Source organism: Sporosarcina sp. BI001-red, from assembly GCF_003384035.1.
In the GTDB taxonomy this organism is placed as follows: domain Bacteria; phylum Bacillota; class Bacilli; order Bacillales_A; family Planococcaceae; genus Sporosarcina.
The window spans coordinates 173,015-264,831 of record NZ_QQAK01000014.1; the positions used below are offsets into that span (position 1 = coordinate 173,015).

Consider the following 91,817-nt stretch of genomic DNA (forward strand, 5'->3'; position numbering starts at 1 on the left):
TATGAGTATCGCCCCAACGAGCTTAGGGATGAATGCGACAAAACCAGTTAACAAGTTTTCAAACGGACCACTCACTCCGGTTAATCCGAGCGCATTCAGTACCGCTGGGATGAACAACAGTAAAATCAAGTAGAAAGCAACGTTCGCAGCCGTCGAAATCCATTGAGCTTTGTCGACAGACTCTGCAGATCCACCTACTTTAGAAACATATTTGTGCACATTCACTTTGTGTCCCGCAGACAGGATCAGTTTTTTTACGACAGTGGCAAGTACCCAAGCAAGAAGAAGGATAAGGCCTGCTTTCAAAATTCCAATTACCGCACCACTAAGTCCTGCAAATACATCCAGGAACGGTGAAGAAACGGTATTAAGGTTCATCATATTAAAGAAGATGAGAATGGTAAACAGTAATATACCGAAGAAAACAATCGTGCCCGCAATTCGATCGGCACTCCACTTTTCGTGTTGCATGTTCAACTTTTCATTCATACGACCTTTTTTCATGGCTTTGACAACTATGCCTCCGGCGACTTTAGCAAGAATAAAACCGATGATAAGTACGATAATGCCGAGCAGCAGGTCAGGTAGCCAGCTAAAAAGATTTGAATAATATGGGTCTCTGAACATTAAGATCCTCCATTCTAGTAGATAGTCTAGTAACCTATTCCTATAAATGGCGGTTACTAAACCTGCCGACTATTAAATCCTAAGAGAGAAAGTGCAGGTTCATCCCAACTTGAGACTAAACCGTTCACCGATCACACAAAAAAACCAGTCGACTGGATACGTCAACTGATTTATGTGTTACGTTTGGATTCGTTCCACTCCGTGTGAGCTTTTTCGTTATGAGTACGCTCTGAAATCTTCTCTTCATTTTCTTTAAATACAGAAGGAACTTGCTCCCCCATTTTGTCTGGCTCGTTTTCTAGATACTCATGGGTGAAGTTAGAATCGGCAGGGTCGGACAATGGCAACTCATCAGCTGGTCCCGCAGGTTTCCCTTGCTTCGGCACTTTGGGTTCTAAGTCTTCCTTGTTTGGATATTTTCCGTCTTTAATGGTCATTCCAATCTCCCCCTCCGTATTACATTTCAATAGACTGCTCTTCTTATTCCCCTATACAATTCCCTATATTCTAAAAGTTAAACGTAAAAAGAGACTAAAGGAACTTCTCCCTCAGTCTCTCACGGTCAAACCAACGGTACACGAACCGTCACTTTAAACAAATCGCCATCTACGTCAATTGCCATCGTGCCCCCGTGCATGTCAACAATTGATTGTGCAATTGCAAGGCCTAGACCAGATCCATCCGTATGACGGGATGCATCTCCTCGTTTGAACCGTTCATACAACTCATCCACATTTTCATTGAGCTCATACGCGGTAATATTTTTAACGACTAATTCTGCCATACCGCCGACTTCACGCAACGTTACAAATACTCGTGTGCCCGGTAGCGAATACTTCAATGCGTTGCCAATCAAGTTATCAAGCATCCTCCACCAGCGTTGTCCATCAAGAACTGCAGGCATAGGCTCCTCAGGTACCGATACTCTAAAATCAAGTGGGATATCCGCCATCTTTTCTGCATGTTCTCCAATTGCTTGTTGTACCAACTGCGTGAGATCGACTCGTTGTTTATACAGTTCCATCGTTCCACTCGACATCTTAGAGACTTCGAACAAGTCTTCAATCAGCGTCTTCAAACGCTGCGATTTCCGGTCCAGCACATCTACATATTGCGCACGCACTTCATCGGATAAATTCGGGTTTTTCAATAAATCCGTGTACGTAATGATTGAAGTGAGTGGTGTCCGTAAATCATGGCTTACATTTGTGATCAATTCCGTTTTCAATCGCTCACTTTTAGCCTGGCTACTCACTGATTGCTCCACACCTTCACGGAGATTGTTCAAATTGACGGCATGTTTAGCGAACGGTGAATGTCCGATTACTTTAATGTCGCTGTTCAGTCTTCCTGCTGCCATATCTTCTGTCGCCTTGAAGATTCTGTTTAAGTACCCCATACGACGCATGTAGATGAACAAGATTGGTAAACCAATGAATAGTACGCAAAACACATAAATCACGAACAGGACTCCAGCAACCGCCGCTCCTGCAAATCCAACCCCCGCAAGGAAAAACCCAATAAGTAAAATGAAGGTCTGGATTGCGATGGATCTGTTTAAGAACACATCTCTCGCACTGGCCACAAGCTGCATAGTGTAACTATCTTGAAGATCTTTTTCAAATATCCCTTGCTGCTGATACCGTGTTTTAGCATTTCCTATTTGGAACGTAAGACATGCGATGATCACTGCACCTATAACGAACTTGAACACAGCATCCCTAATGCTGAATGCATAGTCTCCGCCGGCCATGAAGGATACATTCCGTGCATAATCCATCAAATTCAACAGCAGAATGAGAAAAACTCCAACCTTCAGATCAATTCTGAACAGATCATACCATTTGGTAAATGGAAGATCGATGAACCACGTCCATTTGAATTTCCAAACCGTGAAGAGTGCAATAAGTGCGGCAATACCTAAAATTCCCGACATAACGAGAATGATTTTCTTGGATTGGTATCTCTTTGCTTCCTCATATAACACTCCACCTTTTTTGAAAGCAGATGAAGGAACGGCAACAGTACCTTCGTACATCACAGTTGGCTGATCGATTGCTTGTAAGTCATCACTTGAAAGCGTCACACCTACCGAGCTATCCCTATCTTCTCTTGTTTCTCCGTAATAATTGATGTCGTTTGATGAAGCATCCATGCCAGTAATCTTCAAATAACCTTTTTGTGAAGTGAAGTTGCGCTCATATCCGACGGAACCGTTCACATTCCAGTTATTATGGGGTTCCCCACCGCCAACGGGCTTGAGTTCATATGACAATGGAATTTCCATCATAGCTTTGTTGCGTTCATAGTTATGGACTAGTCTCCCTAGCTGTCGCTTCTTTTCGCTTAAAATTTTCTTTTCAACATAGGCGTCGTCCTCAAAGTTCTTTTGGATATCCTTGATTTTCTTATCACGTTCATCAATAATCGCCTGTTTGACTGTCGCATCCGATTCCGCTTTTTTAATTCGGTCTTCATATTGCATCTTGATGTTATTAATCTGGTCAGCCAAGCTTCCATAATGCGTCTTGTACTCTTCAATTTCAGAAGGTGTGACAGTCAACTTCCCCTCTGCTTCTTCCAGATCAATTGGGTTCAAGATTGTTCGACCGAGCTCCTCGTAAATATCATTTAGGCGATTTTGAAACTGTTCGGATTGAGGATAACTTTTCAAGACTAATTCAGGCCCGCGGCTAGTTACTGTCACGATCCCGCTAATCGCAATCGCCACTAGTAGTGCCCATATCATTATCGATGTGTAACGTTTCATCACACGGTGCCTCCTTTTATAATTTGGATGAAGTACGTTACTGTTCGGGTGGTCCGGGCGATACCGTCACTTGCAAGATCGGTAATATGCGGGAAGCAATAGACGATACTCCCAAGTGCTATGACAATCGAAACAATTGACCAAAGTAGCGCAACATTATTTTTCGATTTTGTACCCAACGCCCCACACCACCTTTAGATACCTTGGATTTTTCGGATCGGCTTCAATCTTTTCACGGATTTTACGGATATGAACCGCTACAATGTTTTCCGCATTGTAAGCCTCTTCATTCCATACACGCTCATAGATTTCATTGATGGAAAACACTCTTCCAGGATGTTTCATAAGTAACTCAGTTATCTTGAATTCGGTTGGCGTCAATTTGACCGGCATGCCTTCGAGAGTAACTGTTTTTGCTTCTTCGTCCATCACCAATCCATCGATTTCAAGCGTCGTTCCACCATCATACGTACCGAGCTGAACATAGCGTCGCAATTGTGATTTCACACGCGCCATCAGTTCCATCGGCTGGAACGGTTTCGACACATAATCATCTGCACCGACGGAAAGTCCATGGATTTTATCCGACTCTTCGACTTTCGCACTGAGCATAATGATTGGAACGTTTTGCGCTTCGCGAATTTTGAAAGTCGCGGTGATTCCGTCCATGTTAGGCATCATAATGTCGAGAATGAGTAAGTGGACTTCTTCTTTGCTGAGTAAATCCAACGCTTCCCGTCCATCTGCTGCTTTTAGAACACGGTATCCTTCGTTTTTCAAATAGATCTCTATACCATCACGGATTTCTTTGTCGTCATCCGCCACTAAAATCGTCATTGCCGTCATGTCCGCACCTCTTTCTTGCTCTATGGTTTTATTGTAACAGGGACTTCTTAACATTTGAGAAGGGAAAGTATGAAGAAATTCTTAAGATGTGTTCGGGGATGATTCTTTTGAGGATGCACATACTTTTCATTGGAGGTGAGTTCATTGGATAAAGAGGAGCAACGTAAACAAAAAGCCAAGCAGCTGGGACGAGAAGAGTACGGACAAGGTATGGATTTGAGTCCCGATGATTTTGACGTGATTGGACAGAATGATGCAGAGAAGAAAAAGAAAAAAGCAGCAGGCAAAACGAACGGACAGAATGAAGAAAAATAAATGATATAAAATGAATCCCCCGTCATCTAATTAGAAACGGGGGTCTTCAAGTCAATCGCGTGTTATCTCATTATAAGAATCAGACTCAAGCTGGATATTCAATTGAACAGAGTCGGGAACAATTAAATACACCTTCATAGAACGCATGGAGTAGCCGTTATAATACTCTAAAGTTTGTTGATTCGTAAATTGACTAATGACGTTCGAATCATGAAAGGATGTAAACACTAGTTTTTGTGTCGGTTGCATTGGCACATTCACTTCATCATCCGTCCATTTGGGAAGATTCACTTGCACATAGTTAGAGATATCATACCCATTGGAGTCTTCTCCGTTGATTAAGCTCGGTCGGTATACCCTCTCGATCACCTGATTCCCCCCGTTCTTTGACCGCTCAATATAGTAATGCAAGTTATAGCCATAATCAGATTGCTTAATTGTCAGCGATCCTTTCACTTCATGCAGTCGTTCAATAAGCAACTCCTCTTCAGGAATCGGTTTTCCGGTAATTATTGCCCTATCTACATCAAATTCCTGCTGAGAAGCTGATACTCTTTTAAGATCCGGTCTGTTCTGAGTTTGCGCCATCAGTTCTGAAACAATTAGAATGACTATCAATAATGCGATATAACTGCCCATGAATATGAAATGAGTTGTTCTACTAAAACCAAGTCGTGTACCCCTCTTCATTTTCCAGATGACAATCGCGATGGAACTGGCTAGTAGCGTTATGATTACTGTGCCTAACATCATGATACCTTCACCTCAATCCGTTTGGATATCACTAAACTAAGTGCTGCCATCAGAACAGCCGTGACGCCTGCCTTACCGAGAAACAACAGGATCGAATGCTCATTATAGAAGAAATCGATGACATCTCCTAACCAATTTGACGGCGTTGTTGACTGTGATACAGCAAACCATAGCAAAATAAAGGGTAAAATAAGTAAGCGATTCCTCTGAATAATTATGAAAATTGTATAGACAATCATCATGGTTAAGAACGTGTAGACTGCCATTGCTAAAACCCTTGTGAAAAACTGATACGGTTCTGAAAAGAGTCCTGCTGTTTCAGTAATAAGTTGCACATCTTGCAACTGGGCTAGCAATTTCACAAAGCCACCTGACAAAACAGTCGTGATCCCTGCAATTAAAGAAGCGAAACCAAATAGACAAAAATTCGCAAGGTTTTCAGTAAGTGGCGTTGCAACATATAAGTATGCTGCATTTCGCTGTCCTGGCGTCGTCATTAAAAACCCAAAGACCATTGCCCAGAAGAACGTCAACCCCATAACGCCATCTGTAGAAATTGAATTCCATTCTAATTCAAATGAGCCGGTCCCCATTTCAGATGTCATGGCAGCTCCATTCATCAAAACCATCGAAATAATTTGCAATACAAATAACACAGTAAACACTGCAGCGTTACTTCTCAACTTATACAAAAACTGTTGTTTCACAACTTCCCACGCCGTTCTATGCGTCAAAGACATCGTCAATCCCTCCTCTCGGTTGTTCCGTCAAAGCTAAGTACGCATCATTCAAGGTGACCGTTGTGCTTTTGACACCCCGTCGATCGAGCATGCTGCGTTCCGCTTCAGAAAAGTCATTCTCGATAATCCACTCTTCCTGCAATCCATTTTTAGTTTTCGAAACGACAACTTTCCCTGAAGTCGCAGATCGCAGCTGTGCTTCCGTTCCGCGAATAATCAAGTGTGCCTCTTGCAAATCAGAGGTGGAGCCATGATAGCGAATTCGTTTCTGATGAATCACGAGTAAGTCTTCGAGTACATCTTGCATTTCGTTGATATAGTGGCTGGATAGTAAAATTGTACGAGGAAACGCAATATAGTCCTTCAATAACGCTCTGTAGAAATCATTACGTGCAGCGGTGTCCATCCCTGTAGTAGGTTCATCGAATATTGTTAGTGGGCAACGTGCTGCAATTCCGACAATTGCATTGAACGTACTGCGCTTTCCTTTCGATAAAAACCGGTGACGGGTATCTAATGGAATCTCAAAATATTCCATAAGGCGCAAGGCAAGCCCTTCATCCCAATTTGCGTAAAACCGCTTGAATTCATGCAGCAGTTCTTGCAGTTTCATCGGATCTGGATAGCTCATTGCATCGTCGATGTAGATAGAATTAGCAGAGACGAGAAGGCTTCCAAATGGGTTTTCATCGAACACACGTACCTCACCTTCCGTCGTCTTCTGAAACCCTGCAATCATTTTAAGCAGCGTAGTTTTTCCCGCACCATTTCTGCCTGCTACTCCCGTGATGACGTTCTCGTTTATTGAAAACGTGACGTCCATAAGTGCCGGAATTCGTGAGAACTTCTTATGAACTTGATTTAATGTAATCACTGTCATGTTGGATCCCCCTTTCTATGTTTTCTCTCTGCGTCAATCATCATATCTAGTTCGTTTTTATGGACTCCAAGCAAGTCGGCTTCATGCAGCAAATCTCGTACAAGCTTACTGAGTGTTTGTTCTTTTCGTTTAGCTCTTAGTTTTTGCTGAGCATCCAGAGACACGAACGTCCCTAGACCTCTTTTTTTGTAGACAAGACCTGCTTCTAACAAAATAGTGAGCCCCTTTCCCGCAGTTGCAGGGTTGATGGTGAAGAGTTCAGCAAGCTGATATTGCGAATAGACTTTCTCATCCGCCTGCAGTGTGCCATCAATGATTGCATTCTCCAGCCAATCTGCAATTTGTATATAAATCGGCTTTTCCCCATCTACTTCATGCAAAATTATCACTTCCTTTCTGGTACATAGTGCATTACTGTTGTAATGTACTATACATCTTAAAATAGATAATTGCAACAACAAATAAGCATCCCTATAAGAAGGCATGCTTTTTGTGGTGCTCTTATTTTGTAATTACGATTGTCCATCTTGTCTAGATGTGAATTACGCTAGCATCTTACGACAAGCATCCGCACATTTCTTACATGCTTCCGCACAACGTTGACAGTGATCGTGGTCATGCTTACCGCACTCTTCTGAACAATGGTCACAAATATACGCACATAACTGACATATTTCTTTCGCAAATGGACTGTTGCGTGTCATCGCTTGAACTGCGAGAGTGCAAATATCTGCGCATTCCCGATCCAGACGAATGCATTCAGCCATCATTTTTACGTCATCTTCTTTTAGGCAAGCGTCAAAGCAATTGTTACACGCCTCTAGACATTCCATACATGCCTTTAAGCATTCATCGTACTGTTGAGAGGTCATACGAATTCCCCCTTAAATAAGTTAGGCAAACAATGGCGGACACATGCTCCGTCTAGTGAGGATGGAAGTGATATGCGCCCACTGCCTGCCCTTTGAGTACTACTCCTTTTTATGTTCCCCACCTGATTCAATGAAAACATATTTTTTAAAATCCTTATATCTAAATGTTCTATTGATACATAAAACACAAGTTTTCTTGAAAAACCCCTTAACCAGACTGTATTGTTTTCGACTAATATCCTCATTTCACGATATCTTTGCCCCCAGGGATGGTCCGTCCTGAAATAAGTTAAGCTAAGCGCCCTCTAAACAATCCCCTAATAGTGTTGATTTACCTGATTGATGATCTGATTTGTTAACAAAACTCTTCTATTTAAACTATACACGTACACAAATTGTGGCAAGCTCCTCTACTTCATACGCAACCAGAATACGGTACTTGCTGTTAGTCTTTGTTAACCCGATGTTCCGAGCGAGCTACCCCACCCTTTTGTCCGATTTCTTCGTAGAATTCTTTGCCATGAGTTTGCGCGGTAGCTTCTCCACCCTTTTTACCAATTTCTTGATAAAATTCTTTATCATGCTTCTTTGCAGTCGCCTTGCCACCCATACGCCCTGCTTCTTCTCTCGTCATTTTTTCCTTATTCTCTTGGTTAGTCATCTTCAGTCCTCCTACCGTAATAGTTCTGTTTATAGTTACTCACTATATTCCCAGTTCTAGTCATAACAAACTTGTGTAATCGCTATTCGACTACTGTACGAATTTCTTTTTCAGTGCTAAACTGAATTGCGTTCAAAATACGTGGTTCGAAATCCTCCCACGAAAAAAAACTAAGGAGCTTATAATGAAAACAAAAACACTAGCAATAAGCGGTATCATTGGCGCACTTTATGTCGCCGTTATGATTGTCCTTGCACCATTCGGCTTTACGAACATTCAATTCCGTCTAGCGGAAATTTTTAATCACCTGGTTGTCTTCAATAAAAAATATTTCGCAGGCATCGTCATCGGTGTTTTTGTGTCGAACTTACTATTATCGGAAGTCGGCCCCATCGACCTTCTATTTGGGGTCGGCCATACGATTATCTCGTTAAGTATCACAGTTTTTCTTGTTAGGAAAATCTCGAGTCCCGTGAAACGTATGATGGTCAATACGGCAGTCTTTACAACAACGATGTGCATCATTTCTTGGCAACTGCATTTAGTGTTTGGCCTCCCATTCTGGATTACGTGGGGTTTTCTTGCTATCAGTGAATTTATTGTCATGGCAATCGGAATTCCACTCATGTATGCACTCAACAAACGGTTATCACTCGCAAAATTGATTTGACGGAGGGTGAAGTATGTATCTGACCATTGAAGAAACGGCTGCCAAACTAGGAATGCCCGTTGAACAAGTCCGACAATATGTGTTGGACAAGCGAATTCGTTCCGTCCACGACGGTACGCAGTTTTTGATAAATGAGGGTCAATTCGGTCTATACTTCGAACAATTAGAACAACTTAAGCAACAAATCGACGAGTGGCGAAGTGAACCGATACCGCCCGATCGTGATATTAAAGATGAAGATTGAAAAATTGCGGAGTTATCAGGCATGCTGATGATTCCGCAGTTTTTTTGTGGGGATGTTGTGAGGTTTATGAGCATTCTTCTAGTATTCAAATAACTTACACATCAATTCCTCCTAATGAACGATATGGTGTCGCACCATTTTCCGTAGTAAATGCTTCGCTAGGCGAAGCACACCAATTAAATCTTTATTGTGATTTGTGAAAGACACCTTTTACGAAATCTAAGGAGTGGTTGGATAAGATACTGTTCGCGGCAGAGATAGTCGTATGAGCATTTCGGAGATTTTATGAGCACTTCCCTCTCGGTATGATCACTTTTCTTGGTTTATGAGCACTTCCCTCTCGGTATGATCACTTTTCTTGGTTTATGAGCACTTCCCTCTTGTTATGATCACTTTTCCTGATTTATGAGCACTTCACTCTCGTTATGATCACTTTTCCTGATTTGTGAGCATTTCCCTCTCGTTATGATCACTTTTCCTGGTTTATGAGCACTTCCCTCTTGTTATGATCACTTTTCCTGGTTTATGAGCACTTTCCTCTCGTTATGATCACTTTTCCAGATTTATGAGCACAGCAATGAAATTTAATGCCATATGGGGAACATTATTTTCACAAGACGCTCTCATTTAAGTATATCCTCATTGAATACTGTAAATAATAGAAACAATCCATCAGCTTAGAATTCCCTTGAAGGGCGCTGGCTATACGGTTGCACTTCTTCAAAATCAATAGTATAGTGGTAAACTGCTTGTGAAAACTATCGTCACTAAGGGGGAACCATGAGAAAAATATCAAATGTCTTTTATATAACGATTGGTCTAATCATCTTGGCCGTTGGCTACGGAGTCATTGATCCAGAGCGGTTTGAAGCGGGAACTGGTATCGTGAAAAACTTCGTGTCCACTGCATTCGGTTGGTACTACATGTTATTAATGACGCTATTAGTTGGCGTCAGTATCTACTTAATCTTCAGTCCTTATGGCAAAATTCGACTGGGGAAAGACACGGATCGTCCACAATTCTCTACAATCACATGGATTGCCATGCTGTTTTCAGCTGGAATGGGAATCGGACTCGTCTTTTATGGCGCTGCAGAACCACTTTCACATTTCGCCGTAAACCCTGCAACTGCAGAGCCTGGGACGAATGCAGCCTTCAGAGAATCCATGCGTCAAACTTTCCTTCACTATGGAATCCACATTTGGGCTTTATACGGAGTCGTCGCGCTATGCTTAGCGTACTTCCAATTCCGTAAAGGGGAACCAGGATTAATTTCAGCAACACTGAAGCCGATATTTGGCAACAAAATGAAAGGGCCTTGGGGAACCATGATCGATGTTCTCGCAGTCTTTGCAACGTCATTCGGCGTAGCCACATCTCTCGGCTTCGGCGCTGTTCAAATTAATGCCGGCCTGAACTATCTGTTCGGGTTTGAAATCGGCATACGGTCCCAATTCATTATTATTTCCGTCGTTACCGTTCTGTTCATCATGTCAGCATGGTCTGGACTCAGCAAAGGAATTCGCTATTTGTCGAATACAAACCTTGTCTTAGCCCTCGCCTTACTTGGCTTTATGCTTATATTAGGTCCGACATTGCTCATTATGAACATCTTTACAGATTCAGTGGGAGGCTATGTGTCTCATTTCATCGATTTGAGTTTGAGTACCGCTCCACTGAATGCAGGGAATCGGGAATGGCTCGATACTTGGACAATTTTCTACTGGGCATGGTGGATTTCTTGGGCTCCATTCGTTAGTATGTTCATCGCTCGTGTTTCAAAAGGACGCACAATCCGGGAATTCATGGTGGGCGTATTACTCGCACCAAGTATTCTTAGTTTCATTTGGTTCTCGGCGTTTGGTACGACTGCGATTGAAATTCAAAAGTCAGGTGCTGCAGATCTTGCATCTGTTGGTACTGAACTTGTAGTTTTCGAGATGTTTAGCCAATTACCTTGGGCTACACTAACATCTGCGTTCGCCATCTTACTGATTACGTCGTTCTTCATCACTTCGGCGGATTCGGCAACATTCGTACTCGGGATGCAGTCGACATACGGCTCGTTAACCCCACCTAACAGTGTGAAGATGATATGGGGATTAATCCAATCGGGAATTGCGGTTATTTTACTATCTGTTGGTGGTCTTTCCGCCTTGCAGAATACGATTATTATCGCTGCTCTGCCATTCTCGTTCATCATCCTCTTTATGGTCGCGGCCCTTTTTAAAGAGTTGCAAAAAGAGACGAAACATGACAAACATGCCAGACATAAATAAGACAATACAAAAAACCCGAATCCAAATGAGGATTCGGGTTTTTTCGATGTTATACGCTTACCGGCGCCGCTTTTTCAATTGCTTGTTTCAAGTCTGCAATGATATCCTCGGCAGATTCAAGACCAACTGAGAGACGAATGAGTTCCTCGGTAACTCCTGAATTTTTCAAATCTTCACCCGATAGCTGCTGGTGGGTCGTGGAGGCTGGGTGGATAATCAACGACTTTGCATCCCCAACGTTCGCAACGTGTGACCAGACAGCTACGTTGTCGATCACACGACGTCCTGCATCACGACCTCCTTTAATACCGAATACGATAATGGACCCTGCTCCGTTTTTCAAATACTTCTTGGCGAGATCTGCTGTTGGATGGTCGTTGAGTCCCGTGTAGGTTAACCATTCAACAGAAGGATGCTCTTTTAAGAATTGTGCAACCTTTTGAGCGTTTTCACCATGACGTTGGATTCGCAAATGAAGCGTCTCCAAGCCTTGTAGGAAATTGAACGCACTGTCAGGATCTAGACATGGGCCGAAATCACGAAGTCCTTGCACACGGAGTTTTGTCGCGAATGCAGCGCCTGCCGTGTCAATGCCGTAGCGTAAGCCGTGATACGTTTCGTCCGGCTCAGTGAAACCAGGGAATCTACCTTGCGTCCAGTCAAACTTTCCTGCGTCTACCACGACCCCGCCAATCGTTGTTCCATGACCACCAATCCATTTTGTTGCGGAATGGATGACAACGTCAGCACCGAATTCAATCGGGTTGCATCCGTATGGGGACGCAAACGTATTATCGATCAAAAGTGGAAGACCGTTTTCGTGTGCAATGGAAGCGACTTTTTCGATATCTAGTACTTGCAAGCTCGGATTACCGATTGTTTCAGCAAATACACCTTTCGTTTTTTCCGTAATGGCGTTACGGAAGTTTTCCGGATCAGTTGAGTCGACAAATTTCACAGTGATCCCGTACTTCGGCAACGTTGTAGCAAATAGATTATACGTACCTCCGTATAGGTTTGCTGCTGCAATGATTTCGTCACCGGCTTCGGCAATATTCAAAATGGAGAACGCGATTGCCGCCATACCAGATGAGAGTGCAACGGCTGCAGCGCCTCCTTCGAGTAGCGCGATACGTTCTTCAAATACAGCGACTGTCGGATTCGTAATACGTGTGTAGATGTTACCCGCTTCTTGCAACGCAAAAAGATTTTTGGCATGGTCTGTGTCACGAAATACGAATGACGTGGTTCTGTGGATCGGAAGAGCTCGTGATCCTGTAGTTGGATCGGGTTCTTGACCACCGTGCAGCAAAATTGTTTCGGGTTGAAAATTTGTCATTTACATAACCTCCGGAAATTAGATTGATGGAACTGCGCACACCGGACGGGTGATGGGGAAACTAAAAAGATCCCCTTCTACCTATAGAAGAGGATCTGCCATTGCTGGCACTTCCCCTTATCTTTCAGATCTTAAATAGATCTGTAGGAAGTAGCACCTTTGCAAGCTGGTAAGCTTGCCGGTTGCCGGGCATCGCAGGGCCTAGTCCCTCCGCCGCTCTTGATAAGAGTTTGTGACTTATTCAGTTTTCCATCTTGGAACTGAGTATACGTGGTTGAAAATAGAAAGTCAACAGTTAAATCAAAATAATTCGATAGTTTGGCAATTTACATAATTACAGGGTTGATTTTCGTTACAGTCGGACGCGGGCCTACAGGATGTAGGTCATGCAACCGTCGCGGCAGGACGCCTCGAACTTAGGTTGTTTCCCTTAGCATCCCTAAGGAGTCGCCGACTTACATTCCAATCAACGGGACATTCTAGTACAAACAACTACATGAAACATAAAGAGATAGGGAAAAAGAAAAACCCGCAAACCAAAGTCTTGGTAGACATTTGCCTGCGGGTAAGAATAAATTATTGGGCTGCGCCGTAGAAGATTTGGCCGCCTTTTAGGTTGATGATTTTGAGCATGTTTGTGCGGTTTACGTAGATGCTTTTGAACTGTTCGCGTCCGTTAGCGTCTTTTAGTACGATTGTACGGTTGTTGTAATTATTAGAGACAACAACTGGTGTAAGTGCGCTTAGGTCTACGTGTGCTGCGAGTGTTTTGTATTCAGGCAGGCTACTGATTGTGCTTGAAGGCTGTTGTGGTTTTGCTTCAGGCTTTTGCTCTGGTTTCACTTCTGGAGCTGGTGTTGCAGCGTCTTCTTTTACGACTGTTTCAATGACAACGCCTTGGCCTTTTAGGTTGATGACTTTTAATAGACCTGTATTTTTCACGAAGACACTCTTGTATTGTTCACGTCCGTTTGCGTCCTTTAAAAGGATTGTGCGGTTGTTATAGTTGTCTGATACGATGACAGGCGTTAGGTCTGTTAAATCGACAGCTCCTGCTAATGTCTTGTATTCAGGCAGGCTACTGATTGCACTAGCGGATTGACCTGATGATGCAACTGGTTTCACTTCAGGCGCTGGAGTAGCTGTGTCTGCTTTCACAGTAGTTACAAGAACTGCTCCGCCACCATTTAAGTTGATGACTTTAAGAAGTCCTGTCTTTTTCACGAAGACACTCTTGTACTGTGTGCGGCCGTAGTTATCAGAGAAAAGAATTACCCGGTTATTCACGTTGTCTTCAGTAACACGTGTAGTGAAGCTAGTTGGGTCGATGACGGAAGCAATTGATGCATACTCTTCCAGACCTGTGATGTCTTGGTTCACTTGTTGACCGTAGTTTGAATTTTGTTGTACGTGTGCATATGAGCTTTGAGCATTTGCATTGTGATCTGCGTGTGCATATGTCGCTGCTTGAGCACCTCCTGCGGAAATAAGTAATGCGCTAACTGCTGTGATCAATGTCTTTTTCATCTTGTTCCTCTCCTTTTCCTGTTGGGATACTTATATCATAACCCCACTGTCTGAGAGGACCCTGTGATGTTTATTAGGACTTGATGAGAGAACCGTAAGAAGGTTTTAATGTTTAATCCCACAAAAAAAGAGCCAGCAGTTAGCGGCTCTTTACTAATAAGTCGACAGCTTCTTTTACAAGCGCCTCTTTTGTTTGCGGATTATCCGACAGCTCTTCGTTTTCCATACAAGCAATCAGGTTCGTGCTCACAATTAACCCGATGGTCCGATCGATTCCCGAGCGAGACGCAGATAACTGTGTGATGACGTCTTTGCATTCATCGCCAGCCTCAATCATCCGTAGGACACCGCGAATTTGGCCTTCTATTCGTTTTAAACGATTGACTACTTTTGCATCGTATTCCATGGATCTGGCCTCCTCTTTTATCTACGTATATGATATACCCCTTCTGGTATTGGGTCAATCAATTCCACCATCTTCGACCAGAAAAGCGCGAAATTGTTCGAATTATGCTATACTTATAGGAGTATTACACTTTTTAATGTTCCAAACCACTGGGCCAACCGCACGAAACACTGTCTGTTTTTCTGAATGGCCATGGGTCTTCACAATTCGAAAGAAATCGAAACAGACTAGAGGAGGGATTCGTTTGGCTTTTCCGCGTAAGGAACATCCTGTCTCTGATTTTATCGCAGCGCGTAAAATTGGCGAAAAAATTTCATTCACTCGTAATGATGTTTTCGTTATAGGGACCATCCACAAGATCTTAGAGAACTCCGTAATTGTAGAAATTTCTGAAGAGGACGCCGATCTGATTGGAGCAGCCTCCACACTGACCGTTGTCGCTCACAAGAATTACACAGTCGAATAATCTAGAGAGCACCGACTTCAACTCCCGACAGAGTATTTTAATTCTGTCGGTTTTGTCGTCTACTCAATTCATGAGACCACATGAGTTGACTCTCTACTACATAGAATGGAAAGGGGATTTTTACGTTATGAAAGAACAATTACTGGAACGATTCATTCGTTATGCAAAGATTGATACTGAATCAGATGAAAAAAGCTTATCCACGCCTTCCTCAACTAACCAATGGGATCTGTTACATCTATTGAAGGAAGAGCTCACAACACTCGGTATGGAAGACGTTTCTCTCGATGAAAACGGCTACTTGTTCGCAACACTTCCATCAAATATAGACAAGGAAATCCCTGTAATCGGATTCCTTGCACACGTAGATACATCACCTGATTTCACAGGTAAACATGTAAACCCACAACGGCATGACAACTATGACGGCAGTGACCTGGTTTTAAATGGAAACACGGTTCTCTCTGTTAGTCGCTTCCCCGAGCTCCAAAACTATATCGGACAGACGTTGATTACAACAGACGGTACGACACTACTCGGTGCTGATGATAAAGCCGGCATTGCGGAAATCATGACGGCGATGGCTTATTTCCAAGAGCACCCAGAAGTGAAGCACGGCAAACTACGTGTTGCTTTCACACCAGATGAAGAAATCGGACGTGGACCACACAAATTTGACGTAGATGCTTTTGGCGTAGAATTTGCGTATACAATGGATGGTGGCCCGCTGGGTGAGTTGCAATATGAAAGCTTTAATGCAGCTGGTGCTCGTGTTACGTTCAAAGGAACCAACGTCCACCCAGGAACAGCAAAAGGGAAAATGGTGAACTCTATCTTACGGGCACAAGAATTCCAAGCAGCGATGCCTGCTTTAGAAATCCCAGAGCTTACGGATGCGCGTGAAGGGTTCATCCACTTAATGGACATCCAAGGTTCTGTTGAGAATACTGTTCTGGAATATATTATTCGTGATTTTGACAAGGAATCATACGAATCACGTAAGAAACTGTTTTTTGACACGGTCTCTCAGATGCAGTCGGATTATGGCACAGATGCAGTCGTTCTTGAATTAGAAGACCAATACTTCAATATGGGCGAGAAGATTAAGCCACATATGGAAATCGTAGATATCATTTCGGAAGCATTCAACAACCTAGGTATTTCACCTATTATTGAACCGATTCGAGGTGGGACTGACGGATCCCAGCTTTCCTATATGGGCATTCCAACGCCAAATATCTTTGCTGGTGGAGAAAACTTCCACGGTCGCTACGAATTTGTATCTGCAGAAACGATGGAAAAAGCGGCGCAAGTCATTATTGAAGCTGTAAAACTGTACGAATCTCGCGCATAAGGAGGCGTCACTATGAAAGGAATTTGGCTAGGCGTACTTGCCGCTGTCTTTTTTGCGGTTACATTTGTGCTAAACCGCTCGATGGAACTATCGGGGGGCAGTTGGATGTGGAGTGCGTCACTCCGCTATTTCTTCATGGTTCCGTTTCTTTTTGCAATCGTTGGTGCACGAAAGGGCCTCGGGGCGGTCAAGCGTGAAATGACCGCCAAACCGTGGCCTTTTTTTATATGGAGTTTTGTTGCCTTTGTGTTATTTTATGGTCCTTTAACCTTTTCGGCAGCTTATGCCCCAGGCTGGTTGCTAGCAGGAACTTGGCAACTGACGATTGTAGCGGGAGTTCTACTAGCACCTCTGTTTTTCATGACGATTGAAACGGCGAAAGGACAACGCCGTTTCAGACAACGGATTCCCCTACCCTCGCTTTTAATTTCACTAGTCATTCTAGCGGGTGTGGTCTTGATTCAAATCCCACATGCCCAATCGGTCACAGGAAAATCCCTCGCACTTGGGACGTTGCCTGTACTAGTTGCAGCATTCGCCTATCCCCTTGGAAATCGTAAAATGATGGAGCTGTTAGGTGGTTCTCTTGATACATTTCAACGGGTACTTGCCATGACGCTAATGACGATTCCTGTTTGGATAGCACTTGCCATCTATGCTTGGGCTACAGTCGGGCTTCCCTCTTGGAGTCAGCTCGGACAGTCGTTTGTCGTAGGGGTGAGTTCAGGTGTCATCGCGACGACCTTGTTTTTCATGGCAACTGATCTTGTCCAACATGATCAGGGTCGACTTGCCGCCGTTGAAGCGACGCAGTCACTGGAACTCATATTTGCAATGGCTGGTGAAATGGTGCTACTGAATCTCATGCTTCCTGGCCCAATTTCTTTAATAGGTGTCGTGGTTATTATAATCGGCATGTTCCTTCATAGTTGGCAAACGGCTCTGGCTGCAAAAAGGCAATTGTATGAGTTTCCATAAAAATACTGCCCGAACGTCAGACAACCTGACGTTTCGGACAGTCTATTTTATTACTTCTTAGCAGCCTCGTATTCCCCGAGTAATTCAACTGCCTCTTCTGCGAGAGATGTATCAATCGCTTTGTTGAAATCGATATCTCCAATAATCGCACCGTTCGCTTTATACATCTCATATTGTTTTTGAATATCATCCACGAACATTTTGCCATCTGGATCGAGACCCGTTACAAAAACCTTATCCCACAACTCTTTATCTTTAAGCGCTGTATGCTTCACCATGATGTCGATGATCGCGTCCTCGTCTACCTCTTCGAAAAACGCATCATTATAATCCCGAACTCCTTGTAAATAGGCAGCCATGAAGCGAATGGACAATTCTTCGTCCTCCATGAACTGTGGCGATGCGAGTACCATAGCAATCTGTGATTCTGGTGCAAAATCTGTTGCATCACCGAAACGCACATGAAATCCTTTGTCAATCCCCTGTGCAATCAAAGGCTCAATATTGAGTGCTGCGTCGATTGTGCCAGAGTCAATGGCACCGAGCATTGCACCGAAGTCTGCGATGTTGACGTATTCTACATCGTCCTCTGTGAGTCCCGCATGCTTCAACATTTCCTCATAGATGTATCCATCAATCGAGTTGCGTGATGATACCGCAACCTTTTTCCCTTTAAAATCCTTATAGTCCGTAATGACGTCTTTCATGTGATTGCCGATGACGAATGAAAAATACGATTCGCCCGGCATGTTATGCCCTTTGTCTGCAATAATTCGGACATCAATGCCTTGTGCAATTGCATTGAAGAAAGAAGCGGTAGAAACACCACCTGCAATCGAGACTTCTCCAGCAGCTAGTGCCGGAAGCATGTCATCACTATTGGCAAAATCGGTGAATTCCACATCAATGTTGTAGTCATCGAAATACCCGCGTTCTTTCGCAATATAAAAACCAGCCCCGGACGCCGCCCCATCTTCTGCAATGACGACTTTCGTCCGTTTTTTGAGCGGTGTGAGCTGACCTGTTTCAGCTCCTTCGCTCGGCTTTGTAACAGTTGCAGGCTTTAATGATTCTTTCTCCGCGCATCCACCAAGTACAGTGGCAACACCTAAAACTACCGCAAACCAACCTACTTTCACCCACTGTTTCACACGCTTCCCCTTTCGTCACGTTCTCGATTTCTGCACTTCTTTTTGCAGATGCTGCCAAATGTCGACAAACTGTGCTGCCAATTCGGGATCTTTCCGTATTTCCTCAATTTTGCGCGGACGTGGGCGATCAATCCTGACTTCCTGAATGATTTGCCCTGGCTGTGCACTCATAAGTAAGATTCGATCACTCAGCATGAGTGCTTCGTCAATACTATGAGTGATGAACAACACCGTTTTTTTCGTTTCTGCCCAAATACTCAATAATTCTTCTTGAAGAATAAACTTGTTTTGTTCATCTAAAGCAGCAAATGGTTCATCCATCAACAAAATTTCTGGATCATTGGCAAACGCACGGGCAATACTTACACGTTGCTTCATACCTCCAGACAACTCACTCGGATAAAGACTAGCAAATTGGGTAAGACCCGTTTTCTCCAAATAATAAGCAGTTTGTTTTGCAATGACGTCTTTCGGAGCCTTTCGCATAGAAAGACCGAACGCGACGTTGTCTTTAACCGTCATCCAAGGTAATATCCCTTTTTCTTGAAACACCATGGATTGCAACGGGCGCTTCGACTGTTCAGCGTTAATCTTAAAGGTTCCGGCACTATGTTTCTCAAGTCCCGCCAGAATGCGCAAAAGCGTAGTTTTGCCACATCCGCTCGGACCTACAAGACAGACAAACTCACCGTCTTCAATTGTGAGTGAGATATTTTGTAGGGCTGTCACACTTCCCGTTTTCTTCACGAACACTTTCGTCAAATCATCAATTTCAATTTTAGGGGGCATCTGTTCACCTCCACGGCAGCAGTTTTTTCTGAAGACCCCTCAACAGCAACGAGAATATATAACCAAAGAACGAAATCATGATCAATCCGACAAACATATTTTGAAGTAAAAATGCTTTGTACGACGTCCAAATCAGATAGCCGATACCCGAAGTTGCACCCATCATCTCCGCAGCTACTATTGTTAATAGCGCAATCGCCTGCCCCATCTGAATTCCCTCAAGCATGACCGGAAGTGCTCCAGGTAGTGCAATTTTGAAAAAGAATTGGGACTTACTTGCCCCATAGTTGTTTGCGACGTCTAGGTATATTTTGTCGATGTTAAGTACACCCGCAGCAGTATTAATGACAACTGGAAAGAAAACACTTCCTGCGATTGTAATGACTTTCGACAAATCTCCAATTCCGAATAGAATGATGATAATCGGAAGCAACGCAAGTGTTGGAATCGGCATGAGTGCCATCACGAGTGGCGAAACAAAGTGCCGGATTGGCGTAAATAGCCCCATCATCAGACCGACAATGATACCGGGAATGACCCCTGCAAGAAATCCTAGCGCAATACGATATAGGGAGACACCGACATGTTCCGCGATTGCTCCGCTAACTAGCAGTTCCCAGAAAGTTTGCAGGATTGCAGTCGGCGGTGGGAAGAAACGGATATCCATCATGCCTGTTCGGGATAGGACTTCCCATAACACAAGTAAAAAAACTGGAGAAACAACCGTGAGAAGTTGTTGCAGACGTGCTTTCGTTTGTTGACGTTTCCATTCAGCTCGTTCTACATGCACAGGATCTTGTGCAAATTTACCTGACTGAGTCACTTTCACCACCTCACCTCAATCTATGCACCGGCCTATTAGGCTGGGTGGGCAAATGGGTAGGTTAGAGCAGGTTCAAACAAATGAAATAATTGGTTTTATAAAGAGTGTTTCGTTTAGGGATTTTAGACAGTAAGGATGATTATGAGTGTGTTTTATACATGAACCGTTTGACAACAGGTGATCCTTTGCGTTTTTAGGAATTCCAATAGCAAAAAGCAGACAGATGGAACATTTGTCTGCTTAATTAGTCTGCCACCATATGCTAGTAGTGTCGAATACAAGATTGAACTATACTAGGTTTGAATACCCTTGGTCCCTACTGGCAACCATACAGTAAATTCGCTTCCTATCCCAAGTTCACTTACAACTTGAATGCTACCATTATGCAATTCTACAATCTTTTGAACAATAGATAAGCCTAGCCCATTTCCTTCTGCATTACGATTTCTAGATTGATCCGCTTTAAAAAACCGTTCAAAGATGTGCATCAGCATATCCTTACTCATTCCGATTCCGGTGTCTTGTATTTTGACACATAGCAGCTGGTCATTCGTTTCAGTGACACTAACGGCAATCGTTCCTCCATTTGAAGAAAACTTGATGGCATTCGTCAGCAAGTTGATCCAAACCTGATCCATTAAATCCATATCCGCAGAAATGGAGAAGGGATCCAACGAAATCTTCATATTTAGCTCTTTATCTGACCATTGGGGTTCTATGCTTAAAATAATTCGTCGAAGTTGATGATCTAGTCGATACTGGGTATGTTCAAATGGAACATCATCAGAATCTAAGGTAGTGAGCTTTAATAGATTATCACTGAGTTTCGACAGCCGATTGCTTTCCACTTCAATAATTTCCAAATAACGCTTCCGTTCCTGGGAAGTTAACGTCTCATGCTTTAAAGCGTGAGCAAACCCACCTATCGAGGTCAATGGCGATTGAATTTCATGCGAAACGTTGGAGATGAATTCTTGACGCATTTCTTCCATCTCTCCAAGTCGTTCAGCCATATGGTCAATGCTTTCTATAATTTTGAAATAAGGATGATCACGTCCTCCCCCTTTAAAAGCATCCTTGTAGAAAGAAAGGTCAATGTTAAAGTTTCCGTCTGCCATCATTTTCATCGCATGAATGATAGGACTTAATTGGTTATCTTGGTGATTTTTCACCCATTTTACTCTGGACGTCAAATACATACCGCATCCAAACAAAAAGATTCCCAAAAACGAAGTAATAAGCTGTTTTGCAAACTCTGAAGGCACCACATCGCCAGCCTTATAAAAGAATGAGGCTAGCCAATATGCACAAGACCAGCACAATAGGAGAATAATTACACCCAGAGAGAATCCTAAAATTCGCTTCCATACATTTCTTAGATTCAAATGTCCACCTCCAAACGATAACCAAGTCCCCGAACTGTCGTGATTTTAAATGGGGCTTCCTTAATCAATAATCGTTGTCGCAGCCTTTTAATGTGTACATCGACTGTCCGCTCGTCCCCATCGTAGTCAAATCCCCAAATGTCTTCAATCAGTTGTTCTCTAGAGAAAATCTTCTTTGGATGGGCCGCAAGTTTAAAGAGCAGTTCAAATTCTTTCAATGGCAACGACAGGTCACGATTTCCGAAATTCACTTTTAATGTGCTTCGATCAATTAAAACATCGGCAATTTCAATTTGGTTAGAAACACTGATTTTATACCGCTTGAGCAGCGCTCTAACCCTAGCCATCAACTCCGCAGGTGCGAAAGGCTTTACTAAGTAATCATCCGCACCAAGGTCAAATCCCTTTACCTTTTGAGCTGTCTCACCTTTAGCGGTTACCATTAAAATGGGTAAGGAGTCTGAATAATACGTTCGCACTTCTTGGCAAAAAGCCCAGCCAGCCATATTGGGCATCATAATATCTAAAATAATGAGATCGATTTTTTCTGATTCCAGAACTAACAATGCTGCTTCACCGTCTGCTGCTTCAACAATCGAAAGTCCTTCTTTAGTAAGAAAAACTTTCATTAATTCCCGGATATGTGGATCGTCATCTACGACTAATAGTTGGGTCATGGGGATTCACCTCATCCTTTTGTTTATCTATAATATAGGCAGAAGTTCTTTTCACTTTAAGTAACACCAAGATTTTCTTATACAATGGCGAACCTTAATTTCCGTACAGTTTTACCCATAAGGCTAAAATGGACTCGTTCTCTACACGTTACATGAAAAATTGAATATCTTCAAAAAAGAGTAGGCACACAATCAATTACGAATCGTGTACCTACACTTTGTCTTAAGTTATGTCCGTCTCATATAAGCACGGACTGTTATTGGTGCAAAGATAGCAACAATTACAGCTGCACCAAGTAGTGAAGCGATTAAATCCCATCCAACAGTACCATTGTTAGCTAAGTCTCTTACAGCAGTTACCAAATGCGAAATCGGGTTGATTTTAACAAACCATTGAAGCCAGTTTGGCATCGTATCCGCTGATACAAATGCATTTGAGAGGAACGTTAGGGGAAACAGAATAATCATGGAGATCCCCTGAACGCTTGAAGCTGTACGGGCAATGACACCAAAGAAGGCAAAAATCCAACTGATAGCCCAAGCACACACAATCACAAGAAGCGCAGCAATCGCTACATGGCCCAATCCGCCTTCTGGGCGATATCCCATAAGAAATCCCATTGAGAACGTAAGTACTGTCGCTATTGTATAGCGTACGGTATCCGCTAACAGCGCACCAGCCAAAGGTGCAATGCGTGCAATAGGTAGTGATTTAAATCGGTCGAAAACTCCCTTATCCATGTCTTCACGCAATTGGGTACCCGTAACGACTGAGGTTGTAATAACTGTCTGTACAAGAATACCTGGGATAATAACCGGCAAATAACTTTGAATATCGCCTGAAATTGCACCTCCAAAAATATACGTAAACATTAATGTGAAGATAATCGGTTGAAGCGTAACATCGAACAATTGCTCAGGAGTGCGTCGAATCTTGAGCAATCCCCGGTATGCCATTGTTAGTGAGTTCCTGATTGTTTGGCCCAAGCTTGTCGAATTACGCAATTGACGTTTGGTTCCTTGTGTCATAGTAGTAGTTTTCATCCTTTCATACCTCCCGATGATTCGACCGAACTCGGTTCATGCTGGCCCTTACTGCTTTCAGTGATGGACAAGAACACTTCGTCCAGCGTTGGTTTCTGTACACTTAACTCTGCTAGTTGAATTCCGGATTGTCGGAAGGAGATAAGTAAATCGGTCACCAAATCTGCATCCGCCATTGGCGCAGTTATTCTGCTGCCTTCCGGTGAGACTACGGATTTGACTTTGAGCACCTCTTCCACTTTTCGACGAGCAACTTCAAGATCCTTATCATCCTGGATGCTCAATTGCAAAGAGGAAGTCCCCACTGATGACTTTAACTCGTTAACAGTTCCTTCAGCTACAACACGGCCATGGTCGATGACGGCAATACGATCAGCGAGTTCATCTGCCTCTTGTAAATACTGCGTAGTTAATAATACCGTTGAGCCTGAATTGACTAGCCGACGAATGGTATCCCACATTTGGTTACGTGTTCTGGGATCTAATCCAGTAGTCGGCTCATCCAAAAACAGAAGTGGTGGTTGGGCAATTAGACTTGCTGCCAGGTCCAGCCGACGGCGCATACCACCGGAAAAGTTCTTTAACGGTCGTTTTGCGGCCTCCGTCAGATCAAATTCCTCCAACAATTCCATCGCTTTTTTTCTAGACTCTGCACGACCAAGTCCTAAAAGCCTGGAGAAGATGATCAGATTTTCAGTAGCACTGAGCGACTCATCAACTGATGCATACTGCCCCGTCACACCGATCAATTGACGTACAATCTGAGACTCCTTCATCACATCATGCCCAAAGATACGTGCTGAACCTGCATCTGCACGAAGTAGCGTAGCCAACATACGGATGGTAGTAGTCTTTCCGGCCCCATTTGGTCCAAGTACACCGTAAATTGACCCCGCGCGTACGTTTAGATCGACACCGTCCACTGCACGATTATCCCCAAAATTCTTAATCAGTCCTTGTGCTTCAACTGCCCAATCACCGTTGTTCGGCAATTTTCTACTTTCAAAACCCATTGCATTTCCTCCTGTTTAGTTAAACTTTATTTGCACGATTGCTAAAAAGCGCATACTCCGCTACACCATATTTCTATTTGGCTTTACTTTGCGTAAAGTTATGCTCACGACAACCTTTAAAATGACTATAATCACTTTTTATGAACTGAATATGAACAAAAAAAGCCGTTTACCTCGTTTGAGGTAAACAGCCTAATGCACTATTGGTTTTTTATAGGTAGTCATTCTACTCACGAGACGTGGACTCTAAATCCATATTTCTAAAAAAGGTCCATCGACATCTCTATGGTAATGTCTTTTCTATACCGTCTTTGTGGCAGTCTTTTTAATGTCTTTTCTAGCTGCGTAAATGTTAGTGACGATGACTTTAGCTACTCCATATACAGGTACAGCCACGATAATTCCGACAAACCCCGCAATATTACCAGCTGCAAGCAGCAAGGTGATAACGGTGAGCGGATGAATATCGAGTGATTTCCCCATTACGTTAGGGGTAATGAAGTTACTATCTACTTGGTTAGCGATTAACGTGATGACTGCCACCCAAATGACCAATTTCGGATCTTGGGCAAATGCGATGAGAATTGCAGGCATTACGGCAATCCACGGGCCGATAAATGGAATCAAGTTCATAAACAACGTAAAAATGGCGATGAGCAGAGCATATTGCAGACCAATAATCCAGTAACCGATTAAGATAATCGTTGCGAGAATAGCACTGATTAAAAATTGACCTTGAATATAGCTGCGCAATACGTGGTCAATGTCATGAATTGTTTTTTTAACCCACTCACGACGCTTCCCATTGAAATACTTGTAAATCTTAGGAGCCAATTTCTCATGATCTTTCAACATAAAGACGAAGAAGAAAGGTACGAGTACAAGTAAAACAATTGCTTGAACGAATGATTGTAAGAATGAAACAAACCAGCCGCCAAATTTCAGCGCATAGGACTGTATTTTATCAGCTGCATTATTGAGTGATTGCTCCAGTTGCGGGGGCAGGTCTTTCTTCTGTTCGAGCGCCACATCTTTTAAATGGGTCAGTTCTTTGGTGATCGTCGGTCCATTATCGATTAATTTGTTAACCTCATTTGCGATAGGCGGGCCGACAACTGCATAGAACGCATAAACGCCTCCAATTAAGATGACGAAAATGATTAAAATGCTTCCCCATCTGGGTACTTTCCGCTTTTCGAGGAACCGCTGAATCGGTTCTGTCATGTAATACAGCACACCACCTAAAACGAGCGGTAGGATGATGGCTTTAGCAATAATTCCAATAGGCGCAAAGATGTAATTGATTTCCAAGAAGAATTTAATAATCAATAACGCCAGTAAGATGGCGACACCTGATTGAAACCACAGTTTCTTCGTCAAGGCACATCCTCCTTTCCAATTACTATATTGTTTAGTTGTTATTAGTATACGATTTTCCATGCATGGTGTCGAACACGGAACAAAAAAATCATCCCTTATTGAAGGGATGACCTAGTTTTAGTTAATCGCGCATTTCCAAGTAAGAAAGAGATACTTTCAAGTTTGCATTACGTTCCCGTATCGCATCGAGAAGTACTTGGTCTTTTGTATCGACTTTACTGCGGATCGCGAATGTGTATAAAATCATCGTACCCAGATTTGTAGTTTCCACTTTTCGAAGCTGGTAGGAATCTGTTTTTTCATCCAAAATATCATCCAATAAGTTTTCATGATTCAAGTTCTCAGGTACAGTCACTTTCAACAGTTGTGTATCTTTTCCTTTGCCGTAATCGACTTTGTACAATAAGTAAAAGACCAGACTTGCGAACAAAGTTAGTACAATTGCGAGTGGGAACTGGAACAATCCCGCTGTCATCCCTACACACAGACCGAAGAAAATGTATGAAATGTCTTTCGCGTTTGTGACGGCACTTCGGAAACGAATAAGGGAGAATACAGCGAACAAACCAAATGCAACTCCGGCATTGTCACTCACTACATTCATGACAACAGACACGACAACACTCATCATAATAATTGTATGGACAAAGGCTTGTGAATATCGTTCTCCTGTAAACGTGATTTGATATACTTTCGTAATGACTAAACTAAGAACAAATGCTAATATCATTGCCGCCAAACTCATCCAAATTGTTGGTGCACTTTCTAATCCATTAGATGTAAACAAGCTCGTGATCTGATCCATTTTCCATTCCTCCAATTGTTGGTTGTTCTAATTCACTTGGTTCCGTATAGCCCGTAGGTGGCATCACTTCGCCACTTAATAATTCGGTACTCGTGCAAAACTTCGACGCACTACGCTGTTCGCAATTTAAGTCTTGCAAAATGCGTACAAGCCAAAGTGGTACGGCATTATCTACTTTCACTTCTAAAACGACAAGATCCGAATCAATGAAATGATCACCATATGGGCCATTCTCGATATGTAGGTCATCTTTTCGACATCTTAAGTCAAAATCGAACGTGATTCGTAATTCAGGATCGGTTACGCCGTGAAGCGCGTGGCGACTGTAGCTGACAACCATTTCAGGTTTCAGGTTGTAATACTTTCGGAAATAATCGATTTCTTTCATGACTTGTGGATTAGATGTCTCAACATCAGACAAATCTTCCTTACTATCCCCCTCAAGGTAGCGATATGCTTCCCTCAACGGCAATATCATGCGGCGTTTGTTGACCACTTTTTTGTGCTTTTGTTTTACTTCAAAAAAAGCAGTGCTGTTTAAGTCAGCTTCGTCGTAAACACGCAAACGAAGTTTTTGGCGGTACTTCAATTTGTTTTTTGTTTCAAAGTAAATCGATTTGTCTGGACTGTCGAAGTAAAGACTCGTAACGGAATATCTACCTTCCGTTCCATTCTTGTCATTCCGCATTTTAGGGCCGATACTTTCTACCAAATCTGCATATTGACGGCGTGTGATCAAATACTTTTGTTCTTTTCTACTAAAGATTTCGATCGCCATATTAATTCCTCTCCTTCAAATGTTTTCTGTTTGTAAATACAACTTTACAAGAATGAAATGTGAACACCATGAAGAATACATTAGAAAACGATGAGAACATGAAGTTCTTGTATACTTTTGCTGAATATGGGTAGGTTATAGAAGAATCGAATGGATATGAGGAGGAGTGTTTCATTATGAAAAAGACGGCACTGGTGGCTCTCGGTCTTGGAGTTGCGTACTTAATGCGTAACGAAGAATCCAGGAATAAGATGATGAAGCAACTTGACTCATTCACAGGAGACAGTTCTTCAAAGTAAGCTCTGCTCTAGATTCGCTATAGGCAGCTGGGGGATATCCCTGGCTGCTTTTTTTGTATCAACAATTCAGAATACTGGCCGATGTTACATAAAAGGGGGTAATTTCTGTGCTCGGGCAATGGCAATCTACAGGACTCATGGTCATTCGAAACATGAATGCCCAGCATTCTCACGCGGCTACATCCATGCGACGTCTTTCCACTGGTTTACGCATTAACAGTGCAGCAGACGATCCTGCCGGCCTTGCGATTTCAGAAAAAATGCGAGGTCAAATTAGAGGATTGGCTATGGCGCAACGCAATATACAGGACGGAATTTCACTTATTCAAACAGCTGAAGGAGCACTGGATGAGACACATTCCATGTTGCAACGCATGCGGGAGTTGAGTATTCAAGCTTCTAATGGAACATTGACGGATGAGGACCGCAAAATGCTGGACGAAGAGTTCCAGCAGCTTAAACAAGAAATACAACGAACATCTAAAGACACAGAATTCAATACAAAACCTCTTTTAGATGGGTCTCAGACAGATTTGAAAATACAAGTTGGCGCCAACGCAGGACAAGCAATTTCTATGGGCATCAATTCCATGAGTTCGATCTCTTTAGGTCTTGACGACGCTTCGATTGCGACTCAAGAAGATGCAGAAAGAGCAATAGGATTGTTGGATAAGGCCGTTCAAACCGTTTCATCTGAGCGGGGAAAACTCGGTGCAATCAGCAACCGACTAGAACATGCTTACAATAACGCCTTGACAATGGAAGAAAATCTGACCAGTGCTGAATCTCGAATTCGAGATGCCGATATCGCAAAAGAAATGATGGCCCTAACAAAGGCGAACTTACTTGCGCAAGTGGGGCAGTATGTATTGTCTCTCCATATGCAGCAAGCACAATCCGTGTTGCAGTTGCTGAAACAGTAAAACCCGCCAGTCTCTTAAGAGAGCTGACGGGTTTTTTAGGCGTAACGATTTTCAAAACCAAGTATCGGGATGCGATCTTCTTCTACGGTTATACTTTCAAAAGAAAGTTCAATCATGTATTCATCACTTCCATATGGGTGCAGTTCTACTTTTTTAACAGCAAATGCGTTATTGGTCACCAGTTTCACCATTCCAGTGTGAGAATCATAACCTTCGATTGCAAATCGATGCCCCCCCAGTATCGCATAGGGTACAATTTCATAAGCGTCTTCCAACTCTTTTACTTCCACTGCCCGAAGTAAGGATGTCGTGGAGCCGCCAAGACGTGAAAAACCATTTTGTAGATCATCTGGGTTTGTCGTCGCTAAGTAGACTTGTTTGTTCCTAGAACTAATCTCGTATTCCTTGCCGTTCCAGCGTGCGAATCTCCCTTTGCGAATCATCTCATCACCTCCATATAGTTCGTTTCATTGGATATCTATTAGTATATAAATAAATATTGGTTTCCAATAGCTTGGTTCGAACTATTTCGCTTTAAGAATGAAGGCACATTTCCCAACGACTTCCTTAGTCTATACTATCTATACCCTATTTTAAATCGTGTTTAACCTATTCTATATAGGGGTATAAAATCACTACATACAAAATTAGGAGGTTTTTTATATGAGTGAAGATCACGGCTTTTCAGACAAAGTAAAAGGTGCAGTGAACAAAACTAAAGGTGAAGCAAAAGACCAATATGGGAATGCAACGGGAGATACTAAAAAGCAAGCAGAAGGTAAGCTAGATAAGATCAAAGGCAATGTACAAGAAAAGATTGGCGAAATGAAAGATGATCGTCATTGAGAGCAATAACGTGTTGCTAGAACGTCGGAAGTTTCTGACGCGCTAGCAACTTTTTTTATGGTGGTACGAATTTCTTCATTGCTTGAGTTTTTTCCATTTGAAGGGTGAACCCATGTATGAATTACGGTCAGTCGCCAACTGATCGTAGATGTCCCATAAAAAAACCGACTCGCCTTGAGTCGGTTTTTGTGGTTAAAGATTATTCGTATTGATGCGAGGGTATCTGCCAGCATTTTCTTCAGCATCGGCATCCTCACCCGCATTTTCAAGAGGGACTCCACTTTCCGAAAGCTCGCTTGAACTGTCTGATTGAGTGGCATCGATCTTACCGCTCTCGCTCAAGAGATCGGGATGCCTTGGTGAATTCGGATTATCCAATACAAATATGGCTACCCCGCCATCCTTGACTTCATTGTAGAAAGCTTTGGTTTGTTGTTCGTTGAAGCCGAGCTGTTCAAACGCTTCTTTAGCTGGTTCATCATTCGTAAAAAAGAATTTCATACGTCCAAGGAATCCATCTTGCTCTCTCGTTGCTAATACAATATCCGTTTGTCCTTCGAGCATTCTGTCGTTATCTTCCAAATTGGAAACTGCGAGGATCTCATCTTTTGTATAGCCGTACGATTTTAGTTCAGTAATTTTAATTAACACATTGTCAATAGAATGAAATGTCCCTACATACCTTTTTTGCTTCATATTTCATCACTTCCTTCCCTAATGTATTGGTCTTGCCATGTGTAAATATGTATTCCCCTAAAGGGTAACTTTAGAAACAATTATTTTGTCATGTTTATTTTTCGACAATGAGTTAATACTGTTAGTATCAAATAGAAGGAGTGAATGCTTCCTATGGACGTTAAAGGCAAAGTTGAAGGCGAATTGAATAAAATGGACAGTGAAAAGAAAGAAGATATTTTAAAGAACTTTTCATCTTTTAAAGAATATCTCTCCGACAAAGTAAATAAAGGTGAAAAGTTGGGTCTTAGTGACGAACAACTGACCAAGGCAACCGAATATGTAGCAGGGTATTTGGCGAAACATGAAGAACCTAAAAATCGTGAACAATACGTACTTCAAGAACTTTGGAAAGTCGGAGACAAAGAAGAGCAAAAAGCACTGTCCAGTCTTTTGTTTAAACTCGTCAAAGCGGAGTAACTCCTAAAGGAGGACTATTCATGAATCATAAGACAAAGGTATTTACTTCCGAAGATCGAAAAGAGGTAATCCAACCTTACATGGATAACCCTGACGCTGTAAGGACTGACAAAGAATCCCTTTTCGATATGCACGAGGATATGCAAACAGTGGATGCTGTCCCTGTTGAAGACACTAGGATGGAATGGGAAGAAGAAAAGCAGGAAAACCACCGTAAATCCAAAGATCAGTCATCAAGTGAAGAAAAATACGCAGGCAGATAAGTGTTTCTGTAGACACCTTCTTAATCAGAAGGTGTCTTTTTTATGCATTCATTTCCCGGGAAATAACAAGAGGTCTGACATCCTATGTATCAAAATGGAAATTAGCATGATATACTAGTTAGCTTAGGAGGAAATGCATTATGAAATTTTGGATATATCCACTACTCGTAATTATTGCATCAAGTAGTTACGGCATTCTTTCATCAATTGTTAAATTAGCCATTAAAGACGGGTACTCAGCTTCTCAAGCTGTTACTAGCCAATACTTCATAGGATTTTTAATAGCCATTTTACTTTACGTTATTATTCAACACAAACGTCCTCGTTTTGGTGGGGGCTGGACACTTATATTTGCAGGTTTTTTCACTGCTTTAACAGGGATTGTATATGGAAAAACAGTTGAGTATATGCCTGCTTCACTGGCAGTCGTTATGCTCTTCCAATTTACGTGGATCGGCATGCTGTTTGACTGTATCGCAAGGCGTCGTTTCCCGAAGAGGGTGGAAGTGATTTCACTCGTTTTCCTTTTCTCAGGGACGATTTTTGCAGCAGGAATTTTAAATGTCGATCTGAGTGGCATCCCTTGGCAAGGCTGGGCATTTGGCCTGGCTTCTGCAACTAGTTTCGCCTCATTCGTGATGGCCAACCAGAAAGCGGTTGAAGGTATGGATACAACAACCCGCCTACTCTTCACTTCCTTCTTTGCAGCAATTGTAATCTTATTCTTCCAATCGCCTGAAATCGTTTGGACCGGACAACTATTCACTTCAAGCCTCTTATTGTATGGACTTATTCTGGGCTTATTTGGAATTATCATTCCCATTTATCTCTTTTCCATCGCAGTTCCTAAAGTGGGGACCGCGATGACATCGATTCTTAGTGCCATGGAACTCCCGGTCGCAATGACCGCCTCTGTTGTATTAGTGGGAGAACATATCACGTTCATGCAAATCATCGGGATCTTCATTATATTAACCGGGATGACTTTACCATCACTTGCACAGCGGCGACTAAAGCGCCTCCCACCAAAAACGTCTGAACTGCTCTAATGCAGTCCAGACGTTTTTGCATAAAGAACCTCAACCTCGTACAATGAATACATGAGAAAAAATCAAGGTTGAGAGGAGTTTTTAGATGTTACAAGAACGCCTATATTATCAAGAACCTTACCGTACCAGCTTCACAACGACAGTGATACAGCATGCAATCGACGAACAAGGACGTCCTTTCGTAGTACTGGAAAATACTGCGTTTTATCCTACTGGAGGAGGGCAACCCCATGATACCGGTCACATTGCAGACGTTGCTGTGGTAGACGTAGAAGAAGTGGACGGAGAGGTTCGACACTATTTAGAAAGTCCATTATCCTCCGGAGGAACGGTTTCAGCAGAAATCGATTGGGATCGCAGATTTGATCATATGCAACAACATACGGGTCAACATATTTTGACAGCTGCTTTTGTTGAGCTTTTTAACTATCCTACCGTCAGCTTTCATCTCGGTCGAGAATTCGTGACCATCGACCTCGCAACTGAACAGGTCTCTACCGGTGATTTGCGTGCGGCTGAAAAACTTGCCAATGCAGTCATCCTTGAAAATCGTCCGATTGAGCAAAGGTGGGTGACTCAAGAAGAACTGTCTGCCTATTCGCTTCGCAAGCAAGTAAGTGTCGATGAGGAAATTCGCCTTGTCATTATTCCAAATTTCGATACAAACGGTTGCGGAGGTACACATCCAAGCTCAACTGGACAAATTGGATCATTAAAAATCCTATCAACTGAAAAGCAGAAAAAGAATACTCGGATTCACTTTGTCTGTGGTAAAAGAGTCCTCGATCAGCTCGGAGCGGTTCATGAAGAACTTTCAGATGTCGCTCAGCTACTGAGTACCCCCTTAGTTCAAGCAGCCGAAGCTACACAAAAACTGCTGGATGCGCAACATACTACGGAAAAGAAATTAGAAGCCGCTTACGAACAATTGCTCGACGTCGAAGCTGCATCTCTTGCTGGAAGAAAAACTACCGTCATCCGTCAAACGTACACAGATCGGTCCATGCAAGAATTGCAAAAGCTCGCTCGTAAAACACTTGCTCTTTGTGAACGTGCAATTGTGGTACTCGTTTCTGAGACTGATGATAAGTTACAGTTTGTCGCATCCCGTACCAACTCTCTATCTCCAGATATGAGAACAGTTTCATCCATCGCACTTCCTATCATCGAAGGTAAAGGTGGCGGTTCAGCTACTACCGTACAAGGCGGTGGCTCACGACTAATTTCTGCACAAGAGCTCGCGGAATTGTTGGAAAGATCCATTCCTGTCCACGCGTAAACAGAAGTCGACAAAAAACCTCAACTCTACGTTTTCACTCGCAGAGTTGAGGCTTTTTTTATTTCTTACCAATAACCGCTTCCCAGTCGATTGTGCCGGCCTTAACTTCATCGCGAAGTTCTTTAGTCATTAAGTCGGTCGGACGTCCGCCATTTGGCCAATCTCCTTCGTGGTTACCGAACTCAGGACGGTCTTGTGAGAGGATGAATGCTGAAACATCAGCAACTTCCTGGTCTGACAAACTTCCTGGATTACCGACCGGCATGTTGTTGTGCACATAGCCTGCCATTTTTGTTAGACGCGCAATCCCTGCACCATCGTTAAAGGAGCCATCTCCCCATAAAGCCGGACCAGTGTTCGAACCTGTTCCGCTACCGTCACCTGCATGACATGTCGCACAAGATTGCTGATACACCTTTTCTCCATCTGCAACACTTGGAATCGGCATATCGTCTACACTATTCTGGTGACGCCAAGTTAGCTCAGCACCAACTGGAATTCCTTCAGAAATATAGGTCATATAAGCAACCATTGCTTTTAAATCTGGATCATCACTTTCAAACTTTGTACCATTCATGCTTCGAATCATACATCCATTGATACGATCCTCTAATGAAACAACTTTACCAGAGCGTCCGATATACATCGGATACACCGCTGACATTCCTACAAGGGAAGAAACTTCACTATCTAGTCCTGCACCGGCGTGGCAACTCGTACAAGACAGTTCGTTCACTAATTTTTCGCCATCTTCTACAGTGACAGCTTCTCCACGTAGTATATTTGATGTATCGTTCACTAGATCATATCCGCGATTGATCGCATCTCCGAGTTCTCCTTCTGGAACGTCATCCATGGAGGGCGGATTATGTTGGATTTCACCACTTGCGGCACTACCAGATTCAGATTCAGTTTCAGTTACATTTGCTACGACTTCATCCCCAGCTGCTTTGTTCGTTTTTAATTGGAAAGACATAAGGACAATGGTAAGTGCAAAAATTGCCACTACTACAGTTAATACTAAAGTCGAGGTTTTTCTCATTTTACTTCCTCCTTCTTTAAGACTATTGTATCAAACGAGATTCTATTAAGATATGGCATTAAAGTAAATAGACTCTAAATAGGGAATTCCCTTAGTAGTTGTTAATCACCAAGTAAAACATCCATCCTCAACCCAATTGATTGAATTTCATCCTATTCTCTACGACTTTCCGCCCGGTTTTTCAAAAGTGATGCGCTTGGTTGACTACAATTCGTCTGGAAATTCCTTGATTTGCTACTTGCAATTGTTGTCGTACCGAACGTTATTGCTGTATTGTTCTTAAGTGGAAAAGTTCGTAAAGTGACAAATGACTACTTTACAAACCTCTATCCAATGGAAAAAAAAGATAATAGAATAGATTTCTCCCTCCAGTCGTACAAATATTTGTACGGATGAGGTTTTTTTTCTATATTTAAGGATATAGGTATATAGATCTCTATCTAGTAAATCCAGGGTAAGAGAGTTTGCGGAAAATAAGGAGCGGTGCCGATGATCAAGTTTGAAGGCGTGTCCAAGTCATACGATGGAAAAACGAACGTCGTAGAGTCAGTCAATTTCGAAATTGCAGAAGGGGAATTTTTTGTACTGATTGGACCAAGCGGTTGCGGAAAGACCACAACATTAAAAATGATTAACCGTCTTATCCCACTGTCAGACGGGACAATACGTATTCAAGATAAAAAGATTAGTGATTATGCGATTCACGAGTTACGCTGGCAAATCGGGTATGTCTTGCAGCAGATTGCATTATTTCCACACATGACAATTGAAGAAAACATTTCAATAGTTCCTGAACTGAAACAGTGGAAAAAAGACCGTATTCACAAGCGGGTAACTGAATTGCTAAATATGGTCGGGTTAGATCCTCATACATATAGAGGGCGTAAACCTAGTGAACTATCCGGTGGACAACAGCAAAGAATTGGAGTCGTTCGGGCACTTGCCGCAGATCCAGATATTGTATTGATGGATGAACCATTCAGTGCACTCGATCCAATCAGTAGATCGAAACTACAAGAAGACTTGTTGCATTTACAGAGGACGATAAAAAAGACGATTGTATTCGTTACACACGACATCCAGGAGGCAATGAAACTAGGTGATCGTATTTGCATAATGAAAAACGGGAAAATAGAACAGCTTGGAACACCTGATGAGATTACAGCTGCCCCTGCTACGCCGTTTGTACAGGAATTCATCAGAAGTGGTGGATCTCAACCGTTTGTTATCCGTGATCATATGGAACCTGCGTCTGAAGTTGTACATATTGATGCTACTACACTAGCAATTGACGCCGGATGGAGTAAGGTATTGGATGCACTACTAGTAGCTGAAGTAGTTGCTATCAAAGAAAATGACATCATCGTCGGCATGTTATCACGTGAAGCGTTGCTCGCCTTTTTAGCCTCACAGGCGAAAGAAAGGACGGCGACGGCATGACTCATTTCTTTGAAGTTTTTCAAGATCGTAAGGGGGAATTGGCTAGTGCCCTATTAGAACATATACAAATTTCCTTGATTGCGCTCTTTTTTGCAGTCTTAATATCCATTCCACTTGGAATCTATCTAACGAACAAAAGACGAATTGCGGAAAGTGTCATTGGTGCAAGTGCAGTGTTACAGACTATCCCTTCCCTCGCCTTGCTAGGATTACTCATTCCCTTGCTAGGCATTGGGAAAGTACCTGCGATTATCGCACTCGTTGCATATGCGTTATTGCCGATTCTGCGTAACACATATACAGGGATCAAAGAAGTCGATCCTTCATTAATAGAAGCTGCCACTGCAATGGGGATGACGACGTGGAAGCGACTGACCAAAGTTGAGCTTCCTCTTGCTATGCCTGTCATTATGGCTGGTATCCGTACGTCGATGGTGTTGATTGTCGGAACAGCTACGCTCGCTGCACTCATCGGAGCGGGTGGTCTAGGGGATTTAATCCTTCTTGGAATTGACCGTAATAACCCCTCTCTTATTGTATTAGGAGCGATACCTGCAGCACTTCTAGCACTCGCATTTGATTTTTTACTTAAGAAATTCGAAGGTCTTTCATTTAAAAGGGCTACTACCGCTCTCATCGTATTTTTCATGATTGCGTTGCTCGTTATCGTGTTCCCATTTTTGTCAGGGCGTTCGAATAAGCAATTAGTGCTCGGGGCTAAACTCGGGGCTGAACCCGACATCCTCATTAATATGTACAAACTCCTCATTGAAGAGGAAACTGACCTAACTGTCGAACTGAAACCCGGTCTCGGGAAAACATCATTCGTCTTCAATGCGCTGAAATCAGGCAGCATTGACATGTATCCTGAGTTCACAGGGACGGCACTTTCAGAATTTCTGAAAGAAGAAGCTGTCAGCAATGATCGCAAGGAAGTGTACGAACAAGCGCGTGATGGTCTTGCCGATCAATTTGACATGACGCTGCTACCGCCGATGTCGTATAACAATACGTATACATTGGCAATTTCCAAACAGTTTGAAGAACAGACCGGCGTTAAGACCATTTCGGACTTAGCTTCAGTCAGAACGAATGTAAAAGCAGGATTTACTCTTGAATTCAATGACCGAGAAGATGGCTATAAAGGAATTCAAAAGCTATATGGCCTGGAGTTCCCTTCTGTGAAAACAATGGAACCGAAATTGAGGTATCAAGCGATCGAAACCGGTGACATTAACTTAATGGATGCATACTCGACGGATAGTGAATTGAAGGAATACGAAATGACAGTACTTGAAGATGACCAAGAACTATTCCCACCATACCAAGGTGCTCCCCTTCTTTTGAATAAAACGCTTGAAAAGTATCCCGAGCTAGAAGATGTGTTGAATAAGCTCGCGGGTAAAGTGACGGACGATGAAATGCGGGATATGAACTTCCGCGTAAACTCTGATGGGGAAAATCCTGAGGATGTGGCGCGAGAATTCCTCGAAAACGCTGGATTGTTGAAGTGAAGAAAGGGCTGCTGCGGCAGCCCTTTTTACGTTGTCTATCACATAGAAAGATTTGTGTGGAGTTAAATATTGAGTTCCAGAGTTATAATTTGATTATTTTGAATAAAACCTTATAATCTATTGGGAAATTTGATACAATTTAATGATTATGATGAATTACTAAATTCAGCAATAATCGGAGGAGCTATCATGGATTATATTTTTAAAAAACTTCACAAAAGCTAGGTGAAGATATTGCTTCAAACTGGCACTATGAAGATGAATATTCTTTTATGATATTGCGGCTATAGAAAGGATTGATTGGAGACTTGTTCATTAATAAAAAGCTTAAACAAAGCTTTTCTGCAGTTCTAGACCACGTAACTAATACTTATAATCAGGTTATTTGTAGTGGGGCTGCAACGATTGTGATCCATAATAATCATGTGGTTTTAGAAGAATATCTTGGACATCAATCTATTGCTAATGGAGCTAGACCTGTTCAAGAAGATACCCAGTTTCACGTGGCATCTGTAAGGAAGAGCTATATTGGATTTGCAGTAGCTTACGCCGTTTATTCCGGTTGCATAGTTAATATTGATGACCTAGTTTTAACATACAAACCAGACCTTGATCACAATGTATGGAAAGACACATCTATTAGACATTTGTTAACGCATACCCACGGGTTAAATGAAAAAGAAGGTATAACTTATCGGGAGTATCCTCCAGGAGAAAACTGGACCTATAGACAAATTGGTATTAAAACTTTAACTGATATAGTGGAAAGCACTACTGGAATGACAGTATCAGATATTTTACATGAACACGTATTTAAACCATTACACTTTACAGAGTCCAATTGGTATTCGAAAAAACATGAAAAACTTGCAGAAGTCATTCTTAAATATGACCAGGAAAGAAATTGGCAAATCAGTAATAGTACTAAGGACGATACAATGAACATGTATGTATCTGCGCGGGAGTTAGCATATTGGGGATACCTTCATTTAAATGAAGGCACCATTGAGGGGGAACAAATAGTTCCAACGAAAATTATTTCTTTAGCAACAGAATTACAAAGCCCTTCACACTTAGATGATAATTTACCTCAGAACGGTTTTTTATGGTTTATAAAGGATCTACCCGCTTTAAAAACAGAAATAGGCGAAGATGTACCAATAGGTTCCTATCAAATCCTTGGATATACAGGAGTAACCCTATTAGTTATTCCTCAAGAAAATATAGTCGCTGTCCGTATGTTTAATAGTTTTGGCTCACCAGAGGGATATGATTATTTAGCTGATGTCAGATCGTTCGGCGATACCGTTATGGGATGTCTAGAAAAAGGTAAGCGATGACCCCATTGTTTTAAAGAGGGATCATATTTCTGTGAAGTAACGCCAGATCAGTTCCCTTCTATATCACACTTACTACACAGCTGTTTAATATAAAACATAAGGACTGATCAACTTTAATGGATATAAAGTTTAAAAGTTTTTTTACAGAAGAACTATCAATAAGTGAAATTCAAGTAGCTATGGATAATGATGAAATTACTTCAAAAGAGTTAGTAATGTATTATTTAAATAGAATGGCGATGTATGACCAGAATGGACCCATCATTAATTCTATGCTGGAAATAAATCCTGAAGCAATATTTATTGCAGAAGCACTGGATCATGAAAGAAGAATAAAAGGCGCAAGAGGTCCCTTGCATGGTATTCCGGTTGTTCTCAAAGACAATATAGAAACAAATGATTTTATGCATACAAGTGCAGGAACAATTGCATTAGAAAATCATATAGCTAATCAGGATGCGTTTCTAGTGAAGAGGATACGCGAAGCAGGTGCAGTTATCGTAGGTAAGGCAAATATGACAGAATTAGCAAATGGAATGTCTAGTGAAATGTGGGCAGGCTACAGTTCGAGAGGAGGACAAACTTTAAATCCTTATGGCGATCCACAACTATTCGTGGGAGGTTCCAGTTCAGGTTCCGCAGTGGCCGTTGCTTCGAATTTCACAATGTTATCGGTAGGTACTGAAACAGATGCCTCTATTCTGAGTCCGGCTATTCAGAACTCAGTAGTAGGTATTAAGCCTACTGTGGGATTAATTAGCCGTCATGGTATTATCCCTTTCACATACTCCCAGGATACACCAGGACCTTTTGCAAGGACTGTTACAGATGCGGCCATTTTATTAGGTGCACTAACAGGAATAGATCAGAATGATGTTGCCACCTATAAAAGTGAGGGTAGGATAAAACAAGATTATACAATCTTTTTAGATTCGAACGGATTAAACGGCGCAAAAATAGGGATATTCAATGACGCTCCAAAAGCATATATTGAATCAGGAGAGTATGATGAATCATTGTTTAAAAATGCGATTCAAGTATTAATTGAACAAGGAGCAACTGTTATTGAAGATATCGAGATTCCTTCTATCCATAGAGAGTGGAAGGGTGACGTAATGTTATATGAGTTAAAGCATAGTCTTGATAACTATCTTGCTAAATTACCTTCTCATATGACTGTACACTCTTTATCTGATTTAATTCAATTTAATATTAGTATCAAAGAAAAAGCTTTGAAATATGGACAGGATAAATTGGAACGAACAGAAAGACTTTCTAACACATTAAGAAGTCCTGAATATTTAAAATCCAAAATAGAGGACTTATATTTTTCTCAAGATCAAGGAATTGACTATGCATTGAAAAAGTATGATCTTGATGCCATTGTGTTCCCTTCATATATTGGATCAACAATTAGTGCTAAAGCTGGATATCCATCCATAGCTATACCGGCTGGATATATGGAAAGTGGAAGACCTTTTGGTATAACTTTTGCTAGCACCGCTTTTAGTGAAGGTATTTTACTAAAACTTGCTTTTGCATTTGAACAGGCTACTAAGCTTCGAGAACCTCCAAAGTTCTAAGTATAGCGGAGTTTTATTTCCCTATACTTTACTTGAAATTGTGAGATGAGGTTATAAACGAAACCGATTCAAGCAAACGCATAACGTACACAAAATAATAAATTTTCTTCAAACTAGCGGCAGACGATTTCCTAACTTTTATTTTGCACCATACAACTGTTCCTGAAGTGGGACAAAGAGGTGATGATATATTGATCAGTTTCTTGGAAAATATATACGGAATGTCTATAGCCATACTACTTTTATGTTCATTTTTTCATGTGAGACAGTTAAAAAAAACGAAGAGAGATCGGAAACTTTCTACTTTTGAATTTTTAGTGTATATAATTACTCAAGTCGCAATTATTGCATGGGTAGCTAGCTTTTTCTTTCTTAGATATGGGACATAACTAAAATGTTCTTACTCCCCCCTACACAATAAGAACAGATTATAGCTGGATAAGGGGCATTCTTTTTTATAAAACTGAAGCTTGTACCTACTAGGTAAGAAACCATTTTGATTAATCTTTTTCAAAATGGTTTCTTCTTATTCACCACAAAACTAAGATATGCGGGTATGAGGATTTAATTAGATGCGCTCACGCTGAATCTATCCACCTACCTATACAGCCACACACAGCAAAAAAGGAATCCATTTCGGATCCCTTTCTTGTTAGTGGTCATCTGATTGCTTTTGCTCTAGTTTTTCTAGACGCGCATTTTGTTTATCAATGGTCTTTTGCAACTTAGCGGTTTTCTTCCGTTCCATCTCCAACTTCTTCTTTGACTTATTTTCGTATCCCCGTAACGCTTTTAGCGCCGCAGATATCGCAAAAATCATAAGAATGATTGGCAGAAGCATTTTCAATACAATGATGATTCCTGATCCTAACATAGTATTCCTTCTTCATCTCCCTTATTTCACTGCAGACAAACGCAAGTCATCTGACACCTATTTCTCTTCGAAGATGACAGCAATCTCATCCGAATCCACTGGCTTATCATCCTCTAGCTTTTTCAATTCTACTTCATTGTTCACGTCTCTTAAGTCTACACCATACCACTCTTCCATACCCTTTCTTTTTGCAGTGTGTCCTTTTCCATCCACCACTATTGTAACCAGGTCAGTGTTTTGGACGAGTACAAAATACGCGGTCGCGTTTCGCATCATCATTTCATCTGTAAACTCTCCGTCTGCTGTCTCATAATATAATTTCACTTCATAAGGTTCTTTCTTCGTCTTTAACTCCATTCCCTCATATTGGCTATAACCGGGAAGTTCTTTTGCAATAGCCCCTAACTTATTCGCATCCCCCACATAACTATCTTTGTACTGGAACAGATCCGGGTCTGCCTTTTCCCCTACGGAACATCCACTCAGAACTAACCCACCGGCCAATATAACAGCGTATAGTCCTTTTCTCATCTAATCACCTTCTTCAGACAGACATGAATTCGTGCTTAGTATCACCTATCATACCATCTGTTATTCTAATATTCCTTATAGAACAATCTGTTAGAAATTCACACCTAACAAAAATAAGATGTGATTTTCATGACAAAAGAAATGGTTTACGTTCTTCTTTTAGTCACCATTTACTTTACTGTCATTCTCCTTAAATAGTTGACTCTCGATTCATTAGTCTAGTTGACAACGTTCCTATTTTTATTAAATATGAGTTTAGTTTATTAATTACTTCGACGTACGGGAACCCGCATAAGGAATTCTTAATACTACCGACAGTTCACCGACATGGATTACTTTGCAATTCATTCTATTTTTACGGTATACTGGCAGTTCACTTATACAATAAGCCGGTAAAGGAATGATTTTCGATGAAAAAAGAAATCGCTTCCATCTACTATGTGCGGTTTTTTGCAATGCTATTTGTTGTGCTTGTACATACTACGGCTCAATACCGACACTTGTTTCCAGCACCTTCAATTCAGAACACATTCTACTTTTTTCTGAATAATATTATTCGGGTTGAGGGCGGAATGTTCGTTATGATTATGGGGATCGTGTTTTTCTACATGTATCGGGATCGTCCTTTTACGAAGGATGTACTGCTCACCTATTGGAAAAAACGCGTAACGTATATTCTCATTCCGTATATTGTCTGGTCACTCATTTACGAAGTGGAAATGTGGCATTATCAGGATCGTCCACTTGTGTTGTCGGACATCCTTCACCGGATCCTATTTGGGGAAAGTAAATATCAGCTCTATTTCATATTCATTGTTGTGCAGTTTTATCTAGTATTCCCCTTACTGATGATGCTAGTCCGCAAATTCTCGTTTTTCCGGAAGTACTTATGGCTCTTCGGAATTCTCGCTGAATACGCCTATTTCCAATTTTCAATTCATACTGACTTTGTCACTGTACCTCTCATGTTCAGCTTTATCGGCTCGTATATGCTGGGTGCCTGGATTGGGGTGTACTACGAGACCATTATTGAAAAAATGACGAAAAAGAAGATGGCGATTGCCGGAATCAGTAGTCTTCTCTTTGGATTGACTTATGTGTTCATCCGATACCGGAATACGTATTTTGACCGGTTGCCTATTGACGATGATTATTATAAGATGATCGGGATTTTGTTCAAAGTGATCGGCAGTTTGTTCTTCTTCTACTTTGCTGAGTATATAGTGCGTTGGTCAAGTCAAAAATCTGTCCACAGGATGCGTAGTATTGCGTACTATTCGTTCGGCTTCTACTTAATGCACCCACTCGTACTGTTCCAAGTGATGAAGTACTTACCGACACGTGGCACACCGATTTCATGGCACATTACAATCTTTTTGCAGTATTCGATTACAGTCATTCTTTGCTATCTTATCATCTGGTTCTTTCACCGCTTCGTACCTTTTGCAAGCTTCATCTTCGGGAAATTACCGAAGAACGCGAAGTTGTTCTGGCAGATTAAAGAATAGCGATGGTCACACAGCAACTCAACCTGTGAAGATATACTCTTCTCAGGTTTTTTTTAGGCATATATGCTTCTTCAGTTTTCTTTTTACGCACAATTGATTATCATTAACACGGGAGGCGATGAAAATGAAAAAGTTATTCATTTTACTAGTAGCAAGCATCATGCTCGCAGCATGCAACAATGAGGACAAATCTGAGAAGACTTCAGATTCTGATAAAAAACCGGCTACGTCGGAATCGCAGCAACAAGCGGGTTCTAAAACAGCAGAAGATCAAGTGGGGTTAGAAGAAGGCCTGAAAGCTGATTCTACTAAAGTAAAGTACGAAGATATCTCCAAAGGAGAAGTACCCGCTAATAAGAAAGTGAGTTTTACCGGTACTGTTTTCTCTATTGAAGAAGGACGATATGGACTGAAAAGCGACATCACCGATTCGTCTGAAGAAGTACTATGGGTCGACGATCTTCGTTTAGGTGAACGAACGGAAATACCAGAGGGCAGTACTATAACTATATACGGCAGTTATTCCGAGACCGACGAACAAGACGTGCCCAAGATGCGCGCTGTATTTATGGATATTAACTAATCATTTACATCTCTGATTCTGTTCAACTCTGGAAAAGTTCCTTCACTGATGGATAAACCTATATCTTTTCTTTGGGAGTCCCAGGCGAAAGAATACTTTCAGCTTTATAACATAAATTTTTTCATAAAGTGTACAAATTAGGACAAACTATAGATATTCAATACGATGACTTTGGTTAGGAGCGATTTGTATGACAATGAAGAGTAGTGCATCTGGTCAAAGCTACAAAGAACAACAAATTAAACAGCAACAACAGCAGCTCAGGGAAAACCAATCACAAACTGAACAACAGTTTAGTCTAAAAAAGAAACAGGCGTTACAAGCGATGCAGCAAGCAGTACAAGTCATTCAGCAAATGACTGTCATGGGCGACTTAGCCCCCTTACAACAAGCCCAGCAGCAGCTTCAACAAGCGATTCAACAATTGAATTACATGCAAGGTCTCGCAATTACCCAGTCCACCACTGCTGAACAACAGCAATTGGAGCAAGTCCAGCAACAAATTGAGCAAGCCGCACAGACCCTTCAACTTATCCAATCTTTAAACAGCGGCAATAACAGTTTCAAAAAGGCTTAAAGAAAAACGTCTATGACTTTAAAAGTCATGGACGTTTATTCGTTTTCTGTCTGTCCAGAAGCTAACAAAGTATGAACAGCCTCCCGTATCTCTTCATACCCCGTGCACCTGCATATATTGGATTGTAACCATTCTTCTATTAACTCATCATTAGCATCAGGATGAGTAGTAATTAGCGAATGACAATTCACGATAAAACCAGGTGTACAATAACCGCATTGGATCGCCCAATTATCGACAAAGGCTTTTGAAACAGGTGAATCCATAAGTCCTTCAATCGTTGTAATCGGCTGATCAATAACTTCAACAGCTAACGACAAGCAGGAATGTGAGGGTTTTCCGTTGATAAGGACTGAACAAGCACCGCAATCTCCATTTTCACAACCACGTTTGGCACCTGTCAATCCAAGCTGTTCTCTTAAAGCAATGAGCAGTGTATCTGCAGATCGGACAACCGCGTCATGAGTTTCACCGTTTACATGCAGTTGAATTAGTTGTTTAGACGTTTTGCTAAGCGAATTCATTTCGTCAACTCCAATTCCTCTAGTATGTCCTTTAACACATTCCTCAAGACAAAGGTACGGTATGCTTTAGTTCCTTGAATGTCATCCACAACATCTTCGGGAAGATGTTGCATAGCTGTTCCAATTCTCTCCATTACCGGAACCTTAGTATCGTTTAAGACGGACTCCAACTTGAACGATCGAAAAGGATACTGGCAGACACCACTAAATGCAATCTGTATTTGACACTCCTTAACTAGTGCAGCGACAGAAACTACCGGGTAACCTACTTTAGAAATTTTTGTCCTTTTCTTAGCCATATGAGGGTGGTCCAAGTAGCTTTTATCCACAATTATTTGGACAAGAAACTCCCCTGTTTCTAGCTCCAATTGCTTCTTAAAAATAGATTCTAGTGAGACTATACGTTGTTCCAACCCTTTTGCTAATTTCACTTTTGCATCTGCTACCAGCAGGGGCAATATGCCTTCTTTATAAATCAGTTCGCTATTTAGATTCCCGCCAATCGTAATCTTATTTCTTGATGTATGATCCGCAATTCGCTGGACGGTGTCTCCTAATAATGGAAATAGTTTTGATTTAGCAATGTCATTTAAGGAAACAGTACTGCCAATAACTAATTCGTTACCGCGTATTTCCAATACGTTGCACTCCGGAATCCCTTTTATGTCGATTACCATATCTGTTTGCAACTGATTTACACGAGCTAATGTAATAATTTCCGTACCGCCTGAATAGAACATTGCTTTATTCCCTTTCTGCTTTGCGTTAAGAAACAACTTGCTTGCTTCCTTAGCAGTTGTCGGTTTTATATATTTGAAGTCAAAAGCAATCATTCCTCTGACCCCCTACTCGCTTCCCAAATGGATTCAGGTGTGAGTGGTAATTGATTAAGGGCTACATCAAGCGCATAAGAAAGGCTGTTTGCTAAACAGGCTGGAGCACCAATGACCCCATACTCACCAATTCCTCTTGCCCCAAAAGGACCATCTGCAGCTGGTGATTCGATGAAGTCCACAAGATATTGTGCAGGTTGCTCGCCATAACGCAGCATCGGATAATTACGAAGACCTGTGTTCTGCACAACCCCATGTTCATCGAAGATAAACTTTTCACTCGTTGCGTAACTAAGTCCCATATACATCCCTCCACGCATCTGCTGTTGGGCTGTTTTCGGATTAATAATCGTCCCCCCGTCAAGAACGGTGACGCCTTTTAAAATGGTATACGTGAAATCTCGTGTATCCATTTCTACCTCCACCGCTTGGACTCCTACAGACCACCAAGGCCCTGGCTTACCAAAACCTGTCTCTTCATCCATTGGCGTCAAATGTCGTTGTATGTGCTTTCCAATTCCGACGACTTGTCCGTCAATCGAATGTCCACTTGGATAGGTATATCCCAACGCTATTTCTTTTATATCAACACCGAAAGCGGGATCAGGTTTTAAGTACACTTTCCCCCCGCCAATATCCAAGTCGTCAGGTGAACATTTCAACACAGTCGCCGCAGTCTTTTTCAATTGGGTAATCGCATGATCTGCAGCTGCAATGACTGCCCGTCCTGCTAAAAATGTTGAGCTACTGGCAACGGTTCGCCATTGATGTGGATCATACTGTGTATTTGTTTCCATCGTTACATGGATTTTGTCCATTCCCATCCCTAACTTTTCCGCTAGAATTTGTCCTAGAATGGTTTTTGTCCCTTGTCCTAACTCGATGGCTGCACAATTCAAATTCACGCTTCCATCGGCTTCAAATGTCAAAATAGCACCCGCTTCTGCATTCGTTGCCGTCGTAGAGGTTTTCCAGAACATACTGATTCCTTTAGAACGCACCTTGTTTTTGCCACTCACCATTTTTTGCCCTTCATCCCATTGGATGAGTTCCTTTGCACGATTGATGCACTTTTCGATGTCTCCTATATTGTTCGCAGTCAACACCGTTTGAGTTGGTGTCGTGTGTCCAGGCTTAATGCCATTGATAATGCGCAATTGAATAGGGTCAATCTGCAATTGTTTAGCCAGTTGGTCCATCGTTCTTTCCACGGCAAAGGTGAGTTCAGGATGTCCATACCCTCTAAAAGAAGTAGCAAATGGATGATTTGTATAGACACAATAGGAATCGCACCATACATTTGGTATGTCATAAGGACCTGTACAATCTATAGCCGCTGCTCTTGTGATCCCCGCTGCCTGATCCGTATAAGCACCTGAATCAAGCAAATACGTATATTTTCCTGCAACTAATTTTCCTTCTTTCGTTGCCCCAAGCTGAACCGTTGCGTCCAGGCCGACACGACAAGGCGATGTTATCATATCTTCTTCCCGATCCATTTCAAGTTTCACTAACTTTCCCCCGACTGATTTCGAAGCTAAGTAAGCTAAAGGTTCTAACTGAACAGTCCCCTTGCCTCCAAACGCACCACCAATCATCGGGATATGAACTAAAACATTTCCAACTTCCACATTAAAAAATTGGTTAAGCACTTTTTTTATCGTAAATGGAGACTGGCTGCAAGAATGGACTATGACTTTCCCTCTAGGATTGATCTCCACTCTTGTGCTTCTTGTCTCCAATGCCACATGATCCGACAAATTAAATGAATAGTTCGCAGTAATCGTTTCTTCGCAGTTTTCCCATTCATCTTCAAAGTTTCCTTTACGAATTTTAATATGACTGCCAATATTCGTTCCAGTTTTCGGATATACATTGCTAATAATTTTCGTATAGCTTCCTGCATTCTCATGGACGAGCGGTGCATCCGCCTGGAATGCCTGCTGTACAGAATTCACAATGGGCAGAGGATCGTATTCCACTTTCACTTTCGTTGTTGCTAGTTTCGCCTGGTATTCATGGTCTGCCACAATGATAGCAACTGGCTCTCCGTAGTATCGAACCTTTTCGAATGCTAAAGGAGGTCGGTCCGCTAATATAGGACCGATATGGTATGGAAATACCTCACCTGTCACAATGGCACGTACGCCAGGCACCTTCCAAGCTTCTGTTGTGTCTATGGATGTAATTTTGGCATGCGCTTGTGTACTCGTCACAAGTTTTGCATGCATCAAACCGGGTACTGAATAATCCCCTACATATCTGACTTTCCCTGTCGACTTCTCTACAGCGTCAATTCGTTGTTCTGGTTTACCGACAGTTGTAAATACCTTATTCGTCATTCACTAAAACCCTCCCAAAATTATTAATGTGCTACGATAACAAGCGTTTTTGCATCAATTTCATGCGCCGCTGCATCCATAATCTTTTCAAGTGTCATCCCTATCGTCTGTAATTCCTTGTTGTCTTTCACAATGAAAACGGGTGCTCCTCCACTTTGTACTTTTTCCGGACTCATGGTAATCACAGCTACAATCCCTGCGTGTTGCCGTTCCAATTCGCTCAACTCCTTCTAATACCGAATATCATTACTTTCCTTTGTCAGCTTCTTCAGGCATTCGGATTGCGCTATCCAAAATCGGTACTTTATCCAACACTGCCTTTACTTGATGAAAGTCCTTCTCGCTTGGTAGCATGAACAAGGCAATTCGACCATCTTCCATATCTCTTTTCGTAATGGGGACTAATGCCTGTTCGCCTGAGTCCAAATAACTTCCTAGGACCGTGGCTACATGGTGCAACATTGCCTGTCGTTGTCCAAGGTAAGACAATGTGACCACACTATTTTGGTTTTTCGGAGTAATAATTACCCCTACTGCTTTTTCTGTAATTACATTTCTTGTTACTTCAAGTCCTACATTTTTAATGAGGATATCGTCTACGAAAAGCGTTGGTCCTACGAAACGAATCTTGGCTTCTTTAACATCCGCAATTGCACTTAATACTTTTCCTGACTTGTTGAATTTCACTATGAGCAGAAGGATGATCCCACAGATTATTCCTAACCAAAGTGAATAAACTGCACAAAACGTGGTGATTAGTGCAGTAAACATGACCAAATAATTTCGACTTTCAAATGCTTGTGCCATACCTTCGATAAAAGGTAAACCGCGCTTCACTAGTTCACTATTATCGATACTTTGCAAAGACTCTCTTTCCATTTTTCGGACTTCTCGAAACTGAGTTGCGGCTAAGCCTAAAAAGGTAACAGCCGTCCAATTCGACTCAAGTACTGCAGGCATTGCGACAGAGCCAATGAATGCAGCAATAAAGCCAAAAGAGAGATGAATGATTCTTCCCGTGGGATACGTGGGATATTGCCTGAAATCTGTTCGTAACAAAAGTAACCTCGACAAAAACCCAAATACGACTCCCATCAAAACCGGAATTAAATAACTATGCATGCACTACCACACCTCACAAAACTCCCGTGTATTGTTTATATCCTTTCCATAACCACGCAACTATATAAGGCAACTTCAATTAAGATGTATTGGAATAGAACGCAAACTCATGGGCAATAGTAGATTGTAAGAAATGAGGTGGTCATATGGATTCCATCCAATACATGATTAAAACGATTTTAAATGATCCACAAGCCGTTGTTCTTTCAATGATTGTGAATGTTGATGGATCTTCCTATCGGAAGGAAGGGGCTTGGATGCTCCTTCAAGAAAATGGGAACCGCATAGGTGTAGTTAGCGGCGGATGCCTGGAAAATGATTTGTCGACGCGGGCCAGCCAATTATTTCATACTGGGAAAGCTGAATTTGTAGACTATGATCTTAGTGCCGAAGATGATCTAGGCTGGGGACGCGGAGTAGGATGCAATGGAGTTGTAACAGTGTTAGTACGTGATATTGATGAGAACTTCAGACAATTTCTTGGCATTATCTACAAACAATTATTAAAAAAAGAACCCGTTCGTTTATTGCAATCGATGACAGACTTCCATGATTATACCTACATGGATCAAGATGTTTCATCCCATGTGGGAGTGCTGTTAAACCGTGATATAGAGAGACCATTCCACACTAAAGCCGGACAATTCCAGATAGGTGAGGAAACATTCCATTCACAACTTATCTGGCCCGAGCCTGCCCTTTACATATTAGGGGCAGGGGTCGATGCACGCCCCCTTGCCGTGCTTGCTGCTCGGGTTGGATATGCTGTCCATCTGTTCGACTGGAGAGATGGAATCTGCAACAAACACAACTTTCCAACTGCAACATCAATCCAAATAGGTGATATACGAAAACAAATTACTCATGTAAATTTTAGTCCACTAGACTCCGTCGTTATCATGACACATGACTTTCAAACTGATGCAGCAATTGTGGAGCACTTACTCAACTTGAAGTTGTTGTACGTTGGCATACTGGGTTCTAAAAAAAGATCAAGTCGGTTATTTGGTGGGGAAATTCCAAGCGAAATCCACACACCTATCGGGCTTTCAATAGGTGCAGATGGACCTGACGAAATTGCGATCAGCATCGTGGCTGAACTCATCGCGGTTAGACAGGGAAAAAACCTATGAAGATTGTTGGCGTTTTCCTCGCCGCTGGAAACAGCAGTCGTATGAAGTCTCAAAAGTTAGCGTTACCTGTTGGAAGTATGACGTTAGGAAGCTTAGCCCTCGAAACCGCTTTAAAATCTTCGCTTGAGGAAGTGTACGTAATTACAAAGGTATACGACCATGCGGAGTGGATACCCTCTAGGATGAAGGAGAACGCTAGATGTAAAATCATCAAATGTACTACCTCCCATGAAGGCCAATCTGAATCTTTGCGCTGCGGGATTACACAGGCACGAGAAAATGGAGCAAGGGGCGTGATCGTCTTGCTGGCAGATCAACCATTTGTCACCCTGCAAATGATTTCCGGACTAATTGACCGCTTTAAACAAAACCCTGCACTCGATTTTGTTGCAACAACAGTTGACCAATCCATTATGCCACCCGTTCTCTTTTCATCTTCTATGTATAGTGACCTCATGAAATTACGCGGAGACAAGGGTGCACGGGCAATCTTACGGGGAAGTTTTCTTCAAAAAGGCGTATTAATACCGTGTGCAGATAGAAGGCTTGTCTTCGATGTTGATACAAAGAAAGATTACGAAACGTTCAATGAGTTAAAGTCCATAGTCATGAGGTTGGAATGACTTAACTTTGTTTTGTCCCGTTCAAAGAATGAAAATGGATAAAGGAATAGTAACTGAATCAATTTCATAATTTCTCTTTTTAAAAGTACAAAGGCCTACCCGTTGCTAAATTTGTATTTCAAAAATAGAAATCATGCGGCTTATTGAACTTTTAGTGACAGGTTAATACGATCTGCAGCTAGTTTTGAAGCCTTGTAATTCAATTCAATCCTATCAAAATGGACTTTTGCTCGTTTTTCGGTTCTGTATCGTACGTTATTGAGCTGATAAAATTGTTTGAGATAAGCATTCACACGCTCGACAGCGATTCGACGCTTAAAAACTTTCTTCCAATCTTTTGATCATCGGGCTGGCACCGTAATTTAGCTCTACAGGTGTACAAACATTGGTTTTCTTATTGACTTCAAAGAAAATTACATTCAGATCAATTACGTCCACAATTTCTTACTTTTGTTGGGTAGGTTCCATCTCATATAATTCTTGAATGCCAAAATAGGCTTTGTTGTCGTATAATGGTCAAAGGGAGTACCTCCAGTCTTTTGGTATGTTTTAGTCGACTACCATTATACTAGACTTGGGGAGGTACTTTTTTTGACGTCTTCAAACCCTTGGTATAAGGGCTTAGGATTATGAAATTCATTTATTTAAGAAAAAATAGGAAAATTAAGCTGTTAGACTTGCTTTTTCCCTCATAATATTTAAAATAGTCTAGAACGGTCAAATCTCATTACTGTTTCAATGTTTCATAATCTCCTGTCTTCGCTTAGGTTTGGCTCAAATGCAATCTGAGAATTGCCTGGTGTGAACAAGATATCTTTGTCTACGACAAGTAGATTCATGAAACCACCCTACTCCAAGTAACTGCAAGCTTTTGACTGCCTCTTTATAACAACAGCATCATCCATCCTACACGATGCATGCTAATAATATCGTAACTTCCTTTGTCGTTTCGGAGAACCCCATCTCTGTCAACACCCCGTTGAAATAACGACACACAATTGAAACTTTTACCTACAACTAAATAAGCAATAGCCTCCTTACTTATGGAATATGAGTGTTTTTATTTTTTCTCAAATTTTCATTCGAAAGGTTTATTAACTTTTATTAAATTTCCTTAATTTGTTATTTTTTTCACAAGTGATGAGTTATTCGCTCTTTTAAAGTTTGAATATTCTGACAGTACTTGGAGTAGGAAAATTTATCTTTGAGGAGGATTAAGCAAGTCATGCAATTATTACCACGCGAAATCGATAAGCTCTTAATCGTCGTCGCTGCTGACGTAGCTAGACGCAGAAAGGATCGAGGGTTAAAGCTAAATCACCCTGAAGCAATGGCTTACATCACAAATGAAATTATGGAAGGTGCTCGAGACGGCAAATCCGTCGCTAATTTGATGTCCTTCGGGGCAACCATTTTAACGCGTGATGATGTAATGGAAGGAATCCCCGAAATGATAGATGACATCCAAGTCGAGGTCACGTTCCCAGATGGGACAAAACTTGTGACGGTACATGATCCGATTCGATAAGAGGCATTAGAGACACACACATTTAACACGTTTTGTGCATGGAAAGGAACGATGGAAATATGATTCCTGGAGAATATATTTTAAAAGACGAACCTATCGTCTGTAACGCTGATAGAGAAAGCATTCAAGTTTCCGTTCTCAATACAGGAGACCGACCGGTACAAATCGGTTCACATTTCCATTTTTACGAAGTGAATCCCGCATTGAAGTTTGACCGACAAAGAACTTATGGTAAACGTTTGAACGTTCCAGCAGGCGCTGCTGTACGTTTTGAACCTGGTGATCAAAAAGAGATTGAACTCATCGACTACGCCGGCGAACGCAAAGTGTATGGATTCAACAATCTAGTAGACGGTCCTTTAGAAAGTGAGGAATCGAAATGACATTTAAAATGTCAAGGGAGCAATACGCACAAATGTATGGCCCAACGACTGGAGATTCCATTAGACTTGCAGATACCGATTTGTTTATAAGAATTGAAAAGGACTTCACGACATATGGAGAAGAAGTTGTTTTCGGTGGAGGCAAGGTCATTCGTGATGGTATGGGACAGCATCCTCTCGTCACTCGTGGCGATGGTATCCCCGATGTGATTATAACGAGTGTCATTGTCCTCGACTACACAGGTATTTATAAAGCAGATGTCGGTATTCGTGACGGGAAAATCTTTGGCATCGGTAAAGCCGGAAACCCCCTGATTATGGACAATGTCGATATAGTAATTGGAGCCTCTACAGAAGTAATCGCTGGTGAGGGGAAAATCCTTACTGCTGGTGGCATCGATACACATGTTCACTTTATTAATCCTGAACAAGTGAATGTTGCTCTAACCGCTGGTACTACCACACTCATTGGAGGTGGAGTTGGTCCAGGGGCTGGTTCCCGCGCTACCACCGTGACTCCTGGTCCGTACAACATACACACGATGCTACAAGCAGTAGAAGGACTTCCTATCAACGTCGGCCTGACATCCAAAGGACATGCTGCAGCTGAAGAACCGTTGGCGGAACAAATTCGTGCAGGGGCTATTGGTCTGAAGGTACACGAAGATTGGGGTGCGACTACTTCCTCATTGGATTACTCATTAACTGTCGCTGACAAATTTGATGTTCAAGTAGCCCTTCATGCAGATACATTGAACGAGGGTGGCTTCATGGAAGATACAATGCGCGCGGTAAAAGATCGCGTGATCCATATGTATCATACTGAGGGTGCTGGTGGTGGTCATGCTCCGGATTTGATCAAATCTGCGGGGATGATGAATGTACTACCATCTTCTACAAATCCAACGATGCCGTACACCGTGAACACGATTGACGAGCATCTAGATATGATGATGGTCTGCCACCATTTGAATCCTTCCGTTCCAGAAGATATCGCCTTTGCAGATTCTCGTATCCGTAGTGAAACTATTGCTGCAGAAGATGTATTGCAAGATATGGGTGTGTTCAGTATGACTAGCTCAGATGCACAAGCAATGGGACGAATAGGTGAAGTAGGATTACGCACATGGCAGACTGCAGACAAAATGAAAAAACAGCTTGGCATCATGAAAGGCGATTTTGACTACTCTGATAACAATCGCGTGAAAAGATATATCGCAAAATTCACAATCAACCCTGCTATTACACACGGTATTTCTGAGTATGTAGGATCGATTGAGGTAGGAAAAATGGCTGATTTAGTTTTATGGGATCCCAAGTTTTTTGGTGCAAAACCAGAAATGATTCTAAAAAACGGTCTGACTGTCAACAGTTTGATGGGGGATGCCAATGCATCGATTCCAACCCCTCAACCAATGATCTACCGACCTTCATACGCTTCACTTGGAAAAACATTGGCGAAAAGCTCAATGACTTTCATTTCCCAAGCAGCCTATGACGACAAAGTACATGAAAGACTAGGTCTGGAAAAAATGATCCGACCTGTTCGCGGCATACGTGACCTTACAAAAAAAGACATGAAGTTGAATTCGGAAACACCTCACATCGAAGTGGATCCGCAGACATATGAAGTTCGAATTAATGGTGAAAAAATTACATGTGACCCGGTGGATAAAGTCCCTATGGGTCAACGCTATTTCTTATTTTGAGGTGAAAAGTTGATGATTATCGAAAAAGTAGTGACTAATATAGACCAATTATCACAGGAAGAATTGAAGAAACGCCATAAAGAAAAGGTGTATTTAGAAAGCGATCACTTAGTAAAACGGATCTTTCGAATTACTACGGATCATGGTCGTGAGATTGGCATTCGCTTGAAAGAACCTAAAGACTTGCTAGCTGGCGACGTACTCTATATGGATGAAGGGAATATGATCATCATCGATGTTCTGTCAGATGATCTGATAATCATTCAACCTCGTAGCATCTATGAGATGGGTAAAATCGCGCACCAACTAGGCAATCGTCACCTTCCCGCACAGTTTGAAGGAGACGAAATGCTCGTTCAATACGACTATCTTGTAGAGGACTTATTAAAAGAATTGAAGATTCCTTACTTACGAGAAGAAAGAAAGGTAAAGCAGGCGTTCCGCCATATCGGACACAGCCACGATGAATAATCAAACGTTATCCCTGTTCCAGCTTTGTGATTCAAACTTTCCTACGGGAGCGTTCAGTCATTCATTCGGATTGGAAACCTATATTCAAAATGACCTCGTTCACAACGCAGAAACTTTTTCTAATTGGCTACATGTGTACTTGGAAGAACAGCTCACATACTCGGATGGCCTCGCAGCGAGGCTCGTATATGACGCACTAGACTCGGGAGACTATGACAGAATATGGGAGCTGGATCGATTGCTTACAGTTCAATGTCTTGCAAGAGAGACACGGGAAGGGACTCATCGTATGGGCGTGCAAATGCTAAAAATGGCGAAAAAGCTTTATGAAGCCCCTATGTTAGCTGTATACCAAGAATGTATTAAGAAAAACGGTGCATTCGGTCACCCAGTTATCGTCTTTACGATTGCAGGACACTTTCTAAAAGTAGATCGTGATACGACTGTTTTGTATTACCTGTATACATCGGTCATCAATTTAGTACAGAACGCCGTACGCGCTATCCCACTTGGACAAACATCAGGTCAGCAGATTATCTATTCACTGCAAAATAATCTAATTGAAACTGTTGAAAAGATAAACCTTTTAGACGAGGAAGATTTGGGTGTCGTTTCCCCTGGTATCGAATTAGCGCAGATGCAACATGAACGTGTGCATATACGTATTTTTTCTTCTTAAGACTCCCAGTATTTGTAAAGAAGGATGGTTTGTGAAATAGTTTATTGTTGTCTAACTGAAGAGAAGTTACTTATTTTTCAAAAGGATGTGTTGGTTAATGGAACCTCTAAAAATCGGTGTAGGTGGCCCTGTAGGTGCAGGTAAAACGATGCTCATCGAAAAGATAACTAGACATTTAAGCAGAGAGATTAGTATGGCCGTTATCACGAATGACATTTATACAAAAGAAGACGCAAAGTTTTTAGTACAGAACGGTATTTTACCTGAAAACCGTATTATTGGAGTGGAAACGGGTGGCTGTCCGCATACAGCAATTCGTGAAGATATTTCGATGAATGTATCTGCTATCGAAGAATTACAAGAAAGACACCCTGACGTGGAACTAATTTTCGTTGAAAGTGGGGGAGATAATTTAGCAGCAACATTCAGTCCGGAATTAGTAGATTTCTCGATTTATATCATTGATGTCGCCCAAGGTGAAAAAATCCCCCGTAAAGGTGGACAAGGGATGATCAAAGCGGACTTATTCGTCATTAACAAAACTGATTTGGCACCTTTAGTCGGTGCAGACTTGAATGTGATGGCATCGGATACGAAGATATTCCGTAAAGATAAACCTTTTGTTTTTACCAATCTCAAAAGCGAGGATGGACTTAACGAAGTGATCGATTGGATCAATCAGGACGCACTTCTCAATGGGTTAGAGAAAAATGTCTGATTGGACTGGCATTCTGGAGCTTGATGCCCAGAAAAACCAATACGGAAAAACCATAACTAAAAATGTGTTTTTTCAAGGGGCTTTCAAAGTGATGCGCCCCGTTTATCACAATCGTTCCAATCAGCCTTGTTATTATTTGCTCAACCCTGGTGGTGGATATTTGGATGGCGATACGTATCGGATGCGTATAACTGTTGGTGAACAGGCAATGGTTACCTTAACGACCCAATCTGCTACAAAGGTATACCGAACACCGACAAAACACGCATATCAGGAAGCAGAAATTTTTCTACAAGTAGGCAGTCACCTTCAATATTTACCTGACCCCTTGATTGCATACAAAGGTGCTAGCTATTATCAAAAGACAATTTTCCGCATGGATAAAGGTGCATCGCTTTTATATACAGACATTCTAACACCTGGATGGTCACCCGATGGTGAAGCTTTCAGCTATGATTCAATTCGATTGAAAACTGAAGTTTACTTAGAGAACGAGCTAATTGTTTTCGACCATATTCACTTGAATCCTCATGAAAAACCGATGGATAGTATCGGGGTAATGGAAGGGTACACACACCTAGGTTCATTTTTAATTGTCAGCGAGCAGTCCGATGTTGAATTGGAAGAAAAGTTAGTTGAAGTTATCAATGATCAAAGCGGAAAGTTTAAGGTGGGCATTTCCCAGTTAGCTAAAGCTGGGCTGTCAATTCGGGTAATGGCAAACACAACACAATTAATTGAACGTATTTTTGCAGATTGCCACTCTTTAGTTAATAAAGAATGGTTCGGTACCGAGCCCAATCCCCTTCGGAAATATTAAAGGAATTGGGTTCTTATAAAAAAATAAACCTCCTAGCACTCTGCTGGGAGATGTATTTTTTTCTGCTCTATTTGTTTAATTAATGCTTATTTAGGCACATCAACATATGCGAGGAGTAGACCTATGAAAAAGACGCTTTTTCTATTACTTATTTTATCAGTCAGCGCAAGTTTACTAGCATCCTGTTCGGATACAGAGAAGCCTTCTAACAAATCCAACACAGCAACTAAAGAGAAAGATGCGCTAACTCTTGCCATTGGTGGGGAGCCCGATGAAGGCTTTGACCCCACAACAGGATGGGGTCACTATGGCTCCCCTTTATTTCAGAGTACATTAGTGACGTTCGATAAAGATTTCAACGTACAAAATGATTTGGCAACAGCCTACGATGTCAGCGAAGACGGTAAGATATGGACAGTACACATCCGGGATGACGTCAAGTTTTCTGATGGTGAACCACTGACAGCCAAGGACGTACACTTCACGTTTGAAACGGCGAAAAACAGCGGGTCTGTCGTCGATTTGACGAACCTGGAAAAAGTAGAAGAAGTAGATGAGAATACAATCACTTTCACATTGAAACAACCTAACTCTACTTTCCTCTATTCCCTTGCAACAATGGGAATCGTCCCTGAACACGCTTATGACGATTCGTATCGTACACATCCAATCGGGTCGGGGCCGTTTGAGCTTGTACAGTGGAATAAAGGTCAGCAATTGATCGTTCAGGCTAATCCTCTTTATTACGGAGAAGAGCCTTATTTCAAAAAACTCACATTCCTCTTTCTGTCAGAAGATGCGGCATTTGCAGCTGCAAAGTCACAACAAGCAGACATTGTATATGTTACGCCTTCCTTTGCCAAGCAAGAAATTCCAAACATGACGCTAGTACAACTAGATAGTGTCGATAACAGAGGGATCATTCTGCCCTACGTTCCTTCTGGTGAACAAACTGCAGAGGGAGATCCAATCGGCAATGATGTCACCGCAGATAAGGCAATCCGCAAAGCACTTAACATTGCAGTCAATCGACAAAATTTAGTAGATGGAGTCATTGAAGGCTTTGGAACGAAAGCATTTACTGTAGCAGATCATTTGCCATGGTGGAATTCTGAAACAGTCATTGAAGACGGAAATCTAGAAGAAGCAAAAGAAGTTCTCGATGCCGCTGGTTGGAAACTAAATGAAGACGGGATCCAAGAAAAAGATGGCATTAAAGCAGCACTCACTTTGTATTACCCTGCAGATGACCAAATTCGTCAATCCTTGTCGCTCGCTTTCGCCGACGCAATGAAACCGCTTGGCATCGACATCACAACCAAAGGTGAAAACTGGAACGAACTCGTTCATGTTATGTATTCGAATCCTGTCATGATGGGATGGGGCAGTAATAGCCCGCTCGAAATGTTTAATATATACAGCAGCACGACAATGGGTCAGGATTTCTACAATACCAACTATTATTCAAACCCAACTGTTGATGACTACATGGAAAAGGCTATGAACTCCCAAGACCCAGAAGAAGCAAATGAGTATTGGAAAAAGGCACAGTGGGATGGCTCAACAGGCTTTTCAGCTAAAGGAGATACGCCATGGGTATGGCTACTTAATATGAAACACCTTTACTTCGTACGAGATGATTTAGAAATAGGACCACAAAAAATCCAACCACATGGACACGGCTGGCCAATGACTGACTACATTTCACAATGGCATTGGAAAGAGTAGAAAGAGGGATATACTTTGTATGCCAAAAAAGGAACTTGGTTCATTGTAAAAAACACACTTAAGCTAGCATCTCTATTAGTTGCAGTCAGTATTATCTCTTTCACACTTGTTAGCCATTCCCCTGTGGATCCTATCCAATCCTATATCGGTGCGGATATGACAAGTGTCAGCCCTGAGCAACGAGACAACATCGCTGCCTATTGGGGATTGAATGATACCTATACAACGCGATTCTCCCATTGGGCGAATGCAGTTTTACATGGCAATCTCGGTACCTCATTGACCTTTCGAACCTCTGTTGCTGATGTAATTGCTGAACGCTTTTTCGCTTCACTCGCTTTAATGGGGATAGCTTGGGCGATATCCGGAATTCTCGGTTATCTCCTTGGCATCATCGCCGGCATGCGAAAAGAAACTTGGCTAGATGTGGCGATAAAAGGATTCTGTTTCACCATCGCTTCCACGCCAGCATTTTGGCTTGGATTACTTTTACTGATGTGCTTTTCAGTATGGTTTGGTTGGTTTCCTGTCGGACTGGCCTCGCCTGCCGGGATATTGAATGAAGACGTGACAATTTACGAGCGGATCAGACATTTGTTTTTACCTGCACTAACACTAAGTATTGTAGGTATTTCTAATGTCGCATTGCATACGAGACAAAAATTGATTGATGTACTGGATAGTGAATTTATCCGTTTCGCTAAAGCGAAGGGAGAGCACTCCTTCTCATTACTTTGGCGACATGGGATTAGAAGTATTTCGTTACCTGCCATTTCCCTACATTTCGCATCGTTTGGTGAACTTTTTGGCGGAGCAGTTCTCGCGGAACAGGTATTTTCCTATCCAGGTCTTGGTCAGGCCGTTGTCCAAGCGGGTCTAGGCGGTGACGTGCCCCTTCTTTTAGGAATCGTCCTCTTTAGTACGTTATTCGTATTTGCCGGCAACTTGACTGCGGATCTGTTGTATCAAGTGATTGATCCACGGGTGAGAAGGAGAAGAACCACATGAGTGTTTCAAACAACATCATACGAAAGCGAAAGAACATGTGGAGTCTGCGAGTGAAATCTACTGTCATCGTTTCAGTATCGCTATCTATATTGGTAGGCATGCTCATTAGCAGTTTTTTTATTACTCCCGACAAATTGGTCGTTGACTTACAGCTAAGAAATATCGCGCCCTCATTGGAGCACCTTTTCGGAACGGATTGGATGGGCCGCGACATGCTTGCGCGAACACTTAAAGGGCTCTCTTTGAGTTTTGGCGTTGGTCTACTATCTGTGATCATCAGTAGTTTCATAGCGCTACTGCTAAGCTTGCTCACCCTGACTAATAAAGCGGTTGATGTCTGTGTTACCTGGTTAATTGACTTGTTCCTTAGCGTACCGCATATCGTCCTCTTAATATTGATAGCCTTCACGCTCGGAGGTGGTTTTAAAGGAGTCGTCATCGGTCTTGCTGTCACGCATTGGCCAAGTCTGACCCGCTTGTTACGAGCAGAAGTATTACAGATAAATTCTGCAGAGTACGTCGCCATCTCACAGAAACTAGGAAAAACCAAAGCATGGGTAGCCGCACACCATGTATTGCCACATTTGCTTCCACAGTTGCTAATTGGCTCTATTCTATTGTTTCCACACGCTATTTTACATGAAGCAGCCATTACCTTCCTCGGATTCGGTTTATCACCAGAAACACCGGCAATCGGCATCATTCTATCGGAGGCAATGCGATATTTGTCGACAGGTATGTGGTGGTTGGCACTCTTTCCAGGACTTGCTCTTTTAGTTATGGTCGGTATATTCGACATTCTCGGACGTCAACTCCAAAAATGGATTGACCCATTTTCAGGAGATCATTTATAGAGGATAGATTTGTAGTTGGAAGGTGGCTTATAGAATGATTGAACAAAAGTATCGTCCATTGATGGAAGTACGTCAGTTATCCTTGCATTTTCATCAATATGGAAAAGAGTTACGTAAGATGATGACGGTGGCAATTACGAACTTTGATATGACCATACATCGTGAAGAGATTGTAGCAGTTGTCGGTGCGAGCGGTTCAGGTAAAAGCCTACTCGCCAACTCCATTTTAGGAATATTGCCGAAGAATGCTGAGCTTGGCGGGAAATTATATTTTGAAGGTGAAGAGCTTACTATTGAAAAACAGATCCAGTTACGCGGTAAGGACATTTTCCTTATCCCCCAATCTATTAATGCCTTAGATCCATTGATGAAGACCGGTAAACAGGTTGAACTAGTCATCAAGAAGAAAGATAGGAAGAACATAAGGAAAAATATTTTCAAAAAACTTGGTCTACCACCTGAAATCGGAGACCTCTATCCATTCGAATTGTCCGGTGGGATGGCTAGAAGAGTACTCGTTGCGATGGCAATGGCAAGCGAGGCAAAACTTATTATTGCTGATGAACCCACCCCAGGATTAGATATTGATGCACGCAATGAAACCCTTGCACTCATCAAACACCTCTCTGATTCTGGCAAAGGGGTCATGTTCATTACCCACGATCTCAATGCAGCACATAGTATTGCCGATAGGGTTGCAGTCTTTTATGCTGGTCAAACCCTTGAGGTCGCTAATGCAAAAGACTTTTCAGGAACAGGAAACTCGCTTCGACATCCATACTCAAGAGCGCTCTGGAACGCATTACCGCAAAACAACTTCTTTCCCACCTTCGAAGTACAGAAATTTACTGAGAAATCACCTACTGGATGTGTGTATAGATGCCGATGTCCATTATCAACCGATCTTTGTGCACAGCAACAACCGGAAGCAAAGATGGTTGATAACGGCATGGTGAGGTGTTTCCATGCTTGAAGTCGAAGGAGTCAGTTATCGCCATACAAGACAACCATGGTTGTTTCGAAACTTATCCTTGAGCATTGCACCTGGCGAGATTGTAGGTCTTTATGGAAAAAGTGGTTCTGGGAAGACCACTTTGGCTCAGGTCATAGCGAATTACTTAAAGCCTGAAGAAGGTATCGTGAAAGTGAATGAGAAAAAAGTTAAATCCACAGGTCCAAATCCGGTACAGTTAGTCTGGCAGCACCCTGAAAAAGCAATTAATCCAAGATGGAAGATGAAAAACGTACTTGCTGAAGCAGGAAATGTTGATCCAAGGATTTTTGACGCTTTAGGTATCGCTCCCTCATGGATGACACGCTATCCTAGCGAACTATCAGGTGGTGAATTGCAGCGTTTTTGTGTTGCTCGCGCGCTCGCGCCCAATACAGAGTATCTGATTGCGGATGAGATGACGACCATGTTGGATGCAATCACCCAAGCTCAAATCTGGTACACCATTCTTCAACTTGCTAAGAAACGCGCTATTGGTGTTCTTGTGATTAGCCATGATGAACAGTTATTAGAAAGAATATGTGACCGTGTAATCGATTTCAATCAGTTGCACTAACGTTATCAGTTATTTATACTTCAACTTATAATGATAGAGAATTAATCCATTTTTAGGAGGGGTTTAGAAATGGTTGATGATTTTGAAGTAGAAACAATTTATGATAATCGCATTTATGAAAGAAACCAATTTAGTTTCTCTCTCGATGGCAAGGAGTACAAAGGTGATTACCTTGAAGGTGAAATTCATTGGCTGAACCCACACCCTAAACAAGATTTAGATGAAGAACAGCTACTGTGGGTTGAATCAGAGGTTTTCAGACTGTTAGATGATAACAAAGTCGATCCAGTTGATGAAGAACTTGATGAATTTGAAGTGACGCCCATGTTTAATCAACAAGTCCATAAAGCCCTTCAATTTAAACTACTGATTGATGGTGAGGAGTACAAAGGGTTGTTGCGTCAGGGTAAGCTGGAATGGTTCCACCCAAAACCGCGGCGCAAGGTGAATAATGCTAAGGTCGAAAAAATCGAGAAACAAGTTCAACAGAAAATAAAATCACATTTGGATGAAACGAATTAGGACAAGACAAGAAAGATTAGTGATGAAGCCTTAACCGGCTTTTTCGCTAATTTTTTTGTATTCACTTGAAGTTCAAATAGATTATTTGTCGCGAACACCTCCTTCCTGCTACGCAGCTCTTCTCTTCACATCAATCCAATCGGAATCACAATGTGCCTTCCTCACATATACTACTCCATGTAGAAAATTATCCTTTTCCAACAAATTAACGTAATAGTTCAAAAAGGGTTGCTATAGAGCACGTTTGGATATAAGGTTGAAAAAAGAGGAGGAGAAACTTCCAATGACGAATGATCATAAAGACTTTTTTGATAGAGAACGTACAGATGAACCTAAACGCAAAGTTGACCGAAAAGACGGGGAACCTACTCCCGCATTTAAAGGCGCTTCCTGGGTAGCGCTCATCATCGGTATCAGTGCGTATCTCTTCGGTTTGTTTAATGCTGCGATGGAGCTGAATGAGAAAGGATACTACTTTGCTATTTTGATATTCGGTCTTTATGCAGCAGTTTCCCTGCAAAAAGCAGTGCGAGACAAAGATGAGGATATCCCCGTCACCAACATTTACTATGGACTGAGCTGGTTTGCCCTTATTGTAGCCATTTCACTTATGGCAATCGGGTTATACAATGCTGGCAGTATCATTTTGAGTGAAAAAGGCTTTTATGGAATGGCATTTGTTTTGAGTATTTTTGCAGCCATCACGGTTCAGAAAAACGTCCGGGATACACAGAAGGTTAGAGAAAATAATTAAGTTAGAGTCTCTCATTTATCTAAAAAAAGGTGGCTCCAAAGTCAAATGGACTTTGGAGCCACCTTTTTTCGATAGTGCAGGTTAATCCACTCTATATTACGCATACATATAAAAAGGATACTCTTGACTATACTTAATCGGACCTTATGCAAACGCGTAGCCATGGGCAATTGCTTCTTCTACTCCCAATAGTTTTAGGAGATCTCCCCCAAGACAAGTGAATTCACCAGTGACAGCCCAAGCTGTCGAAGTCAAACCAAAGTAAATCTTACTAAGAATTCCAATGGCGCTGATGAATTGATCGAATAAAAGCTTTGATATAGTTTTTTTATCTCATAAAGTACCTTTCCATTTTAGTCTTTATGAAGGAGAAATTAAGCTATGAAATAGTCAAGTTGTTCGAAGAACTGAACAGGAATAGAAAAATGGAGTCTACCCATTTGTGCAGAAAAACGCTTAAAGCGCATCATCGTTCTGGAAGTTGAGAACAAAGTGATGCTCGTCGTCATAGACACCGAATTTGTATCCTTGCTCTTTGTAGAATTGAATGATTTCTGGTAATGCCGCCAAGGTTTGGGGTTTTTCGTGCATCAGGACAACTTCTCTATCCCTAGTGGTACCGCCTTTTATGTTTTCGATAATTTGAGAGGGCTTTCCTCGAAGTTTCCAATCATTCGAATCAATCGTCCAATCCCAAATTTTAATCCCCTCGTTTTCTAGTTGCTGTCGAATTTTTTCGTTCTGCAAACCAGGGGCAGATCCATAAGGGGGACGCACTAAATGTGGGGTAGTTCCTGTAATTTCATGTATTAAGTTAAGTGTTTCTTTCATCTCAGGGACAAATTGTTGATTTGTGTATAAGGTTTTATAATTGTGCGTCATACTATGGCCACCTACGTAATGATCTTCCTTTACTGCTCTCCTTACACTATCTTGAAGGATTTCTTTTTTTAAGTTGCTTCCTTGCATGAAGAACGTAGCCAAAACATCATTCTCACTTAACACGTCGAGAAACTGGTTGGTTAACCTGCTTGGTCCATCATCGAATGTTAAGTAGACTACCTTACCTACTGGTTTTTCCTCTAAATCGGAATGATCTACTTTGTGCTTTTCAACAACAGATTCTTTTTCAACAGGGTTTATAATAATCGGTGCAACAAGTTTTGGAATAGGCAGTTCACCTTTTTTAATAGTTCCAAGCGTTGCTGAAGGTTCAGAAACAGAATAGGTTTTTCCTATAAAAAAACCGGTTGCAAACAGAAAGACAAACAGAATTGCTAAATAACGCATTTTTAATCTCTTTCTTTTTTTACGAGTTTCAAATCTGGGTGTCTTCATGCGGAACTAATCCTCCTGTTATGTTGTATGACCATTAAGTATAGAAGTGTTCTTATGTAAGTAAAATGACCTTGAATTAGAATAAAGGCAGTAGCAGATGGTGTTAGATATCCGCTACTGCTAGATGGTAATTAACGGTGCTATACATTACTTATGTTATTCAAAGGAAACTCAGAAGTGAAAGCTCCCCCCTTAACTCGGCAAAGAGTTGGGATGGTTACTTTTCTTGCAAATACAGCCCCTTATCTTCTTCCATGTCTTTAGCAATATCATTGTTGATGATTGCCTGACCCGTAATTCCTTCCAGCCCTTTAATTGGGGTACCGTCATTCACACCGTTGTACTTCCCTTCGTTTGCAGTGAGCGTCACATAATTTCCTTCCGCCCCTCCACCGCTATTCATCACTACGATTTCCTTAGATCCGTTTGTGACTTTATCGCTTATAATGATTGGAGTTTGTATGAGCGTGAGTGCCTGTTTTACTTGCAACTCGCCATTATCTTTTTGCGTTACATGCAATGCCGTGCTTCCTCCAGAACCGCTTGAATAAGGTCCCATGACAACAGTGAGGATTTCGTCTTTCCCATCTCCATCTAAGTCAACGTAGTTATAATAGTATTTGGTAGTCCCTAGGTCTTCCTTGGGAATATCAAAATAGTTGATGATCGTTTTTTCAAGCTCTATGTTACGCTCTGATTCTGCCTGAATACCGACGATTTTTTCTGAGGTCTGGTGCGCTTCGGCTTTTCCTTTTGACAATGTACTATTTTCTTTATATGACGTTGTTGGAGATTCTTCAACCGCCTTCTTCGCGTCTGCCTGACCTGTATTAGAACCGAACACCACGAGTGAGCTGGATGCTACGCAAACAACTGCAAATGCTGATAACGCGACAATCCCCTTCTTTTTGTTTCCATTGAATGAAATGTTTTTAAATCTTTTTTTCACGACTTTCAATCCTCCATTATAATTTGATGTAAAGATGCTCGACTTGCTCGTTTGTTGCTCAACTGAATGTAAAATGGTTTCCATGTATCTTTTTTTATAACTACTATCTTTTCCACTCACCACATTCTCATCACAAATCAGCTCAATGGTTTCATTGAATTTCTTTGCTAAAAGGTGGACAAACGGATTGAACCAATAGAACGACCTAACTAAAAACAGTACGAATTTCAATTCAATATCATGTCGTTTATAGTGCGTCAATTCGTGCTTTAAAATTAAGTACAAGTCTGTTTCCGAGTATTCCGTATGAGGGATGATTACAGTTGGTTGAATTATTCCATACATCATCGGGCTTTTTACAATCTTGGAACGGCGTAATGAGACATTTCTCCGAATGTTCATATCCGACTTTACTTGAGCAAATAACTTTTCTTGCTCAGGAGTCCTTGCCAATGACCACCGTTTGCTGTTTCTTGTGAAATTCAAATAACCAACTAGATGATACACAGAAAAGATTACTGTTCCGACTAGCCAAATTCCAATCGCTACATTAAGCAGTGTTAGATTGGAAAAGAAGTTATCTGGTTTTTTAATAGAACTTCCGACTGCATTCTGGCTATTTAATCCCTCAGTTACTAGTTGATTTGGGAATAAACTCGCTTGCCAGTTAGCGGACTCTTGTATCACTTGACCCGGGTTAATATGTATGGGCGCATCCGGCAATGTGATAGGGATGGGAACGAGTAGACGAACTGTAATTCCAAGCCATACAACATACTTCCATTTAGCAATATACTTTTTATCCAAAACAGGTGAAAGTAAGCAAACGACTAAAATGATGATGGAAACAAGTATAGATATTTCCAACATATTCAGAAATAGTTTTTGAATCATCTGCCTTCATCCTCAGGGGATAAGCTATCTAGAAACTCTCTCAATTCTTGGATTTCTTTCTTATCTACAGCTTTACTATCGTTCAGTTGAACTACAAAGTCTTTCACGGAATTCCCGAAGAATCGCTCCAACATTTTCTTACTTTCCTTATGCGCATAGTCTTCTTGACTAACTAGCGCAGTATAAAGGTTGGTCTTTCCTTCCTTTTCGATCCGCAAAAACCCTTTCGTTGTCAGTCTTGATAGGAACGAGAGAATCGTAGTAGGTGCGAGCACTTTGGATTGTTCTAGATGCTCTTGGATATAAGTGCGTGTTACGCCCTCGTTTGCCTCCCAAATAATCAACATGATTTCCAACTCTGAATCCGGCAATCTTTTCATCGTGTTCCTCCCTTTCATTCTACAAGTGTAGAACGTTTATATTTTTATATTCTACACTTGTAGAATGAAATGTCAATATAGATTTTAAAAATATGTCTATCTTTTTCAAACATGAAAAAGACATCCCCTATTGGAGATGCCAATTCGTTTATTTTAAGTACGTTGTATAAGATTCAGTCTAGACTCTTCGGGATTCTAGTGCTATTTGTTAGTCTTGAAAGTTGCATGGGCATATCCCCGTTCATGGTTGAACCTTCTTAAAAACAAGTACAGCATTGTGTCCGCCAAACCCAAATCCATTTGAAATTGCATAGTTCATTTCTATTTCCACCGCTTCATTTGGGACATAATCTAGATCGCAATCTTCATCCGGTGTATCTAAATTGATAGTCGCTGGTGCAAGGTTTTGCTCTATACTCTTCAGCGTAATTATGGATTCAATTCCGCCTGCTGCCCCAAATAGATGTCCTGTCATAGACTTCGTCGAGCTGACTTTCAACTTATACGCATGGTCACCAAATGCTGATTTTATCGCTTTTGTTTCTGAAATATCTCCTTCTGACGTACTCGTTCCGTGGGCATTAATGTAGGATATATCCTCTGGATTTACTTGTGCCCGTTCCATCGCCAATTTCATAGCTCTGGCAGCCCCATCGAAATCTGGAGACGTGATATGGAAGGCATCCGTTGTTGACGCATATCCTACAATTTCTCCTAGGATAGTTGCACCGCGTTTGATCGCATGATTATACTCTTCTAACACGAGAATACCGGATCCTTCAGACATGACAAATCCATCACGACTTTTATCGAAAGGTCTGCTTGCTTGTTCAGGTGAATCATTGCGTGTAGACATCGCTCTCATTTTCGAGAAACCTGCAAACGACAGTGGATTAATGCTTGCCTCAGCACCACCTGCCACAATCGCATCAGAGTATCCGTGTAAAATGTTTAAATATGCTTCTCCAATCGCATGATTGCCTGTTGCACAGGCTGAAACAGGAGAAAAACTTGGACCCTTTAATCCATTTTTAATGGCAATAATGCCTGCTGCCATATTGCTAATCATCATCGGCACCATGAATGGTGATACTCTTCTAACGCCTTTATCCAGGAGGACTTTATGGTTTTCCATAACCGTGTCTATTCCGCCAATTCCTGAACCTACATAGACACCAACGCGCTCCTTATCCACTGAGTCTTCACCAATTCCAGATTGTTCGATAGCTTGTTTTGCAGCTACATAAGCATATTGCGCAAACAAATCGTATTTCCCCAGTTCTTTTTTGTCAAAGTACTGTTCCGCTTCAAAGTCAGATACAAGTCCTGCAATCCTCGTATTAATCTCTTTGAATTCTTCAGATTCAATGGGTTGAATACCAGATTTTCCACTTTTAATATTTTCCCAAAGCGTCTCTACATCATTTCCTAATGGAGATACAACTCCGTATCCTGTTACTACTACTCTATGTTTCATCTAATTTCCTCCATAAATTTCAGTATAGTTACCTCTGCATGTCGAGCATCTTTTTTAGTTGTGTGGACACAGTTAAAAGGAATTCCGATCCTAGTACCCGTCGATATTGAAGTGCCCCTTTTACACTTGCAATCATAAGTGCAGCTATTGCATGGGTATCTTGAAATGCTGTACCTTTCCTTTCACCATATATGTCTTCAAGTAGATTTTGGGTATATCTAATTTCCATTTCACTCAATCCATGAACAGCTTCTTGCATGGAATCGGGAATATAATTATAATCCGCTTGCAACGAGGATAATGGACATATTTCATTGTTTCCTATTTTTTCAGTCCTTCTAAAAATGAATGCCCATAACTTTTCTTCAGGCGTGACATCCAACTGACATACTGAGTTATACGTTGTCTCTAGACCATCTTTTATCTTTGTACAGACCGCTAAGCCCAAGTCCTCTTTTTTCATGAAATGATAGTGAATGCTCGCCTTTGTTACATTCAACTCTTTAGCTAAATCGTCATAACTAAATGATAAGTAGCCTCTCTCACTAATATTTCTTAATGTTAACTCGATGATTTGTGATTTTCTATTTTCCATACACAAACACTAACTTACTAGTAGGTAAGTGTCAAACGATCTACTGCTTCCTGTGCAACAACCCATCCACGCATCAACTTTCACACGGATGGGTTGTTTTTTTATAAAGGACCCTTCACATTATTGGATTCTCGGGAATTTTCATTTCACGATTAGGATAGATTGCTCGGATCACTTCAGAAGACAGCAACTTTTGAATTGCGATTCCTGGAAGCTCCATCGAAACACCGTTCAAACTATTTTTATATTGGTGCAGGATGGTATACGGATAATGATTGCCCGATATTAAAGTCACGAGCTCAGTTTGAAATTCTTTATGACTTTGCTCAACTTGTTCTTTTGCTTGTTCTAAAGACAAAAATGGATCAGCTGCGATCGCAACATGAGCAGGACTAATCTTAAATTCAATGATGACTTGCACAAACTCCTTGGTAAGTAAATCTACTGCGGGATCGATATAAATCAATGATTTCATGTAGTTATCCTCCCCCTAAGCTCTTAAGATGAATGAGTAAGAAGCATATCCAAAAAGTTCTCCTAGTCTTCTAAATGCTCGTTCAAAGAATCCATCTTTTACAATTGTATTTGCATGTTTCCTCGACAGCTCCCCAAAATACGTTAAGTATGCATAAAGGTCAAGAACCTTTTGCTTCTTGATCCACCCCTTTCCACAAGTAATTAAATTACATTCATCGTAATGATATACAGACAATTAGTCCACATTGAGGAAGAGCTGCTATTCCCTTTATACTGCCATCATATGAATGTGAATCCACTACCAAGCCACAACTATATATGAGACAATCAAGCTAACATAAATAAACGGTGTATCGTTGAACAGACGATGTTATCCAAGTATAAGCCGATAACTACATGATCTAGATGTACATCAAAAGAGAAGGGATTTATTGTGAAACGATTATTAGATTGTACCGCTTCTGATTTTCAAAAAATGAATGGTCAGGAATTAAAAAACTCCATTCGAGCGTGTGAAGGAAGAGTAATGTTATCGGAGACGATGACTTCTGTGGCACCACTTTATCCAGGAATCACAAATGCTGAACTTGCAGCGTCCTTTGGCGCGGATTTGTTATTACTAAATTTATTTGATGTTTTTACTCCTGCTGTCGCTGGATACGAATGTGATATGAATGAGTCCATCATTGAAAAGGTAAAAGAATTAACAGGACGTCCCATCGGTTTAAATTTGGAACCTGTTGACCTGAACGCCAACCAAATCGAAAAGTTAGATACAATCTCAAAAGGCAGAATGGCCACCGAAGAAACATTAACAGAAGCAAAAGAACTAGGATTTGATTTCATCTGTTTAACGGGGAATCCTAAAACAGGCGTGACCAACGATGAAACGATTGTTGCTATTCAAAAAGCCCGAAAGGTTTTTGGTGCCGAAGGAATGATTATCGCTGGGAAGATGCATGGAGCTGGTGTCACAAATGAAACAGGCAGCGGCATTATTTCAGAAGATACTCTATCAAAGTTCATTGACGCAGGTGCAGATGTTATTTTAATGCCTGCTCCCGGAACCATACCTGGTATTACGGTTGGAACCGCTGAAAAATACGTTCGTTTCGTCCACTCAAAAGGAGCATTAGCGATGCTCACGATCGGTACAAGTCAAGAAGGTGCCGACGAAGCAACAATCCGCCAAATCGCACTCAACAGCAAGATGGCAGGCGCCGATATTTATCACATCGGAGATACTGGTTTTTATGGAATTGCGGTGCCGGAAAATATTATGACCTATTCGATTGCTATTAGAGGTAGGCGGCATACTTATGTTAGAATGGCGTCTTCTGTGGTGCGATAATAGACGACCAGTACTTATTATCAATGAGTCATCAATAATTATAGCTATCAAAAAAGCCATCCCGGATCCATCTGGAATGGCTTTTCAAAATTGTACATTAAATCGATTCACAGCTAAACTCAGTTCTTCACGAAGTTTGTTAACTTTCCAGTCGAATTCTGATACTGTAGAGCAAGCATTAATATAGTTATCCTTATCGAAAGAATAGTGGACCGCACCGCGCGCGTATCCACCTTCATACATTTTCTTGATGAAATCATTTTTCTACAATTATTTCCTATTTGAACCAGGTGAGCTAACACAACATCCTCTTCTTTGAGTAAAATACCCTTTTCTCTTCGGCTATTCTATAGTTCTCTAAAGCCTGCCTGTTCTTTCTGCTCTTTCTTCTTCAAGTTTACTGAATCGATTTTAACTCCGAGACTGTTTCCCCCGACTTATCCAGTACTTTCACTTCACCTATACCTTTCACAAAGTACCTTTTCTGGCCATTGCTGTTAGACACTTCTACTGCATTTGTAAATGTTTTATAAGGCGTATTTACAGTTTTGTTCACTCCCGTTATGGTATTGGATTCGAGCATATCCATACCCGGCTGCCATTTGGAGTTTACTTTTACTGGATAAGCTAACTCTTTACTGCCGTGCGGAATAGGAAATACCATGTAAAGTCCGTCTTTGTCTTCTGTTTGGTCGATATATTCAATACTGCCATCGCTTGTATCTTTGTATTCCCACAGATATCCGTAGAACGCTTTTCCTCCAAATTCCGTGTGGACTTTCTTATAAGAAATCTGGAATTCGCCCTGGGATTTCGCGTATATATACGTTTTCGTCAGATCATACGCATACCCGTCTGTTTTCATGGTACGCTGTTTAAACTCTATGCTCAGTCCACGGGCCATAAATGCTGAGAATTGCTCACGTGTCACGAATGCAGCGGGTCGAAACGTACCATCAGGATATCCAGTGAGTACGTGAGAACCTGCAAGTGTTCCAATCGCATAAGAAGCTTTCATATTATACCCGACATCACTAAATTCTCCGGTGGTACCCGCTTGAGACCAAAAAATACGAGAAAGTATCATCGCCATATCGCCACGTGAGATGGGGGTGTCTGGACGGAACGTGCCATCTGCAAAACCACTCAAATGACCGCGGTCCCAAGCTGAGTGAATATAGCCGCTTGCACCATGATTTTTACTAACGTCCTTGAATTTCGTATTTCGTTGCGTACCATCGAGTTTCAGCATACGACCAATCATAATCGCAACCTCTCCCCGTGTTACATTTTTCTTGGGTTGGAAGTTCCCATCGGAATACCCACTGATAATATCCTGTTCAACTAAATAATTCATTTCATCGTGAAAACGGTTGGTATCTGGAACGTCCGGGAATCCTGCTGCCGCAGCTGGCTGTGCAGCTAGAACGAAAGACAAAGATAGCACGGTGAGGATTGTAGATAATCGCTTCATGAAATCTCTCCTTTAATAGTTTGTATATTAAGATTACCAATAATTCCACAATTTATCAATTCTATTTTGATAGACTCTCTTCCATAACCTACTTACTCCATTTATGTTTCTTGGCATTGAGAATGCATTCATAAATGTATTCGAACCCCTTGATGTATAGGGAACGATTTCCTAAGGAGCAGGCCACGTTCATCGACCATGCAGGATGCAGGCGTAATATATGAGTTTGGCGATGTCCATTCCTATGACCAGCGTTTTATCCGTAACTTGATTAATTTTAGCGTTTTGCTTAAAATTCATAATATGTCCTCCTTGGTATGCAAATTAGGGGTCAATTCGTGCAGATTTGACACCCCGCATCATACCAAGAGGGCTTTTTCTATTCAAATCCTAGAAAAAGCTTCTAACAAGAATGCTCCCTAATACTTGAATACATAGGTGAGGCGGCAAATGTATAGTGCCATCATTCACTATAAATCCTCAATGCTATTTTTGATTAATTACTATTGGGTGAGTTCTTTCTGGACTTTCAGACGGTATTCTACACTACTGAGTAATTTCGATTCAAAGGAATTCAAGTTATGACTAATCAATATATTTTGCCAGATGTTCAAGTCATCTGTTAGAAGGACCATTTCAATCTTATGTCCTTTGTGGTTTTCTGCATATAATGCATCGTTAAGGACGAACGCGGTCGATCCACCTTTTGCCCCTAAATGGGTAAATTGCTCCTGGTTTCCTTCGTTAAGTTGCATTGGCCATTCCAACAAATCTCTTGCAGTTTCAGCTGCCTTTGCTGGAAGCTCATCATTCGATATGATTCCCAATAACTTTCCGTAATCATTAGCCGATGCACCAATCAAACGATCTGACCATACTTTCTGTACCTTCAAAGCCGATTCAAACGTTATTTCTTCAGCCTTGATAGTTCCCATCTTCATTTGTTTACTTAATTCCCTAGCTAATTCCCGATACTCCTCATTTGGTAACGATTCAAGTTCTTTTATTAATTGCTCCTCATCCATCGATTCGGTTTTTATGTGATCCGGGATTAAAAGAGCACTAACAATCGGATAAACTTCCTCCTGCTGCGTAAGACCAAGTGACTGTGCTCGCTCATTAATAGCAGCTATGCCCAGCAAATCAATCAAATAATCTGTGTTGGCATTAGAGCTGTAGGTCGCCATTCCTTTAGCAACGTCATGCAGCATCACCTTATTATTATTAACTTTCCCTTCTTCATTCATCGTCCTCAACCACTCTTCATGTGCGTTGCCATCCGTATTTTTTATGTAATAACGGTTTAAATCGTCTACTGGGACAGCATCATCTTTATTTAATATGCCGGCATCAATTTGCATGGCGTATTCAACAGCAATCAGCATCTTCACAGTACTTGCCAATGGTCGAACTATATCTGAATGATAGGTAATTAACCTTTCCCCATTTTCCTCCAAATAAAAAGAAGTCGACTGCGGATTATCTTTTAAATGGTTCATAACGTAATTTGGATTGTCTCTAAATACCGAGTATCCTGCAATTCCGATAACTAGAACAATCGATCCGTAAATTATTAATCGTTTTTTTGTATATGTTTTCTTATCTAACACAATCGAAGCAATGAACCCAGTAATCAGTGCAACTAAATAATTAACGCTAAAAATTACCACCGCAATGATAATTCCTAGCACAATCAATACCGTTACAATTACTTTTCTAAAGTCCTCTTTCGTTCTTTTCTCTTTTTTTAGAGGTATCAGCGTAAGAAGAATGATCCCCAAAAGCCCAATCCACGCCCAAATATTCATATAGGAACTTCCTTTCTACCAATGACTTTATATATAAGTACCTTACTGCTTTCTCTTTTAAAAAAGGATACAAAATCTTCCTTACAGAAAAATTATTCACTCACTATCCGACGACAATTAAATTATTTCAATTCCCGTAAAATAACTTTTAAAAGGATAGTAGCAAAGCCAGCACAAGTACCATCATGGGATTTCCCATGTAAGCACCTACCTTCTACTCTCTATACGCAATAAATTTCCAGAGGGTTTCATCAATTCACTACATATTAGGAAATAATAAACCAATTCATAGGTTCACCTCTATTGCCCCGACTATTCCACCCTCTAATAGCACCCCGCTTCAATATATGAGATAATCAATCTAACAGAACCAACGTACTAAACACGAAAAATTGAGGTGCCGCCATGAAACCGGTCATACTAGCTGAAAAACCTTCCCAAGCCAAAGCCTATGCAGATGCCTTCACTGCCCGTAAACACGAAGGCTATATGGAAATCCATCCATGCCCCACGTTTCCGGAGGGGGCTTTTTTGACATGGGGTGTTGGGCACCTCGTGGAATTGAAAGAACCTCATACTTACAATCCAGCTTGGAAGCGCTGGTCACTTGGAAGTTTGCCGATTTTACCGGAACGCTATGAGTTTCAAGTGTCGAAAGGAAAGTTCAAGCAATTTCAAGTCGTGAAAAAGCTCATTAAAGGCACTAATACCGTCATTAACGCATGTGACGTGGATCGCGAAGGATCGAATATCTTCTATAGTATTTATGATCAGACAGGTGCTCGTAACCAAACCATCAAACGCTTGTGGATCAATTCTCTTGAATCCGAGGAAGTGATCAAAGGATTTGAGAACTTACTTGATAATAAGAAGGATTTGCAGATGTACGAAGAAGCCAAGTCCCGCCAGATCAGTGACTGGTTGGTTGGGATGAATGGCTCGCGGTTGTACACGTTGTTATTGAAAGCCAAAGGAATCGAGGAAGTGTTCCCAATCGGGCGCGTTCAATCTCCTACGGTCTATTTGATTTATCAGCGGCAGCGTGAAATTGAGACGTTTGTGTCGGAACCATTTTTTGAAGCGGAGGCTTTATTTACAGCTGCGAACGGAACATACAAAGGGAAAGCCAAGTTGAAAGAACCGAAACGGGAATTGATAGCTGATGCGTTGAATAGTCGCGGTATCACGAAGCGAACACCGGGCACTATCTCGGAATTGAAGACAACGGATAAACGCATGCCGCCTCCTCAGCTGCACTCCCTTTCAACGCTGCAGGCAACTGCAAACCGTCGCTGGAAAGCTAGTCCTGCGACCGTCTTGAAAACAATGCAGACGCTGTACGAGAAGAAACTCGTGTCATATCCTCGTACAGACACGCGGCATATCACACCGAGTGAATTTAATTACCTAGCAGCATCGGTTGAAAAATACCAAGAACTTATTGGAAAACCATTCGAAATTGCTTCAAAGACGCCTAAAAAACGTTTCGTCGACAGTTCAAAAGTACAAGAACACTATGCTATTATCCCAACTAAAAAGGTTCCCACAGCAGCGACAATCGCAAGATTAGCACCGTTGGAACGTAATTTATATGAAGAAGTTGTACGTACCGCACTCGCGATGTTCCACCGCGATTATTTATATACAGAAACGAAAGTAACGACCGACGTCAACGGACTTCCCTTTTTTACGACGGGGAAAACAGAAGTGGACAAAGGTTGGAAAGAGCTATTTGCTGCACCTCCGAAAAAAGGGAAAGAAGCAGACGAACCTGCTCTTCCACTTCTAGTGCAACATGATGCCGTACAAAGTGAAATCGGGATTAAAGAAGGTGCGACTCAGCCGCCAAAACCGTACACTGAAGGCCAACTAATTGCGATGATGAAAACGTGCGGGAAGCTTGTTGAAGATCAGACGGAGACGGATATTCTAAAAGAAATTGAAGGGCTCGGTACGGAAGCGACGCGAAGTAATATTATCGAGACGATTAAAAAGCATGGCTATATTTCTGTCACGAAAAACATTGTGTCGATTACGGATAAAGGTCGCGTCCTTTGCCAAGCCATCGAGGGTAGTTTGCTCGCAAGCCCCTCAATGACTGCGAAATGGGAAACATATTTGAAAAAAATCGGCAATGGTGAAGGAACGGGTCAGCATTTTTTAGGAAGTGTGTCGAAATTCATTTATAAGTTACTTGAAGACGTGCCGGTGCAACTCGAGCAACAAAAGATCGATATCGTGTTGCCACCATCCAAATCTGCTAGTCGAAAATCCTATACAGCTACAGAGGTTGCACCTTGTCCGAAATGTGGAAACGGTATGATCGTCGCAAGAAAAGAATTTTACGGCTGTAGCAACTATAAAAGTGGCTGTAAGCAAACGTTTCCGGGGTTATTTTTGAAAAAGAAACTAACACAAGCACAAGTGAAACTGCTTTGTACGAATGGAAAAACAAACGTCATTAAAGGATTTACGCATGCGAACGGTCAGAAATTTGATGCCATGCTTGAATTGAAAGAAGGCAAATTGAACTTAGTGTTTGTTTAAGTAAAAAGGAAAGCCGTCTCTTGAAAGGCTTTCCTTTTTTGTTCTATTTTTACAATACAGGTGATAGAAGACGCGAAATGCCTTCTTTAAATTTAATGACAAGCGAGCGTTCTGCATAGCGTTCAGGTGTCAGTTCTGAACTGACCTCAATGTCTTTCAAGAACAAACTATGCAGCTTTTGCGCTACCTTTTCATCGTAGACGATTGCACTGACTTCGAAGTTTAAATGGAAACTGCGAGAATCTATGTTCATTGTCCCCACTGCCGCCACCTCCTCGTCAACAACGATGGTCTTTGCATGCAAAAACCCATTTTCATAAAGTAAAATTTTCGCTCCATAATCCAGCAGATCTCCTGCATACGCCCACGTCGCCCAATAGACAAATGGATGATCTGGTTTACATGGAATCATGATCCGCACATCAACTCCAGACAACAACGCAATTTTACATGCGTCCATAAAACTTGTATCCGGTATGAAATAGGGAGTTTGGATATAGACACTCTTCTTCGCAGATAAGATAAGTTTGATATACATATTTTTCAAATGCTCTGTGACGGAATCGGGACCACTCGAAACTGCCTGGATGGGGCTCATCCCTTGTTGTGGCTCTTCAGTAAATGTGTACTCATCCCACTCACCAGGCTTATTATTGCCAGCTCGGTGCCAATCTAATATGAACTTGCCCTGTATGTGGTGGACGGCTTTTCCTCTAATACGAAGGTGTGTATCCCTCCAGTATCCAAACTTTTTGTCCAGCCCCAGGTACTCGTCCCCTACATTGAATCCGCCAATATACGCGATCCGACCATCGATAATGACCAGTTTACGGTGATTCCGGTTGTTCACTCTAAAGTTGATTAATCTAAAAAACGATGGGAAAAATACTTCGACTTCGCCACCCGCAGCACGCAATTCATCAAAAAACTTAGGCGACGTTTTTTTAGATCCGACTTCATCGTAAAGAAGACGAACTTTCACCCCTGCCTTTGCCCTTTCCGTTAGAGCATCACGAAGTCTAGTACCTAATACATCTGATTGGATAATGTAATATTGAATATTAACTTCTTTTACAGCAGCTTGGATATCCGCAATAAGGGAATCAAATTTTTGATGCCCATCGTCAAAAATTTGAACGTTATTATTCGTGGACAATAACGCATCCGATGATATTAAGTTCATGTGAATGAGTTCTTCATGTTTCTTAAGTAACGGAGACTGTTGAACATACTCTCTATAGACCGTTGATAGTTGATGGTTTACTTCGGTATCAATTTCCGTTCTCTCTTCATCTGTCAGCTTATAGAAATTCTTTTGCTTCAAGTTTCGTCCAAGGAATAGATAGATGAAAAAGCCTGCTATAGGAATAAACACCATGACCAATATCCATGCCCATGTATTTCCAATGTCTCTTCTTTCAAAAAACAATACACCTACCAACAATAAAAGATTGATCACTATTGTAATGGATAAAATCAACGTAATTATATATCCTATTCCCATCATTACACCTACCTTCTTGTTTTAATTTTCATGTGACCCACACATTTAAGTCCTTAATAATTTCTTTTTATGTATAGATTACATACTATAGAAAGTAGTATTCACTATAACATGTACCCTCGAATATGGGACAGGCTAGTAGAAAATCGTTGAGTTCGACAAGAAGTTTAACATATTTTTTAATGAGTATGTCTTACAACTTGAATTACCTCGTTAATCAATTATAATTAGTTTCACTTAACGATTAGAATGCGTTCACATAAAGTTGCTACACACGTTAGACGAATTCTATTATGAACAAAAATTGATAGCCTTCGTGAGTTGAACCACAATATTGAACTAAGCAATCACAGAAATAGAAGTTCGCTTTTCAGCATATCCAGTTGCCTCTTTCGTTCACATGTTAGGGATAATTCGACAGCAACATGAACAGAAGTTGAGCACAAAACTCCAACGGCGAAAGAGGTTTTTGAATGGAACAGAAACAGTATGAATACTTAGCGGATAACCCGAATGTGAAAGTCCTTCCTATTATGTTAACGCTCATTATTGGGGCGTTTTTCGCTATTTTAAATGAAACACTCTTAAATATAGCGCTCGTAACACTTATGGATCAGTTCTCGATTTCTTTAACATCCGTCCAATGGATGGCGACCGGATTCATGCTCGTCATGGCCATTGTCATTCCAATTTCTGCGTTGCTCCTTCAATGGTTTACTACGAGACAACTGTTCTTAGGAACAATGGCTGTATTTACGCTAGGTACAATCATTTGTGCGAGTGCCCCGACGTTTTCGATTTTACTGATTGGACGTTTGATCCAAGCGGTAGGAACCGGCTTATTGATGCCGATTATTTTCAATGTCTTCCTATTGATTTATCCTCCGGAACGGCGCGGAAAAGTGATGGGGATGATTGGTCTCGTCATCATGTTTGCCCCAGCAATTGGACCCACATTATCAGGGGTTATTGTTGAATACTTAGGTTGGCGTTATTTGTTCATCATCGTCATCCCATTTGCTTTGTTCTCGATCGCATTTGCCTATAAGTATTTGGTCAATGTGTCCGAAGTGACGAAACCTAAAATAGACTTCGTTTCCTTATTGTTCTCGACAATCGGTTTCGGCTCCATTGTATATGGATTCAGTTCCGTTGGAGAGAGTAAAGAAGGATTTGCAAGCCCAATTGTTTGGTTGTTCATAGGGATGGGGGTAATCGGAATTGCCCTATTCGTTTGGCGTCAGTTGAAGCTCGATGAACCAATCATGAACATGCGCGTATTCCGTTATCCGATGTTCTCACATGCTGTCGTGATGTTTCTAATCATTATCATGGCGATGTTCGCTTCAGAAATCATTTTGCCGATCTATATGCAAGGTCCACTGGCTCTCACTGCAGCGACAGCTGGCTTGGTTTTGTTACCAGGAAGTATTTTGAACGGGATCATGTCACCGTTTATGGGCGCCTTATTTGATAAATTCGGACCGCGCGTGTTGATGATCCCCGCTACACTCGTGTTGAGCGGTACGATGTTCATGATGAGTCAGTTAACCGTCGATACGCCTGTATGGGTGGTTGTAGTCAGTTATATCCTCATTATGCTATCTGTTTCCGCCATCATGATGCCTGCTGAAACCAATGGACTTAACCAGTTGCCGAAACGACTCTATCCACACGGAACTGCCGTGATGTCCACGCTACAGCCGGTTGCAGGAGCGATCGGGGTGTCGGTGTTCATCAGCATCATGAATGCACGTCAGTTACACGTTTTACAGAAATCATCGACTCCAACAGAACCTGCGTCGATAAATCTAGCGTTAGTTTCAGGGGTTGAATTGGTATACTTCATAGCGTTTGGTATGTCCATAGTCGCTGTTGTTCTGTCGTTTGTTGTCTACCGTGCGAAACCGAGTGAAGATGAGGAAAATTCAAGTATGTAAACTTAAATTGAAGCTAGCAGGTGCCAAACTAAGGTGCCTGCTTTTTTGTTTGCTGTGTTACACATGCATGTGAGTGCTAAGTCGACTACACTTACCTAAAGAAGGAGTGGTGACATATGAATCGAAAACGATACCGGAACTTAGATCCAACTGCACGTCCTGCAACCTTTAGTGAATTGGTACGCTGGCAAAAGGAGCGTTTCCGCAAACAGAAAGACATGAGCTTTACGATCGGACAGGCCCCCGACAAGCAGCTGACGTTACTCCACACGAATCAGGATGAGTTGACGATTACATGGATCGGGCATTCGACGTTTCTCATACAGCTTGCTGGTCTAACCATTGTGACAGATCCCGTTTGGGCAAGTCGGATGGGATTTGGTAGAAGGCTAGAAGAACCCGGACTCACTCTGGAAGAAATCCCGCCAGTCGATATTATTTTGCTCTCACATTCGCATTATGATCATTTGGACGTCCCCTCATTGAAGAAACTGAAAGGGACCCCTGCCATACTCGTTCCTGAAGGACTTGGGCGCAAAGTACGTAAACTGATGATGGAAAATCGAGTGTATGAGCTTCCTTGGTGGGGTCAAGTGCGCATCGGTTCTGTGGAATTCCACTTTGTTCCTGCTCAACATTGGACGAAACGTACATTGACCGATACGAATACGTCGCATTGGGGTGGGTGGATCATTCAACGGCATATGGAACCTTCAACTGAAGCGTTACAACCTGAATCGATTTACTTTGCCGGTGATAGTGGGTATTTCAAAGGCTTCTGTGAGATTGGCAAGAAATTCTCTCATATTACGTATGCGCTCATGCCCATTGGGGCGTATGAGCCTGAATGGTTCATGGGGACTCAACATATGACACCGGAAGAAGCGATTCAGGCGTTTGTGGATGTCAGTGCTGATGTGTTCATTCCGATGCATTACGGAGCTTTTTATCTAGCTGATGACACTACAGAAGAAGCGTTGAATCGATTACTTACCGAATGGGCACAGCGCGAACTAGAAGATAGTGATTTGAAGGTTTTGAAGCATGGTGAGACGCTTTCCTTTGTTCATTCAACTAAAAATCGCAACTAATTCGGGGTTGTAATTTTTAGAATAGGCTGTATATTTGACTCATAGATTTCCATTATACTTACAGTTGGCAGATGATGAGTTTACTAAAAAGGGGAAGCTGGGATGAATCGCACCTATTTGAAACATGAATTTTTACTGACCGCCAAAAGTAAGCGCACCATTCCTTTTCTTCTGTTTATCGGGGTTTTACTTATCAGTTATTGCTTTCTCATTGTCCCGAATCGAGAAACTAAGGAAACGTTCCACCCTGACGAAATACGGAAATATTTAACCGGGTTAGAAGTGGAACAGACTCAGCGCTTGAAGAACGGAAATACTGGCATCATTTTAATGACGGGGGATCCAGTTTTCGCCAGAAACGATTATTACCACGGATTGTTCAGCGCATTCCTCCACTCTTATGAAGATCGCAATTTTTTACGCTATCTCCACCTGCGTGCCTACTATCTTGAGTCTGATCCTTCCGTTTATCTACATGATAATAGTCTTTTCAAACGCTCTCCATATCCTGTCAAAGATCGGGAACATCTGTATCATCAGACAATGCTCCGTTATGAGGATTACTTGTTGAATAATCGGCCTATAACGGAAGCCTTTCTATTTGAGAAGACTGCGTTCCAATCGCTGCAGACATTTCTACACACGTATGGTTTTTATTTCTTCCTATTTTGTGCCGTTTATTTCAGCTGCGATATTTTGTCACGAGATCGTTCCCATCGGACGGTGTTACAAGGTCTTCCATTATCGTGGTATCGACAGTTAAATTTGAAGACACTAGCTGCATTTAGTTATACACTTCTCGTTTTAGTAACTGTACTTCTCGCAGGTTTTTTTGTTATATCCTCACAATTTGGGTTCGGCTACGGTAACTTGCATGTTCCGATTATGACCGCCCAAAATACATTTACAATTGAAGACTATGGAGTCATCAGTATGATGAAATTTGTAAGTCTATCACTAGCAGCCCTCCCACTATTAGTACTTGTTATCATACGCATCAATGTCATTCTCAGTCTGCTATTGAAGAACGAGTGGCTCGTCCTAATGCTTGGCACATTAGTGATCTTTTCGGAACGTCTCTACGATCCAAGAACGACTCGAGAAATCTTAGGAATCGATATCAGTTATTTTCCGCAAACCTATTTTGATTTCGGAAAGATAGTGACGGGTGAAAAGAACTTCTTATTAAACACGGAGACGATTACGTTGGCTAAAGGGGTTGTTGTACTACTGGTTGCAGCTGCAATCATAGAAGCTGTCCTATTTGTCCTCTCCCGTGTCGTCACTAAACGAAGGCTCTATCAGTCTCGATGAAATCATCTGATAAGGAATGAAACAAGTTATGAGATGGAACTACCTCCTATTTGAAACCAAGATGGTGCTACACAATCGGAAGAATTGGCTACTCGGGATTGCGATTCTTCTGTTTTTCCCAATTTATTATTTGCAGTACAGTCAAACTGATATTAAAACGCTACAAGATCAGAAAAACGAGGAAGCAGAACAATTCCACACTATTTTCAAAGCTTTTCCTGAGGAGATGAGAGAAACGAAAGAGGGGCAGGAAATCTACGATAACCTTACCGAGCAATCCTCCCTCATCAATATGCAACGCTTCTATCTATGGGATGAAGAAGAAAACGACTCATACATTACGGATGGGCTACGGCTTAACGAACTCCGGCTCGCATTACACGAAGCTGGAAACAAAGGAATACATCCAAATTACATTGTCACTAAAGAAGAGATCCATAAAGAAGTGGCGTTGTTGAACTATTACCAGAAGCACCATGTATCCATCGTTCCCGATCCGTTCGTTGCAAGCAATTACATACCCGCTGCGCTCGATACAATTAGCGGATTACCATTCTGTCTCATTGTCTTGCTGATCGGCAGCAGTATGTTATTACATGATCAGCAAAACCGCTCCCTCATGAGAGGACTGCCAGTCTCATTCTTACAGAAAGTGTTCAGCAAAGTAGGAATACATCTGTTCCAACTCTTCGTTTTTCTCGCTGTAGGAATTGGGATTGGTAGTGTATATGTAGGATTGAAAACGGGTTGGGGTAGTTTTACCTCGCCTATCCTGCTCTATTCAGGTGGTACTTTTACTGCCGTCTCGATTGTCCATTATGTCCTTTTGCAGCTTCTGTCGTTTCTACTCATTAGTTTGCTGTTATTAGTTACTACCATTTTAGTAAGCGGTCTAACTAAAAATATGTACGCAACGGTTTTATCCATCGTCTTTCTGCTGCTACTACCCTCCCTGCTTCTTTCAGCGGGTATCGATGCGAGCTGGCTACATCCTCTTGTCATGATTGATATCGGCTCTGTGTTGAGCGGAGAGGCTGCGCTGAAGTTTACAAGCACGTCAATGGACTATAGGCGTGCACTTTCATGGTTCGTTGGCTTAACACTCGTAGTGCTTGCCACTCTGTACATGAAGACCAGACTACAATACACATCGCATCCATCGGGACACGATAAACCAAACTAAAACAGGAGGGACGATCTTGCTGAAGCTTACTGATCTATCAATCGCCTATCAGGATAAAATTGTACTGGATCACTTGAATTTCACTGCTAAAAAGGGAGAGATCATTGGTGTCGCAGCACCGAACGGAACAGGAAAGACGACATTATTCAATATTATTGCGAATTATACGAAACCTGATTCCGGAAAGGTACTTTTTGATGGGAAACACACATACCGGAATGAGAAAGAAGAGGTATTGATCCATAAACAATTGACAACATTTCCTGAACAGAAGGACTTGTTTGATGAACTGTCCGGCACCGATCACTTGAAACTGTATGCATCGATGTGGAATGGCTCTTCAAAAAGCGTCCCCGCCATCATCGACAAACTGCAGATGAACCATTATGTGAAAAAGAAAGCAAAAACGTATTCACTCGGAATGCGGCAGCGGCTCTGTTTTGCGATGATGATGGCAGCAGATACAACTGTAATGCTGATGGATGAAGTGATGAATGGACTCGACGTTACGAACGTTGCACTGATTTCTGAGTGTTTGTTGGACATGAAACAGGCAGGAAAATTAGTTTTCGTTGCGTCACACTTATTAGAAAATCTCGATTTATATGCAGACCGCGTCATCTTCTTAAAAGAAGGTAAAATTGTTCATGAACAACGTTTTACAGAAGATCGCGAAGTCTATTTAAAAGTAGAGATTAGACCAGTGGATTATGATGAACTGAAGACGAAGAATGAACTTCCCGCTGATCACTTGTACATCGCAGAGCATTTGCTCTGTATACCGCTGGAAGGTCTAACCTTGCCGGAACAAACACGTTGGGTTGAGCGGATGCTCGGCAGATTTGGGCATCATCTGACAGTAGGGCCACTCGGGACGGTGGAGTATTATGAAAAATATTATGCGTAATGGCCGGGCTATTGTGTTTGTATTCTTGCTCCTTGTGGGGTGTCAGGCAAAACACATCCCAACCACTGAACAAGCCGTTCGATATGAACAGAATTACGAGCTGTTAGGTGATGAAAAAGATGAATTGATTAAGCTTGTGAACCCCGCACTCTTTACGACTGTGGATCGTAGTAATCCTCAAGCTGAAGCTGTATCAGTACCAGTCGTCCCTAAGACCGGGGAAGAATTAAAACTCAAGACTGGACGTTATATGATTACGGGCTACCCCACTGGTAATATCTATGTGTTCGATGCACAAGGTAAGGAGATCTTACGGGAGATTGTTGGGGATTATGCGGGTGCTGGAAGTCTCACTGTTTCTATAGATGAGTCCTATACAGTTCGAGCAGATGGAGGGTATGATTCTGTAGAAGTTTTCCTTTCACCCACTTCTTTGAATACTGAACTGTCTGCGGGCGTATGGGAAGTAGGGACAGATATTAAGGCTGGGAAATATACGATTTCTGTGGACCAAGGCTACGGGATCTTACAAATTCTTGAGAAAGAAAAGGATGCCATTCTTTATGAATTGGTTGGTGGGACGATCGGTCGTACAGAAAGCACCGTACAACTGAAAGAGGGTCAGTGGCTTCGTGTTACGGATGCTTCGTTCATCACCTTCCATCCCTCAGATACATGACTAAACAAATAGCTTGTTTTGAAAGAGACATTGAATTAGTTGGATACAACCGTGAGTGCTTATAATTAGGCATTCACGGTTTTTAAATATAGATAATTGATGATAGCTTACTATCTTATATAAAAATAATATTGCTTATTTTCTGTCTATTTGATACGTTGGACTAATAGGATTGTTGGAAGGTGATTCACTGTTTGGAATTCATTAGGGGAATGGGTTCCAAAGAGATCCAACTAATCCAAACGAAACCGTAAAGGGGATGGGGAATTGACGATTGAGTTGAAAGAATCTGAGTTGCGCAGAGAACACGAGCTGCCACGTACGGCGGATGGGAAACTGGACTATGAAAAAATCGTGGAAACTCCTGAATTTAAGAATCTTGTCAAAAAGAAAAATCGTTTTTTGACACCCTATGTCATTGCATTTTTTGCGATTTATCTCCTGCTGCCTATATTGACAGGATACACTTCTATTTTAGAAACACGGGCTGCCGGATGGATGACATGGACGTGGGTGTACGCATTCGGACTATTCGTAATGGTTTGGGTATTTACACAAATTTACGTTAAAAAAGCACGTGACTTCGATAAAGATATTGACCAGATTATCCAAAAACACGTTAGAGACTAAGGGGGATTCCGTTCATGAGCTTCATTTCCATTGCAATCTTTTTTGCTGTAATTTTATTGACTCTTTACATTACGTACTGGGCTGCGAAACAAACGCAGACTGCCAGTGACTTTTATACTGCGGGTGGCTCACTGACCGGCTGGCAGAACGGGATGGCCATTGCAGGCGACTATTTGTCCGCTGCCTCATTCCTCGGAATTGCCGGTGCGATCTCATTGAATGGATTTGATGGGTTTTACTACAGTGTCGGGTTTCTAACAGCCTACCTTGTTGTGCTGTTCTTAATTGCTGAGCCCCTTCGTAACCTTGGCAAATATACAATGGCTGATATGATCGGTTCGCGGTTTGGTGCGAAGAAAGTGCGTGGTGCGGCTGCGCTGAATACGATTACGATTGTGTTATTTTACATGCTTGCCCAGCTCGTTGGTGCGGGCGCACTAATCAAGTTATTGTTTGGAATTGATTATTGGATTTCCGTTCTCATAGTAGGCGTAATGATGCTCATTTATGTACTGTTCGGCGGAATGACAGCTACCAGTTGGGTTCAGATCGTTAAAGCAATCTTACTCATGATTGGAACAATCGTGATTTCGTTCCTCGTGCTGATGAAATTCAACTTCAACTTTGTTGGGATGTTCGATGTGATGCGGACTGCGACCGATCACGGCGAGTCCTTCCTCCATTCAGGAGTAGTGTATAAAGATCCGATTGGGTTAATATCCGTGTTGCTTGCACTTGTGTTAGGAACTGCAGGTCTTCCTCACATTTTGATGCGATTCTTTACTGTTAAAGATGCAAAGACTGCGCGTTCGTCAGTTGTCTATGCAGTGTGGATTATCGGAATCTTCTACGTGTTGACGATTTTCCTAGGCTTTGGAGCTGCGAAGTTCGTTGGGTCGAAGGCGATCATTGCAGAAAATGCAGCAGGTAACATGGCTGCGCCGATGCTAGCAGGTGTACTAGGTGGAGACGCATTAGAATCATTCGTCGCAGCTGTTGCGTTTGCTACGATTCTTGCAGTAGTAGCAGGGCTCGTGTTATCAGGTGCTTCCGCCATTGCCCATGACCTTTATGCCGAGATCATCATGAAAGGTAAAGTGACAGAGAAGCAGCAAGTACGAGCTGCGCGTATTGCTGCAATTACCGTTGGCATACTGTCTATATTGTTGGCACTTGGTTCAGAAAAACTGAATGTAGCATTCCTCGTATCACTTGCATTCTGTATTGCTGCATCTGCCAATGTTCCAACGATTTTAATGACAATATACTGGCGTAAGTTCAATACGACAGGTGCGGTTGCATCCATGCTGACAGGTTTGATCACAGCACTCGTATTGGTTGCGGTTAGTCCTAACGTGATTAACCCTGTTCCTGGCGCTGCATTCTTTGTGGGCGATCCACTCTTCCCATACGTAAACCCAGCGATTATCTCCATACCAGCTGGATTCCTAGCAGCAATCATCGGGACATACATTGGTGCGAAACGTCATGAAGCAGATGAAGTTTCTTATGCAGAAGTCCGTTTCAAAGCGGAAACTGGGTACCGCGGCTTGTGATGATAAATGCGTATATGAATAGGTAGTTAAGAACCTGCGAGTCTGTCACTGTAATGTGATGGATGCGCAGGTTTTTTGCTTGTTTATGGCCAGTTGGATTTTGGAGTGGAGTGGTTGCGGTATCCAGCGGGTCTCTACTTATTGAGTTGATTCCCCATTCTATTGATCAGATTCCCTACAAAATGCACAACCATGAAAAAACCACTCCTCTTGGAGGAGTGGTTTTTATAGGAATTATCTTTTTCCTGTACGATCAATGAGAAACGTCATAACTACGAATAGCGCAAAAGCGAGTAATAGAATCGTGCCACCTACAATGTAAAAGACGAGCGCGAATGTCTCGTTAATATTAAATGGGTGAATGAACTGAAGCCACATGCCCGCAGTCAAGCCAATTGACCCAATGATGGCTGCCCAACCGTGAATTGCCACGAGTTTCGTTGCACGAACGCGGTAAATTTTATAAAATACGCCCCATGAAAATACGGATAGCCAGCCTACTAATAAGATGTGCGCGTGGATAGGCTTAAATGCATATGATCCTGATCCCGCCATATGTGAACCCAGCACAGTTCCTACCAACCCAAAAATTGCAGCAATTCGTATTAAACGTATACTCCATTTTTCCTGCATATTGCATTCCTCCTGTGTCGTTCTGATTACCTTAATCATACGACCCCAACATGAACGCAACATGTACAGCATATTACAATTGGGGTAGAGTAATCGTAAAGACGGTCCCTTTCCCCTTTACACTCGTGACGGTAATCTCCCCATCATGTAGCTCGATCACTTGCTGGACAATGGATAACCCTAGACCTGTCCCCTCAGCGACAATTGTCCGAGAATCGTCTTCACGATAAAAACGATTAAAAATATGCGGAAGGTTCTCTTCTGCAATGCCGATTCCCGAATCACCGATTTGTATAGTTATTGAGGTTTCATCCGCAACTAAAGAAACTTCAATGTTGCCGTAATCCGGCGTATATTTCAATGCATTGGACAACAAGTTCTCCCATACCTTCTCAAGAAACGCCGGATCTCCGGTCAATTCTGCATCCTCAATTTCCATAGAGAGTGAAATCTGTTTTTCTTCTAGGAGCCAGCGGTATTTACGTATGGTCTCTTTCAGCTGTTCACCGACATCATATAAAACAGGATTCAATGGGCTCATCATCTGATCGAGTGACGTCAACAATAGCAACTGTTTTGTCAGGGAAGACAACCGATCCGTCTCAGATTGGATGACTCTTGCGTACCCTGCACGCTCTTCAGGGGAGAGAGATTCATCTATCATCAAGCCAGCATATCCTTTAATGTTCAATAACGGTGATTGAAAGTCATGCGACACGTCACTGATGAACTTCTTACGGATTAAATCGTTCTCCCCAAGACGCTCGGTCATTTTTTGAAAACTTTCCGCGAGTTGACCAATCTCATCTTTCTGATGAATCTGCAAGATACCGCTGAATTCTTCTTTTCCGACTTTCTTCGTCGCAAGCGTCAACTGGGTAATTGGACGGATCAGCCGCTTCGCAACGACAAGCATTGCCAATAAACTTGCAATAGCCATCACAATGACCATGCCGCCAAGTAAGAAATGTACTTCAGTAAAAAGTAACTTGATATCCGGACGCAAAAACAGGGCATACTCTTCACCCCTGTATGTAAATGGGACACCGACTGTATTGGAGGTTTCATCCGCAAAAAAGCCAGTAACGAATGTTTCTGTCGGAAAGTTTTTCATGCCATGATAGTTTTCCCCTCGAAGTACAGACTCCACGTCTCCTTTTTCTAAGTTATCAAGACGGTAGGGTTGACCGTAGCGCCGCTCTTTTAAGTCTTTATCTACAAGCAACAACTTATACCCCACAACTGCTTGGGTTTTCAAGTAGAGATCCAAATCTTCGGGTGTCGTCTCTTCAATGTAACCTGCGAGCTGCCGAGCAATATTCATATTTTTTTCATCGTTAGAGCCCTTCAAGTTTTGATGATAATACGTATTGACTGCAAGAAACGCTGTTAGTGCGCTGAATACCATGATCCCTGCGGTATAGAGCAAAAACTTTCCATAGAGGGACCTCATAAGGCACCTGTGTCCAGCTTATAGCCAACGCCCCGTAGCGTTACAATACTTACTTGCTCCGGGAGTCCTTCCAGCTTGTCCCTCAACCGCTTAATATGAACGTTCAACGTCTGTTCATCCCCTTCATAATCGAATCCCCATACTCGATCCAATAATACCTCACGCGTGAACACCTGATTCGCACGTGAAGCAAGAACAGACAACAGTTCAAACTCCTTCAAGGGCAAGAGCAACACCTTTTTCCCTATAGATACTTCATATGTTTGGCGATTAATGGACAGCGGTCCTGCTTGGATAAAGACATCAACAGCTTTGTCGAAACGTCGTAGGATGGCACGGATGCGAAACAGTAATTCTTTAGGCTCAAATGGCTTCACTAGATAGTCGTCTGATCCTGCAAGGAACCCCTTTTCCTTATCCTCTAGTTCCCCTTTTGCTGTGAGTAGAAGAACAGGAATATCCCATTCTGATCGTAGTTTCTTCGTCAGTGTATAGCCGTCCATCTCAGGCATCATGACATCAACTACCGCTAGATCAGGAATCTCTTGCTCCATTAGGTCAAGAGCTTCACGTCCATTTTTTGCTTTTATCACCGTATAGCTGGCTGCGGATAATGTAATGCGTACCAGCTCTAAAATGTTCGGGTCATCATCGACCGCTAGAATTGTTAACATCTATCCCACTTCCTTCTTTTGGACTTACTGCATTCTGCATTCAACAACCCTGAAACCAAAATAATGACAGCAGTCATATAAAGCCAGATCACAAGCATAATGATTCCAGCCAACTGACCATATAACCTTGTGTAATCCACGGCAGTCACCCATCCGCCAAACAAATAAGAAAACAGTTGCCACCCAATCGTCGATAGGAACGCACCTGGAACGACCTGTCGAAACAATACTTTACCACTCGGAACAAATTTATAGAAGAGTAGGAAAAAGGCAAACAAAAACAGTGTGCCTAGTCCCCATTTAACTTTTGGCCACAAAAACAGCCAGCCTTTCCAATCGTCAATTCGATCGTAGTAAGCGATTACTTGATGAAGAATATTTTCAATAAATGGGAGTAATATTGAGAGTGGTACAACGAGCATGAACAATAATGTGACACCAAGGTCACGAAATAGCGATAACCAAAATCCTTTTCTACGTATATAGCCATTTGCCAAGTCCAGGGAACGTGCTAAAGATTGTACCGTAACAGATGATAACCAAAAAGCCCCTGCTAAACTGAAATAAAGCCATTTTCCTTTACCATTCCGTAGCACTTCCCGGACATTGTCTTCAATTAACTGAAAAGACTGCTCAGGAATGAAGGGTCGTAAAAATCGGAATAAGATTTCTTCGTTGACCGGAAACAAATTCAGTAACGATATTACGAAAATAAAAAATGGCAACATCGATAACAATAAGTAATAAGCGGTTTGAGCGGCTTGATCAAAGAATCGTTCTCTTACAAATCGTTGGAGCACTCTCAACCCAGTATTCATTCACAGACTCCTTTTTATATAGTATATGCCCGGACATTCCTTTTTCTATCATGATATACTACATGTGGGTAATAAAAAAGCGAGCCAAGGAATGAAATCCTCGACTCGCTTTTTAAATTGCCCGGCAACGTCCTACTCTCACAGGGGGAAGCCCCCTACTACCATCGGCGCTGAAGAACTTAACTTCCGTGTTCGGTATGGGAACGGGTGTGACCTCTTCGCCATCATTACCAGACAAATTGAGCTTGTTCGCTCAAAACTGGATAAAACCAACATTGATAATCAAGATAGCCTTACGGCTCTTTAACTTATATTTGGGAAAGTCCTCGATCGATTAGTATCTGTCAGCTCCACATGTCGCCATGCTTCCACACCAGACCTATCCACCTCATCATCTTTGAGGGATCTTACTTACTTGCGTAATGGGAAATCTCATCTCGAGGGGGG

At 41.8% G+C, this 91,817-nt stretch carries 94 protein-coding genes, 2 rRNA genes, 3 pseudogenes and 2 riboswitches (1 of these 101 cut by a window edge); of the genes and pseudogenes, 48 read left to right on the top strand and 51 right to left on the bottom strand.

Annotated features, from left to right (window positions below):
* The 5 genes from DVB69_RS13960 to DVB69_RS13980 all read right to left on the bottom strand — a co-directional run.
* Positions 1 to 627 carry the beginning of a mechanosensitive ion channel gene (locus tag DVB69_RS13960; RefSeq protein ID WP_116019719.1) on the bottom strand. The gene continues 1,272 nt to the left of window position 1, outside the view, so only the first 627 of its 1,899 coding nucleotides appear in the window; the start codon lies at positions 625 to 627; the stop codon falls past the left edge of the window.
* A 170-nt stretch (positions 628 to 797) separates the two neighbouring features.
* On the bottom strand, positions 798 to 1,064 hold the full coding sequence (locus DVB69_RS13965; protein WP_116019720.1) for a hypothetical protein: 267 nt from the start codon (positions 1,062 to 1,064) through the stop codon (positions 798 to 800).
* A gap of 125 nt (positions 1,065 to 1,189) precedes the next feature.
* Positions 1,190 to 3,397: a sensor histidine kinase gene (locus DVB69_RS13970; RefSeq protein WP_116019721.1), complete on the bottom strand. Its 2,208-nt coding sequence runs from the start codon at positions 3,395 to 3,397 to the stop codon at positions 1,190 to 1,192.
* A complete protein-coding gene (locus tag DVB69_RS13975; protein ID WP_116019722.1) occupies positions 3,397 to 3,576 on the bottom strand; it encodes a hypothetical protein in 180 nt (59 codons plus the stop codon). Before DVB69_RS13975 ends, DVB69_RS13970 begins: the two co-directional genes overlap by 1 nt.
* Positions 3,554 to 4,243, bottom strand: a complete 690-nt coding sequence (locus DVB69_RS13980) for a response regulator transcription factor (RefSeq protein WP_116019723.1) — start codon at positions 4,241 to 4,243, stop codon at positions 3,554 to 3,556. Before DVB69_RS13980 ends, DVB69_RS13975 begins: the two co-directional genes overlap by 23 nt.
* A 144-nt stretch (positions 4,244 to 4,387) precedes the next feature.
* Between DVB69_RS13980 and DVB69_RS17725 the strand changes: the two genes are divergently transcribed.
* The gene (locus DVB69_RS17725) at positions 4,388 to 4,558 is read left to right on the top strand and encodes a hypothetical protein (protein WP_199562870.1); all 171 of its coding nucleotides are present in this window, start codon (positions 4,388 to 4,390) and stop codon (positions 4,556 to 4,558) included.
* A 51-nt stretch (positions 4,559 to 4,609) separates the two neighbouring features.
* Here DVB69_RS17725 and DVB69_RS13985 read toward each other — a convergent pair whose 3' ends face one another.
* The 6 genes from DVB69_RS13985 to DVB69_RS14010 all read right to left on the bottom strand — a co-directional run bounded on the left by DVB69_RS13985 (position 4,610) and on the right by DVB69_RS14010 (position 8,464).
* The gene (locus DVB69_RS13985; protein ID WP_116019724.1) at positions 4,610 to 5,311 is read right to left on the bottom strand and encodes a hypothetical protein; all 702 of its coding nucleotides are present in this window, start codon (positions 5,309 to 5,311) and stop codon (positions 4,610 to 4,612) included.
* Positions 5,308 to 6,051: a hypothetical protein gene (locus tag DVB69_RS13990; protein WP_116019725.1), complete on the bottom strand. Its 744-nt coding sequence runs from the start codon at positions 6,049 to 6,051 to the stop codon at positions 5,308 to 5,310. Before DVB69_RS13990 ends, DVB69_RS13985 begins: the two co-directional genes overlap by 4 nt.
* Positions 6,035 to 6,931 carry an ATP-binding cassette domain-containing protein gene (locus DVB69_RS13995; protein WP_116019726.1) on the bottom strand — a complete coding sequence of 299 codons (897 nt, stop codon included), beginning with the start codon at positions 6,929 to 6,931 and terminating at the stop codon, positions 6,035 to 6,037. Before DVB69_RS13995 ends, DVB69_RS13990 begins: the two co-directional genes overlap by 17 nt.
* Positions 6,928 to 7,320 carry a GntR family transcriptional regulator gene (locus DVB69_RS14000; RefSeq protein WP_370452989.1) on the bottom strand — a complete coding sequence of 131 codons (393 nt, stop codon included), beginning with the start codon at positions 7,318 to 7,320 and terminating at the stop codon, positions 6,928 to 6,930. The genes DVB69_RS13995 and DVB69_RS14000 overlap by 4 nt, the downstream gene beginning before the upstream one ends.
* Positions 7,321 to 7,473: 153 nt before the next feature.
* Positions 7,474 to 7,803: a four-helix bundle copper-binding protein gene (locus DVB69_RS14005; protein WP_116019728.1), complete on the bottom strand. Its 330-nt coding sequence runs from the start codon at positions 7,801 to 7,803 to the stop codon at positions 7,474 to 7,476.
* 445 nt (positions 7,804 to 8,248) lie between these two features.
* Positions 8,249 to 8,464 carry a KGG domain-containing protein gene (locus DVB69_RS14010; RefSeq protein ID WP_116019729.1) on the bottom strand — a complete coding sequence of 72 codons (216 nt, stop codon included), beginning with the start codon at positions 8,462 to 8,464 and terminating at the stop codon, positions 8,249 to 8,251.
* 135 nt (positions 8,465 to 8,599) lie between these two features.
* Positions 8,600 to 8,644: riboswitch (PreQ1 riboswitch) on the top strand.
* A 4-nt stretch (positions 8,645 to 8,648) separates the two neighbouring features.
* Between DVB69_RS14010 and DVB69_RS14015 the strand changes: the two genes are divergently transcribed.
* From DVB69_RS14015 to DVB69_RS14025, 3 genes are all read left to right on the top strand, one after another.
* Positions 8,649 to 9,134 carry a QueT transporter family protein gene (locus DVB69_RS14015; RefSeq protein ID WP_116019730.1) on the top strand — a complete coding sequence of 162 codons (486 nt, stop codon included), beginning with the start codon at positions 8,649 to 8,651 and terminating at the stop codon, positions 9,132 to 9,134.
* A gap of 13 nt (positions 9,135 to 9,147) precedes the next feature.
* A complete protein-coding gene (locus DVB69_RS14020; protein WP_116019731.1) occupies positions 9,148 to 9,378 on the top strand; it encodes an excisionase family DNA-binding protein in 231 nt (76 codons plus the stop codon).
* A gap of 780 nt (positions 9,379 to 10,158) precedes the next feature.
* Complete coding sequence (locus tag DVB69_RS14025) at positions 10,159 to 11,658, top strand: BCCT family transporter (RefSeq protein ID WP_116019732.1); 1,500 nt, start codon at positions 10,159 to 10,161, stop codon at positions 11,656 to 11,658.
* A 49-nt stretch (positions 11,659 to 11,707) separates the two neighbouring features.
* Here DVB69_RS14025 and DVB69_RS14030 read toward each other — a convergent pair whose 3' ends face one another.
* From DVB69_RS14030 to DVB69_RS14040, 3 genes are all read right to left on the bottom strand, one after another.
* On the bottom strand, positions 11,708 to 12,997 hold the full coding sequence (locus DVB69_RS14030; RefSeq protein ID WP_116019733.1) for an O-acetylhomoserine aminocarboxypropyltransferase/cysteine synthase family protein: 1,290 nt from the start codon (positions 12,995 to 12,997) through the stop codon (positions 11,708 to 11,710).
* A 114-nt stretch (positions 12,998 to 13,111) separates the two neighbouring features.
* Positions 13,112 to 13,226: riboswitch (SAM riboswitch) on the bottom strand.
* Between the two features lie 347 nt (positions 13,227 to 13,573).
* Complete coding sequence (locus tag DVB69_RS14035) at positions 13,574 to 14,524, bottom strand: hypothetical protein (RefSeq protein ID WP_116019734.1); 951 nt, start codon at positions 14,522 to 14,524, stop codon at positions 13,574 to 13,576.
* A gap of 139 nt (positions 14,525 to 14,663) precedes the next feature.
* On the bottom strand, positions 14,664 to 14,930 hold the full coding sequence (locus tag DVB69_RS14040; RefSeq protein WP_116019735.1) for a metal-sensitive transcriptional regulator: 267 nt from the start codon (positions 14,928 to 14,930) through the stop codon (positions 14,664 to 14,666).
* 244 nt (positions 14,931 to 15,174) lie between these two features.
* On the opposite strand from DVB69_RS14040, the gene DVB69_RS14045 reads away from it, so the two are divergent.
* The 3 genes from DVB69_RS14045 (at position 15,175) to DVB69_RS14055 (ending at position 17,728) form a co-directional block, all read left to right on the top strand.
* Positions 15,175 to 15,396, top strand: a complete 222-nt coding sequence (locus tag DVB69_RS14045; RefSeq protein ID WP_225217776.1) for a DUF2187 family protein — start codon at positions 15,175 to 15,177, stop codon at positions 15,394 to 15,396.
* 127 nt (positions 15,397 to 15,523) lie between these two features.
* Complete coding sequence (gene pepT, locus DVB69_RS14050) at positions 15,524 to 16,750, top strand: peptidase T (RefSeq protein ID WP_116019737.1); 1,227 nt, start codon at positions 15,524 to 15,526, stop codon at positions 16,748 to 16,750.
* 12 nt (positions 16,751 to 16,762) lie between these two features.
* Positions 16,763 to 17,728: a DMT family transporter gene (locus DVB69_RS14055; RefSeq protein ID WP_116019738.1), complete on the top strand. Its 966-nt coding sequence runs from the start codon at positions 16,763 to 16,765 to the stop codon at positions 17,726 to 17,728.
* 50 nt (positions 17,729 to 17,778) lie between these two features.
* Here the strand turns inward: DVB69_RS14055 and DVB69_RS14060 are convergent, their stop codons facing one another.
* The 10 genes from DVB69_RS14060 to DVB69_RS14105 form a co-directional block, all read right to left on the bottom strand.
* A complete protein-coding gene (locus tag DVB69_RS14060) occupies positions 17,779 to 18,879 on the bottom strand; it encodes an ABC transporter substrate-binding protein (protein ID WP_116019739.1) in 1,101 nt (366 codons plus the stop codon).
* Positions 18,880 to 18,894: 15 nt separating this feature from the next.
* Positions 18,895 to 19,668 (bottom strand): ABC transporter ATP-binding protein, encoded by a 774-nt coding sequence (locus tag DVB69_RS14065; RefSeq protein ID WP_116019740.1) that lies wholly within the window; start codon positions 19,666 to 19,668, stop codon positions 18,895 to 18,897.
* Positions 19,669 to 19,672: 4 nt separating this feature from the next.
* Positions 19,673 to 20,497 (bottom strand): ABC transporter permease, encoded by an 825-nt coding sequence (locus tag DVB69_RS14070; protein ID WP_370452990.1) that lies wholly within the window; start codon positions 20,495 to 20,497, stop codon positions 19,673 to 19,675.
* Between the two features lie 287 nt (positions 20,498 to 20,784).
* Entirely contained in the window at positions 20,785 to 21,876 is a 1,092-nt protein-coding gene (locus tag DVB69_RS14075) for a sensor histidine kinase (RefSeq protein ID WP_116019742.1), read from the bottom strand.
* The gene (locus DVB69_RS14080; RefSeq protein ID WP_116019743.1) at positions 21,873 to 22,553 is read right to left on the bottom strand and encodes a response regulator transcription factor; all 681 of its coding nucleotides are present in this window, start codon (positions 22,551 to 22,553) and stop codon (positions 21,873 to 21,875) included. Before DVB69_RS14080 ends, DVB69_RS14075 begins: the two co-directional genes overlap by 4 nt.
* 228 nt (positions 22,554 to 22,781) lie before the next feature.
* Positions 22,782 to 23,597: an ABC transporter permease gene (locus DVB69_RS14085; protein ID WP_116019744.1), complete on the bottom strand. Its 816-nt coding sequence runs from the start codon at positions 23,595 to 23,597 to the stop codon at positions 22,782 to 22,784.
* Complete coding sequence (locus DVB69_RS14090; protein WP_116019745.1) at positions 23,594 to 24,610, bottom strand: ATP-binding cassette domain-containing protein; 1,017 nt, start codon at positions 24,608 to 24,610, stop codon at positions 23,594 to 23,596. Before DVB69_RS14090 ends, DVB69_RS14085 begins: the two co-directional genes overlap by 4 nt.
* A 300-nt stretch (positions 24,611 to 24,910) precedes the next feature.
* Positions 24,911 to 25,990 carry an AI-2E family transporter gene (locus DVB69_RS14095; protein WP_116019746.1) on the bottom strand — a complete coding sequence of 360 codons (1,080 nt, stop codon included), beginning with the start codon at positions 25,988 to 25,990 and terminating at the stop codon, positions 24,911 to 24,913.
* A 121-nt stretch (positions 25,991 to 26,111) separates the two neighbouring features.
* Positions 26,112 to 26,795: a DUF4956 domain-containing protein gene (locus DVB69_RS14100; protein ID WP_233505414.1), complete on the bottom strand. Its 684-nt coding sequence runs from the start codon at positions 26,793 to 26,795 to the stop codon at positions 26,112 to 26,114.
* On the bottom strand, positions 26,764 to 27,573 hold the full coding sequence (locus DVB69_RS14105; protein ID WP_116019748.1) for a polyphosphate polymerase domain-containing protein: 810 nt from the start codon (positions 27,571 to 27,573) through the stop codon (positions 26,764 to 26,766). The genes DVB69_RS14100 and DVB69_RS14105 overlap by 32 nt, the downstream gene beginning before the upstream one ends.
* A 176-nt stretch (positions 27,574 to 27,749) precedes the next feature.
* On the opposite strand from DVB69_RS14105, the gene DVB69_RS17890 reads away from it, so the two are divergent.
* Both DVB69_RS17890 and DVB69_RS14110 read left to right on the top strand, forming a co-directional pair.
* Entirely contained in the window at positions 27,750 to 27,872 is a 123-nt protein-coding gene (locus tag DVB69_RS17890) for a hypothetical protein (protein ID WP_255415330.1), read from the top strand.
* A gap of 107 nt (positions 27,873 to 27,979) precedes the next feature.
* Positions 27,980 to 28,795, top strand: coding sequence for a flagellin N-terminal helical domain-containing protein (locus tag DVB69_RS14110; protein ID WP_116019749.1), 816 nt, complete (start codon positions 27,980 to 27,982; stop codon positions 28,793 to 28,795).
* Positions 28,796 to 28,830: 35 nt separating this feature from the next.
* Here the strand turns inward: DVB69_RS14110 and DVB69_RS14115 are convergent, their stop codons facing one another.
* Positions 28,831 to 29,238: a hypothetical protein gene (locus DVB69_RS14115; RefSeq protein WP_116019750.1), complete on the bottom strand. Its 408-nt coding sequence runs from the start codon at positions 29,236 to 29,238 to the stop codon at positions 28,831 to 28,833.
* Between the two features lie 220 nt (positions 29,239 to 29,458).
* On the opposite strand from DVB69_RS14115, the gene DVB69_RS14120 reads away from it, so the two are divergent.
* On the top strand, positions 29,459 to 29,641 hold the full coding sequence (locus tag DVB69_RS14120; RefSeq protein ID WP_116019751.1) for a CsbD family protein: 183 nt from the start codon (positions 29,459 to 29,461) through the stop codon (positions 29,639 to 29,641).
* A gap of 192 nt (positions 29,642 to 29,833) precedes the next feature.
* Here the strand turns inward: DVB69_RS14120 and DVB69_RS14125 are convergent, their stop codons facing one another.
* The gene (locus DVB69_RS14125; RefSeq protein WP_116019752.1) at positions 29,834 to 30,337 is read right to left on the bottom strand and encodes a general stress protein; all 504 of its coding nucleotides are present in this window, start codon (positions 30,335 to 30,337) and stop codon (positions 29,834 to 29,836) included.
* Between the two features lie 153 nt (positions 30,338 to 30,490).
* Between DVB69_RS14125 and DVB69_RS14130 the strand changes: the two genes are divergently transcribed.
* The 4 genes from DVB69_RS14130 to DVB69_RS14145 all read left to right on the top strand — a co-directional run bounded on the left by DVB69_RS14130 (position 30,491) and on the right by DVB69_RS14145 (position 33,387).
* Positions 30,491 to 30,796: a DUF3243 domain-containing protein gene (locus DVB69_RS14130; RefSeq protein WP_116019753.1), complete on the top strand. Its 306-nt coding sequence runs from the start codon at positions 30,491 to 30,493 to the stop codon at positions 30,794 to 30,796.
* Between the two features lie 20 nt (positions 30,797 to 30,816).
* On the top strand, positions 30,817 to 31,059 hold the full coding sequence (locus DVB69_RS14135) for a hypothetical protein (protein ID WP_199562871.1): 243 nt from the start codon (positions 30,817 to 30,819) through the stop codon (positions 31,057 to 31,059).
* A 140-nt stretch (positions 31,060 to 31,199) separates the two neighbouring features.
* Positions 31,200 to 32,108 (top strand): EamA family transporter, encoded by a 909-nt coding sequence (locus DVB69_RS14140; protein ID WP_199562872.1) that lies wholly within the window; start codon positions 31,200 to 31,202, stop codon positions 32,106 to 32,108.
* 85 nt (positions 32,109 to 32,193) lie between these two features.
* Positions 32,194 to 33,387 (top strand): alanyl-tRNA editing protein, encoded by a 1,194-nt coding sequence (locus DVB69_RS14145; protein ID WP_116019755.1) that lies wholly within the window; start codon positions 32,194 to 32,196, stop codon positions 33,385 to 33,387.
* A gap of 58 nt (positions 33,388 to 33,445) precedes the next feature.
* Here the strand turns inward: DVB69_RS14145 and DVB69_RS14150 are convergent, their stop codons facing one another.
* Positions 33,446 to 34,429, bottom strand: coding sequence for a c-type cytochrome (locus tag DVB69_RS14150; protein ID WP_116019756.1), 984 nt, complete (start codon positions 34,427 to 34,429; stop codon positions 33,446 to 33,448).
* 216 nt (positions 34,430 to 34,645) lie between these two features.
* Between DVB69_RS14150 and DVB69_RS14155 the strand changes: the two are divergent.
* The 5 genes and pseudogenes from DVB69_RS14155 to DVB69_RS14175 form a co-directional block, all read left to right on the top strand.
* Positions 34,646 to 34,825 (top strand): annotated as a pseudogene (locus tag DVB69_RS14155) (hypothetical protein); the annotation flags it as partial.
* A 93-nt stretch (positions 34,826 to 34,918) separates the two neighbouring features.
* Entirely contained in the window at positions 34,919 to 35,869 is a 951-nt protein-coding gene (locus DVB69_RS14160; RefSeq protein WP_116019758.1) for an ABC transporter ATP-binding protein, read from the top strand.
* Positions 35,866 to 37,383, top strand: a complete 1,518-nt coding sequence (gene opuFB / locus DVB69_RS14165) for an osmoprotectant update ABC transporter permease/substrate-binding subunit OpuFB (RefSeq protein ID WP_116019759.1) — start codon at positions 35,866 to 35,868, stop codon at positions 37,381 to 37,383. The genes DVB69_RS14160 and opuFB overlap by 4 nt, the downstream gene beginning before the upstream one ends.
* 308 nt (positions 37,384 to 37,691) lie before the next feature.
* Positions 37,692 to 38,723: a serine hydrolase domain-containing protein gene (locus tag DVB69_RS14170; protein WP_116019760.1), complete on the top strand. Its 1,032-nt coding sequence runs from the start codon at positions 37,692 to 37,694 to the stop codon at positions 38,721 to 38,723.
* A gap of 116 nt (positions 38,724 to 38,839) precedes the next feature.
* On the top strand, positions 38,840 to 40,306 hold the full coding sequence (locus tag DVB69_RS14175) for an amidase family protein (RefSeq protein ID WP_116019761.1): 1,467 nt from the start codon (positions 38,840 to 38,842) through the stop codon (positions 40,304 to 40,306).
* A 652-nt stretch (positions 40,307 to 40,958) separates the two neighbouring features.
* Here DVB69_RS14175 and DVB69_RS14185 read toward each other — a convergent pair.
* On the bottom strand, positions 40,959 to 41,180 hold the full coding sequence (locus tag DVB69_RS14185; protein ID WP_116019763.1) for a hypothetical protein: 222 nt from the start codon (positions 41,178 to 41,180) through the stop codon (positions 40,959 to 40,961).
* 57 nt (positions 41,181 to 41,237) lie between these two features.
* Positions 41,238 to 41,711, bottom strand: coding sequence for a DUF4825 domain-containing protein (locus DVB69_RS14190; RefSeq protein ID WP_116019764.1), 474 nt, complete (start codon positions 41,709 to 41,711; stop codon positions 41,238 to 41,240).
* 410 nt (positions 41,712 to 42,121) lie between these two features.
* Here DVB69_RS14190 and DVB69_RS14195 point away from each other — a divergent pair, with 410 nt between their 5' ends.
* The 3 genes from DVB69_RS14195 (at position 42,122) to DVB69_RS14205 (ending at position 44,379) form a co-directional block, all read left to right on the top strand.
* The gene (locus tag DVB69_RS14195) at positions 42,122 to 43,219 is read left to right on the top strand and encodes an acyltransferase (RefSeq protein WP_116019765.1); all 1,098 of its coding nucleotides are present in this window, start codon (positions 42,122 to 42,124) and stop codon (positions 43,217 to 43,219) included.
* A 124-nt stretch (positions 43,220 to 43,343) separates the two neighbouring features.
* The gene (locus DVB69_RS14200; RefSeq protein WP_116019766.1) at positions 43,344 to 43,802 is read left to right on the top strand and encodes a membrane lipoprotein lipid attachment site-containing protein; all 459 of its coding nucleotides are present in this window, start codon (positions 43,344 to 43,346) and stop codon (positions 43,800 to 43,802) included.
* Between the two features lie 190 nt (positions 43,803 to 43,992).
* Entirely contained in the window at positions 43,993 to 44,379 is a 387-nt protein-coding gene (locus DVB69_RS14205; protein WP_233505415.1) for a hypothetical protein, read from the top strand.
* Positions 44,380 to 44,414: 35 nt separating this feature from the next.
* On the opposite strand, the gene DVB69_RS14210 is transcribed toward DVB69_RS14205, so the two are convergent.
* Genes DVB69_RS14210 through DVB69_RS14230 form a run of 5 tightly spaced genes read right to left on the bottom strand, consistent with a single transcriptional unit; the run spans position 44,415 to position 49,200 of the window.
* Positions 44,415 to 44,903 carry a (2Fe-2S)-binding protein gene (locus tag DVB69_RS14210; protein ID WP_116019767.1) on the bottom strand — a complete coding sequence of 163 codons (489 nt, stop codon included), beginning with the start codon at positions 44,901 to 44,903 and terminating at the stop codon, positions 44,415 to 44,417.
* The gene (locus tag DVB69_RS14215; protein ID WP_116019768.1) at positions 44,900 to 45,736 is read right to left on the bottom strand and encodes an FAD binding domain-containing protein; all 837 of its coding nucleotides are present in this window, start codon (positions 45,734 to 45,736) and stop codon (positions 44,900 to 44,902) included. The genes DVB69_RS14210 and DVB69_RS14215 overlap by 4 nt, the downstream gene beginning before the upstream one ends.
* Complete coding sequence (locus DVB69_RS14220) at positions 45,733 to 48,078, bottom strand: xanthine dehydrogenase family protein molybdopterin-binding subunit (RefSeq protein ID WP_116019769.1); 2,346 nt, start codon at positions 48,076 to 48,078, stop codon at positions 45,733 to 45,735. The genes DVB69_RS14215 and DVB69_RS14220 overlap by 4 nt, the downstream gene beginning before the upstream one ends.
* Positions 48,079 to 48,101: 23 nt before the next feature.
* Positions 48,102 to 48,293: a capping complex subunit for YIEGIA gene (locus DVB69_RS14225; RefSeq protein WP_116019770.1), complete on the bottom strand. Its 192-nt coding sequence runs from the start codon at positions 48,291 to 48,293 to the stop codon at positions 48,102 to 48,104.
* 31 nt (positions 48,294 to 48,324) lie between these two features.
* Positions 48,325 to 49,200, bottom strand: a complete 876-nt coding sequence (locus DVB69_RS14230; RefSeq protein WP_116019771.1) for a YIEGIA family protein — start codon at positions 49,198 to 49,200, stop codon at positions 48,325 to 48,327.
* A 146-nt stretch (positions 49,201 to 49,346) separates the two neighbouring features.
* Between DVB69_RS14230 and DVB69_RS14235 the strand changes: the two genes are divergently transcribed.
* The gene (locus DVB69_RS14235) at positions 49,347 to 50,333 is read left to right on the top strand and encodes an XdhC family protein (protein WP_116019772.1); all 987 of its coding nucleotides are present in this window, start codon (positions 49,347 to 49,349) and stop codon (positions 50,331 to 50,333) included.
* A complete protein-coding gene (locus tag DVB69_RS14240) occupies positions 50,330 to 50,956 on the top strand; it encodes a nucleotidyltransferase family protein (RefSeq protein WP_116019773.1) in 627 nt (208 codons plus the stop codon). Before DVB69_RS14235 ends, DVB69_RS14240 begins: the two co-directional genes overlap by 4 nt.
* Before the next feature lie 140 nt (positions 50,957 to 51,096).
* Here the strand turns inward: DVB69_RS14240 and DVB69_RS14245 are convergent.
* A pseudogene (locus DVB69_RS14245) lies at positions 51,097 to 51,297 on the bottom strand (IS5/IS1182 family transposase); the annotation flags it as partial.
* An 884-nt stretch (positions 51,298 to 52,181) separates the two neighbouring features.
* Between DVB69_RS14245 and DVB69_RS14250 the strand changes: the two are divergent.
* The 14 genes from DVB69_RS14250 (at position 52,182) to yiaA (ending at position 63,698) form a co-directional block, all read left to right on the top strand.
* Entirely contained in the window at positions 52,182 to 52,484 is a 303-nt protein-coding gene (locus DVB69_RS14250) for an urease subunit gamma (RefSeq protein ID WP_116019774.1), read from the top strand.
* Between the two features lie 59 nt (positions 52,485 to 52,543).
* Positions 52,544 to 52,867: an urease subunit beta gene (locus DVB69_RS14255; protein WP_116019820.1), complete on the top strand. Its 324-nt coding sequence runs from the start codon at positions 52,544 to 52,546 to the stop codon at positions 52,865 to 52,867.
* Entirely contained in the window at positions 52,864 to 54,576 is a 1,713-nt protein-coding gene (ureC, locus tag DVB69_RS14260; protein ID WP_116019775.1) for an urease subunit alpha, read from the top strand. The genes DVB69_RS14255 and ureC overlap by 4 nt, the downstream gene beginning before the upstream one ends.
* A 12-nt stretch (positions 54,577 to 54,588) precedes the next feature.
* Positions 54,589 to 55,047: an urease accessory protein UreE gene (gene ureE / locus DVB69_RS14265; RefSeq protein ID WP_116019776.1), complete on the top strand. Its 459-nt coding sequence runs from the start codon at positions 54,589 to 54,591 to the stop codon at positions 55,045 to 55,047.
* Positions 55,040 to 55,726, top strand: coding sequence for an urease accessory protein UreF (locus DVB69_RS14270; protein ID WP_116019777.1), 687 nt, complete (start codon positions 55,040 to 55,042; stop codon positions 55,724 to 55,726). Before ureE ends, DVB69_RS14270 begins: the two co-directional genes overlap by 8 nt.
* A gap of 97 nt (positions 55,727 to 55,823) precedes the next feature.
* Complete coding sequence (ureG, locus tag DVB69_RS14275) at positions 55,824 to 56,444, top strand: urease accessory protein UreG (RefSeq protein WP_116019778.1); 621 nt, start codon at positions 55,824 to 55,826, stop codon at positions 56,442 to 56,444.
* Positions 56,437 to 57,264, top strand: a complete 828-nt coding sequence (locus DVB69_RS14280) for an urease accessory protein UreD (protein ID WP_116019779.1) — start codon at positions 56,437 to 56,439, stop codon at positions 57,262 to 57,264. The genes ureG and DVB69_RS14280 overlap by 8 nt, the downstream gene beginning before the upstream one ends.
* Before the next feature lie 123 nt (positions 57,265 to 57,387).
* A complete protein-coding gene (locus tag DVB69_RS14285) occupies positions 57,388 to 58,992 on the top strand; it encodes an ABC transporter substrate-binding protein (RefSeq protein ID WP_116019780.1) in 1,605 nt (534 codons plus the stop codon).
* A gap of 15 nt (positions 58,993 to 59,007) precedes the next feature.
* Positions 59,008 to 60,000 (top strand): ABC transporter permease, encoded by a 993-nt coding sequence (locus tag DVB69_RS14290; protein ID WP_116019781.1) that lies wholly within the window; start codon positions 59,008 to 59,010, stop codon positions 59,998 to 60,000.
* Positions 59,997 to 60,854: an ABC transporter permease gene (locus tag DVB69_RS14295; protein ID WP_116019782.1), complete on the top strand. Its 858-nt coding sequence runs from the start codon at positions 59,997 to 59,999 to the stop codon at positions 60,852 to 60,854. The genes DVB69_RS14290 and DVB69_RS14295 overlap by 4 nt, the downstream gene beginning before the upstream one ends.
* A gap of 34 nt (positions 60,855 to 60,888) precedes the next feature.
* Positions 60,889 to 61,827, top strand: a complete 939-nt coding sequence (locus DVB69_RS14300) for an ABC transporter ATP-binding protein (protein ID WP_116019783.1) — start codon at positions 60,889 to 60,891, stop codon at positions 61,825 to 61,827.
* Positions 61,820 to 62,422, top strand: a complete 603-nt coding sequence (locus tag DVB69_RS14305; protein ID WP_116019784.1) for an ABC transporter ATP-binding protein — start codon at positions 61,820 to 61,822, stop codon at positions 62,420 to 62,422. The genes DVB69_RS14300 and DVB69_RS14305 overlap by 8 nt, the downstream gene beginning before the upstream one ends.
* 69 nt (positions 62,423 to 62,491) lie before the next feature.
* On the top strand, positions 62,492 to 62,944 hold the full coding sequence (locus DVB69_RS14310; RefSeq protein ID WP_116019785.1) for a HicA family toxin-antitoxin system: 453 nt from the start codon (positions 62,492 to 62,494) through the stop codon (positions 62,942 to 62,944).
* Positions 62,945 to 63,227: 283 nt separating this feature from the next.
* Entirely contained in the window at positions 63,228 to 63,698 is a 471-nt protein-coding gene (gene yiaA / locus DVB69_RS14315) for an inner membrane protein YiaA (protein WP_116019786.1), read from the top strand.
* A 456-nt stretch (positions 63,699 to 64,154) separates the two neighbouring features.
* On the opposite strand, the gene DVB69_RS14320 is transcribed toward yiaA, so the two are convergent.
* From DVB69_RS14320 to DVB69_RS14345, 6 genes are all read right to left on the bottom strand, one after another.
* Complete coding sequence (locus DVB69_RS14320) at positions 64,155 to 65,036, bottom strand: polysaccharide deacetylase family protein (RefSeq protein WP_370452991.1); 882 nt, start codon at positions 65,034 to 65,036, stop codon at positions 64,155 to 64,157.
* Positions 65,037 to 65,253: 217 nt separating this feature from the next.
* Entirely contained in the window at positions 65,254 to 66,879 is a 1,626-nt protein-coding gene (locus DVB69_RS14325) for a M56 family metallopeptidase (protein WP_116019787.1), read from the bottom strand.
* Positions 66,876 to 67,259, bottom strand: a complete 384-nt coding sequence (locus DVB69_RS14330; protein ID WP_199562873.1) for a BlaI/MecI/CopY family transcriptional regulator — start codon at positions 67,257 to 67,259, stop codon at positions 66,876 to 66,878. Before DVB69_RS14330 ends, DVB69_RS14325 begins: the two co-directional genes overlap by 4 nt.
* Positions 67,260 to 67,500: 241 nt before the next feature.
* The gene (gene fabF / locus DVB69_RS14335; protein ID WP_116019789.1) at positions 67,501 to 68,736 is read right to left on the bottom strand and encodes a beta-ketoacyl-ACP synthase II; all 1,236 of its coding nucleotides are present in this window, start codon (positions 68,734 to 68,736) and stop codon (positions 67,501 to 67,503) included.
* Between the two features lie 28 nt (positions 68,737 to 68,764).
* Complete coding sequence (locus DVB69_RS14340) at positions 68,765 to 69,331, bottom strand: TetR/AcrR family transcriptional regulator (RefSeq protein ID WP_116019790.1); 567 nt, start codon at positions 69,329 to 69,331, stop codon at positions 68,765 to 68,767.
* A 115-nt stretch (positions 69,332 to 69,446) separates the two neighbouring features.
* The gene (locus tag DVB69_RS14345) at positions 69,447 to 69,806 is read right to left on the bottom strand and encodes a protease inhibitor I9 family protein (RefSeq protein WP_116019791.1); all 360 of its coding nucleotides are present in this window, start codon (positions 69,804 to 69,806) and stop codon (positions 69,447 to 69,449) included.
* Between the two features lie 435 nt (positions 69,807 to 70,241).
* Between DVB69_RS14345 and DVB69_RS14350 the strand changes: the two genes are divergently transcribed.
* Positions 70,242 to 71,159, top strand: a complete 918-nt coding sequence (locus tag DVB69_RS14350) for a DUF7916 family protein (RefSeq protein ID WP_116019792.1) — start codon at positions 70,242 to 70,244, stop codon at positions 71,157 to 71,159.
* Between the two features lie 397 nt (positions 71,160 to 71,556).
* Here DVB69_RS14350 and DVB69_RS14355 read toward each other — a convergent pair whose 3' ends face one another.
* The 3 genes and pseudogenes from DVB69_RS14355 to DVB69_RS14360 form a co-directional block, all read right to left on the bottom strand.
* On the bottom strand, positions 71,557 to 72,633 hold the full coding sequence (locus tag DVB69_RS14355; RefSeq protein ID WP_116019793.1) for an S-layer homology domain-containing protein: 1,077 nt from the start codon (positions 72,631 to 72,633) through the stop codon (positions 71,557 to 71,559).
* Positions 72,634 to 72,739: 106 nt separating this feature from the next.
* Positions 72,740 to 72,933 (bottom strand): annotated as a pseudogene (locus tag DVB69_RS17970) (IS110 family RNA-guided transposase); the annotation flags it as partial.
* 203 nt (positions 72,934 to 73,136) lie between these two features.
* Complete coding sequence (locus DVB69_RS14360) at positions 73,137 to 74,441, bottom strand: serine hydrolase (RefSeq protein WP_116019794.1); 1,305 nt, start codon at positions 74,439 to 74,441, stop codon at positions 73,137 to 73,139.
* A gap of 405 nt (positions 74,442 to 74,846) precedes the next feature.
* Here DVB69_RS14360 and DVB69_RS14365 point away from each other — a divergent pair, with 405 nt between their 5' ends.
* Positions 74,847 to 76,988: a type IA DNA topoisomerase gene (locus DVB69_RS14365; RefSeq protein ID WP_116019795.1), complete on the top strand. Its 2,142-nt coding sequence runs from the start codon at positions 74,847 to 74,849 to the stop codon at positions 76,986 to 76,988.
* 49 nt (positions 76,989 to 77,037) lie between these two features.
* Here DVB69_RS14365 and cls read toward each other — a convergent pair whose 3' ends face one another.
* Positions 77,038 to 78,492, bottom strand: a complete 1,455-nt coding sequence (gene cls, locus DVB69_RS14370) for a cardiolipin synthase (RefSeq protein WP_116019822.1) — start codon at positions 78,490 to 78,492, stop codon at positions 77,038 to 77,040.
* Positions 78,493 to 78,965: 473 nt separating this feature from the next.
* Between cls and DVB69_RS14375 the strand changes: the two genes are divergently transcribed.
* The 8 genes from DVB69_RS14375 (at position 78,966) to DVB69_RS14410 (ending at position 87,792) form a co-directional block, all read left to right on the top strand.
* Positions 78,966 to 80,432 carry an MDR family MFS transporter gene (locus tag DVB69_RS14375; RefSeq protein ID WP_116019796.1) on the top strand — a complete coding sequence of 489 codons (1,467 nt, stop codon included), beginning with the start codon at positions 78,966 to 78,968 and terminating at the stop codon, positions 80,430 to 80,432.
* A 116-nt stretch (positions 80,433 to 80,548) separates the two neighbouring features.
* A complete protein-coding gene (locus tag DVB69_RS14380) occupies positions 80,549 to 81,523 on the top strand; it encodes an MBL fold metallo-hydrolase (protein ID WP_116019797.1) in 975 nt (324 codons plus the stop codon).
* A gap of 102 nt (positions 81,524 to 81,625) precedes the next feature.
* Positions 81,626 to 82,837, top strand: coding sequence for a hypothetical protein (locus DVB69_RS14385; protein ID WP_116019798.1), 1,212 nt, complete (start codon positions 81,626 to 81,628; stop codon positions 82,835 to 82,837).
* Positions 82,838 to 82,865: 28 nt separating this feature from the next.
* Entirely contained in the window at positions 82,866 to 84,020 is a 1,155-nt protein-coding gene (locus DVB69_RS14390; protein WP_116019799.1) for a hypothetical protein, read from the top strand.
* Between the two features lie 16 nt (positions 84,021 to 84,036).
* On the top strand, positions 84,037 to 84,927 hold the full coding sequence (locus DVB69_RS14395; protein WP_116019800.1) for an ATP-binding cassette domain-containing protein: 891 nt from the start codon (positions 84,037 to 84,039) through the stop codon (positions 84,925 to 84,927).
* On the top strand, positions 84,908 to 85,606 hold the full coding sequence (locus DVB69_RS14400; protein ID WP_116019801.1) for a hypothetical protein: 699 nt from the start codon (positions 84,908 to 84,910) through the stop codon (positions 85,604 to 85,606). Before DVB69_RS14395 ends, DVB69_RS14400 begins: the two co-directional genes overlap by 20 nt.
* A gap of 267 nt (positions 85,607 to 85,873) precedes the next feature.
* On the top strand, positions 85,874 to 86,236 hold the full coding sequence (locus DVB69_RS14405; RefSeq protein WP_233505416.1) for a DUF485 domain-containing protein: 363 nt from the start codon (positions 85,874 to 85,876) through the stop codon (positions 86,234 to 86,236).
* A 14-nt stretch (positions 86,237 to 86,250) separates the two neighbouring features.
* Entirely contained in the window at positions 86,251 to 87,792 is a 1,542-nt protein-coding gene (locus tag DVB69_RS14410; RefSeq protein ID WP_116019802.1) for a solute symporter family protein, read from the top strand.
* Positions 87,793 to 88,026: 234 nt separating this feature from the next.
* Here DVB69_RS14410 and DVB69_RS14415 read toward each other — a convergent pair whose 3' ends face one another.
* The 6 genes from DVB69_RS14415 to DVB69_RS14440 all read right to left on the bottom strand — a co-directional run.
* The gene (locus tag DVB69_RS14415; protein WP_116019803.1) at positions 88,027 to 88,425 is read right to left on the bottom strand and encodes a hypothetical protein; all 399 of its coding nucleotides are present in this window, start codon (positions 88,423 to 88,425) and stop codon (positions 88,027 to 88,029) included.
* 73 nt (positions 88,426 to 88,498) lie between these two features.
* Complete coding sequence (locus DVB69_RS14420; protein WP_116019804.1) at positions 88,499 to 89,878, bottom strand: sensor histidine kinase; 1,380 nt, start codon at positions 89,876 to 89,878, stop codon at positions 88,499 to 88,501.
* Positions 89,875 to 90,552 (bottom strand): response regulator transcription factor, encoded by a 678-nt coding sequence (locus DVB69_RS14425; RefSeq protein ID WP_116019805.1) that lies wholly within the window; start codon positions 90,550 to 90,552, stop codon positions 89,875 to 89,877. The genes DVB69_RS14420 and DVB69_RS14425 overlap by 4 nt, the downstream gene beginning before the upstream one ends.
* The gene (locus DVB69_RS14430; RefSeq protein ID WP_116019806.1) at positions 90,546 to 91,370 is read right to left on the bottom strand and encodes a YihY/virulence factor BrkB family protein; all 825 of its coding nucleotides are present in this window, start codon (positions 91,368 to 91,370) and stop codon (positions 90,546 to 90,548) included. Before DVB69_RS14430 ends, DVB69_RS14425 begins: the two co-directional genes overlap by 7 nt.
* A 119-nt stretch (positions 91,371 to 91,489) precedes the next feature.
* Positions 91,490 to 91,605: ribosomal RNA gene (gene rrf / locus DVB69_RS14435) — 5S ribosomal RNA — on the bottom strand.
* Positions 91,606 to 91,684: 79 nt separating this feature from the next.
* Positions 91,685 to 91,817, bottom strand: a 23S ribosomal RNA gene (locus DVB69_RS14440); the annotation flags it as partial.

Excerpts from the sequence above, each read along its gene's own strand:
- yiaA (WP_116019786.1), top strand. The coding sequence starts at position 63,228 with ATGACGAATGATCATAAAGACTTTTTTGATAGAGAACGTACAGATGAA.
- DVB69_RS14030 (WP_116019733.1), bottom strand. The coding sequence starts at position 12,997 with ATGACAAATTTTCAACCCGAAACAATTTTGCTGCACGGTGGTCAAGAA.
- DVB69_RS14160 (WP_116019758.1), top strand. The coding sequence starts at position 34,919 with ATGATCAAGTTTGAAGGCGTGTCCAAGTCATACGATGGAAAAACGAAC.
- DVB69_RS14230 (WP_116019771.1), bottom strand. The coding sequence starts at position 49,200 with ATGCATAGTTATTTAATTCCGGTTTTGATGGGAGTCGTATTTGGGTTT.
- DVB69_RS14330 (WP_199562873.1), bottom strand. The coding sequence starts at position 67,259 with ATGAAAAGATTGCCGGATTCAGAGTTGGAAATCATGTTGATTATTTGG.
- DVB69_RS14090 (WP_116019745.1), bottom strand. The coding sequence starts at position 24,610 with ATGGGTTTTGAAAGTAGAAAATTGCCGAACAACGGTGATTGGGCAGTT.
- DVB69_RS14040 (WP_116019735.1), bottom strand. The coding sequence starts at position 14,930 with ATGGAATACGATGCAAAAGTAGTCAATCGTTTAAAACGAATAGAAGGC.
- DVB69_RS14345 (WP_116019791.1), bottom strand. The coding sequence starts at position 69,806 with ATGAAATCATTGATTTATATCGATCCCGCAGTAGATTTACTTACCAAG.
- DVB69_RS14195 (WP_116019765.1), top strand. The coding sequence starts at position 42,122 with ATGAAAAAAGAAATCGCTTCCATCTACTATGTGCGGTTTTTTGCAATG.
- DVB69_RS14415 (WP_116019803.1), bottom strand. The coding sequence starts at position 88,425 with ATGCAGGAAAAATGGAGTATACGTTTAATACGAATTGCTGCAATTTTT.
- DVB69_RS14385 (WP_116019798.1), top strand. The coding sequence starts at position 81,626 with ATGAATCGCACCTATTTGAAACATGAATTTTTACTGACCGCCAAAAGT.
- DVB69_RS14125 (WP_116019752.1), bottom strand. The coding sequence starts at position 30,337 with ATGAAGCAAAAAAGGTATGTAGGGACATTTCATTCTATTGACAATGTG.
- DVB69_RS13995 (WP_116019726.1), bottom strand. The coding sequence starts at position 6,931 with ATGACAGTGATTACATTAAATCAAGTTCATAAGAAGTTCTCACGAATT.
- DVB69_RS14140 (WP_199562872.1), top strand. The coding sequence starts at position 31,200 with ATGAAATTTTGGATATATCCACTACTCGTAATTATTGCATCAAGTAGT.
- DVB69_RS14375 (WP_116019796.1), top strand. The coding sequence starts at position 78,966 with ATGGAACAGAAACAGTATGAATACTTAGCGGATAACCCGAATGTGAAA.
- DVB69_RS14185 (WP_116019763.1), bottom strand. The coding sequence starts at position 41,180 with ATGTTAGGATCAGGAATCATCATTGTATTGAAAATGCTTCTGCCAATC.
- DVB69_RS14145 (WP_116019755.1), top strand. The coding sequence starts at position 32,194 with ATGTTACAAGAACGCCTATATTATCAAGAACCTTACCGTACCAGCTTC.
- DVB69_RS14200 (WP_116019766.1), top strand. The coding sequence starts at position 43,344 with ATGAAAAAGTTATTCATTTTACTAGTAGCAAGCATCATGCTCGCAGCA.
- DVB69_RS14100 (WP_233505414.1), bottom strand. The coding sequence starts at position 26,795 with ATGGATCAGATCACGAGCTTGTTTACATCTAATGGATTAGAAAGTGCA.
- DVB69_RS14365 (WP_116019795.1), top strand. The coding sequence starts at position 74,847 with ATGAAACCGGTCATACTAGCTGAAAAACCTTCCCAAGCCAAAGCCTAT.
- DVB69_RS14055 (WP_116019738.1), top strand. The coding sequence starts at position 16,763 with ATGAAAGGAATTTGGCTAGGCGTACTTGCCGCTGTCTTTTTTGCGGTT.
- DVB69_RS13970 (WP_116019721.1), bottom strand. The coding sequence starts at position 3,397 with ATGAAACGTTACACATCGATAATGATATGGGCACTACTAGTGGCGATT.
- DVB69_RS13990 (WP_116019725.1), bottom strand. The coding sequence starts at position 6,051 with ATGTCTTTGACGCATAGAACGGCGTGGGAAGTTGTGAAACAACAGTTT.
- DVB69_RS14215 (WP_116019768.1), bottom strand. The coding sequence starts at position 45,736 with ATGATTGCTTTTGACTTCAAATATATAAAACCGACAACTGCTAAGGAA.
- DVB69_RS14130 (WP_116019753.1), top strand. The coding sequence starts at position 30,491 with ATGGACGTTAAAGGCAAAGTTGAAGGCGAATTGAATAAAATGGACAGT.
- DVB69_RS14080 (WP_116019743.1), bottom strand. The coding sequence starts at position 22,553 with ATGACCCAACTATTAGTCGTAGATGACGATCCACATATCCGGGAATTA.
- DVB69_RS14380 (WP_116019797.1), top strand. The coding sequence starts at position 80,549 with ATGAATCGAAAACGATACCGGAACTTAGATCCAACTGCACGTCCTGCA.
- DVB69_RS14420 (WP_116019804.1), bottom strand. The coding sequence starts at position 89,878 with ATGAGGTCCCTCTATGGAAAGTTTTTGCTCTATACCGCAGGGATCATG.
- DVB69_RS14220 (WP_116019769.1), bottom strand. The coding sequence starts at position 48,078 with ATGACGAATAAGGTATTTACAACTGTCGGTAAACCAGAACAACGAATT.
- DVB69_RS14280 (WP_116019779.1), top strand. The coding sequence starts at position 56,437 with ATGTCTGATTGGACTGGCATTCTGGAGCTTGATGCCCAGAAAAACCAA.
- DVB69_RS14325 (WP_116019787.1), bottom strand. The coding sequence starts at position 66,879 with ATGATTCAAAAACTATTTCTGAATATGTTGGAAATATCTATACTTGTT.
- DVB69_RS14205 (WP_233505415.1), top strand. The coding sequence starts at position 43,993 with ATGACAATGAAGAGTAGTGCATCTGGTCAAAGCTACAAAGAACAACAA.
- DVB69_RS14355 (WP_116019793.1), bottom strand. The coding sequence starts at position 72,633 with ATGAAGCGATTATCTACAATCCTCACCGTGCTATCTTTGTCTTTCGTT.
- DVB69_RS14360 (WP_116019794.1), bottom strand. The coding sequence starts at position 74,441 with ATGAATATTTGGGCGTGGATTGGGCTTTTGGGGATCATTCTTCTTACG.
- ureE (WP_116019776.1), top strand. The coding sequence starts at position 54,589 with ATGATTATCGAAAAAGTAGTGACTAATATAGACCAATTATCACAGGAA.
- DVB69_RS14340 (WP_116019790.1), bottom strand. The coding sequence starts at position 69,331 with ATGGAAAATAGAAAATCACAAATCATCGAGTTAACATTAAGAAATATT.
- DVB69_RS14295 (WP_116019782.1), top strand. The coding sequence starts at position 59,997 with ATGAGTGTTTCAAACAACATCATACGAAAGCGAAAGAACATGTGGAGT.
- DVB69_RS14305 (WP_116019784.1), top strand. The coding sequence starts at position 61,820 with ATGCTTGAAGTCGAAGGAGTCAGTTATCGCCATACAAGACAACCATGG.
- opuFB (WP_116019759.1), top strand. The coding sequence starts at position 35,866 with ATGACTCATTTCTTTGAAGTTTTTCAAGATCGTAAGGGGGAATTGGCT.
- DVB69_RS14025 (WP_116019732.1), top strand. The coding sequence starts at position 10,159 with ATGAGAAAAATATCAAATGTCTTTTATATAACGATTGGTCTAATCATC.
- DVB69_RS14210 (WP_116019767.1), bottom strand. The coding sequence starts at position 44,903 with ATGAATTCGCTTAGCAAAACGTCTAAACAACTAATTCAACTGCATGTA.
- DVB69_RS14390 (WP_116019799.1), top strand. The coding sequence starts at position 82,866 with ATGAGATGGAACTACCTCCTATTTGAAACCAAGATGGTGCTACACAAT.
- DVB69_RS14035 (WP_116019734.1), bottom strand. The coding sequence starts at position 14,524 with ATGAAAAAGACATTGATCACAGCAGTTAGCGCATTACTTATTTCCGCA.
- DVB69_RS14175 (WP_116019761.1), top strand. The coding sequence starts at position 38,840 with ATGGATATAAAGTTTAAAAGTTTTTTTACAGAAGAACTATCAATAAGT.
- DVB69_RS14085 (WP_116019744.1), bottom strand. The coding sequence starts at position 23,597 with ATGAAAACTACTACTATGACACAAGGAACCAAACGTCAATTGCGTAAT.
- ureC (WP_116019775.1), top strand. The coding sequence starts at position 52,864 with ATGACATTTAAAATGTCAAGGGAGCAATACGCACAAATGTATGGCCCA.
- fabF (WP_116019789.1), bottom strand. The coding sequence starts at position 68,736 with ATGAAACATAGAGTAGTAGTAACAGGATACGGAGTTGTATCTCCATTA.
- DVB69_RS14235 (WP_116019772.1), top strand. The coding sequence starts at position 49,347 with ATGGATTCCATCCAATACATGATTAAAACGATTTTAAATGATCCACAA.
- DVB69_RS14425 (WP_116019805.1), bottom strand. The coding sequence starts at position 90,552 with ATGTTAACAATTCTAGCGGTCGATGATGACCCGAACATTTTAGAGCTG.
- DVB69_RS14300 (WP_116019783.1), top strand. The coding sequence starts at position 60,889 with ATGATTGAACAAAAGTATCGTCCATTGATGGAAGTACGTCAGTTATCC.
- DVB69_RS14410 (WP_116019802.1), top strand. The coding sequence starts at position 86,251 with ATGAGCTTCATTTCCATTGCAATCTTTTTTGCTGTAATTTTATTGACT.
- DVB69_RS13980 (WP_116019723.1), bottom strand. The coding sequence starts at position 4,243 with ATGACGGCAATGACGATTTTAGTGGCGGATGACGACAAAGAAATCCGT.
- cls (WP_116019822.1), bottom strand. The coding sequence starts at position 78,492 with ATGGGAATAGGATATATAATTACGTTGATTTTATCCATTACAATAGTG.
- pepT (WP_116019737.1), top strand. The coding sequence starts at position 15,524 with ATGAAAGAACAATTACTGGAACGATTCATTCGTTATGCAAAGATTGAT.
- DVB69_RS14010 (WP_116019729.1), bottom strand. The coding sequence starts at position 8,464 with ATGACTAACCAAGAGAATAAGGAAAAAATGACGAGAGAAGAAGCAGGG.
- DVB69_RS14105 (WP_116019748.1), bottom strand. The coding sequence starts at position 27,573 with ATGGCGATCGAAATCTTTAGTAGAAAAGAACAAAAGTATTTGATCACA.
- DVB69_RS14135 (WP_199562871.1), top strand. The coding sequence starts at position 30,817 with ATGAATCATAAGACAAAGGTATTTACTTCCGAAGATCGAAAAGAGGTA.
- DVB69_RS14285 (WP_116019780.1), top strand. The coding sequence starts at position 57,388 with ATGAAAAAGACGCTTTTTCTATTACTTATTTTATCAGTCAGCGCAAGT.
- DVB69_RS14190 (WP_116019764.1), bottom strand. The coding sequence starts at position 41,711 with ATGAGAAAAGGACTATACGCTGTTATATTGGCCGGTGGGTTAGTTCTG.
- ureG (WP_116019778.1), top strand. The coding sequence starts at position 55,824 with ATGGAACCTCTAAAAATCGGTGTAGGTGGCCCTGTAGGTGCAGGTAAA.
- DVB69_RS13985 (WP_116019724.1), bottom strand. The coding sequence starts at position 5,311 with ATGATGTTAGGCACAGTAATCATAACGCTACTAGCCAGTTCCATCGCG.
- DVB69_RS13965 (WP_116019720.1), bottom strand. The coding sequence starts at position 1,064 with ATGACCATTAAAGACGGAAAATATCCAAACAAGGAAGACTTAGAACCC.
- DVB69_RS14240 (WP_116019773.1), top strand. The coding sequence starts at position 50,330 with ATGAAGATTGTTGGCGTTTTCCTCGCCGCTGGAAACAGCAGTCGTATG.
- DVB69_RS14120 (WP_116019751.1), top strand. The coding sequence starts at position 29,459 with ATGAGTGAAGATCACGGCTTTTCAGACAAAGTAAAAGGTGCAGTGAAC.
- DVB69_RS14430 (WP_116019806.1), bottom strand. The coding sequence starts at position 91,370 with ATGAATACTGGGTTGAGAGTGCTCCAACGATTTGTAAGAGAACGATTC.
- DVB69_RS14065 (WP_116019740.1), bottom strand. The coding sequence starts at position 19,668 with ATGCCCCCTAAAATTGAAATTGATGATTTGACGAAAGTGTTCGTGAAG.
- DVB69_RS14250 (WP_116019774.1), top strand. The coding sequence starts at position 52,182 with ATGCAATTATTACCACGCGAAATCGATAAGCTCTTAATCGTCGTCGCT.
- DVB69_RS14310 (WP_116019785.1), top strand. The coding sequence starts at position 62,492 with ATGGTTGATGATTTTGAAGTAGAAACAATTTATGATAATCGCATTTAT.
- DVB69_RS14015 (WP_116019730.1), top strand. The coding sequence starts at position 8,649 with ATGAAAACAAAAACACTAGCAATAAGCGGTATCATTGGCGCACTTTAT.
- DVB69_RS14150 (WP_116019756.1), bottom strand. The coding sequence starts at position 34,429 with ATGAGAAAAACCTCGACTTTAGTATTAACTGTAGTAGTGGCAATTTTT.
- DVB69_RS14020 (WP_116019731.1), top strand. The coding sequence starts at position 9,148 with ATGTATCTGACCATTGAAGAAACGGCTGCCAAACTAGGAATGCCCGTT.
- DVB69_RS14320 (WP_370452991.1), bottom strand. The coding sequence starts at position 65,036 with ATGAAGACACCCAGATTTGAAACTCGTAAAAAAAGAAAGAGATTAAAA.
- DVB69_RS14005 (WP_116019728.1), bottom strand. The coding sequence starts at position 7,803 with ATGACCTCTCAACAGTACGATGAATGCTTAAAGGCATGTATGGAATGT.
- DVB69_RS14400 (WP_116019801.1), top strand. The coding sequence starts at position 84,908 with ATGAAAAATATTATGCGTAATGGCCGGGCTATTGTGTTTGTATTCTTG.
- DVB69_RS14270 (WP_116019777.1), top strand. The coding sequence starts at position 55,040 with ATGAATAATCAAACGTTATCCCTGTTCCAGCTTTGTGATTCAAACTTT.
- DVB69_RS14255 (WP_116019820.1), top strand. The coding sequence starts at position 52,544 with ATGATTCCTGGAGAATATATTTTAAAAGACGAACCTATCGTCTGTAAC.
- DVB69_RS14115 (WP_116019750.1), bottom strand. The coding sequence starts at position 29,238 with ATGATTCGCAAAGGGAGATTCGCACGCTGGAACGGCAAGGAATACGAG.
- DVB69_RS17890 (WP_255415330.1), top strand. The coding sequence starts at position 27,750 with ATGAAAAAGACGGCACTGGTGGCTCTCGGTCTTGGAGTTGCGTACTTA.